Annotated in this window: 86 protein-coding genes, 1 tRNA gene and 3 pseudogenes (2 of these 90 cut by a window edge); 48 read left to right on the forward strand and 42 right to left on the reverse strand. The window is 64.1% G+C overall.

The genetic code is table 11. The features are described from left to right. From ACVIIW_RS27115 to ACVIIW_RS27125, 3 genes are all read left to right on the forward strand, one after another. On the forward strand, positions 1-849 hold the 3' portion of the coding sequence (locus tag ACVIIW_RS27115; RefSeq protein ID WP_456705281.1) for a TolC family outer membrane protein. It extends 558 nt beyond the left edge of the window; 849 of the gene's 1,407 nt are visible here — the last part of the coding sequence; its start codon lies beyond the left edge, outside the window; its stop codon occupies positions 847-849. Between the two features lie 302 nt (positions 850-1,151). After that, the gene (locus ACVIIW_RS27120; RefSeq protein ID WP_456703540.1) at positions 1,152-1,925 is read left to right on the forward strand and encodes a PopZ family protein; all 774 of its coding nucleotides are present in this window, start codon (positions 1,152-1,154) and stop codon (positions 1,923-1,925) included. 129 nt (positions 1,926-2,054) lie between these two features. Then, entirely contained in the window at positions 2,055-4,931 is a 2,877-nt protein-coding gene (locus ACVIIW_RS27125; RefSeq protein WP_456703541.1) for a valine--tRNA ligase, read from the forward strand. Positions 4,932-4,933: 2 nt separating this feature from the next. On the opposite strand, the pseudogene ACVIIW_RS27130 reads toward ACVIIW_RS27125, so the two are convergent. Continuing rightward, a pseudogene (locus ACVIIW_RS27130) lies at positions 4,934-5,444 on the reverse strand (DNA-3-methyladenine glycosylase). Here ACVIIW_RS27130 and ACVIIW_RS27135 point away from each other — a divergent pair. The 3 genes from ACVIIW_RS27135 (at position 5,376) to ACVIIW_RS27145 (ending at position 7,101) form a co-directional block, all read left to right on the forward strand. After that, the gene (locus tag ACVIIW_RS27135; protein WP_456705366.1) at positions 5,376-5,546 is read left to right on the forward strand and encodes a hypothetical protein; all 171 of its coding nucleotides are present in this window, start codon (positions 5,376-5,378) and stop codon (positions 5,544-5,546) included. The pseudogene ACVIIW_RS27130 and the gene ACVIIW_RS27135 sit on opposite strands and share 69 nt — an antisense overlap. 121 nt (positions 5,547-5,667) lie before the next feature. Then, positions 5,668-6,624, forward strand: a complete 957-nt coding sequence (gene lipA / locus ACVIIW_RS27140; protein WP_456703542.1) for a lipoyl synthase — start codon at positions 5,668-5,670, stop codon at positions 6,622-6,624. Positions 6,625-6,630: 6 nt separating this feature from the next. Continuing rightward, a complete protein-coding gene (locus tag ACVIIW_RS27145) occupies positions 6,631-7,101 on the forward strand; it encodes a type II toxin-antitoxin system RatA family toxin (protein ID WP_456703543.1) in 471 nt (156 codons plus the stop codon). A gap of 56 nt (positions 7,102-7,157) precedes the next feature. On the opposite strand, the gene ACVIIW_RS27150 is transcribed toward ACVIIW_RS27145, so the two are convergent. Further along, a complete protein-coding gene (locus ACVIIW_RS27150; protein ID WP_456703544.1) occupies positions 7,158-7,769 on the reverse strand; it encodes a CinA family protein in 612 nt (203 codons plus the stop codon). A 4-nt stretch (positions 7,770-7,773) separates the two neighbouring features. Continuing rightward, entirely contained in the window at positions 7,774-8,955 is a 1,182-nt protein-coding gene (locus ACVIIW_RS27155; RefSeq protein WP_456703545.1) for a bifunctional 2-C-methyl-D-erythritol 4-phosphate cytidylyltransferase/2-C-methyl-D-erythritol 2,4-cyclodiphosphate synthase, read from the reverse strand. A 261-nt stretch (positions 8,956-9,216) separates the two neighbouring features. On the opposite strand from ACVIIW_RS27155, the gene dusB reads away from it, so the two are divergent. The 3 genes from dusB to ntrC are packed head-to-tail and all read left to right on the forward strand — an operon-like array spanning position 9,217 to position 12,836. After that, positions 9,217-10,218: a tRNA dihydrouridine synthase DusB gene (dusB, locus tag ACVIIW_RS27160; RefSeq protein WP_456703546.1), complete on the forward strand. Its 1,002-nt coding sequence runs from the start codon at positions 9,217-9,219 to the stop codon at positions 10,216-10,218. Continuing rightward, complete coding sequence (locus tag ACVIIW_RS27165) at positions 10,215-11,384, forward strand: two-component system sensor histidine kinase NtrB (RefSeq protein WP_456703547.1); 1,170 nt, start codon at positions 10,215-10,217, stop codon at positions 11,382-11,384. Before dusB ends, ACVIIW_RS27165 begins: the two co-directional genes overlap by 4 nt. Positions 11,385-11,393: 9 nt before the next feature. Beyond that, a complete protein-coding gene (ntrC, locus tag ACVIIW_RS27170; protein ID WP_456703548.1) occupies positions 11,394-12,836 on the forward strand; it encodes a nitrogen regulation protein NR(I) in 1,443 nt (480 codons plus the stop codon). Between the two features lie 170 nt (positions 12,837-13,006). Here the strand turns inward: ntrC and ACVIIW_RS27175 are convergent, their stop codons facing one another. Beyond that, positions 13,007-13,153 (reverse strand): hypothetical protein, encoded by a 147-nt coding sequence (locus tag ACVIIW_RS27175; protein WP_456703549.1) that lies wholly within the window; start codon positions 13,151-13,153, stop codon positions 13,007-13,009. A 181-nt stretch (positions 13,154-13,334) separates the two neighbouring features. Between ACVIIW_RS27175 and ACVIIW_RS27180 the strand changes: the two genes are divergently transcribed. From ACVIIW_RS27180 to hflX, 4 genes are all read left to right on the forward strand, one after another. Beyond that, on the forward strand, positions 13,335-15,746 hold the full coding sequence (locus ACVIIW_RS27180) for an ATP-binding protein (RefSeq protein ID WP_456703550.1): 2,412 nt from the start codon (positions 13,335-13,337) through the stop codon (positions 15,744-15,746). Positions 15,747-15,763: 17 nt separating this feature from the next. Continuing rightward, on the forward strand, positions 15,764-17,134 hold the full coding sequence (gene ntrX, locus ACVIIW_RS27185) for a nitrogen assimilation response regulator NtrX (protein WP_456703551.1): 1,371 nt from the start codon (positions 15,764-15,766) through the stop codon (positions 17,132-17,134). Positions 17,135-17,380: 246 nt separating this feature from the next. Continuing rightward, the gene (gene hfq / locus ACVIIW_RS27190) at positions 17,381-17,629 is read left to right on the forward strand and encodes an RNA chaperone Hfq (protein WP_007591126.1); all 249 of its coding nucleotides are present in this window, start codon (positions 17,381-17,383) and stop codon (positions 17,627-17,629) included. A gap of 11 nt (positions 17,630-17,640) precedes the next feature. Continuing rightward, positions 17,641-19,023 (forward strand): GTPase HflX, encoded by a 1,383-nt coding sequence (gene hflX, locus ACVIIW_RS27195; protein ID WP_456703552.1) that lies wholly within the window; start codon positions 17,641-17,643, stop codon positions 19,021-19,023. 55 nt (positions 19,024-19,078) lie between these two features. On the opposite strand, the gene mazG is transcribed toward hflX, so the two are convergent. Further along, complete coding sequence (mazG, locus tag ACVIIW_RS27200) at positions 19,079-19,933, reverse strand: nucleoside triphosphate pyrophosphohydrolase (protein WP_456703553.1); 855 nt, start codon at positions 19,931-19,933, stop codon at positions 19,079-19,081. 126 nt (positions 19,934-20,059) lie between these two features. Here mazG and queC point away from each other — a divergent pair, with 126 nt between their 5' ends. After that, complete coding sequence (gene queC, locus ACVIIW_RS27205) at positions 20,060-20,773, forward strand: 7-cyano-7-deazaguanine synthase QueC (protein WP_456703554.1); 714 nt, start codon at positions 20,060-20,062, stop codon at positions 20,771-20,773. Between the two features lie 263 nt (positions 20,774-21,036). Here queC and ACVIIW_RS27210 read toward each other — a convergent pair whose 3' ends face one another. From ACVIIW_RS27210 to nthA, 3 genes are read right to left on the reverse strand one after another with little or no spacing between them, the layout of a single operon-like run. Then, positions 21,037-21,417, reverse strand: coding sequence for a nitrile hydratase accessory protein (locus tag ACVIIW_RS27210; RefSeq protein ID WP_456703555.1), 381 nt, complete (start codon positions 21,415-21,417; stop codon positions 21,037-21,039). After that, positions 21,414-22,073: a nitrile hydratase subunit beta gene (gene nthB / locus ACVIIW_RS27215; protein WP_456703556.1), complete on the reverse strand. Its 660-nt coding sequence runs from the start codon at positions 22,071-22,073 to the stop codon at positions 21,414-21,416. Before nthB ends, ACVIIW_RS27210 begins: the two co-directional genes overlap by 4 nt. After that, positions 22,070-22,702: a nitrile hydratase subunit alpha gene (gene nthA, locus ACVIIW_RS27220; RefSeq protein WP_456705282.1), complete on the reverse strand. Its 633-nt coding sequence runs from the start codon at positions 22,700-22,702 to the stop codon at positions 22,070-22,072. The genes nthB and nthA overlap by 4 nt, the downstream gene beginning before the upstream one ends. A gap of 122 nt (positions 22,703-22,824) precedes the next feature. Here nthA and ACVIIW_RS27225 point away from each other — a divergent pair, with 122 nt between their 5' ends. From ACVIIW_RS27225 to ACVIIW_RS27235, 3 genes are all read left to right on the forward strand, one after another. Continuing rightward, positions 22,825-23,631 carry an enoyl-CoA hydratase/isomerase family protein gene (locus ACVIIW_RS27225; protein ID WP_456703557.1) on the forward strand — a complete coding sequence of 269 codons (807 nt, stop codon included), beginning with the start codon at positions 22,825-22,827 and terminating at the stop codon, positions 23,629-23,631. A 315-nt stretch (positions 23,632-23,946) separates the two neighbouring features. Further along, positions 23,947-25,068 (forward strand): methionine ABC transporter ATP-binding protein, encoded by a 1,122-nt coding sequence (locus ACVIIW_RS27230; RefSeq protein WP_456703558.1) that lies wholly within the window; start codon positions 23,947-23,949, stop codon positions 25,066-25,068. Further along, the gene (locus tag ACVIIW_RS27235) at positions 25,058-25,723 is read left to right on the forward strand and encodes a methionine ABC transporter permease (protein ID WP_456703559.1); all 666 of its coding nucleotides are present in this window, start codon (positions 25,058-25,060) and stop codon (positions 25,721-25,723) included. Before ACVIIW_RS27230 ends, ACVIIW_RS27235 begins: the two co-directional genes overlap by 11 nt. A gap of 438 nt (positions 25,724-26,161) precedes the next feature. On the opposite strand, the gene ACVIIW_RS27240 is transcribed toward ACVIIW_RS27235, so the two are convergent. Further along, a complete protein-coding gene (locus ACVIIW_RS27240; RefSeq protein WP_456703560.1) occupies positions 26,162-27,445 on the reverse strand; it encodes an ISNCY family transposase in 1,284 nt (427 codons plus the stop codon). A gap of 419 nt (positions 27,446-27,864) precedes the next feature. Here ACVIIW_RS27240 and ACVIIW_RS27245 point away from each other — a divergent pair, with 419 nt between their 5' ends. From ACVIIW_RS27245 to ACVIIW_RS27255, 3 genes are read left to right on the forward strand one after another with little or no spacing between them, the layout of a single operon-like run. Further along, positions 27,865-28,884 carry a TRAP transporter substrate-binding protein gene (locus ACVIIW_RS27245; protein WP_456703561.1) on the forward strand — a complete coding sequence of 340 codons (1,020 nt, stop codon included), beginning with the start codon at positions 27,865-27,867 and terminating at the stop codon, positions 28,882-28,884. A 15-nt stretch (positions 28,885-28,899) separates the two neighbouring features. Continuing rightward, positions 28,900-30,789 (forward strand): TRAP transporter large permease, encoded by a 1,890-nt coding sequence (locus ACVIIW_RS27250; RefSeq protein WP_456703562.1) that lies wholly within the window; start codon positions 28,900-28,902, stop codon positions 30,787-30,789. A 25-nt stretch (positions 30,790-30,814) separates the two neighbouring features. After that, the gene (locus ACVIIW_RS27255; RefSeq protein ID WP_456703563.1) at positions 30,815-32,464 is read left to right on the forward strand and encodes an acyl-CoA synthetase; all 1,650 of its coding nucleotides are present in this window, start codon (positions 30,815-30,817) and stop codon (positions 32,462-32,464) included. A gap of 13 nt (positions 32,465-32,477) precedes the next feature. Here ACVIIW_RS27255 and ACVIIW_RS27260 read toward each other — a convergent pair whose 3' ends face one another. From ACVIIW_RS27260 to ACVIIW_RS27285, 6 genes are all read right to left on the reverse strand, one after another. Continuing rightward, positions 32,478-33,275, reverse strand: coding sequence for an MBL fold metallo-hydrolase (locus tag ACVIIW_RS27260; RefSeq protein ID WP_456703564.1), 798 nt, complete (start codon positions 33,273-33,275; stop codon positions 32,478-32,480). Between the two features lie 13 nt (positions 33,276-33,288). Further along, the gene (locus tag ACVIIW_RS27265; RefSeq protein WP_456703565.1) at positions 33,289-34,065 is read right to left on the reverse strand and encodes a TatD family hydrolase; all 777 of its coding nucleotides are present in this window, start codon (positions 34,063-34,065) and stop codon (positions 33,289-33,291) included. A 13-nt stretch (positions 34,066-34,078) separates the two neighbouring features. Continuing rightward, complete coding sequence (metG, locus tag ACVIIW_RS27270; protein WP_456703566.1) at positions 34,079-36,073, reverse strand: methionine--tRNA ligase; 1,995 nt, start codon at positions 36,071-36,073, stop codon at positions 34,079-34,081. Between the two features lie 100 nt (positions 36,074-36,173). Continuing rightward, positions 36,174-37,220: a DNA polymerase III subunit delta' gene (locus ACVIIW_RS27275; RefSeq protein ID WP_456703567.1), complete on the reverse strand. Its 1,047-nt coding sequence runs from the start codon at positions 37,218-37,220 to the stop codon at positions 36,174-36,176. Continuing rightward, complete coding sequence (gene tmk / locus ACVIIW_RS27280) at positions 37,217-37,903, reverse strand: dTMP kinase (RefSeq protein WP_456703568.1); 687 nt, start codon at positions 37,901-37,903, stop codon at positions 37,217-37,219. The genes ACVIIW_RS27275 and tmk overlap by 4 nt, the downstream gene beginning before the upstream one ends. Positions 37,904-37,905: 2 nt before the next feature. After that, the gene (locus ACVIIW_RS27285; RefSeq protein ID WP_456703569.1) at positions 37,906-39,168 is read right to left on the reverse strand and encodes a D-alanyl-D-alanine carboxypeptidase family protein; all 1,263 of its coding nucleotides are present in this window, start codon (positions 39,166-39,168) and stop codon (positions 37,906-37,908) included. Positions 39,169-39,320: 152 nt separating this feature from the next. On the opposite strand from ACVIIW_RS27285, the gene ACVIIW_RS27290 reads away from it, so the two are divergent. Beyond that, the gene (locus ACVIIW_RS27290; protein WP_456703570.1) at positions 39,321-40,280 is read left to right on the forward strand and encodes an alpha/beta fold hydrolase; all 960 of its coding nucleotides are present in this window, start codon (positions 39,321-39,323) and stop codon (positions 40,278-40,280) included. Positions 40,281-40,351: 71 nt separating this feature from the next. Here the strand turns inward: ACVIIW_RS27290 and ACVIIW_RS27295 are convergent, their stop codons facing one another. Both ACVIIW_RS27295 and ACVIIW_RS27300 read right to left on the reverse strand, forming a co-directional pair. Beyond that, a complete protein-coding gene (locus ACVIIW_RS27295; RefSeq protein ID WP_456703571.1) occupies positions 40,352-41,278 on the reverse strand; it encodes a septal ring lytic transglycosylase RlpA family protein in 927 nt (308 codons plus the stop codon). A 952-nt stretch (positions 41,279-42,230) separates the two neighbouring features. Continuing rightward, positions 42,231-42,509, reverse strand: coding sequence for a hypothetical protein (locus ACVIIW_RS27300; protein ID WP_456703572.1), 279 nt, complete (start codon positions 42,507-42,509; stop codon positions 42,231-42,233). A 164-nt stretch (positions 42,510-42,673) separates the two neighbouring features. Between ACVIIW_RS27300 and ACVIIW_RS27305 the strand changes: the two genes are divergently transcribed. Continuing rightward, a complete protein-coding gene (locus tag ACVIIW_RS27305) occupies positions 42,674-43,240 on the forward strand; it encodes a TIGR00645 family protein (RefSeq protein ID WP_456703573.1) in 567 nt (188 codons plus the stop codon). An 87-nt stretch (positions 43,241-43,327) separates the two neighbouring features. Here ACVIIW_RS27305 and ACVIIW_RS27310 read toward each other — a convergent pair whose 3' ends face one another. Continuing rightward, complete coding sequence (locus ACVIIW_RS27310) at positions 43,328-43,519, reverse strand: hypothetical protein (RefSeq protein ID WP_456703574.1); 192 nt, start codon at positions 43,517-43,519, stop codon at positions 43,328-43,330. Positions 43,520-44,048: 529 nt separating this feature from the next. Here ACVIIW_RS27310 and ACVIIW_RS27315 point away from each other — a divergent pair. After that, positions 44,049-44,666 (forward strand): PilZ domain-containing protein, encoded by a 618-nt coding sequence (locus ACVIIW_RS27315; RefSeq protein WP_456703575.1) that lies wholly within the window; start codon positions 44,049-44,051, stop codon positions 44,664-44,666. Between the two features lie 196 nt (positions 44,667-44,862). Here the strand turns inward: ACVIIW_RS27315 and ACVIIW_RS27320 are convergent, their stop codons facing one another. Then, a complete protein-coding gene (locus tag ACVIIW_RS27320; protein WP_456703576.1) occupies positions 44,863-45,606 on the reverse strand; it encodes a DUF7168 domain-containing protein in 744 nt (247 codons plus the stop codon). Positions 45,607-46,094: 488 nt separating this feature from the next. Between ACVIIW_RS27320 and ACVIIW_RS27325 the strand changes: the two genes are divergently transcribed. Further along, positions 46,095-46,319 (forward strand): hypothetical protein, encoded by a 225-nt coding sequence (locus ACVIIW_RS27325; protein WP_456703577.1) that lies wholly within the window; start codon positions 46,095-46,097, stop codon positions 46,317-46,319. 608 nt (positions 46,320-46,927) lie between these two features. Here the strand turns inward: ACVIIW_RS27325 and ACVIIW_RS27330 are convergent. Then, the gene (locus ACVIIW_RS27330) at positions 46,928-47,443 is read right to left on the reverse strand and encodes a GNAT family N-acetyltransferase (protein ID WP_456703578.1); all 516 of its coding nucleotides are present in this window, start codon (positions 47,441-47,443) and stop codon (positions 46,928-46,930) included. Between the two features lie 157 nt (positions 47,444-47,600). On the opposite strand from ACVIIW_RS27330, the gene tnpA reads away from it, so the two are divergent. The 5 genes and pseudogenes from tnpA to ACVIIW_RS27355 form a co-directional block, all read left to right on the forward strand. Next, the gene (gene tnpA / locus ACVIIW_RS27335; RefSeq protein ID WP_456701658.1) at positions 47,601-48,011 is read left to right on the forward strand and encodes an IS66-like element accessory protein TnpA; all 411 of its coding nucleotides are present in this window, start codon (positions 47,601-47,603) and stop codon (positions 48,009-48,011) included. Beyond that, entirely contained in the window at positions 48,008-48,355 is a 348-nt protein-coding gene (gene tnpB, locus ACVIIW_RS27340; protein WP_456701659.1) for an IS66 family insertion sequence element accessory protein TnpB, read from the forward strand. Before tnpA ends, tnpB begins: the two co-directional genes overlap by 4 nt. Before the next feature lie 73 nt (positions 48,356-48,428). Next, positions 48,429-50,006: an IS66 family transposase gene (gene tnpC, locus ACVIIW_RS27345; RefSeq protein ID WP_456703579.1), complete on the forward strand. Its 1,578-nt coding sequence runs from the start codon at positions 48,429-48,431 to the stop codon at positions 50,004-50,006. Between the two features lie 11 nt (positions 50,007-50,017). Further along, positions 50,018-50,389, forward strand: a complete 372-nt coding sequence (locus ACVIIW_RS27350) for a DUF3024 domain-containing protein (protein WP_456703580.1) — start codon at positions 50,018-50,020, stop codon at positions 50,387-50,389. A gap of 122 nt (positions 50,390-50,511) precedes the next feature. After that, positions 50,512-50,815, forward strand: a pseudogene (locus ACVIIW_RS27355) (IS5/IS1182 family transposase); the annotation flags it as partial. A gap of 499 nt (positions 50,816-51,314) precedes the next feature. On the opposite strand, the gene ACVIIW_RS27360 reads toward ACVIIW_RS27355, so the two are convergent. The 4 genes from ACVIIW_RS27360 to ACVIIW_RS27375 form a co-directional block, all read right to left on the reverse strand. After that, a complete protein-coding gene (locus ACVIIW_RS27360; protein WP_456703581.1) occupies positions 51,315-51,527 on the reverse strand; it encodes a hypothetical protein in 213 nt (70 codons plus the stop codon). 517 nt (positions 51,528-52,044) lie between these two features. Then, positions 52,045-53,415: an HlyD family type I secretion periplasmic adaptor subunit gene (locus tag ACVIIW_RS27365; RefSeq protein ID WP_456703582.1), complete on the reverse strand. Its 1,371-nt coding sequence runs from the start codon at positions 53,413-53,415 to the stop codon at positions 52,045-52,047. Between the two features lie 10 nt (positions 53,416-53,425). After that, positions 53,426-55,138 carry a type I secretion system permease/ATPase gene (locus tag ACVIIW_RS27370; RefSeq protein ID WP_456703583.1) on the reverse strand — a complete coding sequence of 571 codons (1,713 nt, stop codon included), beginning with the start codon at positions 55,136-55,138 and terminating at the stop codon, positions 53,426-53,428. A 46-nt stretch (positions 55,139-55,184) separates the two neighbouring features. Further along, on the reverse strand, positions 55,185-76,688 hold the full coding sequence (locus ACVIIW_RS27375) for a VCBS domain-containing protein (protein ID WP_456703584.1): 21,504 nt from the start codon (positions 76,686-76,688) through the stop codon (positions 55,185-55,187). Positions 76,689-77,811: 1,123 nt separating this feature from the next. Between ACVIIW_RS27375 and ACVIIW_RS27380 the strand changes: the two genes are divergently transcribed. Both ACVIIW_RS27380 and ACVIIW_RS27385 read left to right on the forward strand, forming a co-directional pair. Then, positions 77,812-78,567: a hypothetical protein gene (locus ACVIIW_RS27380; RefSeq protein WP_456703585.1), complete on the forward strand. Its 756-nt coding sequence runs from the start codon at positions 77,812-77,814 to the stop codon at positions 78,565-78,567. Positions 78,568-79,533: 966 nt separating this feature from the next. Next, entirely contained in the window at positions 79,534-80,739 is a 1,206-nt protein-coding gene (locus ACVIIW_RS27385; protein ID WP_456703586.1) for an integrase core domain-containing protein, read from the forward strand. A gap of 310 nt (positions 80,740-81,049) precedes the next feature. Here ACVIIW_RS27385 and ACVIIW_RS27390 read toward each other — a convergent pair. Beyond that, positions 81,050-81,139 (reverse strand) — tRNA-Ser (locus ACVIIW_RS27390). Between the two features lie 247 nt (positions 81,140-81,386). Here ACVIIW_RS27390 and ACVIIW_RS27395 point away from each other — a divergent pair. Then, positions 81,387-81,569 carry a hypothetical protein gene (locus tag ACVIIW_RS27395; RefSeq protein ID WP_456703587.1) on the forward strand — a complete coding sequence of 61 codons (183 nt, stop codon included), beginning with the start codon at positions 81,387-81,389 and terminating at the stop codon, positions 81,567-81,569. Between the two features lie 853 nt (positions 81,570-82,422). Next, the gene (locus ACVIIW_RS27400) at positions 82,423-82,626 is read left to right on the forward strand and encodes a hypothetical protein (RefSeq protein ID WP_456703588.1); all 204 of its coding nucleotides are present in this window, start codon (positions 82,423-82,425) and stop codon (positions 82,624-82,626) included. Between the two features lie 433 nt (positions 82,627-83,059). Here the strand turns inward: ACVIIW_RS27400 and ACVIIW_RS27405 are convergent, their stop codons facing one another. The 7 genes from ACVIIW_RS27405 to pncA form a co-directional block, all read right to left on the reverse strand. After that, positions 83,060-83,824 (reverse strand): phosphatase PAP2 family protein, encoded by a 765-nt coding sequence (locus tag ACVIIW_RS27405; protein ID WP_456703589.1) that lies wholly within the window; start codon positions 83,822-83,824, stop codon positions 83,060-83,062. Between the two features lie 19 nt (positions 83,825-83,843). Then, positions 83,844-84,062, reverse strand: coding sequence for a ribbon-helix-helix domain-containing protein (locus tag ACVIIW_RS27410; protein WP_456703590.1), 219 nt, complete (start codon positions 84,060-84,062; stop codon positions 83,844-83,846). Positions 84,063-85,667: 1,605 nt separating this feature from the next. Then, a complete protein-coding gene (locus tag ACVIIW_RS27415) occupies positions 85,668-85,994 on the reverse strand; it encodes a hypothetical protein (protein WP_456703591.1) in 327 nt (108 codons plus the stop codon). Positions 85,995-86,234: 240 nt separating this feature from the next. Continuing rightward, complete coding sequence (gene ilvD, locus ACVIIW_RS27420) at positions 86,235-88,085, reverse strand: dihydroxy-acid dehydratase (protein ID WP_456703592.1); 1,851 nt, start codon at positions 88,083-88,085, stop codon at positions 86,235-86,237. A 598-nt stretch (positions 88,086-88,683) separates the two neighbouring features. Further along, complete coding sequence (locus ACVIIW_RS27425; protein WP_456703593.1) at positions 88,684-90,717, reverse strand: NAD(+) synthase; 2,034 nt, start codon at positions 90,715-90,717, stop codon at positions 88,684-88,686. A 127-nt stretch (positions 90,718-90,844) separates the two neighbouring features. Beyond that, positions 90,845-91,963 (reverse strand): alpha/beta fold hydrolase, encoded by a 1,119-nt coding sequence (locus ACVIIW_RS27430; protein ID WP_456703594.1) that lies wholly within the window; start codon positions 91,961-91,963, stop codon positions 90,845-90,847. Positions 91,964-91,976: 13 nt separating this feature from the next. Further along, a complete protein-coding gene (pncA, locus tag ACVIIW_RS27435) occupies positions 91,977-92,615 on the reverse strand; it encodes a bifunctional nicotinamidase/pyrazinamidase (RefSeq protein WP_456703595.1) in 639 nt (212 codons plus the stop codon). Positions 92,616-92,873: 258 nt separating this feature from the next. Between pncA and glk the strand changes: the two genes are divergently transcribed. From glk to ACVIIW_RS27450, 3 genes are all read left to right on the forward strand, one after another. Further along, entirely contained in the window at positions 92,874-93,842 is a 969-nt protein-coding gene (glk, locus tag ACVIIW_RS27440) for a glucokinase (RefSeq protein WP_456705283.1), read from the forward strand. A 146-nt stretch (positions 93,843-93,988) separates the two neighbouring features. Further along, the gene (locus tag ACVIIW_RS27445; RefSeq protein WP_456703596.1) at positions 93,989-94,192 is read left to right on the forward strand and encodes a hypothetical protein; all 204 of its coding nucleotides are present in this window, start codon (positions 93,989-93,991) and stop codon (positions 94,190-94,192) included. A 151-nt stretch (positions 94,193-94,343) separates the two neighbouring features. Next, the gene (locus tag ACVIIW_RS27450) at positions 94,344-94,493 is read left to right on the forward strand and encodes a hypothetical protein (protein ID WP_456703597.1); all 150 of its coding nucleotides are present in this window, start codon (positions 94,344-94,346) and stop codon (positions 94,491-94,493) included. A gap of 100 nt (positions 94,494-94,593) precedes the next feature. On the opposite strand, the gene ACVIIW_RS27455 is transcribed toward ACVIIW_RS27450, so the two are convergent. Continuing rightward, complete coding sequence (locus ACVIIW_RS27455; RefSeq protein WP_456703598.1) at positions 94,594-94,971, reverse strand: response regulator; 378 nt, start codon at positions 94,969-94,971, stop codon at positions 94,594-94,596. Positions 94,972-95,082: 111 nt separating this feature from the next. Beyond that, positions 95,083-95,910: a Spy/CpxP family protein refolding chaperone gene (locus ACVIIW_RS27460; RefSeq protein ID WP_456703599.1), complete on the reverse strand. Its 828-nt coding sequence runs from the start codon at positions 95,908-95,910 to the stop codon at positions 95,083-95,085. A 474-nt stretch (positions 95,911-96,384) separates the two neighbouring features. Between ACVIIW_RS27460 and ACVIIW_RS27465 the strand changes: the two genes are divergently transcribed. From ACVIIW_RS27465 to ACVIIW_RS27490, 6 genes and pseudogenes are all read left to right on the forward strand, one after another. Then, the gene (locus tag ACVIIW_RS27465) at positions 96,385-97,725 is read left to right on the forward strand and encodes an ABC transporter substrate-binding protein (protein ID WP_092237175.1); all 1,341 of its coding nucleotides are present in this window, start codon (positions 96,385-96,387) and stop codon (positions 97,723-97,725) included. Between the two features lie 140 nt (positions 97,726-97,865). Next, positions 97,866-98,804: a carbohydrate ABC transporter permease gene (locus ACVIIW_RS27470; RefSeq protein ID WP_456703600.1), complete on the forward strand. Its 939-nt coding sequence runs from the start codon at positions 97,866-97,868 to the stop codon at positions 98,802-98,804. Further along, positions 98,804-99,710 (forward strand): annotated as a pseudogene (locus ACVIIW_RS27475) (carbohydrate ABC transporter permease). Before ACVIIW_RS27470 ends, ACVIIW_RS27475 begins: the two are co-directional and overlap by 1 nt. Before the next feature lie 20 nt (positions 99,711-99,730). Then, positions 99,731-100,831, forward strand: coding sequence for an ABC transporter ATP-binding protein (locus ACVIIW_RS27480; protein WP_456703601.1), 1,101 nt, complete (start codon positions 99,731-99,733; stop codon positions 100,829-100,831). A gap of 34 nt (positions 100,832-100,865) precedes the next feature. After that, entirely contained in the window at positions 100,866-101,855 is a 990-nt protein-coding gene (locus tag ACVIIW_RS27485) for a hydroxyacid dehydrogenase (RefSeq protein ID WP_456703602.1), read from the forward strand. A 168-nt stretch (positions 101,856-102,023) separates the two neighbouring features. Continuing rightward, positions 102,024-102,521, forward strand: a complete 498-nt coding sequence (locus ACVIIW_RS27490) for a hypothetical protein (protein ID WP_456703603.1) — start codon at positions 102,024-102,026, stop codon at positions 102,519-102,521. On the opposite strand, the gene ACVIIW_RS27495 is transcribed toward ACVIIW_RS27490, so the two are convergent. Next, a complete protein-coding gene (locus ACVIIW_RS27495; RefSeq protein ID WP_456705284.1) occupies positions 102,522-103,019 on the reverse strand; it encodes a DUF1993 domain-containing protein in 498 nt (165 codons plus the stop codon). It lies immediately after the preceding gene. Between the two features lie 114 nt (positions 103,020-103,133). Between ACVIIW_RS27495 and ACVIIW_RS27500 the strand changes: the two genes are divergently transcribed. The 3 genes from ACVIIW_RS27500 to ACVIIW_RS27510 all read left to right on the forward strand — a co-directional run bounded on the left by ACVIIW_RS27500 (position 103,134) and on the right by ACVIIW_RS27510 (position 105,540). Then, on the forward strand, positions 103,134-103,916 hold the full coding sequence (locus tag ACVIIW_RS27500) for a transporter substrate-binding domain-containing protein (RefSeq protein WP_456703604.1): 783 nt from the start codon (positions 103,134-103,136) through the stop codon (positions 103,914-103,916). A 156-nt stretch (positions 103,917-104,072) separates the two neighbouring features. Then, positions 104,073-105,005 (forward strand): DUF2147 domain-containing protein, encoded by a 933-nt coding sequence (locus ACVIIW_RS27505; RefSeq protein ID WP_456703605.1) that lies wholly within the window; start codon positions 104,073-104,075, stop codon positions 105,003-105,005. A 178-nt stretch (positions 105,006-105,183) separates the two neighbouring features. Next, positions 105,184-105,540: a hypothetical protein gene (locus tag ACVIIW_RS27510; protein WP_456703606.1), complete on the forward strand. Its 357-nt coding sequence runs from the start codon at positions 105,184-105,186 to the stop codon at positions 105,538-105,540. A 13-nt stretch (positions 105,541-105,553) separates the two neighbouring features. Here ACVIIW_RS27510 and ACVIIW_RS27515 read toward each other — a convergent pair whose 3' ends face one another. Together ACVIIW_RS27515 and ACVIIW_RS27520 are read right to left on the reverse strand one after the other, a co-directional pair. Continuing rightward, entirely contained in the window at positions 105,554-105,958 is a 405-nt protein-coding gene (locus tag ACVIIW_RS27515) for a (R)-mandelonitrile lyase (RefSeq protein ID WP_092237153.1), read from the reverse strand. Between the two features lie 18 nt (positions 105,959-105,976). Continuing rightward, entirely contained in the window at positions 105,977-106,675 is a 699-nt protein-coding gene (locus ACVIIW_RS27520; RefSeq protein ID WP_456703607.1) for a ribonuclease activity regulator RraA, read from the reverse strand. Positions 106,676-106,907: 232 nt separating this feature from the next. Between ACVIIW_RS27520 and pxpB the strand changes: the two genes are divergently transcribed. From pxpB to ACVIIW_RS27535, 3 genes are read left to right on the forward strand one after another with little or no spacing between them, the layout of a single operon-like run. Beyond that, a complete protein-coding gene (gene pxpB, locus ACVIIW_RS27525; RefSeq protein WP_456703608.1) occupies positions 106,908-107,639 on the forward strand; it encodes a 5-oxoprolinase subunit PxpB in 732 nt (243 codons plus the stop codon). Continuing rightward, positions 107,636-108,673 (forward strand): 5-oxoprolinase subunit C family protein, encoded by a 1,038-nt coding sequence (locus tag ACVIIW_RS27530; RefSeq protein ID WP_456703609.1) that lies wholly within the window; start codon positions 107,636-107,638, stop codon positions 108,671-108,673. Before pxpB ends, ACVIIW_RS27530 begins: the two co-directional genes overlap by 4 nt. Positions 108,674-108,701: 28 nt before the next feature. Continuing rightward, positions 108,702-109,472 (forward strand): LamB/YcsF family protein, encoded by a 771-nt coding sequence (locus ACVIIW_RS27535; protein ID WP_456703610.1) that lies wholly within the window; start codon positions 108,702-108,704, stop codon positions 109,470-109,472. Here ACVIIW_RS27535 and ACVIIW_RS27540 read toward each other — a convergent pair whose 3' ends face one another. The 5 genes from ACVIIW_RS27540 to ACVIIW_RS27560 form a co-directional block, all read right to left on the reverse strand. Next, positions 109,473-109,646, reverse strand: a complete 174-nt coding sequence (locus tag ACVIIW_RS27540; RefSeq protein ID WP_456703611.1) for a hypothetical protein — start codon at positions 109,644-109,646, stop codon at positions 109,473-109,475. Between the two features lie 187 nt (positions 109,647-109,833). Further along, complete coding sequence (locus ACVIIW_RS27545; RefSeq protein WP_456703612.1) at positions 109,834-111,444, reverse strand: sulfite reductase subunit alpha; 1,611 nt, start codon at positions 111,442-111,444, stop codon at positions 109,834-109,836. Then, positions 111,441-113,237, reverse strand: a complete 1,797-nt coding sequence (locus ACVIIW_RS27550) for a NirA family protein (protein ID WP_456703613.1) — start codon at positions 113,235-113,237, stop codon at positions 111,441-111,443. Before ACVIIW_RS27550 ends, ACVIIW_RS27545 begins: the two co-directional genes overlap by 4 nt. Positions 113,238-113,250: 13 nt before the next feature. Next, positions 113,251-114,081, reverse strand: coding sequence for a formate/nitrite transporter family protein (locus tag ACVIIW_RS27555; RefSeq protein WP_456703614.1), 831 nt, complete (start codon positions 114,079-114,081; stop codon positions 113,251-113,253). A 349-nt stretch (positions 114,082-114,430) separates the two neighbouring features. Next, positions 114,431-115,343 carry the 3' portion of a CmpA/NrtA family ABC transporter substrate-binding protein gene (locus tag ACVIIW_RS27560; protein WP_456703615.1) on the reverse strand. The gene runs 251 nt beyond the window's last position, so 913 of the gene's 1,164 nt are visible here — the last part of the coding sequence; its start codon lies off the right edge, out of view; the stop codon is at positions 114,431-114,433.

Raw genomic sequence — 115,343 nt, forward strand, 5'->3', positions numbered from 1 at the left:
GTGGGTGAGGTGACCCGCACCGACGTCGCGCAATCCGAGGCGCAGCTGGCGGCCGGCAATACCCAGGCGTTGACGGCCGAATCGAACCTGACCACGACCCGCTCCAACTTCCGGCGCATCATCGGCAACGAGCCGAGCAATCTCGCGCCGGGCTCGCCTGTCGATCGTTATCTGCCGGGCTCGCTCGCGGCCGCGGTCAGCCTGAGCCTGATCGAGAACCCGAACGTCACCGCGGGAATGTACGGCATCGACGTCAACTACCTTCAGGTGAAGATCAACGAGGGTGCGCTGCTGCCGACGATCAACTTCCAGGTCGCGGCGACGCAGTCCTACGAGCAGACCATGTCGATTTTCCGCTCGTTCGGCGCCTCGGCGGTCGCCTCGATCAATGCGCCGATCTATCAGGGCGGTGCCGAATATTCGTTGATCCGCCAGTCCAAGGAAAACCTGGCGCAGCAGCGCCTCAACCTCGAAACCACCCGCGACCAGACCCGTGCCAACGTGGTGACGGCGTGGGGTCAGCTGCAGGCGGGCAAGGCGCAGGTGCAGTCGGCGCAGGCCCAGGTCACGGCGTCCGAGATCGCGCTGAACGGCGTGCGCGAAGAAGCAAAGGCAGGCCAGCGCACCACGCTCGACGTGCTCAACGCCCAGCAGGCGCTGGTCAACGCGCGCGTCGCACTCGTCACTGCGCAACACGACCGCGTGGTCGCGTCGTACTCCGTGCTGAGCGCGGTCGGCCGGCTTGCACCGCAGGTGCTCGGTCTCAACACAACGGTCTACGATCCCAGCGTGCATTACCAGCAGGTCCGCGACAGCTGGGCTGGCGTGCGCACGCCTGACGGACGCTGATTGCCTGGTTCTCCGGTCGGCCTCGCAAACAGACGAGGCTGACCGGCGCCTTGCTTGCATTCATCAAAATCCCTGACATAGCCTTGCCTGGAAGCTGCGGGTCGATTCGCCCTGCATTTGGTGTTGCGTGCGTGATGCTTGGGTGGCGGGGCAGGGGCGCACCGCCTCACGTTGAGCCGTGATCTGGGGACAAGTCTGACTGTCGCGACGAAAATGTCGTGGCACACGTCCGGAACAGGCCAATCCTGTCGTGCTTGGTGTAAAACAACGCATGCGAGGGCGTTGATGATGTGGAGTCGGAGATGACGCAGCCTGCAAAGGTCACAGAACCCTCCATGGAGGAGATTCTGGCCTCGATCCGGCGCATCATTGCCGATGACGAGGCCAAGCCGCCGCCAGCGGAGACAGCAAAGCCTTCGCCGGCTGCTGCGCCCGCACCCAAGCCGCAGGCAATGGCTGACGTTCCGCCATCCAAGATCGCAGCCGCAAAACCTGCTGCTGAAAAGCCGGCGCCATCGCCGGTCGCAAAACCTGCGCCGCCGCCACCATCACCGCCTCCCGCAGCGGATGCCGGCCCCAACAGCCAGGACGACATCGACGCGCTGCTGGCGGGGCTCGATACGGCCACCGCGGCGCCCGAAATCCGCGCGCCGGAACCCGAGCCCGAAGCTGAAGGCGACGTGCTCGAATTGACTGACGATATGGCGATGGACCCGGAGCCGACACCAGCGCCGCCGCCGAGCTTCCACAAGGTCGAGCCGCGCGATGATCTCGAATTCGCGGAGGCGCCGCCGCCCCGTCCGACACCTGCGCCGTCCTATGCACCGGTGGATTTCGACGCGCCGCCGCTGCCGCCGCAGCAGCCGATTCTGGCTCAGTCGACCGTGTCGGCGGTCGAATCCGCCTTCAACTCGCTGGCCCACACGGTGCTCAGCAGCAATGCGCGGACGCTGGAGGATCTGGTCAAGGAGATGCTGCGTCCGATGCTGAAATCCTGGCTGGACGACAATCTGCCGGGCCTGGTCGAACGCATTGTGAAGGCCGAAATCGAGCGGGTCTCGCGCGGCGGCCGCTGAGGCAAGCCGCACGGCCGCGATAAAGCCCTGCTCCTGTGTCATATTTGACCTGCCGGTCGGGCCGGAAAGCCCTTTTGCCGCTGAGCTTTCCGTTGACTTGAACCCCGCGCGCGGCTTTCTAGCAGCCCCATGATCGAGAAAAACTACCAGCCCGCCGATATCGAAGCCCGCATGTCCGTGGTGTGGGAGGACAGCCTTGCCTTCAAGGCCGGCCGTCCCGACCGCCGCGACGCAGTGCCCTTCACCATCGTGATCCCGCCGCCGAACGTGACGGGCTCGCTGCATATGGGCCACGCCCTCAACAACACCCTCCAGGACATCCTGTGCCGTTTCGAGCGGATGCGGGGCCGCGACGTGTTGTGGCAGCCCGGTACCGACCATGCCGGCATCGCCACCCAGATGGTGGTCGAGCGCCAGCTGATGGAGCGCCAGCAGCCTGGCCGCCGCGAGATGGGCCGCGAGAAGTTTCTGGAGCGAGTCTGGGAGTGGAAGGCCGAGAGCGGCGATACCATCATCAACCAGCTCAAGCGCCTCGGCGCCTCCTGCGACTGGTCGCGCGAGCGCTTCACCATGGACGAGGGCCTGTCGAAGGCCGTGGTCAAGGTGTTCGTCGAGCTGCACCGCGATGGCTTGATCTACAAGGACAAGCGCCTGGTGAACTGGGACACCAAGCTCTTGACCGCGATCTCCGATCTCGAAGTGCAGCAGACCGAGGTCAAGGGTCACCTCTGGTATCTGCGCTATCCGATCGAAGGCAAGACCTTCAACCCCGAGGATCCCGCGACCTTTATCGTGGTTGCGACGACGCGTCCTGAGACCATGCTCGGGGATACCGGCGTGGCCGTGCATCCCGAGGACGAGCGCTATCAGAAGCTGATCGGCAAGAACGTTGTGCTGCCGCTGGTCGGCCGCAAGATCAAGATCGTCGCGGACGAATATTCCGATCCTGAGAAGGGCTCGGGCGCTGTGAAGGTGACGCCGGCACACGACTTCAACGATTTCGAGGTCGGCAATCGCCACGGCCTGCGCCGCATCAGCGTGCTGGACAAGGAAGGTCGCCTCGATCTCCTCGACAACGAGGACTATCTGCGCGGCCGGCCGGAAGGCGCATTGCAGTTCGCCGAGGAGTTCAACAAGGTCGACCGCTTCGCGGCGCGCAAGCGCATCGTCGAGCGGCTGGAATCGTTCGGTTTCGTCGAGCGAATCGAGCCGCACACCCACATGGTGCCGCATGGCGACCGTTCCAACAGCGTGATCGAGCCGTACCTGACCGACCAGTGGTATGTCGACGCCAAGACCCTGGCAAAACCCGCGATCGCGGCGGTGCGTTCGGGCGAGACGTCGTTCGTCCCGAAGAACTGGGAAAAGACCTATTTCGAGTGGATGGAGAACATCCAGCCCTGGTGCATCTCGCGCCAGCTGTGGTGGGGGCACCAGATCCCGGCCTGGTACGGTCCTGATGGCAAGGTGTTCGTCGCGGAGACCGAGGAAGAGGCCGTCAGCCACGCGCTGGGCTATTACGTCGAGCAGGAAGTCATCACGGTCGAGCAGGGCCGCGAGATGGCGCTCGATCGCAACAAGCGCGAGGGCTTTATCACCCGCGACGAGGACGTGCTCGACACCTGGTTCTCCTCGGCGCTGTGGCCGTTCTCGACCCTCGGCTGGCCCGAAGACGCGCCCGAAGTGCAGCGCTACTACCCGACCAACGCGCTGGTGACCGGATTCGACATCATTTTCTTCTGGGTCGCCCGGATGATGATGATGGGCCTGCACTTCATGAAGGAGGTGCCGTTCTCGACGATCTACATCCACGCCCTCGTTCGCGACGAGAAGGGCGCCAAGATGTCGAAGTCGAAGGGCAACGTCATCGACCCGCTCCACCTGATCGACGAATATGGCGCGGACGCGCTGCGCTTTACGCTGGCTGCAATGGCGGCGCAGGGGCGCGACATCAAGCTCGCCACCAGCCGCGTCGAGGGCTACCGCAATTTCGCGACCAAGCTGTGGAACGCCTCGCGCTTCGCGGAGATGAACCACTGCGCGGTGCCCGAGGGGTTCGAGCCGGCCAAGGCGAAGGAAACGCTGAATCGCTGGATCGCGCATGAGAGCGCCCACACCACGCGCGAGGTGACCGAGGCCATCGAGGCCTATCGCTTCAACGATGCGGCAGGCAGCATCTACCGCTTCGTCTGGAACGTCTATTGCGACTGGTATGTCGAGCTCGCCAAGCCCGTGCTGCTCGGCCCCGACAGTCCTGCCAAGGATGAGACCCGCGCCATGGTCGCCTGGGCACGCGACGAGATTTTGAAGCTGTTGCATCCCTTCATGCCCTTCATCACGGAAGAGCTGTGGGAGGTCACGGCCAAGCGCGACGGCCTGCTCGCACTGGCGCCCTGGCCGCTGAAGCCATCCGGGCCGACGCCGGAGCAGCTCGCGATGCTCGCGGCTGCGGCCGGACCGACTGATCCGCTGATCACGCCTGCGTTCGTGATGCCGATCTTCGATCATGCCGATTTCACCGATCCCAAGGCGGAAGCCGAGATCGGCTGGGTCATCGACCTCGTCACGCAGATCCGCTCGGTGCGCGCCGAGATGAACATCGCACCGGCGACGCTGACGGCACTGGTGCTCGCGGGCGCCTCGGCCGAGACCAGGGAACGTGCGCCGCGCTGGACCGACGTCATCAAGCGCATGGCGCGGCTGTCGGATATCTCCTTCGCAGATCGTGCGCCTGACGGAGCCGTTCAGTTGCTGGTCCGCGGCGAGGTGGCCGCGCTGCCGCTCAAGGGCGTCATCGACGTTGCCGCCGAGCGTACGCGGCTCGACAAGGAAATCGGCAAGGCCGAGGCCGACATCAAGCGTGCCGAGTCGAAGCTCGCCAACGAAAAGTTCGTCGCCAACGCGGCCGAGGAGGTCGTCGAGGAGGAGCGCGAAAAGCGCGAGGCGGCGCTAGCCCGCAAGGCCAAGCTGCTCGAGGCGCTGGAGCGGCTCAAGCAGGCGTCGTAGGCCTACTTCGGAAACGGCTTGCTCAAGAATTTGGAGCCCCTGACGCCATACCGCCAGGGCAGCTCGACTGCCTTGGTGATGCCGATGCGGATGCCGGTCGCGACCTCGACGTCCGCCGTTCGCGCATGCAGTGCGATCGGTGGGCGATCCAGGGGCAGGGTGTTGTGCGCGATCGTGATGCCGAGCGCCTCTGTCAGCTTGCCCGGGGCCCGAGCACAGTGCGTGCACGTCCTGGAGACGGCGACGGCGGCGCATCGCCGCGATCCCATGCGTCGGCTCCAGCGCGCGGATCAAGACGGCGGCGGCCGACCCGGCCCGCTCGCAGACGAAGTTCACGCACCAGTGGATGCCGTAGGAACGGTAGACGTAGGCAAAGCCGGGTGGACCGAACATGATCTGGTTCCGCGGGGTCGGGCCGTTGTAGGAGTGCGCAGCCGGCTCGGTATGATGATAGGCCTCGACCTCGACGATGATGCCGCCGACACCGTCGACCAGCATGGTCGCGCCGATCAGATCGGGCGCGACCTCGCGGACATCGCGGTCGAAAAAGGACCGCTTCAGGAGCTTGCCCAGCCGTGGTGTGGAAGTCTTCGAAACTGGAGCCATTCGGGGTGAGAATCGCCTGAGAACAGAGCAGGATATTGCCCATATCTGCCATGTTCCCTGAAGCGGCGCGAGCCGGGTTGCGGCAGGCAGCCAGACCGACTAGGTAGGACCTGAACAGACCGGACAGATCATGGTCGTTATTGTCGATACCATCACGAACCCGCTGCGCCCACGACACCCCGAAAAGGTGAACCGACCTGATTCCGCTTCGCCGGCGAAGCCGGACTGGATTCGCGTGCGCGCGCCTAACACCCGCGGCTATGCCGACACCCGCAACATCGTGCGCGCCAACGGCCTGCACACGGTGTGCGAGGAGGCGGGCTGTCCGAACATCGGCGAGTGCTGGGACAAGAAGCACGCGACCTTCATGATCATGGGTGACACCTGCACCCGTGCCTGCGCGTTCTGCAACGTCAAGACCGGACTGCCCAACGCGCTGGATGCGGCCGAGCCGCAGAATGTCGCCGAGGCCGTGGCCAAGCTCGGCCTTGCGCACGTCGTCATCACCTCGGTCGACCGTGACGACCTCGCCGATGGCGGCGCCGGGCATTTTGCCCAGACCATCCGCGCGATTCGGGCCGCGTGCCCCTCGACCACGATCGAGATCCTGACGCCGGACTTTTTGCGCAAGGAGGGCGCGCTCGAAGTCGTGGTCGCGGCGCGGCCCGACGTCTTCAACCACAATCTCGAGACGGTGCCTTCGCATTACCTGACGGTGCGGCCGGGCGCGCGCTACTTCCACTCGATCCGGCTGCTGCAGCGGGTCAAGGAGCTCGATCCCGGCATCTTCACCAAATCAGGCATCATGGTCGGCCTCGGCGAGGAGCGCCACGAGGTGCAACAGGTGATGGACGATCTGCGCTCGGCCGACGTCGATTTCCTGACCATCGGGCAATACCTCCAGCCGACCCGCAAGCACCACGCCGTGATGCGCTACGTGCCGCCGGACGAGTTCAGCTCTTACGAAAAGGTCGCCTACACCAAGGGCTTCCTGATGGTCTCGGCGAGCCCGCTGACCCGTTCGTCGCACCACGCCGGCGAGGACTTTGCGAAACTGAAGGCTGCGCGGGCAGCTAACGCCCGCTGAACTGCCATGCCAAGATTTTCGAGCAAGCGCCGTGTCACTCACAGCGCATCCAAGATGTTCGATCTGGTCGCCGACGTCGAGCGCTACCCGGAATTCGTACCGCTGTGCAGCGCGCTGAAGATCCGCCAGCGCATGGCCAAGCCTGATGGTACGGAGGTGCTGGTCGCCGACATGACGGTGTCGTTCAAGCTGGTCAAGGAATCGTTCACCAGCCGCGTGACGCTCGACCGCGCGAATCTGAAAATCCTGGTCGAATATCTCCAAGGTCCGTTCAGCAATCTCGAAAACCGCTGGACGTTCGAGCCCAGGGGCGACGACGTCTGCGACGTCGGTTTCTTCCTTGCCTACGAATTCAAGAGCCGGATGCTGGCGATGCTCATGGGCTCGATGTTCGACGCAGCCTTCGCGCGGTTTTCCACCGCATTCGAAAAGCGCGCCGACGCGATCTACGGCCGGCCGAAGCTGGCGTCGTCCTAGCCGTCCGCGTTGCGCGCAAGCGCCGTACCGACCCGCCTGCGAAGCTTGGAGGGCGCTCACCCCCGCGGGGAGCGCGGCGGTCTGCGCTTCACGGCATGTCGTCGCGGTGAGCGCGTCGCACGAGGACGCAGCCTCGTCGCTGCAGTGGCGCGGCGCGGCTTGGCCGCGGCTTGCGGGCCTCGGGCAAGCTCCATCAGCATGCGGAGCGCTTCGACCACCGAGCGCTGGCGCACGGCCGTGCGGCCGATCGCGCCAAAACGCTGCTCACGATGGATGATGCGGCCGTCGCGCGCGGCGGCGGCGAAATGGACGAGACCGACCGGCTTGCCGGGGGTAGCACCGCCGGGGCCCGCAATGCCGGTGATGGCAACCGCGAGATCGACATCCGCCCGCTCGAGCGCGCCGACTGCCATCGCGGTTGCGGTTTCCCTGCTGACGGCGCCGAAATTGGTGAGCGTTGAGGCCTCGACCCCGAGCATCGCGCGCTTGGCGTCGTTGGAGTAAGTGACGAAGCCGCGATCGATCACATCAGACGAGCCGGGGATGTCGGTCAGCGCGCCGGCGACGAGGCCGCCGGTGCAGGACTCGGCGGTCGCGATCGTCAGCTTGCGCATCCGGCACAGATCGAGCAGCGAGCGGGAGAGGGCGCGTGCGTCGCTGCCGCCCATGACCTTACGCGCTCCAGGGAAGGCGGATAGTGGCGCTCGCGGTGGCCGCGATGCCTTCCTCGCGGCCGGTGAAGCCGAGCCGCTCGCTGGTCGTCGCCTTCACGGCCACGCGGGAGATGTCGACGCCTGATATCTCGGCGATGCGCGCGCGCATGACGTCGCGCAGCGGGCCGATCTTCGGCCGTTCGCAGATCATCGTGACTTCGAGATTGGCGATGCGGCCGCCGCGCGCGGTCACGCGCTCGATGGCATATTCCAGGAACTGGTCGGAGGAGGCGCCCTTCCACTTGGCGTCGCTCGGCGGGAAGTGCGAGCCGATGTCGCCGTCGGCAAGCGCGCCCAGGATGGCATCGACCAGCGCATGCAGGCCGACATCGCCGTCGGAATGGGCAAGAAAACCCTTCGCATGCGGCACGCGCACGCCGCAGAGCATGAGGTGGTCGCCTTCGCCGAAGGCGTGCACGTCATAGCCGGTGCCGGTCCTGATATCGCCGAGCAGGCTGGCCAGGCGCGCTTCCTCGCGCACGAAATCTTCGGGAGTGGTGAGCTTCATGTTGGCAACATCGCCTTCAAAGGTCGCAACCGTCAATCCCGCCCATTCGGCGATCGCGGCGTCGTCGGTGAAATCTGAGCGTCCGTCCTTGGCCGCGCGACGATGCGCTTCGAGGATGACATCGAAACGAAAGGATTGCGGCGTCTGCGCGATCCGCAAGCTTGCCCTGTCAGGCGTGTCCTCGACTTCGCCGTTCGCACTCGTGACCTTGATGGTATCGGTGACGGGGACGACGGGGATGGCAGCGCCGGTGCGGCTTGCCGCCTCGATTGCGCGCGAGATCACGCCAGAAGAGACGAAGGGACGCGCGGCGTCGTGGATCAGGACGATGTCGGGCTTGTGTTTTGCGAGAGCTTCGAGGCCTGACAGCACCGAGGCCTGGCGCGTCGCGCCGCCGCTGGCCGGCGCCTCGTGCTTGAGGCCTGCGACCGCTGCCGTGAACATGGCGCCGTCGTCGGGGTTCACCACCGGCTGCACGGCGAAGACGTCAGGGTGGGTGCTGAAGGCTTCCATGGCGCGGTAGATCACGGGCACGCCGCCGATTTCGCGATATTGCTTGGGGCCACCGGCGCCTGCGCGCAGGCCACGTCCGGCCGCGACAAGAACGACTGCAGTGCGCTGTGATTTCGCCATGGGACTCGAATATTTTGTTGCCTGGGGTGATTGACGCATGCCTCTAGCACGGTAGGCCCGCAAAAAAAGGGGTTTCCCTGAATGTGGGACAGCGCATTTTGCTGCGCTGCACTTGAAAGATCTACAGAACTGTCTAAACTGTAGGCATGATGCTTGACTGCACAAGAATTGTGCGCAAGATAAGCCACGGCAGACGCGATGAGGCCCTGCCTACTCAACGGGACCACTGTGACCGGCTCGGCAGGATCAGGCTCTAAGCCGTTGAAAATAGGCGACATCGAGGTCGCAACCTCGGTTTTCCTGGCACCAATGTCGGGCGTAACCGATTCACCCGTTCGCAAGCTCGCCGCCGAGCTGGGAGCGGGTCTCGTCGTATCCGAAATGACTGCCAGCGATGAATTGGCCAAAGGCCACCGCATGTCGCGATTGCGCTGCGAAGCGACCGGCGTAGGGCCGCATGTGGTCCAGCTCGCTGGCTGCGAGGCGCGTTGGATGGCGGAGGGGGCCCGGATCGCCGAGGCCGAGGGCGCCGACATTATCGATATCAACATGGGCTGTCCCGCCCGCCACGTCACCGGCGGTCAGTCGGGCTCGGCCCTGATGCGCGATCTCGATCATGCCCTCAGCTTGATCGAGGCGACCATATCAGCCGTAAAGGTGCCGGTGACGCTGAAGATGCGGCTCGGCTGGGACGACCGCACCCGCAACGCGCCAGAGCTTGCGCGCCGCGCCGAGGCCGCCGGCATCAAGCTCGTCACCGTCCATGGCCGCACCCGCTGCCAGTTCTACAAGGGCGAGGCCGATTGGGAGGCAATCCGCGCGGTGCGCGAGGCCGTCTCCATTCCGCTCGTCGTCAACGGCGACATCACCACTTACGAGAAGGCGCGCGCGGCGCTCCAGGCCTCCGGCGCCGACGCCGTGATGATCGGCCGCGGCGCGCAGGGTCAACCGTGGCTGCCCGGCGAGATAGGCCGACGCCTGAACGGCGGGGCTGCCGAGGCCACACCGTCGCTCGCGACGCAGCTGCATTACGTCCGCACGCTCTACGACGGCATCTGCGCACTCTACGGCCTGCGCGTCGGCCTGAAGCATGCGCGAAAACATCTCGGCTGGGCGCTCGACGTCGCGGCGCAAGCGAGCGGCGCGCCGATCGAGACGTTGAAAGGCTGGCGTCAGAAGATCCTGACCTCCGAGGATTCTGACCTCATCCACCGGTCGCTGCAGGATGCGTTCGATGACTTCGCATGGAGCGCTGCTGCATGACCTCAGCCGCCGACCATCGCCAGCCAGCCGATAGTGACGCAATCCTCGATGCCTTGCCCAATCCCGTTCTGATGATCGGGCCGGACGGCAAGATCGTCGGCGCCAATATCGCGACCGAAGCCTTCTTCGAGATATCGACGCAGTTCCTGAAGCGGCAGTCACTCAAAGAGCTGGTGCCGTTCGGCAGCCCGCTGCTGGCGCTGATCGATCAGGTGCGCTCGTCGAACGCGCCGGTCAACGAATACAAGGTCGATCTGGGCACGCCGCGCATGGGCGGCGACCGCCAGGTCGATCTCCATGTGGCTCCGCTCACCGAGCGGCCCGGCCATATCGTGGTGATGCTGCAGGAGCGCTCCATCGCCGACAAGATGGACCGCCAGCTCACCCATCGCAGCGCCGCGCGCTCGGTGATCGCGCTCGCTGCGATGCTCGCGCACGAGATCAAGAACCCGCTTTCGGGCATCCGCGGCGCAGCGCAGCTGCTGGAGCAGCAGGCCTCTACCGAGGACCGCATGCTGACACGGCTGATCTGCGACGAGGCCGACCGCATCGTGACGCTGGTCGACCGCATGGAGGTGTTCGGCGACGAGCGGCCCGTGGTGCGCGGCCCCGTCAACATCCATTCCGTGCTCGATCACGTGAAGCGGCTGGCGCAGTCGGGCTTTGCCCGCAACATCCGCTTCGTCGAGGATTACGATCCGTCGCTGCCCCCGGTGCTGGCGAACCAGGACCAGCTGATCCAGGTGTTCCTCAATCTGGTGAAGAATGCCGCCGAAGCGCTGATCGACGTGCCCGATGCCGAGATCCAGCTCACCACCGCGTTCCGCCCCGGCGTGCGCCTGTCAGTCCCCGGTCAAAAAACCCGGGTATCCCTGCCGCTGGAATTCTGCGTGAGGGACAATGGACCAGGCGTGCCGGACGATCTTCTGCCCAATCTGTTCGACCCCTTCGTGACCACGAAGCAGACCGGCTCAGGCCTTGGTCTTGCGCTGGTCGCCAAGATCGTCGGCGATCACGGGGGCATCATCGAATGCGAGTCTCAGCCGCGCAAGACCACCTTTCGCGTGCTGATGCCGATGTATTCCACATCGGTCAAACACGCTGATCACAGCAGTCGCGACGGCTCTGCCGGGAAGTCGTCGTCTGCATCACAGGGCGCAAGATGAGGATTAACGATGCCCGCAGGTAGCATTCTCGTAGCTGATGACGACACCGCCATCCGCACGGTTCTCAACCAGGCACTTTCCCGGGCCGGGTACGAGGTCAGGCTGACCGGCAACGCCGCGACGCTGTGGCGCTGGGTCAGCCAGGGGGAGGGCGATCTCGTCATCACCGACGTGGTGATGCCGGACGAAAACGCCTTCGACCTGTTGCCGCGGATCAAGAAGATGCGGCCGAACTTGCCCGTCATCGTCATGAGTGCGCAAAACACCTTCATGACGGCGATCCGCGCCTCCGAGCGCGGCGCCTATGAATACCTGCCGAAGCCCTTCGACCTGAAGGAGCTGATCGCGATCGTCGGCCGCGCGCTGGCGGAGCCCAAGGAGCGGGTCGCAACGCCCGACGAGGACGGCGAGATGGAGGCGATCCCGCTGGTCGGCCGCTCGCCCGCGATGCAGGAAATCTACCGCGTGCTCGCACGGCTGATGCAGACCGACCTCACCGTGATGATCACGGGCGAGTCCGGCACCGGTAAGGAACTGGTGGCGCGCGCGCTGCATGATTACGGCAAGCGCCGCAACGGGCCGTTCGTCGCCGTCAACATGGCGGCGATCCCGCGCGACCTGATTGAATCCGAATTGTTCGGCCATGAGCGCGGCGCCTTCACCGGCGCCAACACGCGCGCGTCCGGCCGGTTCGAGCAGGCCGAGGGCGGGACGCTTTTCCTCGACGAAATCGGCGACATGCCGATGGAGGCGCAGACCCGTCTGCTGCGCGTGCTGCAGCAGGGCGAATACACCACGGTCGGCGGCCGCACCCCGATCAAGACCGACGTGCGCATCGTCGCGGCCTCCAACAAGGACCTGCGCGTGCTGATCCAGCAGGGGCTTTTCCGGGAAGACCTGTTCTTCCGCCTCAACGTCGTGCCGCTGCGACTGCCTCCCCTGCGCGAGCGCATCGAGGACTTGCCGGATCTCGTGCGGCACTTCTTCGCGCTCGCGGAGAAGGACGGCTTGCCGCCGAAGAAGCTCGACGCGCTGGCGCTCGAGCGGATGAAGCAGCACCGCTGGCCCGGCAACGTGCGCGAGCTGGAAAATCTCGCCCGTCGTCTCGCAGCCCTCTATCCGCAGGACGTGATCACCGGCTCCGTCATCGACGGCGAACTGGCGCCGCCCACGGTCAGCCCCGGGGCCGCGGTCCAGCAGGGCGTCGACAATCTCGGCGGCGCGGTGGAAGCCTATCTCTCGTCGCACTTCCAGGGATTCCCGAATGGCGTGCCGCCGCCGGGCCTCTATCACCGCATCCTCAAGGAGATCGAGGTGCCGCTGCTGACGGCCGCGCTGGCCGCCACCCGCGGCAACCAGATCCGCGCGGCCGATCTGCTCGGCCTCAACCGCAACACGCTGCGGAAGAAGATCCGCGATCTCGATATCCAGGTGTACAGGAGCGGGGGGTAAGGCTCTCAGAACGGACGAATGGCTCAGCTCCCCCTACCAGAGCGGAGCTGAGCCTGTCCGGATCGCGCTGGCCCTTGTGGCTGGCGCGGTGAGCAGAAGTCCTGACAGGGCTGAAATGTTCCGCGGGAATATCGCAATTTTGCCGTGGACCGCCGGGCCTGGCGCCGCACCTATCTGATCAGGCGGGCCATGACGGGCTGAATGTTGGCGAACTCCGCCGTCTGCTCCTGCCTGCTGGGGCCGTTGACCAACAGGTCGGAGGCCACAATCAGCAGCAGCACGGCCGATACCATAATGCCCAAAAAAATGCGATCCATGCCGGGTCAAGCCCGAGGGCGCTGATTCCGTTCCGAGGTAAACTCGCAAGAAGCCCATCCCTGTCGATGCGCCCGTCCATTGCGGGAAACACGCCGCGGATTTGTCGCAATTCGGCAACAATGTGGTAGGAATACATCAGTATCCGCCACGCGGACCCCGTTTTCAGCACCCATTGCCGGAATGACCAGCGCAGATACCTCAGCCGCATCCTTTGACTCGGCCCCAGCGGAAGAGCCCCGGCGCTGGTCGGTGCGGCGCTGGCTGGCGCCGTTTGCGGTCGCACTGGCGCTGTTGTCGGCGTTCCTGACGTTCATGGTCCTGACCGGCCTGACGAGCATCGAGCCGACGCCGGAAGTGGTTCGCTCATTCTATCTCATCAATGCGGGCACGATCCTGCTGCTGGTCGGGATCATCGTCCGCGAGCTCTGGCAGCTGATCCTGGCCCGCCGGCGCGGACGAGCGGCGGCACGCCTCCATGTCCAGATCGTCAGCCTGTTCTCGATCGTCGCCGTGCTGCCCGCGGTGCTGGTCGCCGTCGTGGCCAACGTCACGATCGAGCGCGGCCTCGACCGGCTGTTCTCGGGTCCCACCAAGGAAGTCATCCAGAACTCGCTGACGATCGCGCGGGCCTATATGCAGGACCACGCCCAGTTGATCCGCGGCGACATTATCGGCATGGCCAACGATATCGCCCATGCCAGGCCGCTCTACGACCAGGATCGCCGCTCGTTCCGTGAATTGCTGACGTCGAGCGCCGCTTCGCGCAATTTGCCGGGCGCGATGATCATCGACAAGGACACCAACATCCTCGAATCCGCCGACACCGGCATGCGGCTGGCCTATTCGCCGCCGGCGCCTGATTTCCTCAGTAACGTCAACGAGAATGAGCCGGAGATCGCGGTCCTCCCGGATGCGAGTTACGTCGCCGCGGTGATCCGCCTGCGCGCTTTCAGCGACACCTTCCTCTATGTCGCGCGTCCGCTCGATCCGAACGTCGTCGCCCAGCTGAAGCAGACCGAGCTCAGCGTCGCCGAATATGCCCAGATCGAATCGCGCCGGCTCGGGATCCAGGTCGCGTTCGCGCTGATGTTCGCGGTGATCGCGCTGACCATCCTGATGGCCTCCGTGTTGATCGGTCTGAACTTCGCCAACTCGCTGGTCTCGCCGATCCGGCGGCTGATGAACGCGGCCCACACCGTCTCGACCGGCGATCTCCACGTGAAGGTGCCGGTGCATCAGTCGGAAGGCGATCTCGCCCAGCTCGGCGAGACCTTCAACAAGATGACGCAGGAGTTGCGCAGCCAGCGCGACGAGCTCGTCAACGCCAGCGATCTCATCGACAGCCGCCGCCGCTTCATCGAGGCCGTGCTGTCCTCAGCAAGCGCCGGCATCATCGGCGTCGACACCTCGGGCAGCGTGGGCATCCTCAACCGCTCCGCCGAGAAGCTGATCGGGCACTCCGAGGCGGAGACACTCGGCCATCCGCTCTCCGACGTGCTGCCCGAACTCGAGGAGATGATGCAGACGGCGCGGGAAGGGACCCAGCGCCTGGTCCAGGGCCAGATCACGATCACGCGCGACGGACAGGAACGCAATCTGTCGGTCCGTGTCAGCGCCGAGAAGAACCAGCCGCACGACAGCTACATCATCACGCTCGACGACATCACCGAACTCGTCTCGGCGCAGCGTACCTCGGCCTGGGGCGACGTCGCGCGGCGCATCGCCCACGAGATCAAGAACCCGCTGACGCCGATCCAGCTCTCGGCCGAACGCATTCGCCGCAAGTTCGGCAAGGACATCACCGAGACCAAGGACAAGCAGATTTTCGAGCAATGCACCGACACCATCGTGCGCCAGGTCGACGATATCAGGCGGATGGTCGACGAATTCTCGCGCTTCGCGCGGATGCCGAAACCCGTGATGGAAGGCGAGGACGTCGCCGACACCGTGCGGCAGGCGGTGTTCCTGATGAAGGTCGCCCATCCCGAGCTCGATATCGACGCCGAGTTCAAGGATGATCCGCTGCGCGCCCAGTTCGACCGCCGGCTGATCTCGCAGGCGGTGACCAACATCGTCAAGAACGCCACCGAGGCGATCGAGCAGGTCCCGCCGGAGGAGCTCGGCAAGGACGGCGGAAAGGGCCGCATCGACGTCGTGGTGTCGCGGGAAGGCGAGGACGTGCTGATCGACGTCGTCGACAACGGCATCGGCCTGCCCAAGGTCGCGCGCTCGCGGCTGCTGGAGCCCTATGTGACGACACGCGCCAAGGGCACCGGCCTTGGCCTTGCGATCGTCGGTCGCGTGCTGGAAGACCATGGCGGCCGGATCGAGCTGAAGGATGCCTCCGACTTCCGCCAGGGCCAGCGTGGCGCGTGGATGCGAATGCGGTTTGCGATCTCCGGCGAGGCCAAGAAGGCCCAGGGAGCCGCCGAGCAGGCGCCGGCAGCCAAGGACGCGGCCGCGGATCCCCGGCAAACCGCTGCGGATTCCGCCCCGACGCAGGAAACAAAAGTGCCGGCGCCTGAAACCAGAGAGCCGGCTGAAAAGACCAATGATGATTCAACGAAAATCGAAGCCTCGACAGGCAGCTGAAAAGGCAGGCGCGACCCATGGCAAGTGAAATTCTGATTGTCGATGATGAGGCCGATATTCGGGATCTCGTCGCGGGTATTCTCGAAGACGAGGGTTTCGTCACAAGGACCGCGCGCGACAGCGACTCGGCACTCGCCGAGATCGCCAACCGCCGGCCGCATCTGGTGTTCCTCGACATCTGGCTGCAGGGCTCCAAGCTGGACGGCTTGCAGCTGCTGGAGCAGGTCAAGAAGGACAACGCCGACCTTCCGGTCGTCATGATCTCCGGCCACGGCAACATCGAAACCGCGGTCGCCGCGATCAAGCGCGGGGCCTATGATTTCATCGAGAAGCCGTTCAAGGCCGATCGCCTGATCCTGGTCGCCAACCGCGCGCTGGAGAACTCGCGGCTCAAGCGCGAGGTCAAGGAGCTGAAGCAGCTCGCGCCGAGCGCCAGCTCGCTCGTCGGCCGCTCGCCCAGCATGAACCAGCTGCGCCAGACCATCGAGCGCGCGGCGAAGGCCAACAGCCGCATCCTGATCGTCGGCCCCGCCGGCGCCGGCAAGGAATTGACCGCACGCACGCTGCATATGGCTTCGGGCCGCGCCGACGGTCCCTTCGTCGTCATCAACGCAGCAGCGATCACGCCGGAGCGGATGGAGCATGAACTGTTCGGCATCGAGCAGTCCAACGGCGAACATCCGCGCAAGCCCGGCGCGCTCGAAGAGGCCCATGGCGGCACGCTGTTCATCGACGAGATCGCGGACATGCCGCGCGAAACCCAGAACAAGATTCTGCGCGTGCTGGTCGAGCAGTCGTTCCAGCGCGTCGGCGGCACCGCCAAGGTGCAGGTCGACGTGCGCATCATCTCGTCCACCGCGCGCAATCTCGAAGAGGAGATCGCGGCCGGTCGTTTCCGCGAGGACCTCTATCACCGGCTCTCGGTGGTGCCGATTCGCGTGCCTGCACTCTCGGAGCGGCGCGAGGATATCCCCGAACTGATCGACTACTTCATGGAGCAGATCTCGGCCGGCAGCGGTTTGCCCAGGCGGCAGATCGGGCAGGACGCGATGGCGGTGCTGCAATCGCACGTCTGGCCCGGCAATGTGCGTCAGCTCCGCAACAATGTTGAGAGAGTCATGATTCTAGCCGCCGGCGGTCCGGAGGTGATCATCACCGCCGATATGCTGCCGCAGGATGTCGGCTCGATGGTCCCGGCGATGCCGACCAGCAACAATGGCGAGCACATCATGGGACTGCCGCTGCGCGAGGCGCGCGAAGTCTTCGAGCGCGACTATTTGATTGCACAGATCAGCCGTTTCTCAGGAAATATTTCTCGTACGGCCGAGTTTGTTGGCATGGAACGTTCGGCGCTGCACCGAAAATTGAAGGCGCTCGGCGTCGGCTAATGCCCGACGTCGCGCCCAGACCTTGGGGATACCAGAGGAAAAACAACTATTTCCGTAGTTTTTCGGAGAAGACGGACGTCGCCTGCCGCGTGAAGCGGCTTGCCTAATAAGCCGTCCTGTCCTCTAATCGATTGGCGGTTCCTCCGAGGGGGATCTCATGAGGAACGGCAACCGGACGAAGGCCCGATTTTGAAAACGGGGCCGCGACCGGCGCAATAAAAAGAAACTCAAAGCGAGAAAAAAACAATGGCGGCAGACCGCGCACAAAACCTTCAGGACACCTTCCTTAATCACGTTCGCAAAACCAAGACGCCACTGACGATCTTTCTGGTCAACGGAGTGAAGCTCCAGGGCATCGTGACCTGGTTCGACAATTTCTGTTTGCTGCTTCGGCGCGACGGTCATTCGCAGCTCGTCTACAAGCACGCGATCTCGACCATCATGCCGGGCGCTCCGATCCAGCTGTTCGAAGGCGGCGAGGATCAGCCGGCTTGAGAGTGATCTGATTGGACCCCCGGAGTTTCGACGGGGATGCCGACCGTTCGCGGCCGGCAGGGGCTAAGCAGACGGGGCGGGTGCTTGTCATCGGCCCCTACTTGCGCGCGCGCGCGGGAAGTGCCGACGCGCAATCGGAGAGTCATGTTCAGCGCGACGCCGAGGCCAGGCTCGATGAAGCCGCGGGTCTCGCGCGCGCGATCGACCTGGTCATTGCGGACGCCATCATCGCACCGATCAGCCAGATCCGGCCGGCGACCTATATCGGCAAGGGCAAGGTCGAGGAGATCGCCGCGCTCGCCAAGAGCCTCGACGTCGAGCTCGTCGTGATGGATTGCGCGCTTGCGCCGATCCAGCAACGCAATCTCGAGAAGGAATTGCATGCCAAGGTGCTCGACCGCACCGGCTTGATCCTGGAAATCTTCGGCCGCCGCGCCAAGACGAAGGAAGGCTCGCTCCAGGTCGAGCTCGCGCATCTGAATTACCAGCGCTCGCGCCTGGTGCGGTCGTGGACCCATCTCGAGCGCCAGCGCGGCGGTTTCGGTTTCATGGGCGGTCCCGGCGAGACGCAGATCGAAGCCGACCGCCGCCTGATCCAGGAGCGCATCACCAAGCTGGAGGGCGAGCTGAAGAAGGTGCAGGCGACGCGCCGGCTGCACCGCGCCGGCCGCCAGCGCGTGCCGTATCGCGTCGTCGCGCTGGTCGGCTACACCAATGCCGGCAAGTCGACGCTGTTCAACCGCCTGACCCGCGCCGACGTGCAGGCCGCCGATATGCTGTTCGCCACGCTCGATCCGACGCTGCGCGCGCTGACCCTGCCGCATGGCGGCAAGGCGATGCTGTCTGACACCGTCGGCTTCATCTCCAATTTGCCGACCCAGCTCGTCGCCGCCTTCCGCGCCACGCTGGAGGAAGTGCTTGAGGCCGACGTCATCCTGCACGTCCGCGACATCTCGCATGAAGACGCCGAGGCCCAGCAGAGCGACGTCGACGCGGTGCTGCGCCAGCTCGGTATCAATCCAGATGACAGCGGTCGCATCATCGAGGTCTGGAACAAGATCGACCGCTACGAGCCTGACAAGCGCGAAGAGCTTCTGAATATCGCCGCGCGCCGGCCCGAGGATCATCCGGCGATGCTGGTCTCCGCCGTGTCAGGCGAGGGGATCGATGCGCTGCTCGCCGCGATCGAGGAACGCCTCGCCGCCAAACGCACCACGCTCGATCTCTCGATCGACGCCGCCGACGGCGCCGGCATCTCCTGGCTGCACCGCAATTCCGAGGTACTGGTGAAGGAGCTGCACGACGGCCGTTTTGATATGACCGTGCGGGTGGACGAGACCAAGCGGGATATCGTGGTGAACAGGTTCGACGCGGTGCCGCATCTTGCGACCTAGACGGCGCGGTCCTGCCGCGTGAGTTGCGCAACTTCTTTCTCAACGGACAGCGCAGTTAGGGACGGCCTTGATTGCCTTCCTCTTGTAAAAGCTTGTCCTTCCCCTTCGCCGCATTCCACAGCGTGTCCATCTCCGCCAGCGTCGCCTGTTCCAACGTGCGCCCCTGCGCTTCCAGCGCGCGCTCGATATAGGCAAAGCGCCGTTCGAATTTCGCATTCGTCGCCCGCAACGCGGCCTCCGGATCGGCATCGACATGACGGGCGAGGTTGACGAGCGCGAACATCAGGTCGCCGGTCTCTTCCGCGATCTCCTCCTTGTCGTTGCGATCGAGTGCGGCCTCGATCTCGTCGGCTTCCTCGCGAATTTTCTGCAGCACCGCGCGCGGATCGTTCCAGTCGAAGCCGACGGTGGAAGCCTTGCGCTGCAGCTCCATGGCCCGCGTTAGCGCGGGCTGGCCGGCCTTGACGCCCGCGAGCAGCGACTTGCGGGGTGGCGCTGCCTCGGGCGGCCGGCGCGCGGCGCGCTCGGCTTTCTCTTCGGCCTTGATCCGGTCCCAGACCTCTTTGACGTGAGAGGACGCGAGATTGCCGTCCTTGTCGGCGAAGACATGGGGATGGCGCCGGATCATCTTTCGCGTGATCGCTTCGACGACATCGCCGAAGGAAAATGCGTTCTGCTCCTCGGCCATCTGGGCGTGGAACACCACCTGCAGCAGGAGGTCGCCGAGCTCCTCGCGGAGATCGTCGAGATCGCCGCGGTCGATGGCGTCGACCACCTCATAGGCTTCCTCGATCGTGTAGGGCGCGATCGTCGAAAAATCCTGCTCGAGGTCCCAGGGGCAGCCGGTCACCGGCGTGCGCAGCGCCGCCATGATCTCGATCAGGCGGGAAATATCGCGGGAAGGGGTCATTGCGGGGCAGTCTCCTGGATCCAAAACCTTATGCCAAAAGCGGGCCTCCGTTCCCAGCGGGACCCTCGGGAACGGGCCGATTTCCACCGATTGGCTGATACGTTCAGCAGTGCTAAAGCGCGGGCCATGAGCGACGCATTTGCTTCACAAACCGCGCTGGTGCTGTTCTCCGGCGGCCAGGATTCCACCACCTGCCTTGCCTGGGCGCTGAGCCGCTTCGCCCGGGTGGAGACGCTGGGGTTCGAGTATGGCCAGCGCCATGCCGTCGAGCTCGACTGCCGCGACCGGCTGTTCGAGGGCATCAAGGGCTTGCGCGCCGATTGGGCCGCAAAGCTCGGCGAGAGCCATACGCTGTCGATCCCGACGCTCTCGGCCGTGTCCGAGACGGCGCTGACGCGCGATGTCGCGATCGCGATGGGTGCTGACGGTCTGCCGAACACTTTTGTGCCCGGCCGCAACTTGGTGTTCCTGACCTTCGCTGCGGCGCTGGCGTATCGGCGCGGCATCACCCACATCGTCGGCGGCATGTGCGAAACCGACTATTCCGGCTATCCCGATTGCCGCGACGACACCATTCGCGCGATGCAGGCCGCGCTATCACTCGGCATGGCTCGCAAGTTCGAGCTGCATACGCCGCTGATGTGGATCGACAAGGCCGCGACCTGGAAGCTGGCGCATGACCTCGGCGGCGATGCGCTGGTCGATTTGATCCGCGAGCAGTCGCACACCTGCTATCTCGGCGAACGCGGCGCGCAGCATGACTGGGGCTATGGGTGCGGCGAGTGCCCGGCGTGCAGCCTGCGGGCGAAGGGCTGGCGGGAGTTTGTCGGGAGGCGGTGAGGCAAACTCGGTGTCGTCACCTGCGCAAGCGGGTGATCCAGTATTCCAGAGCCCGTCCTTGAGCCGAAAGGCCGCGGCGTACTGGGTCGCCCGGTCAAGCCGTGCGACGACAGAGGAAAAAATCCGGCCTCTCTCCGCCGTCGTTGCGAGCGAAGCGAAGCAATCCAGAGTCCTTGCGCAGGGGCAGTCTGGATTGCTTCGTCGCACCAGCGCAAAATTGCTTTGTCGCAGGCTCCTCGAAATGACGGAGGAAGCAGCACGCGCTACCCAAAATCCTCCGGCCGAAGCTCAATCGGCTTGCCATGCGGGGTGCGATCGGCGGCATGATCCCAGGCATCGCGATAGCGATGCAGCGTGTCCATCGACGCGACGCCCTTGCGAGCGACGAGGCCCTCCAGCGTGGCAAGCCAGTGCAGATAATAGGTTTCGCCCGTGTCAGGATCGCCGGCGGCTTTCGCGCGCTTGATCTCGTCGGCCAGCGCCGCGGCCCATTCCGGCCAGGTGAAGACGCCGCGGTCGTGCAGGCTCAAGGCCATTGCAAAGGCCTGCGCTTCCCAGGGGGCGCGGAACACCGGGCCGTCGTCGTCGCGCGGAATGCTCGGGATGGCCGCCGTTGCGGCAGCCGCAGCAATGCTGCTCGTCATGCCGGGTCCAGATAGGGCTCGAACGCGTCGATCGAGACCTTCAGGGTCGGATCAGCGCCGGCACCCCAGAGATCGCGGCCCTCGAATACGACCGTGTAGAGCCATTGCGGATCCTCGCCGCGCTCCATCGCGGCCGTATCGGGAAATACATGGCAGCCATGGTTCAGCTCGACCACGCCGACATGCCCGCGCACATAGCGCGGCAGCCGCGTATGCGTGGTCGGATGAATGTTTTTCGCGCGGACACGGTCGCCGATGTTGAACTTGGCAGGGGCAGGCGCACGGCGGGCGAATTTGCCGCGCACCATGACGCGCTCGACATTGGCGAGATCGAACTTGCCGTGCTTGAGCGCTTTGCCGGGCTGCATCGCGCGGCCGGCGGCGACTTCCTCGCGGGTGAGGTAGCCCTTCTCGATCAGCATCTCCTCGAGGCCGAGGAACCACTTCTTGTAGTAGGAGCTCGAGAGATAGACATGCGGCGGCAGCGTCTCGCGATAGAAACGCGAGGTGTCGATGTTGAACGCGCCGGCTGCGCCCATCGCGCGCACCATCGCCAGCACGCGGGCCTCCCACGCCTCGTGAAACATCGGCTCGTTCGGCTCGGGCTCGACCTTGCCGAACCCGTCCATGCCGCCCATGTCGTGCACGCCGTTCAAGACGGCGCTCCGGGCGTCCTGGGAAAGCCGGTTCCGATCATCGAATCGCGGGTGACGAGTTCGGCAAGCTGCTCCTCGCTCCAGCCTTCGGTGCCCGCGGGCCGCATCGGCAGCACCAGGAAGCGCGTCTCGGCGGTGGAATCCCATACCCGGATTTCCGTGTCCTTCGGCAGTGTGACGTCGAATTCGGCGAGCACGCCGCGTGGATCCTTCACCGCGCGCGAACGATAGGGCGACGCCTTGTACCAGACCGGCGGCAGGCCCAGCATTTCCCAGGGGTAACAGGAGCACAGCGTGCACACGACCATGTTGTGACGCTGCGGTGTGTTCTCGACCACGACGAGATGATCGCCGACGCGGCTGACATGGCCGAGCGTGCCGATCGCCTTGCTGCCGTCCTCCAGCAGCGCCTTCTTGAAATCGGCATCAATCCAGGCTTTTGCGACGACGCGGGCGCCGTTATGCGGGCCGATCTTGGTTTCATAGGCCTGGATGATGGCGTCGAGCGCGGCTGGCTCGACGTAGCCTTTTTCGGTCAAGATCGTTTCGAGCGCGCGCACGCGCAACTCGGTTTCCGACAGTTCCGAATGATCATGGTCGTGGTGATGGTGGTCGTGATCTTGGCTCATGGCGCGAAAGATTAAGCGCAAGGATCCTGTCCTGTCGAGCATTCGTTGCGGCGCGGCTGGTCCCATGTTCCTGACGCTTGATGTGCGCTACGATGGAGCCAAAATCGGCTTCGGAGGCGCCCGTGAAAGAGTTCGTCAAGATCGAGAAAGGCCTCGGTCCCGAGGGGCGGATTGCCGTAGTGCGGTTCGATCGTCACGACGGCATCAACGCATTGTCGCCGGAGGCGCTGCGCCAGCTCACCGCGGCGGCACGTAGCTTCGAGGATGATGCGGCGACGTCAGTCGTTGTGCTGACCGGGAATTCGGGCGCGTTCAGCGCCGGCTTCGATTTGAAGGACCCCGAAGGGCGCTCGCGCAAGGAGATGGATATTGGCACGCTGAGGCGGCATCTCAGGCTGGGCCCGCGCCTGACACACGCCTGGCACGAGATGGAGCAGATCACCATCGCCGCGATCGAAGGCTTTTGCATCGGCGGCGGCGTGGCGTTGGCGGTCGCGCTCGACTTCCGCGTCATGGGCCGCGATGCGCATCTGCGCGTGCCCGAGATCGGGCTCGGCATGAACATGAGTTGGCAGAGCATCCCGCGCATGCTGCATCTGATCGGGCCGGCCCGCACCAAGCAGGCCGTGGTCCTGGGCGATGAGCGCATCTCGGCGGACGACGCCTATCAATGGGGCCTGGTCGAGCAGGTGGTCGATCCCGGCCATGCCTTCGATGCCGCCATGGAACTGGCCCGCAAGGTCGCCGCCCAGCCGCCGCTCGCGGTCGCCATGACCAAGCTGACGGTCAACCGGCTCGCGCATGCGCTGGACGATCTCGCCAGTCACATGGACGTCGATCAGTTCGCGCTGGCGAGCCTCAGCGAAGACCACAGGGAGGGCGTCGAAGCGTTCCTGACTCGGCGCAAGGCTAAGTTCAGAGGAAGGTAGCCAACGGATTCCTTACCGCCTTGAGCAGGAGAGGCGTGGCTTCGTCCGGCCATTGAATCGCCGGCGCGCGGCAACGGCTCGGTCAATGGGTCAACCAGCCCGGAGACTGCCCCGTGGCAAAGGAATTTTCTTCCCGGGAGGCGGATTGGGAAAACTTCGCCCAACGCCTCGCAAATATCTGAAATTGCGCAGACGGCCGGAAAAGGTGATATGTTGCAGCGCAGCGTCGCCGGCGCCTGCCATTGTTCCACCTTCTGCCGTTTGGAACGACCTTGACCTCGTGCGCCTGTCGGGCGGGCGAGCTAAACATCGTGCATGAAAGCCGCTTCCATGAATGCGCAGCCATCGCTGGTGGTCGGAGACCCGATCGAAATCCTGGACGCCGCGGCCAAGCCGGATGCGATGGTCCGTTTCGAGAACATCTCGAAAACCTATCCGGCTTATCGCGGCAAGCCCGGTGTCGTTGCGCTGCGAGGCATCGATTTCGCCATCGCGCGAGGCTCCATCACCGGCGTGATCGGCCGCTCCGGCGCCGGCAAGTCGAGCCTGGTCCGCCTCATCAACGGGCTTGAGAAGCCGACCGCCGGCCGCGTCGTCGTCGACGCCAGAGACATCTCGGCGCTCACGGGGCGCGACTTGCGGCTGGCGCAGCGCTCGATCGGGATGATCTTCCAGCATTTCAACCTGCTGTCGTCGCGCACTGCCGCCGACAACATCGCGCTGCCGCTGGAGATCGCCGGCTGGTCCAAGGCCGACATCCGCGCCCGCGTGAGCGAGCTGCTTGCGCTGGTCGGCATCGCCGACAAGCACGATCGGTACCCGTCAGAACTCTCCGGCGGCCAGAAGCAGCGTGTAGGCATCGCCCGCGCGCTGGCGACGCGGCCGGATGTGCTGCTCTCGGACGAGGCGACCTCCGCGCTCGATCCGCAGACCACGCGTGCGATCCTTGACCTGCTTGCGAATATCAACCGCGAGCTCGGCGTGACCATCGTGCTGATCACCCACGAAATGTCCGTGGTGCGTCAGCTCGCCAAGGAAGTCGTCGTGCTCGATGCCGGTCACGTCGTCGAGCGCGGCCACGTCGCCGACATCTTCACCCATCCCAAGCATCCGATCACGCAGTCTTTCCTGGCCGAGGTCACAGGCGACAGCCTTCCGGTCTCGCTGGCCGGTCGCATCGTGCAGGAGCCCGGCGGCCACGCCGTGATCCGCGTCCAGGTGCGCGGAGCAGGGGCAGGCGCCACGCTGATCGCGCGGCTTGCCCGCGAGCTCGGCCTCGACGTCTCGCTGCTGTCGGCCCGCATCGACGAGATCGGCGGCCAGCATGTCGGCTCGCTGGTGCTCGGCATTCCCGGCGGCGAGGGCGCCGCGGCGCGCACGCTGGCATGGCTCTCACAATTTCAGATCTCGGCGGAGCGTCTCGGCTATGTCGCCTGAACTCATCAAACTGATCATCCTGGCCACCTTCGAAAGCCTGTACATGGTCGGCATCGCGGCGCTGATCGGCACCGCGTTCGGCCTGCCGCTCGGCGTGTTCCTCGCAACCAGCCGGAAGGGCGAGCTGTTCGCGGCGCCCACCGTCAATCGCGTGCTGGGCATCGTCGTCAATGCGACGCGTTCGACGCCCTTCATCATCCTGGTCGTCGCCATCATTCCGTTCACCCGAATGGTCGCCGGCACGTCGATCGGGTCGACGGCCGCCATCGTGCCATTGACCATCGCCTCCGCACCTTTCATCGCGCGTCTCGTCGAAGGTGCGATCCGCGAGGTCGACGGCGGCCTGATCGAGACCGCATCCTCGTTTGGGGCCTCGCCGGTCCAGATCGTGTTCAAGGTGCTGATCCCCGAGGCGCTGCCCGGCCTGCTGCTGGCGCTGACGCTCGCGGTCGTCAGCCTGCTCGGCTATTCCGCCATGGTCGGCGCCGTTGGAGGCGGGGGCTTAGGCGATCTCGGCATCCGTTACGGCTATCAGCGCTTCATGCCTGAGATGATGCTGGCGGTGGTCGTCGTGCTGATCGCACTGGTGCAACTCGTGCAGAGTGCCGGCGATTATCTGGCGCGCCGGGTCAACCGGCGGCTGCGTCACCGCTGATCCACCTCACGCCGCCGGCCGGCCGCGCCGCAGCGTCTCCTGAGGGAGCCCGGAAGGAGACCGGATGCGGCGTTCTCCGGTCGACCGCTTCTACCGAATGGCCGATCCAGAACCGGCCGTCGCCACATCACCGACATGCGTTGACGCGAGCGCCAACGAGACCCGCGGAGCGGGGTATTTGGAGCCACGGATCTGGTTGCTTCAAAATCCACATGGACCCATCCGTTGTCGGGGCAAGGCAGAAATGACACCCGGCGTGCAAAGTAGAAATGTCACCCGAACTGACAGCAACCGGGGCGCATGGACGTTATTTTTGGCCTGAAGACGCGCCTGCGCTCGTTAGAAATGTCACCAGGAAATCGGTGAGGAGGGCGCGCGGACGCGGAGCTGGCCGGGGTTGCGCAGCGGCCGCGCGACCGGATGGTACGCCCTGGAAGGTCAGGTTGGCTTGAACATGTGCCGCTCGGCCTGGCCTCGACGGCGTGGCGCCTTGGCTGAGCGCGACATGTCCAGCTGCTTCTGCTGCTCGGCAATGTAGGCCAAGACCTCGCCCAGCCGCTTGTTCTCGACGATCGCCGCCTGATTGACCTTCTGCAGCTTGTCGAACGTTCGGTAGGGCAAATCCCGCCCGTTGTGCCGGATCGCCAGATGGCCATCCGGATAGTCGATGATCGTGACGCGCTGGCGGGCAAGCCGCCGCGTGACCTCGTTGTTCTCGAGCATGAACAGGATCTTGTCGTACTGAATCGTCAGATTGTTCGTCAGCGTGCGCTCTTCCTTCCAGGCAAAGACGTCGCTCAGCGGCGCCAGGTCCTCACCGGGGCGATGGGCATCCTGGTCCGACTTCGCAGTCTTGCCAAAGCGAGCATTGTAGCTCGCCATAAACGCCGGCAGGAACGCGTTGCCGGCCGCGATCGTCGAGATCCCGGCAAGCCGCATCTCCTTCACCAGACGATCCTGCAGCGTTCCGAATGAGCGCTCCACCCGACCTTTGGCCTGAGGGGAGTTGGCACAGATGATATCGATGTTGAGTTCGCTCAGAGCGCGGCCGAATTGCGTCATCCCGTTGCCACCGGCCGCCTCGCGATGGTTGACCCGGAAGATCGAGTGCTTGTCCGAGTAAAACGCAACCGGGCGGCCATAACGCTCCACATAGACCCTGGTCTCGCGCAGATAATCCAGCGTCGATTCCGAAGGTACGAACGCCGCATGCAGAATCTGGCTGGTCGCATCGTCGATATAGGCCAGCAGCGAGCACTCCGGGCCACGTCCTTCGAACCAGTAATGCTTCGAACCGTCGATCTGGATCAGCTCACCAGTCCGTTCACGCCGGTTGCGCGGCTGATGCACCGAGGGCAGGCGGCGCTTCCGATCAATCCATAGCCCGTCCGCCAACATCCACTTGCGCAGCGTCTCCCGCGACACCAGGCAGGCGTGGTTCTCTTTGAGCTTCTCTGCCGCCAGCGTCGGGCCGAAATCCGCATAACGCGCCTTCACCAGCGACATCGTCAGCTCGCGCACCTGCGCCGGCATCCGGTTGTTGCTGGGCTTGCCACGACGCTTGGAGGCCAAGCTTGCCGCTCCATGCTCGCGGAGCGAACGGAGCAGCCGGAACACCTGTCGCCGTTGCAACTGAAGCACCGTGGCGGCTTCTGACACCCGCAATCGCCCGGCTTGTACCTCCATCAAAATATTGAGCCGCGAAAACTCCTTGTCGCTCATAGACACCACCACGATTGCCGTCCCCCGCAACTGCATTCCAACCGCGGAGTGCCATCTCAACTTTGCGGAGGGGTGTCATCTCTATATTGCGCTTACATCCGTAATTCGCATAAGGTATATTATGGAATATATTTATATTCAATTCGATCAATTATTTAGCTGGAATTGCTGCCATGGCGCTTTCGCTCAAGCGCCATATCCAGCTCCGGGCTCGCCGAACGCCCCCAGCCCTTGACGGCTACTGTGCATGGGGTTGTTTTTCAGATTTGGATCGGATCGAGGCCTCCGAAAGCCGATATTGCCGCGACCTTGTCCGGCTGCAATAAGCGAGCTTCGCGAGATCGCAGATGACCTTCGAGCCGTCGGTCCGTATAGGTTTGCATCTCACAACAAGAACAAACTTTCGAGGAAGCAGACCCATGAGTTTCTCCCGCCGCACGCTTCTCAAGGCCTCCGCCGCGACCGCCGTCTTTGGCGGCTTCAGCGCGCCCCATGTGGCCCGTGCCCAGGCTGCCGAGTTCTCGTACAAATACGCCAACAACCTGCCGGACAGCCATCCGCTCAACGTGCGCGCCAAGGAGATGGCCGCGGCCATCAAGAGCGAGACCAACGGCAAGTTCGACCTCCAGATCTTCCCGAACAACCAGCTTGGGTCCGACACCGACATGCTGAGCCAGATCCGCTCCGGCGGCGTCGAGTTCTTCACGCTGTCGGGCCTGATCCTGTCGACCCTGGTGCCGGCGGCCTCCATCAACGGCATCGGCTTCGCGTTTCCGGACTACGACACCGTCTGGAAGGCCATGGACGGCGATCTCGGCGCCCATGTCCGTGGCGAGATCAAGAAGGCCGGCCTCGAGGTGATGGACAGGATCTGGGACAACGGATTCCGGCAAACCACGTCGTCGACCAAGCCGATCACCGGTCCGGACGATTTCAAGGGCTTCAAGATCCGCGTGCCGGTGTCGCCGCTGTGGACCTCGATGTTCAAGGCGTTCGAGGCCGCGCCCGCCTCGATCAATTTCGCCGAAGTCTATTCCGCGCTCCAGACCAAGATCGTCGAGGGGCAGGAAAACCCGCTGGCCATCATCTCGACCGCGAAGCTCTACGAGGTGCAGAAGTTCTGCTCGCTGACCAACCACATGTGGGACGGCTTCTGGTTCCTGGCCAATCGCCGCGCCTGGGAAAAGCTGCCGGAGGACGTGCGCGCGATCGTCGCCAGGAACATCAATGCCGCCGCGGTCAAAGAGCGTGAGGATACCGCCAAGCTGAACGCCGGTCTCCAGCAGGAGCTCGCAACCAAGGGCCTGGCGTTCAACCAGCCCAGCATCGCGCCGTTCCGCGACAAGCTGCGGGCTGCAGGCTTCTATGCGGAGTGGAAGGGCAAATACGGCGAGCAGGCCTGGGACCTGCTGGAAAAGGCCGTCGGCAAGCTGTCGTAACGCATTGGGGCCGTCATGGCTCATATCGAAGTCGAGGCGAACGGAGTGGCGGGCGAGGCGACTGTTGAGTCCCCTCGCCGACCTTCGCTGCTTGCGTCGCTCGAGCGCGTCCTCGGCTTTGCCGTTGAAATCCCGGCGGCGATCCTGGTGGTCGCCGAAATCGGGATCCTGTTTGCGGGCGTCGTCGCGCGCTACGGCTTGCACCGGCCGCTGATCTGGTCGGACGAGCTCGCCTCGATCCTGTTCCTGTGGCTGGCCATGCTGGGCGCAGCGGTGGCGTTCCGCCGTTCAGAGCACATGCGCATGACCGCGCTCGTCGGAAGCGCAGGCCCGGCGGTGCGCGCCTATCTCGATCTGTTCGCGATCTGCGCGGCGCTGGCGTTCCTCGCGCTGATCGTGTGGCCGTCCTGGGACTATGCGTACGAGGAAAGCTACATCACCACGCCGGCACTTCAGATCTCGAACATCTGGCGCGCCGCCGCGCTGCCGGCCGGCATCTGCCTGATGGCGGTGTTCGCCCTGCTGCGGCTGCTGCGCGCGGCGGACTACCGGATGGTCGCGGCCGCCATGCTGTCCGTTGCCGTCGTGATCGGCCTGTTCTGGCTCGCAGAGCCCTCGTTGCGGCCGCTTGGCAATCTCAACCTCGTCATCTTCTTCGTCGGCGTCGCCGGCTTCTGCGTCTTTGCCGGCGTTCCCATTGCATTCGGCTTTGGCCTCGCAATCTTCGGCTATCTGGCGCTGACCACCCGCACGCCGGTCGTGGTGCTGGTCGGGCGGATGGACGAGGGCATGAGCCATCTCATCCTGCTCTCGGTGCCGCTATTCGTGTTCCTGGGATTGCTGATCGAGATGACCGGCATGGCGCGGGCCATGGTGTCGTTCCTGGCGAGCCTGCTTGGCCATGTCCGTGGCGGCCTGCATTACGTGCTGGTCGGCGCGATGTATCTGGTCTCCGGCATATCAGGCGCCAAGGCCGCCGACATGGCCGCGGTCGCGCCCGTGTTGTTCCCCGAGATGAAGCAGCGCGGCGCCCGGCCCGGAGATCTCGTCGCGCTGCTTGCGGCCACCGGTGCCCAGACCGAGACCATTCCGCCGAGCCTCGTGCTGATCACGATCGGATCGGTCACCGGCGTCTCGATCGCGGCGCTTTTCACTGGCGGACTCCTGCCCGGCGTCGTGCTCGCGATCACCCTCTGCACGCTGGTGTGGTGGCGCTATCGTGGCGAGGACATGAGCCATGTCCGCCGCGCGACCGCGGCCGAAATCGGCAAGACCTTCGTCATCGCCCTGCCCGCGCTCGCGCTGCCGTTCGTGATCCGCTACGCCGTGGTCGAGGGCATCGCGACCGCTACCGAAGTCTCGACGATCGGCATCGTCTATGGTGCGCTGGTCGGTCTTCTCGTCTACCGCCGCTTCAACTGGCGGCGGCTGTTTCCAATGCTGGTCGAGACCGCAGCGCTGTCGGGTGCGATCCTGCTGATCATCGGCACGGCCACCGGCATGGCCTGGGGCCTGACGCAGTCGGGCTTCTCGCGCTCGCTGGCATCCGCCATGACCGGATTGCCGGGCGGAGCCGCGACCTTCATCGCCGTGTCCATCCTGGCTTTCACGGTGCTCGGCAGCGTGCTGGAAGGCATCCCCGCGATCGTGCTGTTCGGGCCGCTGCTGTTTCCGATCGCGCGCCTCGTCGGCGTGCACGAGGTGCACTACGCCATGATCATCATTCTGGCGATGGGTATCGGCCTATTCGCCCCGCCATTCGGAGTCGGCTATTATGCCGCCTGCGCCATCGGAAGGGTCGATCCAGCCGAGGGCATCAGGCCGATCTGGGGTTATCTGCTGGCGCTGATGCTGGGATTGATCGTCGTCGCGGTCTTCCCCTGGATATCGATCGGATTCCTGTAACCCGCGCGACGTGAAGGAGGGGTCGATGAGCGACCGGCACAACCAGTACAATATCGGCCTCGACAAAACCCCCGCCAATTACGTGCCGCTGTCGCCGCTCAGCTTCCTCGCACGCAGCGCTGCCGTCTATCCCGATCACATCAGCACGGTCTATGAGGCGCGCAGCTTCACCTGGGCCCAGACGCATGAGCGCTGCAAGCGCTTTGCCTCCTGGCTCGCCGGCAAAGGCGTCGGCGTCGGCGATACTGTTGCTGTGATGCTGCCCAACATCCCAGCGATGAACGAGGCGCACTTTGCCGTTCCGATGACGGGCGCCGTGCTCAACGCGCTCAACATCCGCCTCGATGCGCCCTCGATCGCATTTCAGCTCGATCATGGCGGCGCGAAAATCATTCTGGTCGACCCCGAATTCTCGCGCGTGATCACCGATGCGCTCGCGCAAATGAGCGGCCCGAAGCCTTTCGTGATCGACGTCGACGATGCCGCCTTCACGGGCGGCAAGCGCATCGGCGAGATCGAATACGAAGCCGCCGTCGCGCAAGGCGATCCGAACTTCACGGCGATCCCGCCGCAAGACGAATGGGATGCGATCGCACTGAGCTACACTTCAGGCACAACAGGCAATCCCAAGGGCGTCGTCACCCATCATCGCGGCGCCTACCTCAACGCCGTCAGCAACATCCTCGCCGGCAATCTCGGTCAGCATCCGGTCTATCTCTGGACGTTGCCGATGTTCCATTGCAATGGCTGGTGCTTTCCCTGGACCCTTGCGGCCGCCGCCGGCATCAATGTCTGCCTGCGCAAGATCGAGCCGACCAAAATCTTCGAGCTGATCAGGCAGCACGGCGTCACCCACATGTGTGGCGCGCCGATCGTCTACAACACGCTGATCAATGCGCCCGATGCGCCGAACGGCGACGCTGCACCCCGCGTCGTCGGGCTGATCGCCGGCGCCGCACCGCCGGTCGCCGTGCTCGAAGGGGCGGAGAGCATCGGCATCAAGCTCACGCATGTGTATGGCCTCACCGAGGTCTACGGCCCCGCTTCCGTCTGTGCCGAGCAGCCCGGCTGGGACGATCTCCCCGCCGCGGAGCGCGCGCGCATGAAGCGGCGGCAGGGCGTGCCCTACCCGCTCGAGGAAGCTGTCACCGTCATCAATCCGCAAACCATGCACGAGGTGCCGCGCGACGGCGAAACCATCGGCGAGGTGATGTTCCGCGGCAACATCGTGATGAAGGGGTATCTGAAGAACGAGAAGGCCACGAAGGAAGCGTTCGAGGGCGGCTGGTTTCACACCGGCGACCTTGGCGTGCTTGACGAGCACGGCTACGTCACGATCAAGGATCGCTCCAAGGACATCATCATCTCCGGCGGCGAGAACATTTCCTCCGTCGAGGTCGAGGACATTCTCTACAAGCACCCGGCCGTGCTGTTCGCGGCCGTCGTCGCCAAGCCCGATCCGAAATGGGGCGAAGTGCCCTGTGCTTTCGTCGAGCTCAAGGACGGCGCCAGCGCGACCGAGGCCGACATCATCGCGTTCTGCCGCACGCAGATGAGCGGCTTCAAGACGCCGAAGGCCGTCGTGTTCGGACCGATTCCGAAGACGTCGACGGGAAAGATCCAGAAATTCCTGCTGCGCAATGAGGTCGGTTCGACCAAGGCGATTACTGCCTGAGTTGAACGCGCACCTAGTGCGTCTCCAGCCGCATCCCGTCGTAAGCCGGCACCACGCCCGCGGGCAGCGTCTGCCGGATCACCTCGTAATCGACGTCGGCCGTCATGTTGGTGATGACGGCGCGCTTCGGCTTGAAGCGTTCGATCCAGGACAGCGCGTCGTTGATGCTGAAATGGCTGACATGCTGGGTGTAGCGCAGGCCGTCTACGATCCAGAGATCGAGGTTTTCCAGGGCACCCCAGCTCTCGCGCGGGATGTCGTTGAGGTCGGGCGTGTAGGCGGCGTTGCCAATGCGATAGCCGAGCGCGGGGATCTGGCCGTGCTGGACCAGGAAGGCGGTCATGGTCACGTCCCCGCCCTTGCCGATAACGATTTGGCTCCCGCCGGCCTCGATCGAATGCCGCGTCAGGATCGGCGGATAGTCGCTGCCCTCCGGCGAGATGAAGCAGTAGGAGAACCGCGCCATGATGTCCTTCGCAGTCGACTGATTGAAATAGGTCGGAATGCGCTTGCGCATGTGGAGAACGACGGAGCGCAGATCGTCCATGCCATGGGTCTGGTCCGCATGCTCATGGGTCAGGAACACCGCGTCGATGTGGTCGACATTGGTATCGATGAGTTGCTCGCGCAGATCCGGCGAGGTATCGATCACAATGCGCGTGGTGCCGTGGCTTGACGTTTTCTCGACCAGCAGCGAGCAGCGGCGGCGGCGGTTCTTGGGATTGCTGGGATCGCAGGCGCCCCAGCCGAGCGCCGGGCGCGGCACGCCGGCGGAGGAGCCGCAGCCCAGGATCGTCAGCGTCAGTGTCATGCGGCTCCCAATCTCAAGCTTTCACCTTGGAGAACAGGCGGAAGAAGTTTTCGCTGGTCTGGCGTGAGATCTCGTCAAACGACACGCCGCGCGTCTCGGCCAGCACCTTGGCGACCTCGACCACATAGGCCGGCTCGTTGCGCTTGCCACGGAACTTGCCCGGCGCAAGATAGGGCGAGTCGGTTTCAACCAGAATACGGTCGGGCGGCAGCTCAGCCGCGAGCGCACGCAAGGTGTCCGACTTCTTGAAGGTCAGGATGCCCGTGAAGCCGATGTACAGCCCGAGCGATACCGCCTTCAGCGCCAGCTCGCGCCCGCCCGTGTAACAATGCAGCACGGCGCGAAACGATCCCTTGGCCGCCTCCTCTTCGAGGATGCGGGCGCAGTCCTCATCCGCTTCGCGGGTGTGGATCACCAGCGGCAGGCCCGTGGCGCGCGCGGCGGCAATATGAGCACGAAAGCCCCTCGCCTGCGCTTCCGGCGAGCCGTCGTCGTAGAAATAGTCGAGCCCGGCCTCGCCGAGCGCGACGACCTTGGGATGCTGCGTCAGGGCGATCAGCTCGTCCGCCGAAATGCCGTCTTCCTCATCCGCGTTGTGCGGATGGGTCCCGACCGAGCAATAGACGTCGTCATAACGCCCGGAGATGGCGAGAAGCTGATCGAGCTTTCGCACCCGCGTCGAGATCGTGACCATGCGGCCGATCCCGGCCGTGCGGGCGCGCGATACGATCCCGTCGAGGTCTTCCGCAAAGTCCGGAAAATCCAGATGACAGTGACTGTCGACCAGCATCGTTATGTCCGCCTCAGGCCGCGGGCTCGATGTAGCGCGGGAACGCCGGCGTCGGCGCCGGCAGCATCGAGCCGGGCGCGATCCGCTTGTCACCGCCGAGCATCGCGAAGTTGCGCTCTCCTTCGGGGATGGCGAGGCTGTCGAGCAGGAGGCTGGAAGCAGTCGGCATTGCCGGCTGAGCCAGAATCGCGATCTGCCGGACGACTTCGGCGGTGACGTAGAGCACCGTCTTCTGCCTGACAGGATCGGTCTTGGCGAGCGCCCACGGCGCCTCGCCCGCGAAATAGCGGTTGGCTTCCGCAACAACGGCCCATACGGCGTTGAGCCATTGATGGATCTGCTGCGTGGCCATCGCCTCGCGCGACGCTCCGACCATTCCGTCGGCCATCGCCAAAATCGCTTTGTCGTTGTCGCTGAACGCGCTGGGCTCGGGCAGCACGCCACCGAGCTGCTTTGCAATCATCGACAGCGAGCGCTGAGCGAGGTTGCCGAGATCGTTGGCGAGATCGGCGTTGATGCGCGCCACGATGGCTTCATGGTTGTAGTTGCCGTCCTGGCCGAACGGCACCTCGCGCAGGAAGAAATAGCGCATCTGATCGACGCCATACTGGTCGGCGAGATTGAAGGGATCGACGACGTTGCCGACCGATTTCGACATCTTCTCGCCCCTGTTGAACAGGAAGCCATGGGCATAGACGCGCTTCGGCAGCGGGAGCCCGGCCGATAGCAGGAAGGCCGGCCAGTACACCGCGTGGAAGCGGATGATGTCCTTGCCGATGATGTGCACATCCGCCGGCCAGTAGCGCCAGTTCTTGTCAGTCTCGTCGGGGAAGCCGACGCCGGTGATGTAGTTGGTGAGCGCGTCGACCCACACATACATCACGTGTTCTTCGTCGCCGGGCACTTTGACGCCCCAGTCGAACGTCGTGCGCGAGATCGAGAGATCGCGCAGGCCGCTCTTGACGAAGCTCATCACCTCGTTCTTGCGGGAGTCCGGCCCGATGAAATCGGGCTGATCCGCATAGAGCTTCAGCAGCTTGTCCTGGTAGGCCGAGAGGCGGAAGAAATAGCTCTTCTCCTCGACCCATTCGACCGGCGTGCCCTGCGGCCCGAGCCGTACGCCGTCCTCGTTCAGGCACGTCTCTTCCTCGGCGTAGTAGGCCTCGTCGCGCACCGAGTACCAGCCGGAATAGGTGTCGGCGTAGATGTCGCCGTTCGCTTCCATACGACGCCAGATCTCCTGGCTGGAGCGATGGTGTTGCTCCTCGGTGGTGCGGATGAAGCGGTCGAACGACACGTTGAGCCGCTCGTCCATCTCCTTGAAGCGTCCGGCGTTACGGGACGCCAGCGCGGAGGGAGTCAGGCCCTCGTTCTGCGCGGTCTGGACCATCTTCAGACCGTGCTCGTCGGTGCCGGTCAGGAAGAACACGTCCTTGCCGTCGAGGCGCGCAAAGCGCGCCAGCACGTCGGCGGAGATTGCCTCATAGGCGTGGCCGATATGCGGGACACCATTGGGATAGGCGATCGCGGTGGAGATGTAGAAGACGTTGTCGCGCGCAGGGGCGGCAACGGCCTTCGGCGCAGGCGGCGCTTTGGGTTTTGCTGCCTTGGTATTCGAGACTTTGGGCTTCGATACCTCGGGCTTGGAGACCACGGGGGGCACGGCCTTCGACGTCTTGGCAACAGCAGCTGGCGCGGCGGTTACGGCAGATGAGGTCACCTTCGCCCTCTTGGCTGCCTTCTTCGATGGAGCTTTGGCGGACTCTTTTGCGACCTTCGTCGTGGCGGCCTTCTTGGCGACGGCCTGCTTCTTCGCGGCTTTCTTGCCCGCCTTCTTTGCACTCTTCGCGGCGGTCTTCTTCACGCCTTTCTTGGCAGAGGCCCGTTTGGTCTTCTTGACCTTCTTGGCAGCCTTGCGCCCGAGTGCCTTTGTCGACTTTTTCGCGGCGTTGTTCGCAGCCTTCTTGCTACCCTTGGCCTTGGCCGTTTTCTTAGCTCGTGCTGCCACGACGAATTCCTCTACCGGATTCTCGAAATTTGGAAACGAAATTGCGTTGTCTGCGCATGATCTTTTCGGAAAACCGCTCCGCACTTTTCCGGATCATGCTCTAGCGCGTTGCGTCCGCCAGCCAGCCGAACACCGAAAAAACCAAGGGCTTTCGCTCCAGATTGTAGGTTTCAGTGTCGCGCGCGGCGCGGACGATCTTTTCCCATACCTGGGCTAGCCGCGCAAGGCGCGGCAGGTTCTGGTTGGCATTGGCTTCGTTCGCATGCAGGCTTTCCGCGATCCAGCGATCGATGCCATCGATGAACGCCGCAAGCGCGACCCGGTCGTTGGTGGGAAGCGAATCGCCAAGCGTATGCAGCTCCCGCGGATCGAGCTGCGGCAGGCGCGCCAGCAGCGCCGCCGTGCGCTGCTGGAGCTTGAGCGCGTCGCCGCCGAGCAGCGTCAGCGCGCGCGCGACGCTGCCTTCGGAGGCCTCTGCGGCCTCGCGTAGCGCCTGATCCGTCGGCGCAAGGTCGCCGGCCGCAGCCGCCGCTCCGATCACCTCGTCGATTGTGAGCGAACGCAGGCGCAGCTTGCGACAGCGCGACTGGATCGTGGCGAGCACACGTGCCGGTGCGTGGCTCACCAGGAGGAACAGCGATTGCTGCGGCGGCTCCTCCAGGATCTTCAGCAACGCGTTCGCCGCATTGGGATTGAGCTCGTCGACGGTGTCGACGATGCAGACGCGCCAGCCTTCAGCCGCCGCCGTCGAGCCGAAGAACGAAATGGTCTCGCGCGTCTCGTCGACGGTGATGACGGTACGCATCACGCCGTGGTCATTCGCGGTACGCTCCAACGTCAGCAACCCGCCATGCGAGCTCGCTGCAACCTGCCGCGCCACGGCATCGTCAGGATCGATCGCGAGGTCTTCGGCGCCCTGCACGACGGGAGCCTGCGGCTCTCCGTGGGCGAGCACGAACCGCGCCATCCGGTAGGCCAGCGTCGCCTTGCCGATTCCTTGCGGTCCGCCAATCAGCCAGGCGTGCGGAATGCGCCCGCTGCGATAAGCCGTCAGCAGCGCGGTCTCGGCCTCGCGGTGGCCAAACAGCAAGCTGGTCTCGCGCGGATGTGGAATCGCGCTCTCGCGCTCGACGTGACGCCGGCTCATGCCGAGACCACCGATGCTGAGGTCGCCAGGAGGCGGTCGCGCAGCGCAGTCCACACCCGCCCGGCGACCGTGTCCGGGTCGGAATTGGCGTCGATCAGAACGCAGCGCGAAGGATCATCCGCCGCAATCTTGCGATAGGCCTCGCGCAGACCCTGATGGAAGGCGAGCTGCTCGCCCTCAAATCTGTCAGGCGTGCCACTGCCCCGCCGCGCCGCCGCGCGTGCCAGGCCGATTTCAACAGGCAAATCGAGGATGATGGTGAGATCAGGCTTGAGATCACCGATCGTGACCCGCTGCATCGCATTGATCAGCGCGGTGGGTACGCTGCCGAGGCTGCCCTGATAGGCCCGGGTCGAGTCGGCGAAGCGGTCGCACAGGACCCAGATGCCCCGGTTGAGCGCAGGCTGGATCACGGTGCGGACATGGTCGTCGCGCGCGGCCGCAAACAGCAGCGTCTCGGCTTCGGGCCCGAGCAGCTTGCCCATGCCCGACAGCACCAGATGCCGCATGATCTCTGCGCCCGGCGAGCCGCCCGGCTCGCGCGTGACGAGGATGCGCATCCTTGCCGCCTTGATACGATCGGCGAGTTTCTTGATCTGGGTCGACTTGCCCGTCCCCTCGCCGCCTTCAAAGGTGACGAAGCGCCCGCGTCCGGACGGCCATGTTACCGCGCTTTCACTCATGATCAGAGCTTCTCGGCGCCTGCGCGGAACATGCCGATGACGAGCTCGCTGGCGCCATCGATCGCGCGCCGCATGGTCGAGCCGGTGCCAACAGCCTCGGCCGCGTAGACCGGCGTCTCGACGGCGATATTGCCGCTGCGCCAGACCTTGGCCACGCCGACCTGCTGGCCCGCCTGGACCGGCGCGCGCACCGGGCCGTTATAGACAACGCGCGCGATCAGCTTGTCGCCGCCGCTTTTGTGCACCATCACCTTCACCGGCTCTTTCGCAATCAGCTTCACCGAGCGGCTGTCGCCGCCAAAGACCTTGGCGTAACCGAGGGGCTGGTCAGCTGCGATCAGCGTGCGGGTCTCGAAATTGCGAAAGCCCCATTCCAGCATCTTCTTGGCTTCGGTGGCGCGGTCTTCGGAATCTTCCAGGCCGTTGACGACGACGATCAATCGGGTGCCGTTCTGCACGGCCGAGCCGACCATGCCGTAGCCGCCCTCCTTGGTGTAGCCGGTCTTTAGCCCGTCTGCTCCTTCCATCGAATTGAGCAGCGGATTGCGGTTGGGCTGGCGGATCTTGTTCCAGGTGAACTCCTTTTCGCCGAACAGTTTATAGAATTCGGGAAAGTCCAGGATGATGTGCCGGGCAAGCATGCCGAGCTCACGCACCGTCATCTTGTTGCCGGGGTCGGGCAAGCCGTTGGAATTGGCAAAGGTCGATTTGGTCATGCCGAGCTCCCGGGCGCGCTTGGTCATGAAATCGGCGGCAAAAATCTTCTCGCTGCCGGCAATGCCTTCTGCGAGCGCGATGCAGGCGTCGTTGCCGCTCTGGATGATGGCACCGTGCAGGAGGTCATCGACCGAGACCTTGCTGTTGATGGCAGCGAACATGGTCGAGGTGCCGGAAGGGGCGCCGCCCTTGCGCCAGGCATTCTCGCTGATCCGGTATTCGTCGGTCAGCTTGACGTCGCCCTTCTTGATCGCGTTGAACACGACCTCGGCGGTCACCAGCTTCATCATGCTGGAGGGTGCGCGCAGCTCGTCGGCGTTCTTCTCGAACAGCACGCTGCCGCTGGAAGCCTCGATCAGGATCGCGGTGGGGGCATCGCCGTCGAAGCCGGTATCCTCGGTCTTCTTGGCGCCCTGCACGCTCTGGTTCGCGGCATAGAGCACCCCGCCCCAGCCGAGGCTCACCGCAAGCGCCGCCGCAACCAGCCCGCGCGCCAGGGCTCCGGCTGTGAAGCCGGTATGACGAAGCGAGATGAGATGAAATGCCATGGCGAAGCCCTGAGAGCGCCGTTCTAACAAATGGAACAGGTGCGAACAACACGAGGGTCGTTGCTGCCCCCGAGATTGCACGATTCTCATTGCGCCCCTATCGTGGCACCTGATGTTTTTCAACCAAACCCCTGAAACAAGGCGGAAAAGCGATGTCCATGACCCGAGGGATCAAGGCCAACGGGATCGACCTCTTCGTCCGCGAGGCCGGTCAGGGACCACTGGTGGTGCTGTGCCATGGCTGGCCGGAACTGTCCTACTCGTGGCGACACCAGATGCCTGCCTTAGCAGCGGCCGGGTTTCATGTCGTGGCCCCCGACATGCGGGGCTACGGCCAGAGCGCGGCGCCGCCCGAGGTGGCAGCCTATTCGATCTTCGATCTGGTCGGCGACGTCGTCGGCCTGGTCCGGGCGCTCGGCGAGACCAAAGCCGTCGTCGTCGGCCATGACTGGGGCGCGCCGGTCGCCTGGCACGCGGCACTGTTCCGCCCGGATATATTCACGGCCGTCGCAGGGCTGAGCGTGCCCCCGCCGCTCCGCGGACGCGGTAAGCCGCTCGAGCTGCTGCGCCAGGGCGGCATCACGAATTTCTACTGGCAGTATTTCCAGACGCCGGGTGTCGCCGAGGCCGAGTTCGAGCGTGACGTCGCCCGCACCATGCGCATTGTGCTCGGCGGCCGCGGACTTGCCGATCCGAACGCCGCGATGTTCGTCCAGGAGGGCAAGGGCTTTCTCGGCCATGCCGCAGCCGACGAGCCGCTGCCGTCGTGGCTGAGCGAGGCCGATCTTGCTCATTTCACCGAGAGCTTCCGCTCTTCCGGGTTTCGTGGCGGGCTGAATTGGTATCGCAACATCGACCGCAATTGGGAGCTGACCGCGCCCTGGCAGGACGCGCAAATCCACCAGCCCTCCCTGTTCATCGCCGGCGCGCAGGACGCCGTCATCACCGGCCTGATCGGCGCCAAGCGGGTCAACGATCTGGAGCGCGTGCTGCCCAATCTCACGCGAAAGCTGATCATCGACGGCGCTGGTCATTGGGTGCAGCAGGAACGGCCCGACGAGGTCAATGCCGCGCTTTTGCGGTTCTTGCGCGAAGCGCATCAGGCTAGCTAGACGAGATCCTTCCTCATTGCCGTGTGGGCGGCGCCCACAGACCCGGTCTCGGCAAAGCTGTCGCGGCTTGCCTAATACAGGCCGCGGCCGGTCAGAATGCTGCGTGCCTCGGCTGCGCCGTCATCGGAGGTCGCCGGACCGCTATCTCCGGCGTAGCGGCCGCTCTCGTCATAAGACACTTGCCGGGCGTTCTGGAGCACCCGGCCCCGGCTGCGGCTCGAGGCCGACATCTCGGACGTCGCGTCGATCGAGGCGAGGTCGGCCGACGTGTTGCCAAGGCTGTAGGGCCGCCCTTCCGGGATCGGGACTTCGCCCCTGAAGGCGCCGCGGCTTGATGACACCTCCGGCACGAACGGCCTGGCCGAAGCGACCCGGACCATCGAGGGTGACGGCGCCGGAACGCCGGTGCGCAAGGTCGCCATCAGCTGGCGGTCGTCGGAGCCTTCCAACGGCGCCCGGCCGACATATTCGACGCGGACCCTGGCAACACCATTTCCTTTGAATTCAAGCAGTTCGGCGGCTTTGTTCGAGACGTCGATGAGGCGGTTGCCGTGATAGGGCCCGCGGTCGTTGACGCGGACGATCAGCGACTTGCCATTGGAGAGATTGGTCACCCGCGCATAGGACGGCATCGGCAGGGTGGGATGCGCCGCGGTGAGCGAGCTCATGTCGAACACTTCGCCGTTGGCGGTCAGGCGACCATGGAAGTCGTCGCCATACCAGGAGGCCGTGCCCTCGGCGCGGTAATTGACGTCCTCCTCCGGTACGTAGGTCCGGCCTGCAACGACATAAGGCTTTCCGACGCGATAGGTGCCGCCGCCCTTGGGGACGGGTTCGCCGAAGCCAACGACCCGTGGGCTCGACGACACGCCGTATTTGGGATCCACCCGGCTGGCGAACTTGTTGGACGAGGCGCAATTGGCAAGCGCAAGGCAACCGGCCACCACCGCAACGCCCCGCGCAGCCCGCACCACCGAATCTGATCGTCGGATCCCCATTCGCCCCAAATACCATTTCCCCGGAGACGGCCCCAACCCGCTTGCACACGGGAATCGCCTTCCGGTCCTCAAGCCCGAGGCGGCCCACCACCGTCTCGGAGACGGTAACGATAACGCAACCCGAACACGGCGGAAATGGGGAGCCCACAACGTTCGCGTCGGCATGGTAAACAGGACGTTCGGCATTCTCGTTGATAAATGGGGCGCAATGGCCTCTCAGCCGCCTCTGATGTGCCAGTCCCGCACAAGCTGTTGCGCCAAAACCTCACTCCCCCCCCGATATCGTCGGCTTCACGGGAATTCTTTTGACTGTGCAAGGCCGCGCGCGTTTTCTCGCGTGCAGGGGCGGGATTGGAATTTAACGATGATCGAGACGGTTTCGGCACTGATGGGTCTGGTAAGCGCGGGAATCTTCCTGGCCCATGCGTTTGAAGGCTACCGCACGAGGGCCTGACGGCGCTCGCGCGGTTGACATTGCGTCACCTCTTCAAGGCGGTACGTTCGGGCAATTTTAATCAATCCGATCGAGCATCGAAGGCGAGAGCAGCAGGTGTCCCATGCGCAAACATGACTTCGTATCCGATGGCTTTCTGGCACTGACCGCAGGCGGCCTCGTGCTGCTCTGCTCGAGCCTCGTCGCCCTGGCCTTCGGCTGATCTCACGCCACCCGTTTCGAATTTTCAGAGCGCCGCGCGTCTGCGGCGCAGCACGCCGAATCACCCCGCTCCCGTTGAGTTGATTGAATTTCCGCGTTCGGCGCCTCGACCTAATTTCAAGAGGCCACGCCAACGCAGGTGACGCACATGCTCGCCGAAAAATTTCTACTGGTCCTGGGGTCGCTGATCCGAAGCAGCCGGACCTACCCCGACGGAAGCCCCCGGGTGATCAGCAGCTCCGCCCACGTCCCCGTGACGCTGCCGAACCAGAAATAGCGGCGCTTGACCACGGGGGCTCAGCGCAAGCCCAACGGCGAGCTCCGGTACAGGCTGTCACGCGCTTCGGACAGGCAGACGAAGCTGCCATCAAATCCCTGGCCGTAGAGCTTCTGCCCTTTGCGGTAATAGACGCTCTTCCTGAAATCCAGCCACACCACCTTGTCGCCTGGGCAATGGCGCTGCGCTTGCGCCTCATTGCGGAAGGGCGTCAGCGGGGTCGCCAATACCGCAGTGGCGCCGCCCACCGCACTTGCAAGTACGATGTGCCCGAGCCATCGGCCAAAGCCACTGCGCATAACTATCGGCCTCCCGATCCCCGCCACCCCCGGAGGCGGCCGTCATGCACGTTAGCATGAGACGGCGCGATCCACACCCGATGAACCGGGCGGCGTGTCTTCCACCGGCCAGCTTGGCGGGGTACATGATGACGAGACGATCTCAACGCGCGGATGCAATGTGAATGTCGGCAGAGCTTGAACCCACCGGACGCCGCCCGCGGCTCGGGCTGTTACCGATGATCATCTTCGGTTCGCGCTGGCTGCAATTGCCGCTCTATCTCGGGCTGATCGTGGCGCAATGCGTCTACATCGCGCTGTTCCTGAAGGAGCTCTGGCACCTCTCCTCGCATGTGCTCGATCTGACCGAGCAGGAGATCATGATGAGCGTGCTGGCGCTGATCGATGTCGTGATGATCTCAAATCTCCTGGTGATGGTGATCGTCGGCGGCTACGAGACCTTCGTGTCCCGGCTCGATCTCCAGGGCCACCCCGACGAGCCGGAATGGCTCGGCCACGTCAACGCCAGCGTGCTCAAGATTAAGCTTGCGATGGCCATCATCGGCATCTCCTCGATCGCGCTGCTGCGCACCTTCATCGAGGCCGGCAATCTCGGCTCGAGCCGCGCCAGCTTCACCGAGAGCGGCGTGATGTGGCAGGTGCTGATCCACCTCACCTTTATCGTCTCGGCGATCGGAATAGCCTTTGTCGACAGGTTCAGCGACATGACGGCGCGCAGGCAGACAGAGTGATCAACCGCTCGCCTTTCGCCTCGTCACGCGCAAGGGGGCTGACGCGGGCGTCCACCGGCCGGCACTGAAGCGGCACGTATTGAGAAGTCAGTCTTTGCCTGCGGCCGCCTCACGGGCCAGCCGCTCGGCCTTGAGCCGTTCGCGATTGGCGTAAAACGCCTTCTGCGCTTCCTCATGGTCGCGCATGGCCTTTTCGGCCTCGAGGCGGCGCGCCGCATCGCGCGCCTGGCGCTGTTCGGGGGTCAGGGGTTTACGTCGGAAGGAAAGGTCTTCAGTCATGCCGAGGTAACGCGGCGGTGAGGAAAAGGTTCCGCCCGGTGGTCCGCATGGGGGACCGGTCAACACAAATCCCTGACCATTCAGGCGCTTGGGCGCTCGGCCGGTGCCATCGCAGACCGCCACGCGCCACATCGCGAAAACAACCCCATGCACAGTAGGCCACGTCGGATCGAGGACGAACCGGCTTGTCCCGCAAAGGCCTCTTGACCCGTCGGGCAAAACAGGCGCACAATACGATAATTCCGAAATCAATCATCATCGCCTTAGCGAACGCGCCGCCGCCCCGGGGACCGGCGAGCCTGGACGTTGCGACCGATGCCTACCTCGTACTCCAGTCCTGACGATGCACTGAATTGGCCACATCGGACCGGCCCCGGAAATGCCCGGGACCATTCGGCAATTCAGAATCTCAGAACTAAGACACCTCGATTCACATTTGTTGTGGCGGGAACCGGGATCACCGGGAAGATTCGGCAAACCGGGGCTGGCTCCATACTTCACTAGCTTCTTTCACCCGGTCGATTTGCAAGTGGCGCGGGCCGCAGCGGGTGAGTTCGCTGCGGCCTTCGTCGTTTTTAAAAAGCCCTGGCTAAGCCGATCCGGGACAAAAGAACGCTGCAGTTGGAGCTATTCAAGGCGCCCCACCCGCGGTTGCGTCTCGACGGACTCAAACAACGCGATTCCGACTTCGCTCGGCGATGAAACACTGCCGACCCCTTGCTTACCGGAAGGGAACACAGCAGGCGTATTCGCTCCACGCCATTCACCGAAGATCAAGGATTCTTCTCTAGTCAGAACGGCCTGCTCGGTGGCCAAGGTGGGACGGTCGATGAGTGAGGGAGAACAACCAAAGGACAAGCGCGTCGCGTTCGAACGACCGATCGAAGCGCGCTTGATGGCGATCGACGGTACCTGGCAGCGCGGCTGCAAGATCCACGACGTCTCTGAAACGGGCGCAAAGCTGGTGATCGACGGTGCGGTGACGGATATCGGCCAGAAGGAATTTTTTCTTGTGTTGTCACCGATGGGTCTGGCTTACCGACACTGCGAACTCGCCTGGGTCAATGGTGAGTTCGTCGGCGTCCAATTCATCAACCGGGGCCGCGCCTCGAAGAGAGCGCGACGGGGCGAAACGCTGGTGAGTTGAAGACCCGGGTTCTTTCGGCTTGCGGGTTTTTCCACAGTAGATTGCGGAATCATCGTATCCGTCGGGTGCAGGGCCGCACCCCTCCGGTGAGATGTGGATTATGCGATGCTGCGTGTCCTGATTGCGCAACAAAGATTTGGATGTCCCCGATTGCATCGGCTTGAGGTTCGAGCCGGCTGGACGAATGCTGACGCGTTTAAATCTCTTTTCGACTGTTCCGTGACTGCGACTTGCCAACGCCTGGGTTGATCGGCAGCGCCGTGCCGGCGGCGCCTCCGGCGTCATAGGCCGTCGTCGAGACCATCCGGCCAGAGCTCCGCTGGGTCCGGAGCTTGAGGCCGAGCTTGTCGAATTCCGCATCGACCACCGAGGTCTTGAGAACCACCAGCTCGCGGCCGGTGCCTTCGTTGACCTGATCGCGGCTTGCCTTGATCGCCAGCAGCCTGCCGGCGATGGACACCACCATCCCGAGCGCGAAGGAGGCATTGGCCAGATGCCGCTGCTGGTGCCGGAACCTGCTGTAGTCGATCGAGGTCTTGAAGCGGCCAAGTTCGGCGCGCACGGCGCCGTCAATCAATTCGGCCAGGTAATGGGCGACCTCGACATCCGCGCCGAGGCCAAAGAACACGTAGCTGCTCTCGCCGGCCGCGTTCTTCTCGCGCCAGACCCGACAATCGCAGAAATGGGCGATCGCGCCGATACAGTCGTCCAGAGGAATTCGCTTCTTGCGATGGGTCTCAAAGACCCGCCGCTCGCACGACGAGGCGCGCAGCTCGACGTCAGAAAGCGACAACTCGTGGCGATCCAATAGTTCGGCGACCTTGGCGGCGGCAGACAGCGCCTCGTCCTCGGTGCAGCCATTGGCGATCGTCTTGGCGCGCAACGCCTGAATGCGGAGCTTCAGCTTGTCGAGCCCGGCCGGATTAAACGCCTGATCCACCGATCACCTGCTCGATCGGCGGATCCGGGCCGGGCTCGTTGAGCGACCCGAAAGATAGGTGACAGAACGTACCGGACACATGGGTTCGACTTTCCGTTTTCGACTGGCGGAATGATCTTACTCGCACTTTCTCCGTTTTGGCGACAATTGCTACGGTGTTTGCAACGGTCACCTCATCGCCAACATCGCGAAGAGCCTTTCGATTGAAGCCGGGGACCTTGTCACCCCAGCGCGTCAAAAGCCTGCACGTCACGCTCCAATTTCTGTTTGAACGAAACTTCGCTCGGTAATCTTGATCGTCCGCGATCTGTTCATCTCGCCGACCTGTTTCGCCGATCCGACAGGGCAACTCGCTTTCGCAAAGCAATGTGTGGCGCGTCTCACAGAGTTTACTGGCTCTGGCGCGATATCAATTCATCGCTCCGCTTGCCCCAGGAGCCATGTTGAAGCAAGGGCTTCCACCAAACCTGACAGAGAGGAATCAATCCATGTTGCGCAAATTTTCGGTTATTGCAGTTGCCGCAGTTTCCTTGGGTGCCGCTGCTCTGGCCCCAACCTCCGCCTCCGCCTATGAGTTCGGCGGCTACCACGGCGGCGGCCATCGGAGTGGTGTAACCATCGTCCTCGGCGGACCCGGCTACTATGGCTACGATGACTGCGACCGCGACTACGATTACTACCACCACCATCCGCGTCGCTGGAGGCCGCTGTGAACTGCTTCTGACCTCAGTCGTCGTGAACGGTCCCAAAGGCGCGCGAATTGCGTAAATCCGCGCGCCTCTTCCAAGCCTTCTGCAGTCGCCACGAGCTACATCCTGATCCCGATGCGCGTGTCGGCGTAGTCGCTCTCGCGAAAGTGTCGATGCTCCTGAGACCGGCCTTGTTGCGCGGTTTGTTGCTGATACTGAGCCGCTCGGCATCGACGCGGTTTGGCCGGGGCAATCAAAGATATTTCGCGGGGGATCACACTGTGGGCCTTGCTGATCCGACCCTGTCAGTCGCTCGAACCAAACCATTCCACCTCGCCCGCAGTGGGGCGATCCCGGCCCGTTCGAGCTGGCGCAGGGGCATCCGGCAGCAACGGCGGCCAGCGTGATCGGCAATGTCACGGCGCCGCATTCATGGGCGAACGCCACGGCTTCAGTGCGACCTCGAGCGATCTCAGCTAAGCAAAGAGGTTTGCCCGCCAAAAGAGGTTTGCCCGCCATCAGCCTTGACCTGCGCATCGCTGTTGTTTTGCGGGGCTGGAGCGTTGGTGGTTTGGACCGCTAGAAATCCAGGGCGCGTACTCATAGACTCGTCGACAGCGGTCCGAGACGCCTCAGCCTCTATCTATCATCCAGCGATTCACTGCTTGATGAAAATTAAGAGGACCTGGAACGGTCATGTGCGTCTTAACGTACTTGAACCCTGCCTTTTGTAGAGCGCGGTTCGGTGCCACATTGAAGGCATTGGGCTCACAGAAGAGCTGCTTCAGCTTTAGACTCTGAAAATAGAGTTCGACGGTCTGCCTGACACAATCTACGCCGATCCCTTGATTGCGCAGTGAGGGATCCGTGATGTGAAGGTGCATATTTGCTTGCTGGCCAACGCGGATCTTGTCAGCAGTCGAGAACCCAAAAAACGTGTCATCGCTAAGCCAACTTACCAAGACGCTGCCTCTCTGCTCGACAGGATGGTCGAACATCTGCTCATAGAGTCGTTTCCATTGTGACGCGGGCGGCAGTCGCGTCGGATCGACCCCGAGCATTTCCAAGTGCTCTGGCGTTGCTGCGTGGAAGTACTCAATGATCAGTGTGGTTTCCTGCAAAGTCATTGGACGAACGGTGACTGCCATTGGTGCCTCTGCGAACGAACAGCGGTGCTCCACTAAATCGGAAATTGAAAATATTGCAGGCGCTCGACCATTGGCAAGTGGCAGGTGGCTGGATTCATCGTATCCGTCCGGTGAAGGCCGCCTTGCCGAATGAGGCGTGTTGTTGAGTACTGTCCTTATGGACAGTGATAGGCGCAGTGCCCAAGTCGAACGGCTTGAGGTGGTGGACACGGGCCGGCGACGGCGCTGGTCCGAGGATGAGAAGCTCAAGATCGTCCTTGAGAGCTTACAGTCGCCGCGTCAGGTCGCGGCAACAGCGCGGCGGTATGGCGTTTCGCGCTCATTGCTGCTGCGATGGCGACGCTCGTTTCGGCCTGAGCCGAAGGATGCCGCCGATCCACCTGGCTTCGTACCTGCGATGGTGGTCGCGGAAGCAGGACCGACGCCCTGTCCAGTCGCGCCGGCCAGCAGCGGCGGGTCGATCGAGATCGAGTTTGCGGCCGGGGCTCGGATGCGGATCACGGGCGCGGTCGACGCGGCGACGCTGAAGGCCGCCGTGGCGGCACTGGCAGATGGACGGCCGCGGTGATCCCGATTGCGTCGAGCGTGCGGGTGTGGATTGCGACCGGCCACACCGATATGCGCCGCGGCATGAACTCGCTGGGCTTGCTGGTGCAGGAAGCCTTCAAGCGAGACCCGCACGGCGGCGACCTCTATGTGTTCCGTGGCAGGAGCGGCAAGCTAATCAAGATCCTTTGGCACGATGGACTGGGCATGTCGCTCTACGCCAAGCGGCTGGAGCGCGGCCGCTTCCTGTGGCCGTCGTCGGCTGATGGCGTGGTGACAATCACCCCAGCCCAGCTTGGCTACCTGCTGGAGGGCATCGACTGGCGGATGCCGCAACAGACCTGGCGACCACAGGCGGCTGGTTGATCGCTGGGATTTGAATCGGTGACAGGATCAGCGGTTCGGACAGAGATCGCGTCTTGTGATTCTCTGGTCGTCGATGAGTGCCGATGATTCTCTTCCCCACGATGTGACCACGCTGCAGGCGATGCTGCGCGCCGAGCGAGCGGCCCGGTTGGCCGCGCAAGCCGAAGCCCAGGCGGGAACATTGCTGATCGAGAAGCTCAAGCTCACGATCAAGAAGCTGCGGCACGAGCAGTTCGGACAGTCCTCCGAGCGAGGCGCATTGCTGGACCAGCTCGAGCTACAACTCGCCGACCTGGAGGAGAACGCGGCTCAAGCTGAGACCGCGGCGCAGATGGCAGCCGAGAAGATTGCGGTGCCATCGTTCGAGCGCCGCAAGCCAGCCCGCCGGCCGCTGCCGGAGCATTTGCCGCGGGAGCGCATTGTCTATCCCGTGCCGACCACCTGCCCATGCTGCGGCGACAGCCGATTGCGCAAGATTGGCGAGGACGTGACCGAGACGCTGGAGCTCGTTCCGCGACAGTGGAAGGTGATCCAGCACGTGCGCGAGAAGCTCGTCTGCCGGGCCTGCGAAGCGATCACCCAGCCGCCGGCTCCTTCGCATCCGATTGCGCGCGGGCGTGCAGGGCCAAAGCTGCTGGCCCATGTCCTGTTCGCCAAGTACGGCCTGCACCTACCGCTTCATCGTCAGAGCGACGTCTACAAGCGTGAAGGCATCGACCTTGACTTATCGACGCTCGCGGACTGGGTAGGTGCCTCCGCGGCAACCCTGATGCCTCTGGTCGATGCGATCCGGAGCCATGTCTTCGCAGCCGAGCGCATCCACGCGGATGACACCACGGTGCCGGTCCTTGCCAAGGGCAAGACCCGGACCGGCCGGCTATGGACCTACGTTCGCGACGACCGTCCGTTTGCCGGCCCAGATCCGCCGGCGGCCGTGTTCTTCTACTCGCCCGATCGTGGCGGTGCGCATCCGGAGCAACATCTGGCGGGTTATGCCGGACTGATGCAGGCCGACGCCTACGCCGGCTTTGGCAGGCTCTACGAGACCAATCGCAAGGGCGGCCCGATCATCGAGGCCGCGTGCTGGGCGCACGGCAGGCGCAAGTTCTTTGACCTCGCGCGGCTCACCAAGGCGCCGATCGCGGCGGAGGCGGTCAAGCGCACCGATGTCCTGTTCGCTATCGAGCGCGAGATCAACGGTCTTGCTGCGCAGGAACGTTTGCGTGTGCGCCAGGAGCGTAGCCGCCCTCTGATCGTCGAGCTGGAGGCGTGGTTGCGCGAGCAGCGCGCCAAGCTCTCCAGGAACAACGACACGACCAAGGCGATCAATTACTGCCTCAGCCGCCGGGATGCATTTACCCGCTTCCTTGATGACGGACGGCTTTGCATGTCGAACAATGCTGCCGAGCGTGAGCTACGGGCGGTCGCCGTGGGACGAAAAAATTGGACCTTCGCCGGCTCCGATGAGGGCGGCCGGCGAGCGGCGGCCATCTACACCCTTGTTGCTACCTGCAAACTCAACGACATCGATCCACAGGCTTGGCTCGCCGACGTGCTCGCGCGCATCAATGATCATGCTATCCAGAGGCTGGATGAGCTTCTGCCGTGGAATTGGCGAAAGCCAATGCCGAGCCATATCGAAGCAGCGTGAGCCGAGGACACATGAGAGCAAGCGGTCTGTCCGCGGCAGATAAATCGGCGGTGACGGCCGCCTGCCAGCAGCTGATCGACGACTTTCTGAAGCCCCGCTTCCTGCCCACTATCCGACCGACGCAGTTCAACTACCCCATCGATATCCTGGGAAAGTGGCACGGCACCAAATATCGCTTCGTTCAACGCTACCGCTCCGGCTTCCCCGAGAGTCTCGGCGAAGAGTTTGACGCCCCCTTCGCTCGCCTCGACTGGATCAGCCGCAACCGCTTCGATATCCAGTGGCACCGGCACACTGGAGAGTGGTTCTGCCGGCATCGCGGCCTCACCCTCGACGAAGCGATTGACACCCTAAGATCTGACGGATTGCTCCATCCACCTTAAACACCGGAACTCCGCAAGCTCAGCTGCCCGGGGTCCTCGCCGGACGGAGCCGATTCATCCGGGCGGACGCGTTGCGTTTGACCAAACCCATGTGATTCAAACTCCCGAACAGGGCGCAAAATCATGCGGTGGTCGATGGCATTGGTCTGCCGGTACGGCTGGCGCTGAGCCCCGGTGAGGCCCACGACGTTCGACTTGCCGGAAAGCTGCTGTCCCGTCTCAAGTCTCGGTCAATGCTGCTTGCCGGCCGTCGCTATGATGCGGACTGGATCAGAGAGCGTGGGCCAACATCCCGCCGAAACACAGGATCAAGCAGTGTCGTCAGGTGGCGACGCGTTACGATAAGCTTGCCGCCAACTACCTCGCCTTCGTTTCAACTCGCGTCCATCAGGCTGTGGCGCGCGCACTTATGAGTCCACGCCCTAGACACCACGCCGATTTGGGACTGCAGGATTTCTAGTTTACCGCGTAGCGCTGCTCTCTCTTCCGCGAGAGCTTGCAGCGGGAGCCGCATGTCGGCCGGACGGGACGCGGATACCTGCATCGACGCAATGCATCAGGTCGTGCTGGAGATCAACGCGCGCCTCGACTGATGAAGAAGCGTCTAGGATGCGCCCCGTCCGGCTCTTGGTCCTGCGAGGCGCGCGTCACGCTCGCCTGCTGGGCGATCAAGGGCAGCCTCTGGCTCGCGAATCTCTACAGCGTCTTGATGCCGGAGGAGCATCGTTGAAAGCAGGGGCGCTGCCGGGCTCGAAATCCCTGTCCCCCCGGCAGCGTCCTGGTTTTCAAGACTGGGCACTGAAATCCCAGTCCCTTTCGAATATGCAATGGTCATGCCATAGATTTATGACAGGCCGCCAGTTCACGCAGAAGGGCCTGCCCCGGGAAATTACGGGTGCTCGGTAGGCTCCAACCACGCACCAAGCTAATTCGCCCAGCCTTCGATGATCCCACGCATGATCCGGGCGAACATCCTCGCCCGATCAAATGCTTCCTCGCGAGGCACCTGCCCTGGACGCAGCCGTCGCGACGGCAGGTCGTCAAAGTAGAGGTACATGCTCCGGCGCCCATCAGCGAAGCGCACCTCGAAGCTTCCAGTACCGGGCACCGTTTCGTGCTTGATCAGGCGGACAGTCATACCGGCATCGAAACCCGGCGCAGCCGAGAGTCAAATTGACGATTCCTAGCGGCTCGGAACGCTGCCGAGCCACCGCTAATCGATAGTGCCGGAGTCACCGAAACTATCGACCTCGGCGGCCGGCGCGACCAAGCCGACGAAAGCGAGCACGAGCAGAAGCGACAGGCCACCGACGATCCAGAGACCGACCACAGGCTGCCTCAAACCGCTGTACGTTCGTTTGTGCGCTGGATCCTCATATTCCAGCTAACCACCTGATTTTTCTGTTTTTCTGGCGGAAGGAGCGTCCTGTCAAATCTGCCGGAATCGCTCACCTTTTCCGCCTGCGCTGCAAACTCATCTACGGTCCTAGCTACGGGATGTGTCGTATTGTTGCGACCGTAGTTCTCAGCCATCGCCTGCCGCGCTCGAACCTCCCTGCCCTCGATCTCTTCCGGGACTTACATCCAGTGCAGTGCCAGGTCGGGGTCCTGGCAGTGGACGAAATGGAGGCCATGAATTCTGCTCCGGCAGCCTCTCATCTCTGCCGGAACGACTGGTTGAATGACATCACCAGCGGGCCGACGAGGTATTCAAATGCGGTGCGTTGCGCGGTCGGAATCATGACCGTTGCGGGCATGCCGGGATAGAGCCGGATATTGGGCATGGCCGCCAGCTCGTCCTGATCGATGCGGACAAAGGCCGTGTAGTACGGGCTGTTGGTCTTGGGATCAGTCAAACGATCCGCCGAGACCTGAATGACGTCGCCATGAATGATCGGCACGATACGCTGCTTGTAGGCCGTGAGATGGACCTCGGCGCGCGTGCGCGGATGCACGTCGCTGATGTCGTCCACCGCGACCTGGGCCTCGATGGTGAGTGAGTCCTCGTCGGGCACGATGTCCAGAATCTTGTCGCCGCGCTGGATCACGCCGCCCACCGAGAACACGTTCAGTCCCACGACCCGTCCGGTATAGGGCGCCCGGATCTCCATGCGGCCCAACACGGCCTTGGCGCTCAACGCCTTCGGGATTACCTCCAGCAGTCTGGCCTGGGTATCACGCAAATCCTTGGTAACTTCAGTCATGCGATCGTTGTCGAGCTGGGCGGTCTGTTGCTCCTGCTCGGAAATCGCCTGGCGAGCCTTGGCGATATTGGCGTCGGTATCAGCGATCTGGCCCTCCAGACCGTAGGCCGTGCGCTCGAGTTGCAGAATTCGCGGCCGTGCGATCAAGCCGCGCTCCACGAGTGGCGCAATGTCCTTGGCCTCACTGCGGACCGAGTTGATCTGATCCGTAAATGATTTGACTTGTGCCTTCGAGCCAATAATTTGCGAACCGAGCTGATTGATCTTTTCCCGGATCACGCTGCGCTGGCCTTCAAGCGCCGCGCGGCGGCTTTCGAACTGGCTGACCTGGCCATTCCAGACGCTCTTCAGGTACGGATCGTCGGACCGTGCCTTGAGATCGTTCGGCATGACGAGCTGGGATCCGTGACCGAGCTCGGTCAATAGCCGCACCTCGGTTGCGCGAAGCACGGCATATTCCTGGGTCAGCACATCATACTCGGCCCGCGCCTGCGTCTCGTCGAGCACGATCAGGAGATCACCTGCGAGCACACGCTCGCCCTCCTTGACGTGCAGTTCCTTGATGATGCCGCCGTCGAGGTGCTGGACGCTCTTGCGGTTGCCGTCGACCTTGACGACGGCGTTGGCGACCACGGCGCCGTCGAGCGGTGCGGTCAGCGCCCACGTACCAATGCCGCCGAAAAACAAAGCAATAATCAGCCATCCCGCGAACGCTACACGACCGATTGAATCGTTCAGTTCGCCGGCGCTCGCGTTGTCGCGGGCCCGGTTCGGGACCGCACCTGGACGCCCGGTTCGAGTTGCAACATCCAATATTGCCATCTCAAATGTCCTAGCTTGCCGCTCCCTGGACGGCATGGACCGGTACCGGCCGCGTCAGTCGAGGCAGGATTTCGCTCCGCGGTCCAAACATTTCGGCCACGCCTTCGCGCAGCACCAGTATTTTGTCGACTACGCTGATGGTCACAGGCCTATGAGAAATGATGATCACCGTCGTTCCGCGCTTCTTCAGCTCCATGATGCAGTCGGCCAGCGCGGCATCGCCCTCCGCATCAAGATTTGAGCTCGGCTCATCCAGCACAACCAGGCTGGGATTGCCATAGACGGCGCGGGCAAGACCGATGCGCTGGCGATAGCCGCCAGACAGGACCGCACCGCCTTCTCCGGCTTCCGTGTCATAACCCCGGGGGAGCCGTACGATCATCTCGTGCACCCCGGCCATGCGCGCCGCCTTGATGATCTCCTGGTCCTCGTCGGGGTTGAAGCGGCAGATATTGGCCGCGACGGTATCGGCGAACAGCTCGATGTCCTGCGGCAGGTAACCGAGATGCTGGCCGAGCGAGGATTCGATCCAGGTCGAAACGTCGGAGCCGTCAAGACGAACAGCACCAGCCGATGGTACTTGCACGCCCACGATATGACGCGCGAGGGTGGATTTGCCGGCCCCGGAGGGGCCGATGATGCCCAGCACCTCCCCCGGCTCGATCCGGAACGTGACGCCACGCAGAACGGGCTTGATAGCGCCTGGCGGAACAGAGGAGAGCGCTTCGACCGACAAGCGACCTTCGGGTCGCGGCAACATCAATCCACGTTCGCGCGGCGAATTTCCCGACAGCACCTCGCGCACGCGCCGGAATGCGCCGCGGGCGGCAACCAAGCTGCGCCATGATCCGACGATCTGCTCGATCGGTTGCAACGCGCGGCCAAGCAGAATGCTGGCGGCAAACATCGCTCCGGCGGTCGTCAGCCGTTCGATGACGAGATAGGCGCCAAGACCGAGGATCAGGGATTGCATCGCAAGCCGCAGGAGACGGATCAGGCTCTGCATCGCAGCCGCGCGGTCGCTTGCGGCAACCTGGCGCTCAAGCATGCGATCGCGGTCCCGGCTCCAGCGCCTCAACAGACCAGCGGTCATCCCCATCGCGCGCACCACCTCGGTGTTGCGCAAGCTCATCTCGGTGAAACTGTAATTGCGGCTGGCTGCGTCGTTGGCTTCCGCGAGCGGCGGCTTGACGATCCATTCATTGAGAAAAGCCATCATGACCAGAACGATCGCGCACGCCAGCGCAAACGCGCCGAGGAACGGATGCAGACAAAAAATCACCGCGATATAGATCGGCGACCATGGCAAATCGAAGATGGCATGAACTCCGGCGCCGGTGATGAACTGCCGGAAGCTGTCGAAATCGCGGAGCAACTGACTGCGCGCACCACCGAGCCTGGCCGAACGATCAATGATGGCGGTCATGACTCGCGGGGCGATGTCGCGATCGAGGCGGATGCTGGTGCGCGTCAATACGCGGGCGCGCACTGCGTCGAGGCCAGCGAGCGCGACAAATGCCAGCAACAGCGCGATCGTGAGCATCAACAGGGTGATCTCGCTGGCGCTCGATATGACGCGGTCATAGACCTGCAACATATAGAGTGGCCCGGCCAGATAGAGCAGGTTGATCGCAAGGCTAAAGATGGCCGCAGTGACGAAATACCCTCGGGACCTCCGAAAGAATTGCCCAAACCCGTCTGTTCTTTTGTCTACGCTACTCAAGCCACTGACCTCAATTGTGCAAAAGGAAATTCACAAGTCACGACCCTCAAACGATGTGGTGCGGGTCATAGCTGATCAGCGTTCCGTTCGTTGTGTCGGCCTTCTCGGTAAAGCCAGTCGGGTCATATTGCCCAAGCAGGACGATGTTCGCTGCGTGTGCGCCGTCCGAAACGGTCAAAGTGCCACCGGTCCCGGCTTGATTTTCAATGAAGCTCACCGTCGTGCCGGCGCCGAAGCCGATGCCCTTGATATCGATGTCGTCGTTACCGGTGAGGCCGCTCACCGTGCCGGAGAAGTGGAAGGCGTCGTCCAGGATCAGGTGTCCGGCAGCAGTCGTGTCGAAGGCGACGCCTGCCGTAGAACCTGCCCCGAACTCGATAGTACCGGCCCCGCTGATCAAGGCGTTGCCGTTGCCGGTCACCTCGCCCTCGGCTGTGACGTTGCCGCCATTGGCCCAGATCTGACCGTTGTTGGCGACCGCGCTCTCTAGGACCAGCCCACCCGAACCGGCCGCCTCGAGCGTGCCCGCATTCGCAATCGCGTTGATACCGGTATCGATCACCAGGGCATGGGTCCCGGTGGCGTCGATGGTGCCCTGGTTGCTCAGCATCAGGCTGCCCTGCCCGATCTGGCCCGCGCCCGAGATCACGTTGTCGACGTTGTTGAGCGTGACGTTGGGAGCCGTGCCGGCAATGACGTTGTGGTCATCGTCGGACAGGGCCACCTGGCCGCCGCCGTCGAGCGTGATCCCGGTCTGGATCAGCTGCAGCAGCGTGTCGTCACCGGAGGCGTGAAGCTCGATCGTCCCGGTGTTGTGGATGATGCCGGACAGCGGCAGCATCGCGCCATCGCCGATGGTCATTGCGCCTGGATTCTCGACCGTCGGCGTCACGTCGAACTCGAAATTCGCCGCGGTCAGGTCCGCCGCATGCACGCCATCGAGCGTGATCGTCTGGCCATCGGCCAGCGTGATCAGGGCATTGCCGTTGGCGTCGTCCGCGGTGTGAGCCTGAACGTCGGCAAAGCTCTGCCAACCGTAGCTGATCAGGTCGAGAGTGTCAGCTGAGACGTCAAAGCTATGGATAACGTCAGTGCCGATCGGTTGAGAGAAGACGAACAGGTCGTTGCCGCTTGAGCCGGTGAGATGGTCGTTTCCGGACCATGCAAATATCGGCGAGCCTGGTGCGTATGCTTCCACGTTGTCCGGCACCGAACTGTTGCCGATTGTGCCGTCCGGGTTCGTCCATGTGAGTGAGAGGTGAAGCACTGCCGCGCCTGTGAAGTTGGCTGCCGCATTCACTGTCAACGATCGCACGTCACTCGTCTGTAGCAACCAGGAGCCATCCGCATTCTGGGCAGCACCATTGAGTGTCCAGCCAGGGAGAAGATCCGAGGCAGAAACCGTCACGAGTGAGTCGCCAGGGGCCTGGCTGTCCAGACCGAGATTTATCGGAGCGCCAGAGATACCGGCAGGCTGGGTAGCGTAGGTGCTGGTGTAGACTACGAAGTCCGAAGCGCTCAACGATAGATTCTGAAATTGCGTGATAGTAGTAATGTTGCTCAAAGTGGCGATTTCCACACGATTGTTTTGTGTAAACCAGTCGCTAGAGAACCAAATCTCAGCCTTTGAGTCGGTCGAATTGAACACCACAATATAGTCATTGAGAGGGTGATGGCCGTTGTTGCCACCCTGCAACTGTTGAATGTTTGTCGTGCTTTCGGAATTTTGGATCAGGATGACCTTGTTGCTCTCTGAATTTCCGATCTGATTAATGGTTGCGAGTGTGTCAAAGTCTGAGGCGTTAAGCTGGGCGCCACCGGCTGTCGCGGTAGTGCTGGCAAACGAAACAGCACCGGAGCCGGTCCCACCGAGAAATCCTATCGTATCCTGGTTACCGGCCACTTTGCTGAAATCCGTAATGGTAACCACGCCACCTCCACTGGTCAGCCGGAACTGATCGTTTCCACTGCCGCCAGTCAGGATGTCGGCACCGCCAAGCCCATTCAGGACGTCGGCACCCGACCCACCTATCAGCGTATTGGCCCCGGATGTGCCGGTCAGGACCATGCCCGTGGTGCCGGAATAGTTCGACGCGTCTATCGTTTCGAATCCGGAAATACTTCCTGACAAGAGCGAGCCCGAGCTATCCAAGAAGTGACCTGTACTCAGGTTGATTCTCGCAATGCCGAGGGTTCCCGAGCCGGTCAGCACCAGTTTATCCGCGCCGCTGCCACCTGTTAGGCTGTCGCCGGCAAGCAGTGTGCTCGCTGTCGCATTGACGACATTCGTGCCGCTACCGCCACTCAGGCCAATGGTGTCGGTGCCGGTCCCCAGCGTAATGGTCGCGTTCGAGGCGCCGGTGCCGCCTGTCACGGTGTCGGTGCCGTTGCCGAGTGTCACCGCAATGGTGCCGCCGTTCCGCAATGTGAGAGACGTCGCCGCGTTGTCGACCGTCACCGTCTCAAACCCGTTGAACGCCGCCAGGTTGTTCAGGTTGAACGTCCCGCCGCCGCTCAGCGCCAGCGTATCCGTCGCTCCCGTGCCGCCGGTCAGGCTGTCCGTCGAAACCAAGGTCGTGCTGGTCGCATTGACGACGTTCGTGCCGCTGCCACCACCCAGGCTGATGGTGTCAGTGCCGGTCCCAAGCGTAATGGTCGCGTTCGAGGCGCCGGTGCCGCCCGTCACGGTGTCGGTGCCGTTGCCGAGTGTCACCGCAATGGTGCCGCCGTTCCGCAATGTGAGAGACGTCGCCGCGTTGTCGACCGTCACCGTCTCAAACCCGCTGAACGCCGCCAGGCTGTTCAGGTTGAACGTCCCGCCGCCGCTCAGCGCCAGCGTATCCGTCGCCCCCGTGCCGCCGGTCAGGCTGTCGCCGTTGTTCAGGGTCGAGGTGGTCGCGTTCACCGTGTTGGTGCCCGAGATGAACGACACTGTATCGTTGCCCGTGCCCAGCGTAATGGTGTTGCCGATGCCGGCGTTGACAGTCTGATTCTGACTGTTCTTCAGGGTCAGGCTGTCGCCGGTTCCGCTCAGCGTCACCGCCTCGAAGCCGCTGAAGCTAGCAAGGCTGTTCAGGTCGAACGTTCCGCTATTGCCGGAGATTACCAGCGTGTCGGTGCCGGAGCCGCCAGTCAGGCTGTCACCGCTGTTCAGGGTGGCGCCCGACCCGATCGTCGCGTTCACCGTGTTGGTGCCCGACGTGAACGACACCGTGTCGTTGGCGGTGCCCAGCGTAATGGTGTTGCCGCTGCCGGCGTTGACCGTCTGGTTCTGACCATTCTTCAGGGTCAGGTTGTCGCCAGTGCCGCTCAGCGTCACGTTTTCGAACCCGCTGAAGGTGGCGAGGCTGTTCAGATCGAAAGTGCCGCTGTTGCCGGATATGGCCAGGGTGTCTGTACCCGACCCGCCGGTGAGGTTATCGCCCGAATTGAGAGTAGCGCCGATACCGATCGTACCGTTCACGAGGTTCGTTCCCGACACGAAGAAGACAGTGTCGTTCGCAGTTGTGAGTGTCACGGGACTTGTACTGACAATGGAGATCGACGCGTTTTCAGATCCGGTCGAGAAAGCTGTCGAGCCTCCGTTCAGGCTCGCATTTCCAAGCCCTCCGTTCGAGCCCGTCGTTTGATCCCAAGCCTGGAATGTGATCGCGTTTGTGAGCGTGCCGCCGAAACCTGTGGCGGGCTGGAAGTAGATGCGCGTTGACCCGTCGGCTGCGAGGAGTTTCGCCGAGCTGGAGCTGACGCTTCCCAAGCTGATCCAAGTGGCACCATTGTCGGTCGAATACCACCAGGTTCCGTGCGAGATATCTGCCGCCGTGATGGCGATGCCTGTGGATGCATTGGCGTCCGCGTCGGAGACATTTGTTCCGAGGTTGACGAGGGAGGAAATGAGCGTCCCCACCGCTCCCGAGGGTGCGCCGGAACCAGGCGACTCTGTACTCAGGACTTGTGATGTTGTCGCGAGAGTCGGTGCATCGTTGGTCCCGGTGATGGTCACCACCACGTTCTGCGACGTGGTCCCGCCATGACCGTCATTGATGCTGACGGCATAGGTCACCGTCAGGGTCTGGCCGGCGGCCAGGAAGTCGAAGCTCTTGTCCTGGGCGCTGTAGCCCCAGGCCACGCTGCCCGAGCCGGAGCCGGTGCTGTCCGTCTTGGTCAGCGTCAGCGTGCTGGCCGCGGTCAGCGCGCTGATCTGGCCTGCGGTCAGGCTGCCGCCCGACCAGGCGAAGCTCGGTGTGCCCTGGGTCACCGTGTGCGTATCCGACAGATCGACGTCGGCAAACGCGATCGAGCCCGACGCACTGTCCGCCGTGGTCGAGCCGGTCTGCCCACTCAGCTCGGAGAAGGCACCGGTCGCCGTGGTGGAGCCGGCCACAATGCTCGGCGCGTCGTTGGTCCCGGTGATGGTCACCACCACGTTCTGGCTGGTGGTGCCGCCATGGGTGTCCGCCACCTGCACCGTGTAGGTCAGCGTCACGCTCTCGCCCTGGGCCAGATAGTCGAAGCTCTTGTCCTGGGCCGCGAAGCTCCAGCCATCCGAGCCGGTCACCCCGCCCGTGGCGTCGCTCAGTGCGCCGAGCGACAGCCAACTCAGAAGCGTGGCGTTCGTCGGCAGGCCGGAGGTCGTGCCGGAGGTGCTCACCCCGGTCACCGTCGCGGTGTGGGTATCGCTGAGATCGGCATCGGTGAAGGTCACCGCGCCGCTCGCGGTATCGTTGGTGGTCGAGCCGGTCTGCCCCGTCAGCTCGCTCAGCGCCGCGCCCTGCGCGCTCGAGGTGATCACCGGAGTGTCGTTGGTCCCGGTGATGGTCACCACGACGTTCTGGCTGGTGGTCCCGCCATGGGTATCGGCGACCTGCACCGTGTAGGTCAACGTGACCGTCTGACCGGCCGCTAGATAGTCGAAGCTCTTGTCCTGGGCCGCGAAGCTCCAGCCATCCGAGCCGGTCACACCGTTGGTCGAGTCGGTGAGCGTTCCCAACGTCAGCCAACTCAGAAGCGTGGCGTTCGTCGGCAGGCCGGAGGTCGTGCCGGAGGTGCTCACCCCGGTCACCGTCGCGGTGTGGGTATCGCTGAGATCGGCATCGGTGAAGGTCACCGCGCCGCTCGCGGTATCGTTGGTGGTCGAGCCGGTCTGGCCCGCCAGCTCGCTCAGCGCCGCGCCCTGCGCGCTCGAGGTGATCACCGGCTGATCGTTGGTCCCGGTGATGGTGATCACCACGTTCTGGCTGGTGGTGCCGCCGTGGGTGTCCGCCACCTGCACCGTGTAGGTCAGCGTCACGCTCTCGCCCTGGGCCAGATAGTCGAAGCTCTTGTCCTGCGCCGCGAAGCTCCAGCCATCCGAGCCGGTCACCCCGCCCGTGGCGTCGCTCAGCGCGCCCAGCGACAGCCAGCTTTTCACGGTGGCGTTGTCGGCAAGCCCGCTGGTTACCCCGCTCGACGTCACACCCGTGATGGTCACGCTGTGCGTGTCCGACAGATCCGCATCGGTGAACGTCACCGTGCCCGTCGCGCTGTCGGGGCTCGTCGAGCCGGTCTGCCCACTCAGCTCGCTCAGCGCCGCGCCCTGCGCGCTCGAGGTGATCACCGGCTGATCGTTGGTCCCGGTGATGGTGATCACCACGTTCTGCGACGTGGTCCCGCCATGGGCGTCCGCCACCTGCACCGTGTAGGTCAGCGTGACCGTCTGACCGGCCGCCAGATAGTCGAAGCTCTTGTCCTGCGCCGCGAAGCTCCAGCCATCCGAGCCGGTCACCCCGCCCGTGGCGTCGCTCAGTGCGCCGAGCGACAGCCAACTTTTCACGGTGGCGTTGTCGGCAAGCCCGCTGGTCACCCCGCTCGACGTCACACCCGTGATGGTCACGCTGTGCGTGTCCGACAGATCCGCGTCGCTGAACGTCACCGTGCCCGTCGCACTGTCGAGGCTCGTCGAGCCGGTCTGGCCCGCCACCTCCGTGATCGCGCCGGTCTGTGCGCCGCTGGTGATCACCGGAGTGTCGTTGGTCCCGGTGATGGTGATCACCACGTTCTGCGACGTGGTCCCGCCATGGGTGTCCGCCACCTCAACCGTGTAGGTCAGCGTCACGCTCTCGCCCTGGGCCAGATAGTCGAAGCTCTTGTCCTGGGCCGAGAAGCTCCAGCCATCCGAGCCGGTCACCCCGCCCGTGGCGTCGCTCAGCGCGCCGAGCGACAGCCAGCTTTTCACGGTGGCGTTGTCGGCAAGCCCGCTGGTTACCCCGCTCGACGTCACACCCGTGATGGTCACGCTGTGCGTGTCCGACAGATCCGCGTCGCTGAACGTCACCGCGCCGCTCGCGCTGTCGGGGCTCGTCGAGCCGGTCTGCCCCGTCAGCTCGCTCAGCGCCGCGCCTTGCGCGCTCGAGGTGATCACCGGCTGATCGTTGGTCCCGGTGATGGTGATCACCACGTTCTGCGACGTGGTCCCGCCATGGGCGTCCGCCACCTGCACCGTGTAGGTCAGCGTCACGCTCTCGCCCTGGGCCAGATAGTCGAAGCTCTTGTCCTGCGCCGCGAAGCTCCAGCCATCCGAGCCGGTCACACCGCCCGTGGCGTCGCTCAGTGCGCCGAGCGACAGCCAGCTTTTCACGGTGGCGTTGTCGGCAAGCCCGCTGGTTACCCCGCTCGACGTCACACCCGTGATGGTCACGCTGTGCGTGTCCGACAGATCCGCGTCGCTGAACGTCACCGTGCCCGTCGCGCTGTCGGGGCTCGTCGAGCCGGTCTGCCCCGTCAGCTCGCTCAGCGCCGCGCCCTGCGCGCTCGAGGTGATCACCGGCTGATCGTTGGTCCCGGTGATGGTGATCACCACGTTCTGCGACGTGGTCCCGCCATGGGCGTCCGCCACCTGCACCGTGTAGGTCAGCGTCACGCTCTCGCCCTGGGCCAGATAGTCGAAGCTCTTGTCCTGCGCCGCGAAGCTCCAGCCATCCGAGCCGGTCACACCGCCCGTGGCGTCGCTCAGTGCGCCGAGCGACAGCCAGCTTTTCACGGTGGCGTTGTCGGCAAGCCCGCTGGTCACCCCGCTCGACGTCACACCCGTGATGGTCACGCTGTGCGTGTCCGACAGATCCGCGTCGCTGAACGTCACCGCGCCGCTCGCGGTATCGTTGGTGGTCGAGCCGGTCTGGCCCGCCAACTCCGTGATCGCGCCCGTCTGTGCGCCGCTGGTGATCACCGGCGCGTCGTTGGTCCCGGTGATGGTGATCACCACGTTCTGCGACGTGGTGCCGCCATGGGTGTCCGCCACCTCAACCGTGTAGGTCAGCGTCACGCTCTCGCCCTGGGCCAGATAGTCGAAGCTCTTGTCCTGGGCCGCGAAGCTCCAGCCATCCGAGCCGGTCACACCGTTGGTCGAGTCGGTGAGCGTTCCCAACGTCAGCCAACTCAGAAGCGTGGCGTTCGTCGGCAGGCCGGAGGTCGTGCCGGAGGTGCTCACCCCGGTCACCGTCGCGGTGTGGGTATCGCTGAGATCGGCATCGGTGAAGGTCACCGCGCCGCTCGCGGTATCGTTGGTGGTCGAGCCGGTCTGGCCCGCCAGCTCGCTCAGCGCCGCGCCCTGCGCGCTCGAGGTGATCACCGGCTGATCGTTGGTCCCGGTGATGGTGATCACCACGTTCTGGCTGGTGGTGCCGCCGTGGGTGTCCGCCACCTGCACCGTGTAGGTCAGCGTCACGCTCTCGCCCTGGGCCAGATAGTCGAAGCTCTTGTCCTGCGCCGCGAAGCTCCAGCCATCCGAGCCGGTCACCCCGCCCGTGGCGTCGCTCAGCGCGCCCAGCGACAGCCAGCTTTTCACGGTGGCGTTGTCGGCAAGCCCGCTGGTTACCCCGCTCGACGTCACACCCGTGATGGTCACGCTGTGCGTGTCCGACAGATCCGCATCGGTGAACGTCACCGTGCCCGTCGCGCTGTCGGGGCTCGTCGAGCCGGTCTGCCCACTCAGCTCGCTCAGCGCCGCGCCCTGCGCGCTCGAGGTGATCACCGGCTGATCGTTGGTCCCGGTGATGGTGATCACCACGTTCTGCGACGTGGTCCCGCCATGGGCGTCCGCCACCTGCACCGTGTAGGTCAGCGTGACCGTCTGACCGGCCGCCAGATAGTCGAAGCTCTTGTCCTGCGCCGCGAAGCTCCAGCCATCCGAGCCGGTCACCCCGCCCGTGGCGTCGCTCAGCGCGCCCAGGCTCAGCCAGCTTTTCACGGTGGCATTGTCGGCAAGCCCGCTGGTCACCCCGCTCGACGTCACACCCGTGATGGTCACGCTGTGCGTGTCCGACAGATCCGCGTCGCTGAACGTCACCGTGCCCGTCGCGCTGTCGGGGCTCGTCGAGCCGGTCTGGCCCGCCACCTCCGTGATCGCGCCGGTCTGTGCGCCGCTGGTGATCACCGGCTGATCGTTGGTCCCGGTGATGGTCACCACCACGTTCTGGCTGGTGGTCCCGCCATGGGTGTCCGCCACCTCAACCGTGTAGGTCAACGTGACCGTCTGACCGGCCGCTAGATAGTCGAAGCTCTTGTCCTGCGCCGCGAAGCTCCAGCCATCCGAGCCGGTCACGCCGTTGGTCGAGTCGGTGAGCGTTCCCAACGTCAGCCAACTCAGAAGCGTGGCGTTCGTCGGCAGGCCGGAGGTCGTGCCGGAGGTGCTCACCCCGGTCACCGTCGCGGTGTGGGTATCGCTGAGATCGGCATCGGTGAAGGTCACCGCGCCGCTCGCGGTATCGTTGGTGGTCGAGCCGGTCTGGCCCGCCACCTCCGTGATTGCGCCGGTCTGTGCGCCGCTGGTGATCACCGGAGTGTCGTTGGTCCCGGCGATGGTCACCACCACGTTCTGGCTGGTGGTCCCACCGTGACCGTCATTGATGCTGACGGCATAGGTCGCTGTCAGGGTCTGGCCGGCGGCCAGGAAGTCGAAGCTCTTGTCCTGGGCGCTGTAGCCCCAGGCCACGCTGCCCGAGCCGGAGCCGGTGCTGTCGGTCTGGGTCAGCGTCAGCGTGCTGGCCGCGGTCAGCGCGCTGATCTGGCCTGCGGTCAGGCTGCCGCCCGACCAGGCGAAGCTGGGCGTGCCTTGGCTGACCGTGTGCGTATCCGACAGATCGACGTCGGCAAACGCGATCGAGCCCGACGCACTGTCCGCCGTGGTCGAGCCGGTCTGCCCACTCAGCTCGGAGAAGGCACCGGTCGCCGTGGTGGAGCCGGCCACAATGCTCGGCGCGTCATTGGTCCCGGTGATGGTCACCACCACGTTCTGCGACGTGGTCCCACCGTGACCGTCATTGATGCTGACGGCATAGGTCGCTGTCAGGGTCTGGCCGGCGGCCAGGAAGTCGAAGCTCTTGTCCTGGGCGCTGTAGCCCCAGGCCACGCTGCCCGAGCCGGAGCCGGTGCTGTCGGTCTTGGTCAGCGTCAGCGTGCTGGCCGCGGTCAGCGCGCTGATCTGGCCTGCGGTCAGGCTGCCGCCCGACCAGGCGAAGCTCGGTGTGCCCTGGGTCACCGTGTGCGTATCCGACAGATCGACATCGGCAAACGCGATCGAGCCCGACGCACTGTCCGCCGTGGTCGAGCCGGTCTGCCCACTCAGCTCGGAGAAGGCACCGGTCGCCGTGGTGGAGCCGGCCACAATGCTCGGCGCGTCGTTGGTGCCGGTGATGGTCACCACCACGTTCTGGCTGGTGGTGCCGCCATGGGTATCGGCGACCTGCACCGTGTAGGTCAGCGTGACCGTCTGACCGGCCGCCAGATAGTCGAAGCTCTTGTCCTGCGCCGCGAAGCTCCAGCCATCCGAGCCGGTCACCCCGTTGGTCGAGTCGGTGAGCGTTCCCAACGTCAGCCAACTCAGAAGCGTGGCGTTCGTCGGCAGGCCGGAGGTCGTGCCGGAGGTGCTCACCCCGGTCACCGTCGCGGTGTGGGTATCGCTGAGATCGGCATCGGTGAAGGTCACCGCGCCGCTCGCGGTATCGTTGGTGGTCGAGCCGGTCTGGCCCGCCACCTCCGTGATCGCGCCGGTCTGTGCGCCGCTGGTGATCACCGGAGTGTCGTTGGTCCCGGTGATGGTCACCACCACGTTCTGCGACGTGGTCCCGCCATGACCGTCATTGATGCTGACGGCATAGGTCACCGTCAGGGTCTGGCCGGCGGCCAGGAAGTCGAAGCTCTTGTCCTGGGCGCTGTAGCCCCAGGCCACGCTGCCCGAGCCGGAGCCGGTGCTGTCGGTCTGGGTCAGCGTCAGCGTGCTGGCCGCGGTCAGCGCGCTGATCTGGCCTGCGGTCAGGCTGCCGCCCGACCAGGCGAAGCTGGGCGTGCCCTGGCTGACCGTGTGGCTATCCGACAGATCGACGTCGGCAAACGCGATCGAACCCGACGCACTGTCCGCCGTGGTCGAGCCGGTCTGCCCACTCAGCTCGGAGAAGGCACCGGTCGCCGTGGTGGAGCCGGCCACAATGCTCGGCGCGTCGTTGGTCCCGGTGATGGTCACCACGACGTTCTGGCTGGTGGTGGCGCCGTGGGTGTCCGCCACCTGCACCGTGTAGGTCAGCGTCACGCTCTCGCCCTGGGCGAGATAGTCGAAGCTCTTGTCCTGCGCCGCGAAGCTCCAGCCATCCGAGCCGGTCACCCCGCCCGTGGCGTCGCTCAGCGCGCCGAGCGACAGCCAGCTTTTCACGGTGGCGTTGTCGGCAAGCCCGCTGGTCACCCCGCTCGACGTCACACCCGTGATGGTCACGCTGTGCGTGTCCGACAGATCCGCGTCGGTGAACGTCACCGTGCCCGTCGCGCTGTCGGGGCTCGTCGAGCCGGTCTGGCCCGCCACCTCCGTGATCGCGCCCGTCTGTGCGCCGCTGGTGATCACCGGCTGATCGTTGGTCCCGGTGATGGTGATCACCACGTTCTGGCTGGTGGTCCCGCCGTGGGTGTCCGCCACCTCAACCGTGTAGGTCAGCGTCACGCTCTCGCCCTGGGCGAGATAGTCGAAGCTCTTGTCCTGCGCCGCGAAGCTCCAGCCATCCGAGCCGGTCACCCCGTTGGTCGAGTCGGTGAGCGTTCCCAACGTCAGCCAACTCAGAAGCGTGGCGTTCGTCGGCAGGCCGGAGGTCGTGCCGGAGGTGCTCACCCCGGTTACCGTCGCGGTGTGGGTATCGCTGAGATCGGCATCGGTGAAGGTCACCGCGCCGCTCGCGGTATCGTTGGTGGTCGAGCCGGTCTGGCCCGCCACCTCCGTGATCGCGCCCGTCTGTGCGCCGCTGGTGATCACCGGCTGATCGTTGGTCCCGGTGATGGTGATCACCACGTTCTGGCTGGTGGTGCCGCCGTGGGTGTCCGCCACCTCAACCGTGTAGGTTAGCGTCACGCTCTCGCCCTGGGCGAGATAGTCGAAGCTCTTGTCCTGCGCCGCGAAGCTCCAGCCATCCGAGCCGGTCACACCGCCCGTGGCGTCGCTCAGTGCGCCGAGCGACAGCCAGCTTTTCATGGTGGCGTTGTCGGCAAGCCCGCTGGTCACCCCGCTCGACGTCACACCCGTGATGGTCACGCTGTGCGTGTCGGACAGATCCGCGTCGCTGAACGTCACCGTGCCCGTCGCGCTGTCGGGGCTCGTCGAGCCGGTCTGCCCACTCAGCTCGGAGAAGGCACCGGTCGCCGTGGTGGAGCCGGCCACAATGCTCGGCGCGTCGTTGGTCCCGGTGATGGTCACCACGACGTTCTGGCTGGTGGTCCCGCCGTGGGTGTCCGCCACCTCAACCGTGTAGGTCAGCGTCACGCTCTCGCCCTGGGCCAGATAGTCGAAGCTCTTGTCCTGGGCCGCGAAGCTCCAGCCATCCGAGCCGGTCACCCCGCCCGTGGCGTCGCTCAGTGCGCCGAGCGACAGCCAGCTTTTCACGGTGGCATTGTCGGCAAGCCCGCTGGTCACCCCGCTCGACGTCACACCCGTGATGGTCACGCTGTGCGTGTCCGACAGATCCGCGTCGCTGAACGTCACCGTGCCCGTCGCGCTGTCGGGGCTCGTCGAGCCGGTCTGGCCCGCCACCTCCGTGATCGCGCCGGTCTGTGCGCCGCTGGTGATCACCGGCTGATCGTTGGTCCCGGTGATGGTCACCACCACGTTCTGCGACGTGGTCCCGCCATGGGTGTCCGCCACCTCAACCGTGTAGGTCAACGTGACCGTCTGACCGGCCGCTAGATAGTCGAAGCTCTTGTCCTGCGCCGCGAAGCTCCAGCCATCCGAGCCGGTCACGCCGTTGGTCGAGTCGGTGAGCGTTCCCAACGTCAGCCAACTCAGAAGCGTGGCGTTCGTCGGCAGGCCGGAGGTCGTGCCGGAGGTGCTCACCCCGGTCACCGTCGCGGTGTGGGTATCGCTGAGATCGGCATCGGTGAAGGTCACCGCGCCGCTCGCGGTATCGTTGGTGGTCGAGCCGGTCTGGCCCGCCACCTCCGTGATTGCGCCGGTCTGTGCGCCGCTGGTGATCACCGGCTGATCGTTGGTCCCGGTGATGGTCACCACCACGTTCTGGCTGGTGGTGCCGCCGTGGGTATCGGCCACCTGCACCGTGTAGGTCAACGTGACCGTCTGACCGGCCGCCAGATAGTCGAAGCTCTTGTCCTGCGCCGCGAAGCTCCAGCCATCCGAGCCGGTCACACCGCCCGTGGCGTCGCTCAGCGCGCCGAGCGACAGCCAGCTTTTCACGGTGGCGTTGTCGGCAAGCCCGCTGGTCACCCCGCTCGACGTCACACCCGTGATGGTCACGCTGTGCGTGTCCGACAGATCCGCGTCGCTGAACGTCACCGTGCCCGTCGCGCTGTCGGGGCTCGTCGAGCCGGTCTGCCCACTCAGCTCGGAGAAGGCACCGGTCGCCGTGGTGGAGCCGGCCACAATGCTCGGCGCGTCGTTGGTCCCGGTGATGGTCACCACGACGTTCTGGCTGGTGGTCCCGCCGTGGGTGTCCGCCACCTCAACCGTGTAGGTCAGCGTCACGCTCTCGCCCTGGGCCAGATAGTCGAAGCTCTTGTCCTGGGCCGCGAAGCTCCAGCCATCCGAGCCGGTCACCCCGCCCGTGGCGTCGCTCAGTGCGCCGAGCGACAGCCAGCTTTTCACGGTGGCATTGTCGGCAAGCCCGCTGGTCACCCCGCTCGACGTCACACCCGTGATGGTCACGCTGTGCGTGTCCGACAGATCCGCGTCGCTGAACGTCACCGTGCCCGTCGCGCTGTCGGGGCTCGTCGAGCCGGTCTGGCCCGCCACCTCCGTGATCGCGCCGGTCTGTGCGCCGCTGGTGATCACCGGCTGATCGTTGGTCCCGGTGATGGTCACCACCACGTTCTGGCTGGTGGTCCCGCCATGGGTGTCCGCCACCTCAACCGTGTAGGTCAACGTGACCGTCTGACCGGCCGCTAGATAGTCGAAGCTCTTGTCCTGCGCCGCGAAGCTCCAGCCATCCGAGCCGGTCACGCCGTTGGTCGAGTCGGTGAGCGTTCCCAACGTCAGCCAACTCAGAAGCGTGGCGTTCGTCGGCAGGCCGGAGGTCGTGCCGGAGGTGCTCACCCCGGTCACCGTCGCGGTGTGGGTATCGCTGAGATCGGCATCGGTGAAGGTCACCGCGCCGCTCGCGGTATCGTTGGTGGTCGAGCCGGTCTGGCCCGCCACCTCGCTCAGCGCCGCGCCCTGCGCGCTCGAGGTGATCACCGGCTGATCGTTGGTCCCGGTGATGGTGATCACCACGTTCTGGCTGGTGGTGCCGCCGTGGGTGTCCGCCACCTGCACCGTGTAGGTCAGCGTCACGCTCTCGCCCTGGGCCAGATAGTCGAAGCTCTTGTCCTGCGCCGCGAAGCTCCAGCCATCCGAGCCGGTCACCCCGCCCGTGGCGTCGCTCAGTGCGCCGAGCGACAGCCAACTCAGAAGCGTGGCGTTCGTCGGCAGGCCGGAGGTCGTGCCGGAGGTGCTCACCCCGGTTACCGTCGCGGTGTGGGTATCGCTGAGATCGGCATCGGTGAAGGTCACCGCGCCGCTCGCGGTATCGTTGGTGGTCGAGCCGGTCTGGCCCGTCAGCTCGCTCAGCGCCGCGCCCTGCGCGCTCGAGGTGATCACCGGCTGATCGTTGGTGCCGGTGATGGTCACCACCACGTTCTGCGACGTGGTCCCGCCATGGGCGTCCGCCACCTGCACCGTGTAGGTCAGCGTCACGCTCTCGCCCTGGGCCAGATAGTCGAAGCTCTTGTCCTGCGCCGCGAAGCTCCAGCCATCCGAGCCGGTCACACCGCCCGTGGCGTCGCTCAGTGCGCCGAGCGACAGCCAGCTTTTCACGGTGGCGTTGTCGGCAAGCCCGCTGGTCACCCCGCTCGACGTCACACCCGTGATGGTCACGCTGTGCGTGTCGGACAGATCCGCGTCGCTGAACGTCACCGTGCCCGTCGCGCTGTCGGGGCTCGTCGAGCCGGTCTGCCCCGTCAGCTCGCTCAGCGCCGCGCCCTGCGCGCTCGAGGTGATCACCGGCTGATCGTTGGTCCCGGTGATGGTGATCACCACGTTCTGCGACGTGGTCCCGCCGTGACCGTCATTGATGCTGACGGCATAGGTCGCTGTCAGGGTCTGGCCGGCGGCCAGGAAGTCGAAGCTCTTGTCCTGGGCGCTGTAGCCCCAGGCCACGCTGCCCGAGCCGGAGCCGGTGCTGTCGGTCTTGGTCAGCGTCAGCGTGCTGGCCGCGGTCAGCGCGCTGATCTGGCCTGCGGTCAGGCTGCCGCCCGACCAGGCGAAGCTGGGCGTGCCCTGGCTGACCGTGTGCGTATCCGACAGATCGACATCGGCAAACGCGATCGAGCCCGACGCACTGTCCGCCGTGGTCGAGCCGGTCTGCCCACTCAGCTCGGAGAAGGCACCGGTCGCCGTGGTGGAGCCGGCCACAATGCTCGGCGCGTCATTGGTCCCGGTGATGGTCACCACCACGTTCTGACTGGTGGTGGCGCCGTGGGTATCGGCCACCTGCACCGTGTAGGTCAACGTGACCGTCTGACCGGCCGCCAGATAGTCGAAGCTCTTGTCCTGCGCCGCGAAGCTCCAGCCATCCGAGCCGGTCACCCCGCCCGTGGCGTCGCTCAGTGCGCCGAGCGACAGCCAGCTTTTCACGGTGGCGTTGTCGGCAAGCCCGCTGGTCACCCCGCTCGACGTCACACCCGTGATGGTCACGCTGTGCGTGTCCGACAGATCCGCGTCGCTGAACGTCACCGCGCCGCTCGCGGTATCGTTGGTGGTCGAGCCGGTCTGGCCCGCCAGCTCGCTCAGCGAGGCGCCCTGCGCGCTCGAGGTGATCACCGGAGTGTCGTTGGTCCCGGTGATGGTGATCACCACGTTCTGGCTGGTGGTGCCGCCGTGGGTGTCCGCCACCTCAACCGTGTAGGTCAGCGTCACCCTCTCGCCCTGGGCGAGATAGTCGAAGCTCTTGTCCTGGGCCGCGAAGCTCCAGCCATCCGAGCCGGTCACCCCGCCCGTGGCGTCGCTCAGCGCGCCCAGCGACAGCCAACTTTTCACGGTGGCGTTGTCGGCAAGCCCGCTGGTCACCCCGCTCGACGTCACACCCGTGATGGTCACGCTGTGCGTGTCCGACAGATCCGCGTCGCTGAACGTCACCGTGCCCGTCGCACTGTCGAGGCTCGTCGAGCCGGTCTGGCCCGCCACCTCCGTGATCGCGCCGGTCTGTGCGCCGCTGGTGATCACCGGAGTGTCGTTGGTCCCGGTGATGGTGATCACCACGTTCTGCGACGTGGTCCCGCCATGGGTGTCCGCCACCTCAACCGTGTAGGTCAGCGTCACGCTCTCGCCCTGGGCCAGATAGTCGAAGCTCTTGTCCTGGGCCGAGAAGCTCCAGCCATCCGAGCCGGTCACCCCGCCCGTGGCGTCGCTCAGCGCGCCGAGCGACAGCCAGCTTTTCACGGTGGCGTTGTCGGCAAGCCCGCTGGTTACCCCGCTCGACGTCACACCCGTGATGGTCACGCTGTGCGTGTCCGACAGATCCGCGTCGCTGAACGTCACCGCGCCGCTCGCGCTGTCGGGGCTCGTCGAGCCGGTCTGCCCCGTCAGCTCGCTCAGCGCCGCGCCTTGCGCGCTCGAGGTGATCACCGGCTGATCGTTGGTCCCGGTGATGGTGATCACCACGTTCTGCGACGTGGTCCCGCCATGGGCGTCCGCCACCTGCACCGTGTAGGTCAGCGTCACGCTCTCGCCCTGGGCCAGATAGTCGAAGCTCTTGTCCTGCGCCGCGAAGCTCCAGCCATCCGAGCCGGTCACACCGCCCGTGGCGTCGCTCAGTGCGCCGAGCGACAGCCAGCTTTTCACGGTGGCGTTGTCGGCAAGCCCGCTGGTTACCCCGCTCGACGTCACACCCGTGATGGTCACGCTGTGCGTGTCCGACAGATCCGCGTCGCTGAACGTCACCGTGCCCGTCGCGCTGTCGGGGCTCGTCGAGCCGGTCTGCCCCGTCAGCTCGCTCAGCGCCGCGCCCTGCGCGCTCGAGGTGATCACCGGCTGATCGTTGGTCCCGGTGATGGTGATCACCACGTTCTGCGACGTGGTCCCGCCGTGACCGTCATTGATGCTGACGGCATAGGTCGCTGTCAGGGTCTGGCCGGCGGCCAGGAAGTCGAAGCTCTTGTCCTGGGCGCTGTAGCCCCAGGCCACGCTGCCCGAGCCGGAGCCGGTGCTGTCGGTCTTGGTCAGCGTCAGCGTGCTGGCCGCGGTCAGCGCGCTGATCTGGCCTGCGGTCAGGCTGCCGCCCGACCAGGCGAAGCTGGGCGTGCCCTGGCTGACCGTGTGCGTATCCGACAGATCGACATCGGCAAACGCGATCGAGCCCGACGCACTGTCCGCCGTGGTCGAGCCGGTCTGCCCACTCAGCTCGGAGAAGGCACCGGTCGCCGTGGTGGAGCCGGCCACAATGCTCGGCGCGTCATTGGTCCCGGTGATGGTCACCACCACGTTCTGACTGGTGGTGGCGCCGTGGGTATCGGCCACCTGCACCGTGTAGGTCAACGTGACCGTCTGACCGGCCGCCAGATAGTCGAAGCTCTTGTCCTGCGCCGCGAAGCTCCAGCCATCCGAGCCGGTCACCCCGCCCGTGGCGTCGCTCAGTGCGCCGAGCGACAGCCAGCTTTTCACGGTGGCGTTGTCGGCAAGCCCGCTGGTCACCCCGCTCGACGTCACACCCGTGATGGTCACGCTGTGCGTGTCCGACAGATCCGCGTCGCTGAACGTCACCGCGCCGCTCGCGGTATCGTTGGTGGTCGAGCCGGTCTGGCCCGCCAGCTCGCTCAGCGAGGCGCCCTGCGCGCTCGAGGTGATCACCGGCTGATCGTTGGTCCCGGTGATGGTGATCACCACGTTCTGGCTGGTGGTGCCGCCATGCGTATCGGCGACCTGCACCGTGTAGGTCAGCGTGACCGTCTGACCGGCCGCCAGATAGTCGAAGCTCTTGTCCTGCGCCGCGAAGCTCCAGCCATCCGAGCCGGTCACCCCGCCCGTGGCGTCGCTCAGCGCGCCGAGCGACAGCCAGCTTTTCACGGTGGCATTGTCGGCAAGCCCGCTGGTCACCCCGCTCGACGTCACACCCGTGATGGTCACGCTGTGCGTGTCCGACAGATCCGCGTCGCTGAACGTCACCGTGCCCGTCGCGCTGTCGGGGCTCGTCGAGCCGGTCTGGCCCGCCAACTCCGTGATCGCGCCGGTCTGTGCGCCGCTGGTGATCACCGGCGCGTCATTGGTCCCGGTGATGGTCACCACCACGTTCTGGCTGGTGGTGCCGCCGTGGGTGTCCGCCACCTGCACCGTGTAGGTTAGCGTCACGCTCTCGCCCTGGGCCAGATAGTCGAAGCTCTTGTCCTGGGCCGCGAAGCTCCAGCCATCCGAGCCGGTCACACCGCCCGTGGCGTCGCACAGTGCGCCGAGCGACAGCCAGCTTTTCACGGTGGCGTTGTCGGCAAGCCCGCTGGTCACCCCGCTCGACGTCACACCCGTGATGGTCACGCTGTGCGTGTCCGACAGATCCGCGTCGCTGAACGTCACCGCGCCGCTCGCGGTATCGTTGGTGGTCGAGCCGGTCTGGCCCGCCACCTCCGTGATCGCGCCGGTCTGTGCGCCGCTGGTGATCACCGGCGCGTCATTGGTCCCGGTGATGGTCACCACCACGTTCTGGCTGGTGGTGCCGCCGTGGGTGTCCGCCACCTCAACCGTGTAGGTCAGCGTCACGCTCTCGCCCTGGGCCAGATAGTCGAAGCTCTTGTCCTGGGCCGCGAAGCTCCAGCCATCCGAGCCGGTCACACCGTTGGTCGAGTCGGTGAGCGTTCCCAACGTCAGCCAACTCAGAAGCGTGGCGTTGTCGGCAAGCCCGCTGGTTACCCCGCTCGACGTCACACCCGTGATGGTCACGCTGTGCCTGTCCGACAGATCCGCATCGGTGAACGTCACCGTGCCCGTCGCGCTGTCGGGGCTCGTCGAGCCGGTCTGCCCACTCAGCTCGGAGAAGGCACCGGTCGCCGTGGTGGAGCCGGCCACAATGCTCGGCGCGTCGTTGGTGCCGGTGATGGTCACCACCACGTTCTGCGACGTGGTGCCGCCGTGACCGTCATTGATGCTGACGGCATAGGTCGCTGTCAGGGTCTGGCCGGCGGCCAGGAAGTCGAAGCTCTTGTCCTGGGCGCTGTAGCCCCAGGCCACGCTGCCCGAGCCGGAGCCGGTGCTGTCGGTCTTGGTCAGCGTCAGCGTGCTGGCCGCGGTCAGCGCGCTGATCTGGCCTGCGGTCAGGCTGCCGCCCGACCAGGCGAAGCTCGGTGTGCCCTGGGTCACCGTGTGCGTATCCGACAGATCGACATCGGCAAACGCGATCGAGCCCGACGCACTGTCCGCCGTGGTCGAGCCGGTCTGCCCACTCAGCTCGGAGAAGGCACCGGTCGCCGTGGTGGAGCCGGCCACAATGCTCGGCGCGTCGTTGGTGCCGGTGATGGTCACCACCACGTTCTGGCTGGTGGTGCCGCCATGGGTATCGGCCACCTGCACCGTGTAGGTCAGCGTGACCGTCTGACCGGCCGCCAGATAGTCGAAGCTCTTGTCCTGCGCCGCGAAGCTCCAGCCATCCGAGCCGGTCACCCCGCCCGTGGCGTCGCTCAGCGCGCCCAGCGACAGCCAGCTTTTCACGGTGGCGTTGTCGGCAAGCCCGCTGGTCACCCCGCTCGACGTCACACCCGTGATGGTCACGCTGTGCGTGTCCGACAGATCCGCGTCGCTGAACGTCACCGCGCCCGTCGCGCTGTCGGGGCTCGTCGAGCCGGTCTGCCCCGCCACCTCCGTGATCGCGCCGGTCTGTGCGCCGCTGGTGATCACCGGAGTGTCGTTGGTCCCGGTGATGGTGATCACCACGTTCTGCGACGTGGTGCCGCCGTGACCGTCATTGATGCTGACGGCATAGGTCACCGTCAGGGTCTGGCCGGCGGCCAGGAAGTCGAAGCTCTTGTCCTGGGCGCTGTAGCCCCAGGCGACGCTGCCCGAGCCGGAGCCGGTGCTGTCGGTCTTGGTCAGCGTCAGCGTACTGGCCGCGGTCAGCGCGCTGATCTGGCCCGCGGTCAGGCTGCCGCCCGACCAGGCGAAGCCGGGCGTGCCCTGGCTGACCGTGTGGCTATCCGACAGATCGACATCGGCAAACGCGATCGAGCCCGACGCACTGTCCGCCGTGGTCGAGCCGGTCTGCCCACTCAGCTCGGAGAAGGCACCGGTCGCCGTGGTCGATCCGGCCACGATCGTGGGCCCGTGGTTCGGCATCCCAAATGTCAGGGTGGTCGAAGTGACAAATCCATTCTGATCGAGGGTTGAAAGCGTAAACACGTCAGTGGCTGTCGTGAAAGACGTCACCGTATAGCTATAGGTTCCGTCGGCGTAGACCGTGAGTTTTCCATCTGTCCCTGCCACCGTGTAGGAGGTCGGCAGGCTCGCTGTCCCTTGGAGATACTGCGCCACGTTGAGCGACGGATCCAACGAGGTCGCGGTCGGAGCACCGTTGCCGGCAGCAACGCCCACGATTTTGAATGTGTCGGTGAAGCTGGTCGAGCTGGTGCCGAGCGTGTTGGTGAAGAGATTGAGGCTATTGAGCGAGCCGCTGCTCGAAGTCGCGCCAACAGCCAGACCAATCGTACCGGGATTGACGATTTGAACCTGGAGCGCCTCCCAACCATTGAGGACGAGGCCGCCCCCGCTGGTCGAGGCACCGGTGCCGGAGGTTCCCGCGGCGAAATTGAAGGAATAGCTCGCGCTACTGCATTGGTTCGCGGCCAGCCAGTTCGCATACTGTGTCAGTTGCGATTTGATCAGCGCGTATTCATCCGCAGTAACGACGATACGAATCGTATCAGTGCCGCCCCCACCATTATACTTGTCCACGTCGCCCGCCAGCGACTGCAACTGCGATGAGCCGCCTACGTTGACCACCTTGTAGTGGTCGGAAAGGGCATAGATCGCGAGATCGCTGCCGTTGCCCGCACTGATGACATCACTGCCGGAGCCCGCAATGATGACATCGGTGCCATTCCCGACATTGATCGTGTCGTTTCCCGCGCCGGCATAAATGATGTTGGCGCCGTTACCGCTAACGATCGTATCTGTCCCGCTTCCAGCAACGATGACATTGGTCCCGTTGCCATCGCTGATGCTGTTCGTGCCGCTGGTCCCGGCCGCGTAGATCAGGTTGCCCCCATTGCCATCGCTGATGGTCGCGTTGTTGCCGCTGGCGATGATCGTGTTGGAGCCATTGCCATCGCTTATGACATTGTTGTTGCCTGTAACCGTTATCGTATTGGTGCCGTTGCCGTCGCTAACCGAATCATTGTTCCCGGTCACAGTGATGGCGTTGGTTCCGTTACCGTCAGAGACGGTGTTGCTGTTGCCCGTTACGGTGACGGTATTCGTTCCGTTGCCATCGCTGATCTTGTCATTGCTTCCAGTGACGGTCAGTGCGTTGGTGCTGTTGTTTCCAGAAATTGTGGTGTTGCTGGTGTCCAGCACGCCCGCATATGCCCGCTGCCCCTTGGTCGTGATCGGCGGCTGACACGGCGCCATAGTTGCGATCGAGGCGAGTTCCCAACGTCCACCACGCGCGGCGGCGCCGACGCGCCGCTCGGATGCCGCTACCTTGGCTCCGGTTACGTTCGCGAGCGCGCGGACGAACGCTGCGCCCTGCTCGCTTCGCGCCACCGCACAGCTCCACAAGCGGAGTTCTCCGCGCTGTCCGATAGCGTCGCCGAGAAGAACCAGCTCACCGGCTTCCCGGTCAATCGTATCAAGCGAAAGCAATCCCGCCGAGAAAGCCAGCTCACCCGGTCGTCCGTGAGCGATAATGTGGATCGCTTCCAGTCCTCTGCTGCCTCGGATCGCTCGCGCCATCTGGCGGGAAGCCGGTTCATCGCTGGAGAGCAAGATCGGTTCAACGTCTGACCGGATGCCGTGAAGCAACGTCTCTAGGTCCTCGACACCGGGGTCGATGAAGGCGATCTCGCGCTTGCTGGTAGGCGTCATCGACGAACTCTCCACTGAAACGAATGCCTGGAATGCCCCCGGCGCGCTCATACCCTCGACAAAAAGCTTGATTGTCTTGGTGGCATGGCAGTCGGAGCTGACCGCACCTGCGCGAACGGATCGTGCTCTGCGATCGCGATGTCCTCACCAACTCCGCGTGCAGGCGCGAACGGGCAATCGATCTGAGCGGGCGGACAAATTTTCAGGATTGATGGGGAGCCCAGAGAAATGTCGCGCGACCAGGGCCAGTTCGAAATTTGCGGGAGGCACGCTTGAAATTCGAATGGGTTGACCGGTGGTCCGGCCATCCCGGTACGACTAATGCGATTCACTGCACACTCCCCCAACTCTGCTAAGGGCAGGGCACCCCCAATGTGCCGAAACACGGTTGGAATACGCCGCGGAAATCACTCCATCCAGCACAACCCCGGGCTACCCATTCCGGATAACCGGACTCGCACGGGCCAACGAAAACGAGTTGATTTCTCTGTACACGGGTGCTTGAGCGGATCCTGGAGGGACCCGGCGTATGCGAGAGGATACTCCCTCCTCCGCATTGCCTTGAATGCTTCGTGTTTTTCGGCGCACGCCGCAATAGCTACGGCCGTAATCTACGATCTTGGTCTCGAAATGCGCGCTGCGAGGTCGTCCGAGCGATTCATGCTAGATTTCGTCTCCAGAGTGAAGGCGGAGATCGCCGGGCTTGGCCGCTTTCGCCTCCTTATGACCGAGCCATCGCCGCCACATCCCACGGCCGAGGGTATGTCGGCTTTCAGGGTTAGACCGGACCCAAATTAAACCGGACCAAACCGTCGCGATTGACCCATCTCAATTGCCAGCGTTTGGTAGTAATGATGAGGCGAGACAAAGGCCGCAGCCCGCGGCGCTAGGGCAGAAGCTCCCCGGAAAGGAAAGCGGAAGGCACGATCGTTTCCTTCTCTTCGGTCATGTGCTAGACGGAAAATGTTCGCCGACGCCGAGGATGTCTACGCCGAGCGGCGCGTGAGAAGCTCGGTTACCACGTGTGGGACGAAGACATGCGCTCCTGCAAAACGTGCGGCACGAAAGTCCAGGCTGACGACATTTTCTGCTTAGGTGTAGCGACGACTTACGGCTGCAAGGGGTGCAGTGGACGGCTTCAATCGAAGAGTCCGCCTGCTTTCAATGGCTGGCGCAGTGTCAGCCGCGGTTGGCGTTCCCGATCGATGCCCCGGAGGAAACTCCCTACCTCGCGTTTGAATATGGCTGGAAGGTCGTCAACAGGCTCTACAACGAACTCAAGGTGCCCAAGCAAACCGATCCTCAGAACGGAAAGAAGCGGAAGGCAAACGCCAAGGAATCACTGCTCTACCTGATGAAGCACTTCGGCGTAACGGATAGGATTGTCGATGAGAACCGCGGCCGCATCGACAATCTCTGCGATTGCGTTCTGGAGAAGCGCGACTCGGGACGAAGGTGGGAAAAGCGAGGCTATGTCACTTTCGACGATCCCGTGGAAGAAGGCCCGAAACACGCGCAGCAGGACGGTAAGCCCCCCGAAGCAAGCAAGGCGACCACAATCGCGCTCCGCGACGCGCTGAAGACTAATGATAGCGCGAACGTCGCAAGCGCGCTCGCCGACTGGCTTCTCAGCGTCCGGAACGCCCGCGTACACGCCATGGTTTGCAGCTGTTCTGACGGCAGGCGGACGCCAGCGCGCATTGGCGACTATCACAGCGACTATGAAATCAAAGAGACCGCCGCCCAGATACTGCTCGCGACCGGCAAAATCCTGCTCAGCGCGAAGACGCGCATGCGACGCGAGGAGGTCGAAGCACTCGTCCGGTCGAGAATGAAGCAGATCATGAAGGAAATCCGCGAACGGGTCACGAAATGGTAGCAGTCGAGGTGACGGGCAAAGGCGCATGGTCGTGCTCTGACCGAAGGTGTGGATCCATCCCCGCGCTCGCTGGGCATAAGTAGGACGAAAGGGCGTTGTCGCGCGAGTTGCCGATGCGGTTGCCCCCAGTCACTGCGCCTTAGCTGCCGTGGGGCCGCATCCAGGTGAACCAAGACCCGACGCGCCACCTTGGACTGGCATGGCAAGCGGCAATTCTCGAACTGCGGGCAGAACTGCCAGGAGTGTGTATCTGACGCGCGCACGCCCTTTGGGGTGTTTCGAGCCGCGCTCCTTGCCGCGGCGCATGAGCCGGAATTGACCCCGCTGACAGCTCGTCTTATCGAGGCACCTTGTAGTCCTTACGCTTGCCTTGGCTCAGCTCGAAGGCCCCTATCCTACCCTCCGATCGTCCAATGAGATTACCTTGGTGCCAGTCAGAAATGCGGCCCAATCTTTCATCAGTGCTCGTCGGTTCTCGAGTTTCTGGCCACGTTGATAGGCCGCAGTCGTCTCGCTCTTGTGAGGGATCGTCAGCTTGCCGATGATGATGGGATAGGCGTAACGCTTGAGGGAAGATGCCACTGATCGCGATGCTTCTCGCTCCAGCTCGACAGTTGGCCCGCCTCTTCGCGTGCGTTTCGTCGTTCTTGGACGATGTAGAGACCTTCGCCGTCGGCGTATTTGCCGGGCTTGTTTTGGCGCTCTACGTCAAACGGTTTCAGCCTTCCAGCCATTGTTCTCCGGCAAAACGTCCTCCGAACCCACGGTCTAAAGCTACGGGCAGCGGCCCGATTAGGGAGAACACCGGCGAAGTGCGAAGTACCTTCTTTCGGCCCAAGTCACTGATTTTGCTGTGGACTTCGAACGACTGCGAACAGTGGAGAACTGAGCGGCCCGAGACATAGGTGACAGAACGTACCGGACACATGGGTTACACTTTCCGCTTTTGTTCTGCGGGAGGTGTGGATGCCGTGGAAAGCGAGTTCGGTAATGGAGGAGCGCCTTCGCTTTGTCGCCCGCCTGTTGGACGGGGAAGCCATGACGGATGTCTGCCGGGAGTTCGGCATCTCCCGTAAGACCGGCTACAAGATTTTCGATCGCTACAAGGAACATGGGCTGGAGGCGCTGAGCGACCGCTCCAGGCGGCCGGTTCGCTACGCCAATCAACTGCCGGCTCAGATCGAGACGCTGATTGTCCAGCTCAAGGCCGAGAAGCCGCATTGGGGGGCCCGCAAGATCCGCGAACTCCTGGTGCGACGGCTCGATGGCGATGTCCGGGTGCCGGCCAAAAGCACCATTCATGCGGTGCTCGATCGCCACGGCCTGGTTAGGCGGGGCGGCGGGCCGCGCCATCGCGCGCGCGGTACGTCGCTATCGCAAGGGACTGCCCCGAACGATGTCTGGTGCGCCGACTTCAAAGGCGAGTTCAAGCTTGGCAACGGCCATTACTGCTTCCCGCTGACCGTCAGCGATCATGCCGCGCGCTTCCTGCTGCTGTGCGAGGCGCTCGACTCCACGCGCGAGGAGCCTGCCATGACCGCCTTCGAGCGCTTGTTCCGCGAGCGCGGCCTGCCGCTTGCCATTCGGTCCGACAATGGCGTGCCGTTTGCCAGTCCCAACGCCTTGTTCAATCTTTCCAAGCTCTCGGTGTGGTGGCTCCGCCTCGGTATCGCCATCGAGCGCATCAAGCCAGGTCATCCACAACAAAATGGTCGGCACGAGCGCATGCACCTCACCCTCAAGAAGGAGGCCACCAGGCCGCCTGGCTTCAACAGCCTGCAACAGCAGGAGCGCTTCGATGCCTTCGTGCACGAGTTCAATACCGAGCGCCCCCACGAGGCGCTCGGCATGAAGTGTCCTGCCGAGGTCTACACGGCTTCAGCGCGGGCCTATGCCGGCCTGCCGGAGTTGAGCTATCCCTTCCACGACCGCGACGTCGTCGTCACGGCCTGCGGCCGCCTCTGCCTGCATCGCAAGAGGATCAACATCTCAACCGTCCTGGCTGGCCAGAAGCTCGGCATCAAGGAGGTCGACGAGGGCATTTGGCTCGTCAGCTTCATGCATTACGATCTCGGCTATTTCGATCTCGAACAGAAGACCTTGCAACCTCTCGACAACCCGTTCGGTCCGAAGCCCATCACCGATGTCTCAGCCACGACCACGGCACCCTGACGCAGACGCGCTCTTGTGCATTCTTGGCATGGAAAGCCACTTGCTTGGCTCCGCTGTCGCGGTCAACCCCCAAAGCCCGAAGGGGCGCGGCACGCGCGGGGTTGACGGCGATAGCGCAAGCCAAGCAAAAATAGCCGTGCGATGAATGCGTCACCTGAAAGCAGCAGATTGCAGGCCATCGGCCTCAATTTGAAGCGAACTTGGAGCAGATGACTTTGAAACCCCGCGACAACCCGATCGGCACGAGGTTGTCACCCATCTCTTAGGTACGGTTCGTTACCCATCTCTCCGGGCCGGACAAACAATATACTGGCGGAAGGGGTGGGATTCGAACCCACGGTACCCTTGCGGGCACGCCGGTTTTCAAGACCGGTGCCTTAAACCACTCGGCCACCCTTCCAGCGCAGGAAGATCAGGCACTTAGCTAAAGGCGGCATCGAACGCAAGGCGAACTTGGACCCAAACTGGCCTGGGCCATTCTGGAGGTGCCTCAGCAGCCGCGCAACATCAACAGGCACCTGCTGTGGCTTGCGAGCGAGTGGGGTTTAGACGCGCCCCCGAAGGGGGCCGGACAGCATCGGAGGCGCTGAGCGGCTACTTGCCAGCGTCACCGCATCAGCTTCGACTGGATGCTCACTGGCTGTCCCGTGGATCTCAAGAAGATGGTCGACGAGCGCCGCGGGCGGCAGGCCGCACTACAAGGCACCGCGACCATTGTGGCGAAGCATGCCCAGTTCACGATCGGGCAGCAGGCGATCGTGACGCGGAGATCAGGCGCATACGGGTGGATCGCACATGAAGGGCCGCCGCCGAACCCACTGGAAGCGTGACCGGCACCGGCTTCATGACTCACCGGCTACGGCTGAAGCGATAACGGCCAAGGGCCCGCCGGTATCCAAGTCGGCGGGCTTCTCTCTTGCGGCCCTCTCGGGCGACCAGTTTAATGCTCTCGATCACTGGGAGGATTGCGATGCAGAAATTGATTACGGCGGCCGCATTGGCTGCCGCGCTTGTACTTGCAGCATGTGGGAGAGAGCCCGGGCCAAAGGGTGATCCAGGACCCCAGGGGCCGGCCGGCCCGCAAGGTGCCCAAGGGATTCAAGGTGTGCCAGGACCTCAGGGGCCAGCAGGAGCGCAAGGACCCCAAGGACCGCAGGGACCGAAAGGTGACAAGGGAGACAAGGGCGATGCCGCGCCGGTCAATATCCGAGCGGTGCAGGCCGACGGCGCGGTCAATTGCGACGGCAGCGAAACGCTTGTGTCGGTCTTCTGCCCCAGTGGCGGCAGCGCGGATGGCGCAAAGTGCAGCACTTCGCCGACAATTGGTCTTTGCCTGAAAAAGTGAAACTGGAGCAGCGCCCGCCGGTTCGCGCCGGCGGGCTACTTCTCATGCAAGGCAGGACACAATCGCTAAAACAACGTCGGCGCCCAGGTCTGCGGAATACGCCGAAAACACGACGCCGGCGATGAGCGCGACAGCAATCACTTTGAAAACAATCATTTGGAATTCCCCTCTTCAATTCAGGTGCGCAAGGTTAGGCCGGATCCGTTTCCGTCGTGCTTCACGGACACACCGAATGACTTCGTACACGTGGTCGTGATGAATCGGGAAAAACAGGCAATTTTTCAACGCGCGTGCTACTATGCAACCTATTTTAGAGGTTTGCATTAGGAGCTACCCCATTGCCAGCAAGTATCGAATCGATTGTTTCTGCCTATGTGCGTTTGAAGAACCGGCAAGCCCTGGAAGACATGCGAGAGCTTCGGCGCCAGTTGCTCGACGCGCTTCACTCAACATCCAGCATCAACACGGATCAGTCTCGAGATTCGATCCTCGAGGACCTCCGCGTGATCGAGGATGGGCTAGAGCAGCTCCAGCCGCGCTAGTCGAAAAACTCCGCAGCATGCGGCAGGATGCGATCAAGCGGGCAGACCCAAGCGGACAGACCAATGCCGCTTCAGCTCAGAGAAAAAGGCCCCGGCTTCACCAAAGGAAAAGTGAGCTGGGGCAAGGTCGCGCATGCCGCAGGCTGTGCAGACAAACCGGGGCTCGTATCCTGATCTCATCCGGCCATCGGTCGACGTAGTCAGCCGTAAGCTTGAGTTGTGGCTGCAGCGATAGTCCTGGCAGAACACGAGGAGATCGCGCACACCTGTTGACCGGAGCTCGCCCAGCGTGATCTTGAGCAGGCGGCCGTCACGTTCGGTGCGGTCCTCGAGCCAAGGGCGTGACATGCCGCCATGGAAGCGCGGCGCCGATCGCATCGAGCGCGAGCACCACCGGAACCGACTACGTGGCGTGCGAGAGGATTTGAGGGAATTATCGGTTGAAGCCGATAAACAGATGAAGAATGGCCATGCCGAAACGTCTGGTGATCTGGAAGGCGCCCGAAATTTCGGCCAGCCCGATAAAGAACAGCCCATAAAAATAAGGCGTATAGCGCGGCTCCAATGCAAGGATCGGCGCTGCGAACCGTCTCCTGACCGGTTCGCGGTTGATAACGATGCTGGTTGCGATGCCGATCAAGGCGCCGACAAGCACGTCGCTCGGATAGTGGATGCCGAGGTAGACCCGCGCCACCGCAACGAACGTGGCGAATAGTCCGAAGAACAGGCCCCACCATCGCGAAATCAGCCAGAAGCTGGCGGCGATGGCAAAGAGATAGGTTGCGTAGTCACTCGGGAAGCTGCTCCAGTTTTCGAGGTCTGGGTGCCAGGGCGATGCCATGCTCGGCGGGTTGGCCCCGATGCTGTACATCGGGCGCTCGCGAAAGGGCACCAGCGTGGATAGCGCGCGATTGATGATCAGCGATGCGGCGACCACCAGCAACATGGTCAGAACCGTTTCGCGCCGCCGCGGCATTTCCTTGTCAGGCCAGTACCACAACAGGCCCACGATGCCCATGAAGAGCGCACCCTTGAGTATGTCAATACTGTTAACGACGATCCGGTCCAGTGCCGGACTCCAGCCGCAGAAATCGTTCAAGGCTCGGAAGATCGAGACGTCGAGTCCGACTAGAAAATCTGTCACAGGTTGCCTTGCCTCCGCGTCGACCAAATGATCTAGATCAATCGAAGAAAGCACCCAGGGCGCCCCGCGCGGATTAGGCGTGGCTCTTGAACCAGTCGAGCACGAACAGCCGGATCGCGAACGACAGGTTGCCCTGCTGGCGGTTGCGGTCAATGTCACTAACCAGATCCGATAGTGTCATGTTGCGCTGGCTGGGAATCTCCTTCATGCCCGTCCAGAACGCCTCTTCCGGGCTGACACCGGACTTATGGCCGCCGACGACGATCGATCGTTTCACGATGGGCGATCTCATGCCTATTCCTCGCGCTCGACATGCGGGAATCTATTTCGGCGAGCAGTCGAAAAGCGGCCCGCCGGTTCACGCTGGCGGCCCCTCCGAACAGGCGTCAGTTCTGGCTCGGCGGTGCAGGGCCTCGATGGCTTTCCGATAATACTCTGCCACGCTGAGAAGAGCCTCTCGCTCGAGATCGAGGGAAGCGATGACCGCATGTTCTCTGCATGCCCTTTCGAGCCTGCGGAATTCCTTCAATTCCCGCTTCAACGCTAGCTCCAAGCCCGAGGCGACACGTCCAGAATTGAAACGTCAATCTAGCCAATTGCCGAAAATTCCCGCAACACAAATATCAACCATGGCGCGAAACGTCGCACCGCCAGGTCGGCTCGCGGAGCCAAATTGAATTCGGCCAGGCCGCCTAGCCTCGGCGATGGCCGCCGCGGCACGCTCCAAGAGAGCTTCCGTTTCGCCGAGCCATTCCCTGTTATTAACATGGGTTAAGACCGGTTCCCGAGCTCGATCACGCGGGGCCGCTTCGGTTGAACTTCTTTGGATTCCATCTTCCCCGAGGGGAAGACCGAATGAGGCGCCTGACCCGGCAGATTATTGTTACGACAGCCGATGGGGTCCGTACCATATCGACGGATGGGACGATGCCGTCAGGCGCTTGTGGTTCACGATCTTCCCTGGCCTCCTTGAAAGTTGATTGCGCCGCATATGCATGACGAGAGTGCTCGGATCCGGGGCTTACGGTGACAGTGCACCCAACTCACAGCATCCGACTGCGGCTTGGCGGTCTAGCGTTGAGAGTTGTGTGCTGAGCCAATGAGGATTTCGTAGGCTCGTTCGGCTTGTTCCTTCGTCAAGTTGGCTGCTATGTCCGTTCCGATCAGCGCCGGTCCCTTGCGCTCTCGATCGTAGACCATCCAACCGAGACCTCCCATCCGAACGAGAAATCTGCGCGCTGGCAGTGCATTTTCACTCACCATAACCCCTTGACCCACTTCCCTGACGGTCTGGCGAGTAGACGGCGCGCATTTTCAGATTGCATCAATGTATGTGAATCCAACTTGGGAAAATTAGGCAAGGGAACTGTGCGAAAGCGAACGGAGCCGGCCTTCGATCTGCGTCTAGGCTGGTCCCTGCTTGGTGTAAGCTAGCCAAGCACCTCCAGCGGCCCCGGCCTCTACCTCAAAGCCCCCCACCGTGGCCGGGGCCGTCCTGCCTGTCATTCTGGTAGGCGATGATTGCAAGCCGTGCGTCCCCCCGGCTCGACGTCGGGCCGAACTCGGCGGCTCAACTGTCGCAGCCTCGCAGACGAGGCGTCGGTGATGCAAGGCAACGCGACGTTATGGATGTCCGTATCGGGCTCCGCCCTCACCTCACCCTGTCAGGCAAGCGTCAGGCTGGTGCTCTAGTTTCAAACTGCACTTGGGGCCAGTCATCGCAGCTGCCCCGTCAGCCATGCCTGATATCGGCGACACCGCCCAGGGTGTCGCTGGTGGCGAGGCCCGGTTGGATTCGCCTCCATTTCCGGGCCTCGTTTGGCTTCTCCGCAAAAGAAAACGCGGCGCCCCGAGGGACACCGCATGAAGTCTGTTTGTTGCGATCTGTTGCGTTGGCTCAGTAGCCGCAATGGCCGCAAGCAGGCTGCACCGGTGCGTAATAGGAATAACCCGGCGAGACCATCTCGGTGCGCTGGCGCGTGGCGTATTGCGGGGGGATGTGCTCGTACTGGACACCAGGGGGCGCCACCATCACGGTCTGCGGAACCATCACGGTGCGGTATTGCGCCGGCGTGCGGTGCGCGACGGTCGCACCTGGCGACACCATCACGGTCTCGTCGACGGTGCGGTATTGCGGAGCGACGTATTGCTGCTGATAGCAGGTCTGGCACGGCGGCGGCGGTGCGTAGCAATTGTAGCAGCCGGCGGAGGCAGCGCTCGTCATCGCAATCGCGGCGACCGCGGCAGAGAAAACGACAGCAAGAGTACGAGACATTATGGTGGTGCCCCAATTGCCCGAAATGGATTTGCGAAGGTCGCCGCAGTATACGCCGCAAAATCCGGATCTGCCGAAGTTCGTCGGGGCATCCTTAATGCGAACGGCCGGCTTGCGCCGGCCGTTCAGGACTCGTTGACCATGCGACCCCGCGTGACCGCGAAACTCGCGATCGCGCGCGCCTCGGGTCTACTTGCTGCGACGCTTCACTTCGCGCACGGCACCGCGCGCAGCACTCGTGGTGAGCGCGGCGTAGGCCTGCAGCGCGGTGGAGACATTGCGCTTGCGCGCAGCCGGCTGCCAGGCGGCATCGCCCTTCGCCTCCTCCTCCGCGCGGCGATTGGCAAGCTCCTCATCGGAAACCTCGAGCGTGATGCTGCGGTTCGGGATGTCGATCGCGATGCGATCACCGGTGCGGACGAGGCCGATGTTGCCGCCTTCGGCGGCTTCCGGCGAGAGATGGCCGATCGACAGACCGGAGGAGCCGCCCGAGAAGCGTCCGTCGGTAACGAGCGCACAGGCTTTGCCGAGCCCCATCGATTTCAGATAGCTGGTCGGATACAGCATTTCCTGCATGCCGGGACCGCCGCGCGGGCCCTCGTAGATGATGACCACGACCTCGCCGGCGACGACCTTGCCGCCGAGGATGCCGTCCACCGCGGCGTCCTGGCTCTCGAACACGCGCGCGGGCCCGGAGAATTTCAGGATCGACGAGTCGACGCCCGCGGTCTTCACGATACAGCCGTCCTGCGCGAGGTTGCCGTAGAGCACGGCGAGGCCGCCGTCCTTGCTGAAGGCGTGCTCGAGATTGCGCACCACACCCTTCTCGCGATCGCTGTCGAGCTCGTCGTAACGGCGCTCCTGGCTGAACGCGACCTGCGTCGGGATGCCGCCCGGTGAGGCGCGATAGAAGGTTCTGATAGCCTCGCTCCTGGAGCGCTTGATGTCCCAGCGCTCCAACGCCTCGTTCATGGTCGGCGCGTGCACGGTCGAGACCGAAGTGTCGATCAGCCCGGCGCGATCGAGCTCGCCGAGAATGCCCATGATGCCACCGGCACGGTGCACGTCCTCGACATGGACATCGGCGACCGACGGCGCAACCTTGCAGAGCACGGGCACCCGACGCGATAGCCGGTCGATGTCCTGCATGGTGAACTTGACCTCGCCTTCATGCGCCGCCGCCAGAAGATGCAGCACGGTGTTGGTCGAGCCCCCCATCGCGATGTCGAGCGTCATCGCATTTTCGAACGCCTTGAAATTCGCGATGTTGCGCGGCAGCACGGATGCATCGTCCTGTTCGTAGTAGCGGCGCACGAGATCGACGATGGTGTGGCCGGCCTCGACGAACAGGCGCTTGCGGTCGGCGTGGGTGGCGACGACCGTGCCATTGCCTGGGAGCGCCAGGCCGAGTGCCTCGGTCAGGCAGTTCATCGAGTTGGCGGTGAACATGCCCGAGCACGAGCCGCAGGTCGGGCACGCCGAGCGCTCGATCACCTTGACGTCGTCGTCGCTGACCCTGGAGTCCGCCGCAGCGACCATGGCGTCGATCAGATCGACGGCCTTGGTCTTGCCAGCGAGCTTGACCTTGCCGGCTTCCATCGGGCCGCCCGAGACGAACACGGCGGGGATGTTGAGCCGCAGCGCCGCCATCAGCATGCCGGGCGTGATCTTGTCGCAATTGGAGATGCAGACGAGGCCGTCGGCGCAATGCGCGTTGGCCATGTACTCGACGCTGTCGGCAATCAGCTCGCGCGACGGCAGGCTGTAGAGCATGCCGTCATGGCCCATGGCGATGCCGTCATCGACAGCGATGGTGTTGAACTCTTTTGCCACGCCGCCGGCCTGCTCGATCTCGCGGGCGACGAGCTGGCCGAGGTCCTTGAGATGGACGTGGCCGGGCACGAACTGGGTGAAGGAGTTCACGACCGCAATGATCGGCTTGCCGAAATCGCCGTCCTTCATGCCCGTCGCGCGCCAGAGGCCGCGCGCGCCCGCCATGTTGCGGCCGTGGGTGGTGGTGCGGGAGCGATAGGCTGGCATGGCGGTTTCCGTCCTCGGGTTTGGCTGCCTGAGCGGGAAATATGGAGCCGCCTCAGGCCGTTCGGCCGGATAGCGCACAGGCCCGGCGCGCGCAACGGGAACTTGTCGTCAACCGGCCGGGATCGGCCGATCGCAGGCCTCCCCTGCTCCCGACGCGGTCCCGTTGCTAACCCGAATGAAGCGCAGCGCGATCCGGGGCGCGCCGCTTTCGCTATCGCAGGATCGCGATAGCGAAAGCGGAGCGCGTGAAGCTGCAAGGCGCGATTTCTCGCCGGGCCGAGCGCGCGCGCAGGCTCACGCATTCGCGCGCCGATCAAGCGCATTTTGGTCCGTAGTGCTCCGGAATGGAATCCTATCGAGACCTCGCGTACATCACGCTCATCGATCGGCGGCCACTTCCAAGGGCATCACCTCTGATCGCGCTACATGGGGTTGGGGGACCGCATGGGGCGGGGGTTGAAGGCTGGGGCAAGGTGACGAGGTCCGGACTCCTAGGCACTCCGGACCTCGGTACTTTCTACATCGCAACTTCGCGCCGCCGGCTTGATCAGCCGTGCGGCGCGAAGTCGTTTTGGGGCCGCCCCATCCGATATCGGGATTACTTCGGCACGTTCCGCTCGAGATCCTCGAGCCACGCCGCCGCGCTCGAATCCGAGGGCGCCCGCCAGTCCCCACGCGGCGACAACGAGCCGCCGGCCGAAACCTTTGGCCCGTTCGGCATCGCCGAGCGCTTGAACTGGCTGAAGGCGAAGAAGCGGCGCAAGAACACCTCAAGCCAGCGCCGGATTTCCGGGAGATCGTACGCCTTACGCTTGTCGGCCGGGAATGCCGGCGGCCATTCGCCCTTTGCGACGTCCTTCCAGGCCTGCAACGCCATGAAGGCGATCTTGGACGGCCGCAAGCCGAAGCGCAGCGTGTAGAACAGGTTGAAATCCTGCAGTTCGTAAGGCCCGACGGAGGCTTCCGTGCTCTGCGGCTTCTCGCCCGGCTTGACCGGAACCAGCTCCGGCGAGATTTCGGCCGACAGGATCGAGGCCAGCGTTCCGTTCACATCGCCGCTGAACTGTTTCGAGCCGATCACCCAGCGGATCAGATGCTGGATCAGCGTCTTCGGCACGCCGGCGTTGACGTTATAATGCGCCATCTGGTCGCCGACGCCGTAGGTGCACCAACCGAGCGCGAGCTCGGAGAGATCGCCGGTCCCGATGACGATGCCGCCGTGATGGTTGGCGAGCCGGAAGAGATAGTCCGTGCGCAGGCCCGCCTGAACGTTCTCGAAGGTGACATCGTAGACCTTGTCGCCCGAGCCGAAGGGATGGCCGATGTCCTTGAGCATCTGCGTGGCCGTGGTGCGGATGTCGAGTTCCTGCCAGGTCGTCTTGAGCGCCTGCATCAGCGCCAGCGCATTGGTCTTGCTCTCGCTGCCGGTGGCAAAGCCAGGCATGGTGTAGGCCAGAATGTTCTCGCGCGGCAGGCCGAGCAGGTCGACGGCCTTGGCGGCGACGATCAGCGCGTGCGTGGAGTCGAGACCGCCTGAGACCCCGATCACCACGCGCTTGGTGCCGGTGGCGCGCATGCGCTGCACGAGGCCCGCGACCTGGATATTATAGGCCTCGTAACAATCCTGCTCGAGCAGGCTCTCGTCGCTCGGCACGAACGGGAAGCGCTCGACCTTGCGCAGGAAGCCGATGTCGGCCGCCGGCGGATTCAGGGAGAACGTGATCTTGCGGTAGAAGCCCTCGCGCTGGCGGCGGTTGTCGTCGAACGTGCCCATCAGGGCGCGCTCCTGCCTGAGCAGGTCGAGATCGACGTCGGCCAACGTGATCTGGCCGTCCTGCCTGAAGCGCTCGCCCTCGGCCAGCAGCACGCCGTTCTCATAGATCGAGGTCTGGCCGTCCCAAGCGAGGTCGGTGGTGGATTCCCCTGCCCCCGCGGCGGAATAGACATAAGCCGCGAGGCAGCGCGCGGAGGTGGACTGACACAACAGCGCACGCGAGCGCGCCCGGCCGATCGTGATCGGGCTGCCCGAGAGGTTGATCAGCACGCTCGCGCCCGCCAGCGCAAGCTCGGAGGCCGGCGTCACCGGGATCCACATGTCCTCGCAGATCTCGACGCCGACGGTGAGGCCGGGAAAGTCCTCCGCCGCGAACAGCAAGTCGGTTCCGAAGGGTGCGTTCAGTCGGCCGAACGCGATCATCTCTCCCGCAATCCCGGCGCCGGAGGCGAAATGGCGTCCCTCGTAGAATTCGCGATAGGTCGGCAGATAGCTCTTGGGCACGACGCCCAGAATGCTGCCGCGATGGATGACCACGGCGCAGTTGTAGATGCGATGGCCGAAGCGCAGCGGCGCACCGACGATCAGCACGGTCATCAGTGGCGCGGAGGCCTCGACGATCGATGCCAATCCGCGCTCGACCGCATCGAGCAGCGGATCCTGCTTGACGAGGTCCTCGATGGCATAGCCTGAGAGGCACAGCTCGGGAAACACCGATACAGCGACCGATCGCGCGTCGCAGGTTTTTGCTGCCGCGATCACTGCCTTCGCATTGGCCGAGGGATCGGCCACATGGGAGGTGGTGACGCAGGCTGCCACCCGCGCAAATCCGTGGGCGTAGATCGAGTGGAAGCTCATCGCGCAAAGGACCCTTGACCTTGTCGGACCGGCCGCCGCCGGCTCCAGCCTCTATGTAGCCCATCGACGGGGTCCCGTGCAGGCCATCGGCCATCATGCATAACGGACTTGCAAGCCACGCCTGATGTCAGGCGCTGCGCGCCAGCGCGCTGGAGAGGTCGTTGTGCAGCCATTCGGCGATCCGGGGCCAGGCATAGGCGTGCGTCCGCGCGCCCATGAACAGGCCGAGATGGTTGCTGGGCTCCGAAGCCGCGGCAATGAAAGCTGGTGGCGTGCCCACGAGTTTGACCGTGGCGAGCGCCTGCGCGGGCGGCACGACATCGTCGTCCAGTCCGGCCAGTAGGAAAATGGGCGCCTTGATGTCGCTCAGGTCGATCGCATGGCCTAGCGCCGTGAAACGCCCCGATGCGATGCGGTTCTCGCGGAAGATCCAGTTGACGATCTGGAGGTAATAGGTCCCCGGCAGATTGAGCGTCTCGGCGTTCCAGCGATCGAAGCGCGCCAGCAGGGCCGCGCCCTCCTCGTCCGAGAGGTCTTGCTGCAAGGCCGCCGCGATGTCGTCGCGCTCAGGCGTCTTCGACCAGACGTGCAGCATCTCGTCGCCGCTGACATTGCCGCCGCCGCGCGCGACGAGCTGATCATAGACCATCTCCGGCGCGTTGCGGGCGAGTTGCGACAGCCTGGACTCGACGGAGAGATCGACCGGCGCGCCTGCCAGCACCAGCCGCCGCACCTTGGCGGGGAAGCGCGCCGCATAGAGCAGCGACAGCCAGCCGCCCTGGCACAGTCCGATCAGATCAACGGGCGCGCCGATCTCGTCGATGGCGATGTTGAGATCCGACAGATAGCTGTCGATCGAGAGATAGCGCATGTCAGGGCTGGCCGAGCGCCAGTCGGTGAGATAGACGCGATCGATGCCGCCCTGTTGCAGCGATTGCACCACGCTGTGGCCGGGCGCAAAATCGGCGATCAGGGCCCGATGCAGCGCGTAAGGCGCGCAAACCAGGACTGGCTGGCCGGATCGCGCCCGCGCGCAATCGCGCAGCCGCATGGTGGCAAGCTCCAGCGCCACCGTGCCCGGCGTGGTCCAGGGCAGCTCGCTCTCGCCTTGCTCCACTGAGCCGCGCTCCAGCCACCAGAAGCAGGCGTCCATGGCCAGCCGTGCCGCCGCAAACGGCCACAGCACGGGGTCGCCCTGGACTTGGTCCGATCCGCCGGGCTGCCGGCCGGTTTTCTCCACCGCCATCACGCCGTGATCCTCACAGGAATGCCTCCAGGCTGACGACGGAAATGCCGAGTTGCTTGAAACTGCGATGGGTCGCCGCAACCGAGCCATCGAGATCGATGCCGCGGCAGGCATCCTCGATGACGGCAACCTCGAACCCCGCCTTGCGCGCATCCTCGGCGGAAAAGCGCACGCAGAAATCCAGCGCAAGACCGGCGACGAAGACGGCCCCCAGCTCGCGCTCGCGCAGATAGCCGAGCAGGCCGGTCGGCGTCCTCTTGTCGTTCTCAAGCAGCGCGGAATAGGAATCGATCCCGCGGCGAAAGCCCTTGCGCACCACCAGGTTGGCGCTGGTGACATCGAGATCCCGATGGAATTGGGCGCCCGCCGTACCCTGCACGCAATGCGCCGGCCACAGCACCTGGGTGCCGTAGTCGAGCTCGATGGTCTGAAACGGCTGCTTGCCCTGATGGTTCGGCGCGAACGAGACATGGTCGGCGGGATGCCAGTCCTGCGTCAGCACGACGTTGGCGAATTTTTGGGCAATGCGGTTGATGGCGGGCACCACCTTCTCGCCGCCGGGGACCGCCAGCGCCCCGCCCGTGCAGAAATCGTTCTGCACGTCGATCACCAGCAGCACGTCGCGATCGGATATCTTCATCGCTGGCCTCATTTGGTCCGCCCGGCGCAATGGGCGCCGGCCGTTCTCGTCAATGTCGATCTTCCCGCGCTGCTTCGCAACCGCTGCCATCCCTGCAACGATGTCCGGGCGCGGCCGGGCACTCGGCCCCCGGGTGCAACGCTTTGGCGCGGTCCGTGTTACTAATTGTACCCCAGCGCGGATTCTCTGGTATCCGCGACATCAGGATTGGATCGAAGGACGGGAGGAGAAAGGTTCCGCGGCTTGCACGGCCACGGCAGCCTGATGGTCATGAGTTTCGGCAAGGCAGGAAACATTCTTCTCGCCGATATCGGCGGAACCAATGCGCGCTTCGCGCTGAGCAATGGCGAGCAGATCGGATCGATCGACTATGTGAAAGTCGCCGACCATCCGACGGTTCGCGAGGCCATCAGCGACGTGCTCCGGCGGGCCGACAGCGACAGGCCGGTCCGGGCGGTGCTTGCCGTGGCCGGTCCCGTGACCAATAACCGCTGCGTCATGACCAACAGCCCCTGGGTCATCGACGGCAACGAGCTCCAGCCGGCGCTCGGCTTCGACAGCGTCCATGTGCTCAACGATTTCGAGGTGGTGGCCTGGTCGCTGCCCGCTCTTCAGCCGGCCGACCTGATCCCGCTCGGCGGACAGGATGGCATGTCCGGGGAGCCGCTGCTGGTGGTCGGGCCCGGGACCGGTTTCGGCGTCTCCTGCCTGGTCGAGCGCCACGGCTCCCGGCTCGCCGTGGTCACGGAAGCCGGTCACGCGACCCTGCCGGCCGAGAATGAGCGCGAGGAGCGGGTCATCGCCGCCATGCGCCGGCGCTTCGGCCATGTCTCGATCGAGCGCGGCGCCCTCTCCGGCTCCGGGCTGCAATCCCTCTATGAGGCCATGGCCGAGATCGATGAAGCCCAGGTTCCGCAACGCGATGCGGCTGGCATCACCAGGGCGGCGCTGGACGGGAGTTGCGCGCTCAGCCGCGCGACGCTCGAGATGTTTTGCGCCATCCTCGGCTCCGTGGCCGGCAACCTCGCGGTGACCTTTGGCTCCAGGGGCGGCGTCTACATCGCCGGCGGGATAGCGCCGCGCTTTCCGGAGTTCCTCGCGGCCTCCGCCTTCCGCGCGCGGTTCGAGGCCAAGGGGCGGTTCCAGGACTATCTCCGCAACATCCCGACGCGCCTCGTCATGAAGACCGATGCCAGCTTTATCGGCCTGAAGATGTTCGCCGATCACAATCTGGATTGAGCTGAGCCCGCCTCAACTTCCTGCCGGTCTCGCAATTCACAGCTGGTTGCACTCAAACTGCGGTTCGGCGCGAGATTGCGCTTGCCCCTCAGTTTCCGATGGGAAACAATTCTCGCTGATGTGGCGCAGGTATGCGGGGGCGTGACATGCGTAAGCAGGATGCGGGCTTCGACTATCACCGATATCACCGGCTGCTGACCGAGGCTGACGATGACGACAAGCGGATGGCGCTGATCGAGCTGTTGATCGAGGAGAAGGCCCGGGACCGGTTGGCCGCGCAGCGCGCATCGGACCGCGCCGCCATGACGGCCCATACCATTGCAAGGGTGCTCAAGGCTGGCCGCAACTAACGCTTGCACGGTCCGGCCTCGGTGGCGAGACGTCGGCAATCGATGGCGATTCCGTTAAGGATCCCTGGCAATCCTGCGTCAAACTTTTTGCTCTAAGAATCCCTCACCTGATGCAGTTTCAGGATCAACAAAGGGGGGAATGAACATGAGCATGATTTCGCTCGCCGAAATGCCGGCTGCCGTCCAGACCCGGTCGACCGATCATTCTTTTAAATCCATTGCCATCTTCTGCTGCCTGGGCCTCATTGCCTCGTTCAGCCTGATCGCACACGGCGTCGATCTCAGCGCCGGCCTGATGTGAAGCACTGACGGATCCTCCGTCGCAAGATGGCCGTCCCTTCCGGGCGGCCTGTTCGTTCACGCCGCCTCCATCATCGAATAGGTCGGAGCGACGCCGTCGATCAGTGCGGAATTTTGGCCGCCGCATCGGGAAACAGCGAGTCGATCATGATCTTGAGCTGGTCCATCGCGATCGGCTTGCGCAGGATCGGCCTGCGCCGCAGCAGCGACGGCAGCAATTCCGGCCCATAGCCGGTGGCGAACAGGAACGGCTTGCCGCGCCGCTCGATCAGATCGGCAACGGGATCGACGTAAACCCCCATCAGATTGATATCGAGAATGGCGAAGTCGTACTGCGCGGTCATCGCGAAGGCGCTCGCATCTCGTACATTGTCCGCTTCCGCGACGACATGGTGGCCGAGTTCCACCACCATGTCGGCGATCATCATCCGGATCAACGCCTCGTCTTCGACCAGGAAAACGGAGAGTCCGTCCGCCATATCAACCTCGCAGCCACCTTGCGAAGGTAACCATATCCCAAATGCAGGAAGGGTTCACGAATTCGTGGCGCGCGCCGTTAATTTCGGCGCGCGCAATCCGATCCAACTTGATCAATCCAGCCCGCGCTCATGGCTGAGGCGAACCATCTCCTGGATGAATACCTCCTTTTGCTTGTCATCGAGGCTCGAATACAGTGGTTCGGCGGCGTCGGCGACGTTGCGCTGGTCGGCGGCACGGTCGATCAGGAATTGCGCCTCATTGCGCATCTGCTCGATGATGTCATCGGGCGGATCCCGCTTGGCCCGCTCAACGCGCAGGTTGAGCCGCTCTGCGCCGTTGTGCCCGAGATAATGCATGGCGCTGGAGAAGCCGAACCAGTGCTTCTCCTGATCCGGTGTGAGGTTCAGTTCAGACTTGATCCGCTCGATGTAGGAGTCGCTGTTGGCGACAATCTGCTCTGCGGTCAGTTGCGGCGCAGCGGTCTGGGTCAGGACCGTGACATCCTTGTCCTTGGCAGTATCAGCAGGCGCATTCTTGGCCTCCTTGCTGGCTTTGGCTCCCTTGGCGGCCTTTGCCGTCTTGGCATCCTTGTCCTTGTCCTTGTCCTTCGCCGGGCCGGCCTGCTTGGCGTCTTTCGCATCCTTGGACGCGTCCTTGTTGGCGTCCTTGTTCGAGTCCTTGGCAGCCGGCTGCTGGCCGTTGTTATTGCCGACGCCGAGCACACCGGTGAAGACACCGACGACGCCGCCAATCGCGCCGCCGAGCACGCCACCGACAGGGCCGGCAGCCTTGTTGCCCGCCGCAGCCCCGTCCTGGACGCCCTTGACCAAACCTTGTGCATCCGCAACCGCGACCGCGCCAATCAGCGCAGTCAGGACGGACCCGAGCGCGAGCCAGTGTCGCAGGCCAAGCCGCCTGGGCGGCGCCGGGGTGATCATATCGGTCTCCATGTCGATCTGTGTGCCTACTTGCGAAAGGCAGGCCTCCTGCCGGTTGCAACTCTACCGTTTTCGCCACGTCGAGGTCTAGGCGCGGACAACGCTGTCCCCGTTTGAAAGCTGTTCTCGGGCGAAGCGGTGATGCAGGCTCATTCGGAACTGCGGCGTAATTCCGCATGGATTGCTCGCGCGTCGAGGGCGCGATGTGTGCGTCGCAATAAGAGCAACCAAATCTCATCGCTGCGCGCGCTGCCGCCTCTGCATACACAACGTTAGTTCTAGATAGCGCGGCATCAGGCTTTCTCGACAGAGACAAGCAATCATGATCTGATCGCGCTACCAATTTGCTGCGTCTCCTGCGTTATTTGCCGCTGGGACGACGGCCAACAAGAAACGTCCGACAACAATCAAAAACAAACTCGGGAAATTCAGAGGGCGACAGAATAATAAAACAAACCAGGACGAGGAAACGAGATGTCACGAAAGACACTGACGCGACGCCAATTTGTAGCGGCCACTGCAATGTCCTCCACGGCGCTGATCGCGGCGCCCTATGTCCGAGGCGCTTACGCCGCCGGCAAGCTCTCGATCGGCTTCTGGGACCACTGGGTGCCCGGCGCCAATGACGCCTCCACCGCGCTGGTCAAGGAATGGGCCGACAAGGAGAAGGTCGAGGTCTCGATCGACTACATCACCAGCAACAACAAGAAGATCGAGCTGACCGCCGCCGCCGAAGCGCAGGCGAAATCCGGTCATGACATCCTGCAGATGCCGAGCTGGTGGCCGCACGCCTATTCCGAGAATCTCGAGCCGCTCAACGACGTGATGGAGCCGCTCATCAAGCAGAATGGCGAGGTCAACGGCACCGTCAAATATCTGGCGCAGTCGGGCGGCAAATGGCTCGCCGTGCCTGCGACGCCGGGAAGCCAGATCAAGGGCCCCTGCTCCCGCATCGATCTCATGAAGAAGCATGCGGGGATCGACGTGCAGGAGATGTATCCGGTCGGCAGCCCGCCAAAAGACGACAACTGGAACATGGAGACGTTCCTGAAAGCGGCGGAAGCCTGTCAGAAGGCCGGCTTCCCGTTCGGCATCGGACTGGGTGAGACCACCGACAGCGTCGACACGGCGGGTGCGATCTTCCAATCGTTCGGCGCCGAGCTCGTCAACGCCAAGGGCGACGTCACCGTCAAGACCGACGAGGTGCGTCAGGCCCTCGAATACTACAAGAAACTGATCGCCGTGCTGCCGGCGGACGCCCCGTCATGGGACGACGCCTCCAACAATAAATGGCTGATCTCGGGCCGCGGCGCGATGATCCTGAACCCGCCGAGCGCCTGGGCGGTGGCCAAGCGCGATGCCCCCCAGGTCGCCGAACAGTGCTGGACGCATGGCATGCCCGCTGGCCCGAAGGGCCGTTTCGCGCCGTTCCTGCCCTATTTCTGGGGAGTCTGGAGCTTCGGCAAGAACAAGGAGGCGGCCAAGAGCCTGCTCGTCCATCTGTCGTCGCCTGCGGCGATCGAAAAATTCGTGGTGGCCAGCGGCGGGTATGATCTCCCTGCTTACGCCAACATGACGAAGTTCAAGACCTGGGCCGAGGAAGGGCCGCCGAAAGGCACACTGTTCAGCTATCCGGATCCCTATCATCGTCAGACCCTGTCGATTGCCGCCTCGCCGGCGCCGCCGAAGATCGCCCAGCAGATCTACTTCCAGGCCACGCTGACCAAGATGGCGCTGCGCTTTGCGCAGGGCGAGAAGCTGGAAACGGCGCTCGCCTGGGCCGAGGACGAGTGCGAGGGCTTTATGCGAACCTGAGCCTGTCCTGTGCCATGGCGGTTCACGCTTTCGGGCGTGAGCCGCCGGGGACGGGCGCGCTCACTCCCGCATGCCAACGAAGCCGACCGGTTTGCCGGCTTCGCAGTTGAATCGTCCGTTTGCGCTAGAGAGTCTGATCCATGGCCGATGTCATCGTTGAGCAAGGTCGCCTCGCCGGTTCCGCTCGCTCCCGAAAAGGTACGAGCCTGCGCAATCTGCTTGGCCGGAAATCGACCATGGCGTTCCTGCTGACGCTGCCGCTGATCCTCCTGATCGCGCTGCTCGTGCTCTATCCCGCGTTCTATTCCCTCTATCTGGCGACGCTGAACAAGGCGATGACCAAATTCGTCGGCCTCGGCAATTTCACCTTCCTGTTCAAGCGCGAAACGTTCTGGATGGTGGTGAAACAATCCTGCATCTTCGCGATCACCGCCGTGGTCTTCAAGGCGCTGATCGGCTTCATCGTCGCGCATTTCGTCCACAACATTCCCGGCAAGAAGCAGCGCAAATGGCGCGGCATGCTGCTGGTGCCCTGGGTCATTCCGCCGGCGATGAGCACGCTGGCCTGGCTGTGGCTGTTCGACCCCTCCTACAGCGCCTTCAACTACACGCTCTCGTTCTTCGGTGTCGGCCCGATCCCCTGGCTCGGGGAGACCTTCTGGGCGCGCTTCTCCGTCATCCTCGTCAACGTCTGGTACGGCGCGCCGTTCTTCCTGATCATGTACCTGGCCGCGCTCAAATCGGTCCCCGACCAGCTTTACGAGGCCGCCGCGATCGACGGCGCCAACTGGTGGCAGAAGATCTGGTACGTCACGCTGCCGATGATGCGCAACATCATCGCCATCACGACGCTGTTCTCCCTGATCGTGACCTTCGCCAATTTCGACATCGTGCGCATCCTGACCTCGGGCGGCCCGCTGGATACGACGCATCTGTTCGCCACCTGGGCGTTCCAGGTCGGCATCCAGAGCAGCGACATTCCGCTCGGCGCCTGCGTCTCGCTGTTCATGGTGCCGATCCTCGCCGTCGCGGCGATCTTCATCCTGCGCGACGTCAGCAAACGTGGGAACGAAGCCTGATGAGCACGCTGGCGATCGACAAGGCTGGACCAACCCGCAAGCTCGGCAGCATGAGCCGGGACCGCGCCTGGGCGCTGCGCTGGTCCTATTTCTTCCTGGTGCTGTTTGCGATCTTCTTCCTGACGCCGCCGGTCTACATGGTGATCACCTCGCTGAAGAGCAGCGCGGAGATTTCGGCGGCGACCAATCCGTGGTGGGTGTTTCATCCCACCCTGTCGAACTATGTCGAGCTATTGACCTCAAACCAGTTTCTGCGCTTCTTCTGGAACTCGTCGATCATCTCGATCGTGGTCGTCTTCGTGACTATGCTGATCAGCATCCCCGCGGCGTTTGCATTGGCCCGGATGAAGTTCTGGGGCTCGGCGACGCTCGCGACAGGCGTCTTCCTCACCTATTTGATCCCGGACAGCCTGCTGTTCATTCCGCTGTTCAAGATGCTGGCGGTGATCCAGGACTTCACGGGCATTACGCTGCTGAACCGGTGGTACGTGCTGGTTTTCATCTATCCGACCCTGACCGTGCCGTTCTGCACCTGGATCATGATCGGCTATTTCGCCTCGATCCCGAAAGAGCTCGACGAGGCCGCGATCATCGACGGTGCTTCCTGGCTGCAGACCCTGTTGCGGATCTTCATTCCGGTGGCGCTGCCCGGCCTCATCGCGGCGACGATCTTCGCCTTCACCGTGTCCTGGGCCCAGTTCCTCTATCCGCTCGTGTTCACGACATCGGTCGACCAGCTGGTGCTGCCGGTCGGCATCACCACGACGCTGATCAAGGGCGACGTCTTCAACTGGGGGCAGATCATGACCGGCGCGCTGCTCGGCGCGGCGCGCGCCACTGATCATCTACGCCTTCCTGATGGACTACTACATAGCCGGCCTGACCGCCGGCGCGACGAAGGGCTGAAATCGAGGGGTTGAAGTGCAATGGCCGACGTTTCCCTGCGTAAGGTGATCAAGCGTTATGACGATGTCGAAGCGGTGCGCGGCATCGATCTCGATATCGCGGACCATGAGTTCATCGTGCTGGTCGGCCCCTCCGGCTGCGGCAAGTCCACCACGCTGCGCATGATCGCGGGCCTCGAGGACATCAGCGACGGCGACATCATGATCGGCGGCGACGTCGTCAACGACGTGCCGCCGAAGGATCGCGACATCGCCATGGTGTTCCAGAATTACGCGCTCTACCCCCACATGACGGTCGCCGAGAACATGTCGTTCGGGCTGCGGCTGAAGCACTATCCCAAGGCCGAGATCAAGGCGCGGGTGACGGAAGCTGCCCGCCTGCTCGACATCACCGACCTGATCGACCGCAAGCCGAAGCAGCTCTCCGGCGGCCAGCGACAGCGCGTCGCAATGGGGCGCGCCATCGTGCGTAATCCAAAGGTCTTCCTGTTCGACGAGCCGCTGTCCAATCTCGACGCCAAGCTGCGCGTGCAGATGCGGATCGAGATCAAGAAAGTGCACCAGAAGGTCCGCACCACGACTGTCTACGTCACGCACGATCAGGTCGAGGCGATGACCCTGGCCGACCGCGTGGTGGTGATGAACAAGGGGCGGATCGAGCAGATCGGCACGCCCAACGAACTCTACCACAAGCCGGCCACGCGCTTCGTCGCAGGCTTCATCGGCTCGCCCGCCATGAACTTCATCCCGTGCCGGCTGGAAGATGCCGCCGGCACGCTCCGGATCCGCCTGACCGACCGCATTGCCTTTGCGCTGCCGCCGGCCCGCGCCGCGCGTTACAACACGCTGCCACGCACCGACAAGCTGCTGCTCGGCATCCGCCCCGAGCATCTCACCGAGGCGCGCGCGCATCTGGATCCCGGCGTCGAGACCTTCGACACCGTGCTCGACGTCACCGAGCCGATGGGAATGGAGACGCTGGTGTATTTCGGGCTCGACGGCACGCCGGTCTGCGGCCGCGTCAATCCCGGTGCCGGCGCCAAGGACGGGGCACCCATGCGTTTGGCGATGGACCTCAACAACATGCACCTGCTAAACGAGGAGACCGGCGTCGTGCTGTGACGCCGGCTCGAGAAACGCGAGCAGGCGGGGAGCGATGGCGACCAACAAGAAGAAGATTTTCGTTACACAGACTTTGTCGCAAGGGGCACGCGCCCTCCTCACCCAGCGGGACGATATCGAGCTCGTCGAATTTCCGAACCTGATCTCCGCCGGGGATTTCGAGGCTCTGCTGAAGAGCCATGCGCCGGTTCATGGCGTCGCGCTCGGCGCCACCGCCTTCGGGGAGACCGAGCTCGAAGCGGCCAAGGACATGAAGGTGGTGACCCGCATCGGCGTCGGCTACGACGCGGTCGACGTATCAGCCCTGTCGCGTCGCAAGGTGCCGCTGATGGTGGCCGGCAGCGCGAACTCGCCGTCGGTCGCGGAAGCGGCGCTGTTCATGATGCTGACCTTGGCCAAGCGCGCCAACGAGTTGCACGCATGCGTCAAGGACGGCAAATGGGCTGGGCGCCTCGCCATGCTGCCGTTCGATCTCTACGGCAAGACGGTCCTCATCATCGGCTTCGGCCGCATCGGCACCCGCACCGCCAAACGCTGCCAGGCGATGGAAATGAACGTGCAGGTCTACGATCCCTACAAGGGAGCCGCCGACATCAAGGCTGCCGGTTGCGAGCCGGTCACCGATCTCGACGCGGCGCTCTCCAACGCCGACTTCGTCACAATCCACTGCCCGAAGACGCCTGAGACCGTCGGCCTGTTCGACGCTGACAGGATCGGCCGGATGAAGCCGAGATCCTATCTCATCAACACCGCGCGGGGCGGCATCGTGAAGGAAGCCGCGCTGTACGACGCACTCGTCTCCGGCAAGCTCGCCGGCGCCGGCATCGACGTGTTCGAGGTTGAACCGCCGCCCGTCAGCAATCCGCTGTTCGCCCTGCCCAACGTCATCATCGCCCCGCATGTTGCCGGGGTCACGGTCGAGGCCGTGAGCCGCATGAGCGAGCAGACCGCGCGCAACATCCTGAGTGTGCTGGACGGCGACCCCATCAGGCAGAACGTCATCAATCAGGACGTGCTCAGTTGAATTGAATCCGAAAGGCGGCCGATTTGCCCGCCTTCGGATGGCCAGAATGCGTCCCATTTTGGTGCAGATGAGGCCCCAACTCAGCCTTAATCGAACCCGCGTAATGTATCCGGCCGCGGCGGCAGTGGGACGGAGTTTGCCGGCCGCGTCGAGCTGGAGGATGGACCCTTGTCAGAGATCGACCCGACTGACCACGCGCTGGCGACCATCGCCAGCATTTTGGAGCACCCCGAGTCGACCCTGGTCGTCCGCGAAACCGAGACCATCCGCGAGACGGAGATCGTCGTCGTCGGTGAGCACGCGGCCGTTGAAGACCATCCTATGGTCGACGAGCATCCCATGGTCGACGAGCATCCGATGGTCGAGGAGCAGCCGCTGGTCCCCGACCACACCGACGCGGACGGCTACAGCAAGGTCGGCCCCGGCCCCATGGTGGCGATCCGGCTGAAATGGACGGTTCATCGCGGCGACGATGGCCAGTATTACGTTCACGAGACCATCGGCGAACAGTCCACTCCCGTGATCAGCGGCCCGATGTCGAGCGAAGCCGCTGTGCGTTTCGTGGACGAGCACGAGGACGAAGCGCATCGGCGGTTCGAAGCTCTGCGCAGCGAGATCGCCGGCCGCAGCTCCCTCGCCGATTACGAGCGCAAGGGCGAGGCGTAATTACTTCCGGCCCAGGAAATCCTTCTTCACGAGTTCGACGCCCGCGTGCCGCAGCAGGTCGTACGCGGTCGTGACGTGAAAGAAGAACTGCGGGACGCTGTTGGTCAGCAGCAGCGTCCGCCCGGTGAAGGGCAGCTCGGTTCCGTTCTTCAGCTTGAAGAAAACCTTCAACTCCGCGGCCGCATCGATCTCGGCGCGCGGCAGGCTTTCAATGAATTCGATTGAGGTTGCAATCCGCGCCTGAAGCCCGGCCATGTCGTGCTCGAGCGGCGGCAGCGCGACCGGTTCGCACTGCGCCAGCAAGGCCGGAGCCACCGTGGCATGACGGCAGGCTTCGCCGACCTGCTGCGCCAGATCGTACATGTTCGGCGCCAGCCGCATCCCGAGCAGGACCGCCGGATTGAACTTGCGGGTTTCGGCATAGGCAACGCCCTTGTCCAGCAGGACAGACAGGTTGCGCAGGTAAGGCACGAAGAGGCCGACCGAGGCCTCATACATCGAGATCGCCACGCCAAAATCCTTTCAGTTCCGCCTCGCCAGAAACTTGCATCTGGTCTAAATCCACGTCTGAAGAAGCTGTACAATGACAGCTCGGGCATGGGTGGAAAAGAGATGATCGTTCGAATCTTCGCAACGTTGGCCGTTGCGCTCCTGGCAAACGTCTCGGCTTACGCGCAGCAGCCGGCCTCCTCGCGGCTCGACGAGATCATCAAGCGCGGCACGTTGCGCGTCGGCATGACCGGCGACTACAAGCCCTTCACCTATCTGGACAAGGCCACCCAGCAGTTCTCCGGCTTCGACGTCGACATGGCAGAGGCGCTGGGCAAGGCGCTCGGCGTCAAGGTCGAATTCGTGCCCACGGCCTGGCCGAAGCTGATGAAGGATTTCGAGGCCGACCAGTTCGACATCGCGATGGGCGGCATCTCGGTGACGCTCGACCGCCAGAAGAAAGGCTACTTCACAGTGCCGATCATGCGCGAGGGAAAGACGCCGATCGCGCGCTGCGCCGACACCGCCAAGTACCAGACGCTCGCCGACATCGACAAGAAGGGCACCCGAATCATCGTCAATCCCGGCGGCACCAATGAGCGTTTCGCGCGCGCCAACGTCAAAGACGCCGACATTACCGTGTTCCCCGACAATACAGCGATCTTTGATGAGATCGCCAAGGGCAATGCCGACCTGATGATGACGGATGCCTCCGAGACCCGCTATCAGCAGAAGCAGCATCAAGGCGTGCTCTGCGCCGTGCATCCCGACAAGCCGTTCGACTTCTCCGAGAAAGCCTACTGGCTCCAGCGCGACGTGGCACTGAAGGCCTTCGTCGACGAGTGGCTGCACATCTCCATGGAGGACGGCAGCTACAAGAAGATCTATGCCGCCTGGTTCGACTAAGCCGCGTCATGGCGTGGCTTGCCCCGGCCACTCTCGGGATATTGAACCCCGAACCTGATGCGGACGACTCATACGGTAACAGTGATCTAGATCACTTTTCGCGGTCGGACCGGCGCGTATTGCCGGGTGCGCGGACCACCTGTTCGGGAGATGGAAATGAGGAAGCTGTTGGCGACGGCTGCATTCCTTTTGGCGAGCACCGCTGCGCAGGCGCAGTACACCTTCGAATATGGCGGGCGCACCATCCGCCTCGATCCCGAGCGCGGCACGGTGCAAATTCCCGGCGTGTACGACAACACCGGCCAAGGCAAGCCCAGGAAGGCCAAGAACGACGCCAGGAACGACGCCAAGAACGATACAAAGAACGATACAAAGAACGATACAAAGAACGATACAAAGAACGACACGAAGGGAAGCCCGAAAGCCGAACCGCAGGCTCCTCAGCAGGCCAAGGTCGATCCACAGACGTCAGCTGCACCGGCGCCGGCCCCCGCTCCTGCCGCCGCCCCGCCCACACCGGAGCAAACGTCCGCGCCACCTGCTCCCGCAGCCGCAGCGGCGCCTCCGGCTCCGCCGCCCCCAGCGCCTCCGCCTCCGGCAGCAAGCGCCAGCACCGCTCCGGCCGAAGATGCGATGGTGCCGCCGCCTCAACCGGCGCCGAGTGCGGCGCCGGCGGTGGCCGCTGTGCCGTCCGCGCCGCCTCCGCCGCCTCCGCCGCCTGCGCCGGCTCCCGTTCAGGCCGCGGCTGTCGCGCCGCCGGCGCCAGCCGCCGCGCCCGCGCGCGAGCTCAATTCACCGGTCGGCGTCTGGCTCACCGAGGAGAAGGAAGGCAAGGTCCGCATCGAGCAGTGCGGCACCAATCTCTGCGGCTATTCGGTCGACAGCAAGTCGAACCAGAATGGCGAACAGGTGCTGATCAACATGAAGCCCGGCAAGGACCAGAAATGGTCGGGCCGCATCCTCGATCCCAACAACGGTTCGACCTACGAGTCCACGATCTCGCTGAAGAGCGGCGACCGCCTGCACGTGCAGGGTTGCGCCTTCGGTGGCATGTTCTGCGGCGGCCAGACCTGGACGCGCGTGAACTAGGTTCAGGCGCGACGTTGCAAGGCAGACAAGGGGCCCGTGATCCGGGTCCCTTTTTGCTTTTCCGTGTCATGGTGTCGCGATGTGCGAGACCTCACGGAGCATCTCGCGTGACGACCCTCACATCGCCGGATCCCGCGCCCGTGACACGCTCCCGGCATGGTCAACACAGGGGCGTGCCATGAACGGACTTCGCAGGCGGTTCTTCGCTAGTGCTATCGCCATTCTTGTCCCGCTCACGCAGGCGGCTGCTGCGGGCTCGACCTTCGACGGCGCATGGAATGTGCGCATCTCGTCATCGAGCGGCACCTGCGGTAACGGCGCGACGGTCGCGATCGGAATCAGCAACGGCCAGATCGCCTCGAGCAGCGCCGCGGTGACGGCGTCAGGCCGCGTCGCGGACGCCGGGAGCATCAACGTCACCTTAAGCACCGGCATCAAGCACGCCGTGGGCTCAGGCCGGCTCAGCGGCACCACAGGCTCCGGCACATGGCATGGTGCCATGTGCTCGGGCACGTGGACCGCGGAGCGGATATAGGCCGGCTGCCGCGTTAACCGAGCGCTGCGCCGTACTCGGCGTCGGTGACCGGCTCGAGCCAGGTCGAATAGACGCCGTCGAGCGCTTCCTGCATGGCGATGTGGCACATGCTGTTGCCCGGCGAGGCGCCGTGCCAGTGCACTTCATTCGGCGGAATCCAGACGGTATCGCCCGGGCGGATCTCCTTGACCGGGCCGCCCTTGGTCTGGACGCGGCCAACGCCGGAAATCACGTAGAGCGTTTGCCCGAGCGGATGGTGATGCCAGTTGGTGCGGGCGCCAGGCTCGAACGAGACGCGCGAGACGTTCAGCCGCGCCGGCGCGGGCGCCATGTTGATGGGGTCTTGCAACACGGTGCCGGTGAAGTTTTCCTTGGGCGCGCGGCGGGTCGGCCGCGCACCTGCGAGGGTGATGTCCATGGGGCTCCTCGTTTCCTGTTACTTCTTGCTGGCGGCGTAGCGCGCCTTGGTCTCGGCATTCATGGGATAGAGGCCCGGCAGCACCGCGCCGTTGTTCACCTCGTTGACGATCCAGGCTTCCATCCGTTCCTGCTCGACGCCCTCGTTGAGCACGTGATCGAGCATCGCCGCCGGGATCAGGACGCAGCCGTCCTGGTCGGCGACGACGATGTCGTTCGGGAACACGGCGACCCCGCCGCAGCCGATCGGCTCACCCCAGCCGACGAAAGTGAGACCCGCAACCGACGGCGGCGCGGCATAGCCGTCGCACCAGACCGGCAAATTGGTGCCGAGCACGCCTTCGACGTCCCGCACCACGCCGTCGGTGACGAGCGCGGTAACGCCGCGCTTGACCATGCGTGCGCAGAGGATGTCGCCGAAGATGCCGGCGTCGGTGATGCCCATGGCGTCGACCACGGCGATGCAGCCTTCCGGCATCGCCTCGATCGCGGTGCGGGTCGAGATCGGCGACGACCAGGATTCCGGCGTCGCCAGATCCTCGCGCGCCGGCACGAAGCGCAGCGTGAAAGCCGGTCCGACCAGCCGCGGCAGGCCCGGGCGCAGCGGACGCGCACCGCGCATCCAGACATTCCGCAGGCCCTTCTTCAGCAGGACCGTAGTGATGGTGGCGGTGGTGATGCCGGCGAGGGTCTTGCGGGCTTCGGGGGACAGCGACATGGACGAGAACGAGCTCCGAGATGCGGGAAAGAACGCGCGCATCTTGCGAGCCGGGAGCTGGCCGTCAAGGGCCAAGAACGCGGCCCTGCTGGCCTTTATACGCCGCGATAACAAGGCTTTATCGACACCCCCGGAATTAATTTATTGGACTTGCGGACGCATTTACGCGAAGCAATGGCATTGCGGAACTCAAGGCTGAGCCCGCTTTTCTCAAGACCGATTTCGAGAGGTCATGGCCGCGACGCTCCCCCCGCCCCGCCTCCTTCCCAGTGGCGACAGTGCCGTCACGGTCGAGTTCAGCCGCACCATCGACGACGCCGCCAACGAGCGCGTGCTCGCGCTCGACAAGGCGCTCGCATCAAGCCCCATCGAGGGCATCTCCGAGACGATCCCGACCTATCGCTCGCTGCTGGTGCATTACGATCCCGGCAAGATCGGCTTTGACGCGCTCGGCGAAAAGATCCTGGCGATCGCCTGCCGACCGCTGCCGCCGGCAAGCAAGACGCGGCGCTGGCGCATTCCCGTCGCCTATGGTGGCGAGCACGGCATCGACCTCGAGGATGTCGCGAAAGCACTGAACACCACGCCGGACGACATCGTCGCCCGTCACGTCGGCGGCGACTATCGCGTCGCCATGATCGGCTTCACGCCAGGTTGGTCCTATCTCAGCGGCCTCGACAAATCCCTGCACATGTCGCGACGCCAAAGTCCCCGGCTGTTCACGCCGGCAGGCACGATCTCGATCGGAGGCATCCAGGCCGGCATCCAGTGTCTGGCGGCGCCCAGCGGCTGGCACCTGCTCGGCCGCACGCCGGTGCGAACCTATCAACTCCAGCGCAACCCGACCTTCCTCACCGAACCCGGCGATCGCGTGACTTTTTTTGCCATCGACCACAAGACGTTCGAGGAGCAGGATCGTGCCGCGGAAGCCGGCGCGATCATCGCCGAGCGGGTGGACGCATGAGCCGGCTCGTCGTCGCCAGCATCGGGCCTGCAAGCTCCGTCCAGGACGGCGGACGACGCGGCGCGCAGCGCTATGGCCTGACGGTCAGCGGTGCGATGGACCTGTTAGCGCTGGCCGCCGCGAACACGCTTGTCGGCAACGAGCCGTTTGCGGCCGCGGTCGAGATCGGCCCGTTCGGCGCGACGTTCACGGCCAGGGATGGCGCCGTGCGCGTCGGGATATCAGGTGCGCCACGCCCGGCGGACGTTGCCGGGCGGCCCGTGGCCATGGACAGCTCAGTCACGCTGAAGGACGGCGAGATGCTCGCGCTGGGCTTTGCCCGCGGCGGTGCCTTCACGTATCTCGCGATCGAAGGCGCCATCAAAGGCGAGCCGGTATTCGGCAGCCTCGCGGTGAATGCCCGCGCTGGCCTCGGCAGCCCCTATCCGCGCCCGCTCCAGGCCGGCGACGAGTTCTCGGTCGATGCCGCGAGCGGCGCGCCGGAGTTACGGATCGAATTGCCAAAGCCGGTCAGCGGCCCGATCCGCGTCGTGCTGGGTCCACAGGACGACGAATTCGATGATGCCAACAAGGCGTTGTTCCTCGACAGCGAGTGGAAGGTCTCGGCGACGTCGGATCGCATGGGCTACCGGCTCGAAGGCCCCGCCATCAAGCATCTGCACGGCCACAACATCGTCTCCGACGGCACCGTCAACGGCAGCATCCAGGTGCCCGGCAACGGCGCGCCGATCGCGCTGATGATGGATCGCGGCACATCAGGTGGTTATCCCAAGATCGCAACCGTGATCACGGCCGATGTCGGCCGCCTCGCTCAGACTTCGGCGGGCACGGCGTTCCATTTCAAGGCGGTCACCATCGCTGAGGCGCAGGACGAGGCGCGCAAGTTTCAACAGCTGATCCGCAACCTGCCCGATCGCTTGCGCCCTTCCGACGCGGTCGAGCTCAACATCGAGGCGCTGAGCGATGCCAACGTCGCGGGCTATGCGGTGAGTGCCATGGATGCCGGGACCTGGCAGGTCGCGGCGGAGCCTTAGACAACAAGACCAAAGGCGGAGAACAACCATGAAGACGATCGATCTCAATTGCGACCTCGGCGAAGGATTTGGCGCGTGGGAGATGGGCAACGACGCCGCCATGATCGAGGTCGCAAGCTCGGTCAACGTCGCCTGCGGCTTCCATGCCGGCGACCCCGACATCATGCGGCGGACGGTTGAGCTGGCGAAAGCGCGCGGCGTCTCGGTCGGCGCACATCCTGGCTATCGCGACCTGCACGGTTTTGGCCGGCATCCGATCGCGGGCCTCAGATCATCCGAGATCGAGAACCTCGTCGCCTACCAGATCGGCGCGCTGCAGGCGATCGCGACCGCGGCCGGTCACAAGGTGACGCATGTGAAGGCGCATGGCGCACTGTCGAATGTCGCCTGCGAGGACGACATGACGGCGAAGGCAATTGCCGCCGGCATCAGGGCGGTCGATCCCAGCCTCATTTTCGTCGTGCTCGCCAATTCAAAGCTGGTGAAGGCAGGCGAAGACGCCAACCTGCCGATGGTGCATGAGGTGTTTGCCGACCGTGCCTATGAGGACGACGGCAATCTCGTCTCGCGCAAGAAGCCAGGCGCGGTGCTGCACGATGCGAAGGCAATCGCCGAGCGCGTGGTGCGCATGGTGCAGGATGGCGCGGTGGTCTCCGTCACCGGCAAGGTCATCAAGATGCGCATGGACACGGTATGCATCCACGGCGATACGCACGGGGCCGTCGACATCGCACGCGGCCTGCGGCAGGCGTTGAAGGATGCGGGGATCGAGGTCGCGCCGTTCAAGCGCGGGGCGTGATCAGAACGGGTGCACCGACAGCGTGCCGAAGACCAACACCGCGATGATCGCGCAAGCGCCATAGATCCCGATGTGATGCACGCTTGCCGCGGGTCTGCGCGAGAGCGAACGCGCATAAAGGTGAAGCCTGGCTTCCGCCGACAATTCCCGGATGGTCGATTTCCAACGCACCATGCGGCGAGTATGAACGATCGAGCACGACGACTGTAAGATCATTGCGCAAATAGCGATGGAAGCGCCTTTTTGCGCTGTTTCGCGGTCGGAAATTCTCTGTATCCGCGAGTTCCAAGAATATGATTCGTTAAACTCCACGGGAGATGGAACCGGTTCCAGTTCCATCGTCCCGGGACGGCGCCGCAGCTCAATACACGTCAGCCTGGAAGCGCCCCTTCTTCTTGAGATCGGCGACGAAACTGACCGCCTCGTCGGTCGAACGTGCGCCGAACTGGGCGACGATGTCGACCAGCGCTCGCTCGACGTCCTTGGCCATGCGCTTGGCATCGCCGCAGATATAGAGATGCGCGCCTTCGGCGAGCCACGTCCAGACTTCACGGCCGAGCTCACGCATGCGGTCCTGCACGTAAAACTTCTTCTCGCCATCGCGCGACCAGGCCAGCGACAGGCGCGTCAGAAGCCCTGAGGTCTTCATCGCGTTCAGCTCGTCGCGGTAGAAGAAGTCGCAATCGCTGCGCTGATGGCCGAAGAACAGCCAGTTTTTGCCTTGCGCGCCGGTGGCCTTGCGGTCGAGCAGGAAGGCGCGGAACGGCGCGATGCCGGTGCCCGGGCCGATCATGATCACAGGAATCTTGGGATCCTGCGGCAGACCGAAACCATGCGCCTTCTGCACATAGACCTTCAGCTTGTCGCCCTCCTTGATGCGCTCGCCGAGGAAGGTCGAGGCGACCCCGAGCCGTTTGCGCTTGCCGATCACGTAACGCACGGAATCGACCGTCAGCGACAGCTTGCCGGGCGTGGCATTGTGCGAGGACGAGATCGAGTAGAGCCGCGGCTGCAGCGGCTCCAGCGCCTCCACGAAGGCCTCGGGATGCGGCCGCGTGCCGGAAAACTTCTGCAGCGCGGCCATCACGTCGAGCGTTGCGGCATCGCCATCGGGATCCTCGCCCTGCGCCAGCGCCCTCGCCTTCTCGCGCTGCGCGCCGCCGGTGATGAAGGAGAGCAATTCGAACAGCTTGTCGGGCGCAGGCGACAGCGAGACGTCTTCGACCAGCGCCTCGCGCAGCGTCTTGTTGTTGACCTTGGTGGTGTGGGACGCACCGAGCAGCGCGATGATCTGGTCGACGAGGCCGAGGTCGTTGCGGGCGAACACGCCAAAGCTGTCGCCGACGACATAGTCGAGCCTGCTCTCGGAGAGATCGAACTCGACGTGATAGGTCTCCTTCTCCGAGCCGCCCTTGTTGAGCAGGCGACGCGACAGGAATGTCGCCTCGACAGGATTCTCGCGGGTACGGCCGAGCTCCGCCTTTACCTCCGGCGCAACCGGTGCGCTCGTGGCCGGAGCCCCTGGCGCGGGCTTCGCAGCCGGCGCCTTGTCGATCTCCTCGAACAGCTGCTTCAACATCCGCGCCGTCTCCTTGCCGCCGGGGGCGCAGAGGTTGAGGCGGGCTTCGCTCTTGTTGGCGATCGAGTCCGAATAGTCGGCGCAATTGTAGCCACACTGGCCGCAATCCTGCTGCGCCATCGCCGCCATCATGCGGCGGCGGAGCGGACGTCCTTCCGCGAGCTTCATGCGATCGGCGATCGCCATCGCCGGATCATGCCAGGGCGCCTCGCCGTCGTCGCCATCGCCCTGCGGCGCCAGCACGGCGCCGTTCTCGGCCGGCGACAGCGCCGTCGAGCCGTCGAGACCGAACATGCCGACCAGAAAACCGTTCAGCCAGAGACGCTGGCCTTCGGTGAACGGTGCATTGGCCGGAATGATCTCGATCTTGGGAGGCACGGTCATCTGGGTCATGCTGCTGCTTCCGCTTCGGCGAGTTTGCGCAAGGCTTCGCCGTCATGGCGACGGGAAAAGGTCAGGAACGTCTCTTCGGGTGAGGTCCGCTTGGCGAGATAGGCCTTTAAAAGCCCCTCGATCCTCTTCGGCACATCCTCGGCCTTCACGTCATGAAACACCTCCTGCCCGATGTCCGCATCCGGACCGAAGCCTCCGCCCGTGAACAGGTGATAGCCCTCGACCTGGTCATCCTCGCTCGCACCCGGGACCTTGGCCGCGATCAGGCCGATGTCAGAGATGTAGTGCTGGGCACACGAGTGATGGCAGCCGGTCAGATGGATGTTGAGCGGCGTGTCGAGATTGACGCGTTCGTCGCACCAGTCGCCGATCGCGGCGGCATGGCGCTTGGTGTCGGAAGCCGCGAACTTGCAGCCGGCATTGCCGGTGCAGGCGATCAGGCCGGCGCGGACGTTCGAGACTTGCGTCGCGAGGCCAAGCTTCTCGACCGCGGCGGTGACGAGCGCAACGCTCTCGTCACGCACCCCTGAGATCAGCAGGTTTTGCCAGACCGTCAGGCGGATATCGCCGTCACCGAGATCCTGCGAAATCTTGGCGAGCCCGCGCATCTGCTCGCTGGTGAGCTTGCCGACCGGCAGCGCCACGCCGACCCAGTTGAGGCCGGCCTGCTTCTGCTTGTGCACGCCGATATGGGCCGTGCGGTCAGACAAGGGACGCGGCAGAATCGCTTCGGCCGGCACGCGTGCGAACGGCTTCTTGAGGCGCTCCTCGACCAGCTCGAGGAAGCCGTCGTGGCCCATGGTGTCGAGCACGTATTTCAGCCGCGCCTTGTTGCGGTTGGTGCGATCGCCATGCTCGATGAAGACGCGCACGATCGCATCGGCCACAGCGGTCGCGTCCTGGGGGCGAACGACGATGCCCGAATACTTCGCAAAATCCTTGTGGCCGGTGATGCCGCCGAGGCCGAGCTTGAACCAGACACCCGGCTCGACGCCGTGGCCGTCCTTCACCTCGACCGCCGTGAAAGCGATGTCGTTGGTTTCCTCCAGCGCGGCGATCTTGCCGGCACCGTCGAAGGCAACGTTGAACTTGCGCGGCAGGCCGAACAGCGAGCGGTCGTTGAGGATGTGGTAGTGCCATTCGCGCGCATAGGGGCGCGTGTCGAGCAGTTCCTGCGGATCGATGCCCGCCGTCGGCGTGCCCGTGACGTTGCGAATGTTGTCCGCGCCGGCACCACGCGAGCAGAGGCCGATGTCCTGCACGCCCTCGATCAGCTTGACCGCGTTCTTCGGCTCGATCTCGCGGATCTGGAAGTTGGCCCGGGTGGTGACGTGGGTGTAGCCGCCGCCACAGCTTTCGGCGATGTCGGCAAGGCCCGACATCTGCCAGTGCTTCAGAATGCCGTTGGGAATGCGCAGACGCGCCATGTACGAGGTCTGTGCCGGCGCGACCCAAAAGATGCCGTAATAGCGCCAGCGGAAATTGTCCGCCGGCGTCGGATTGGCATTGTTGCGGGCCTGGTCCTTCAGACGCTCATAGGCATCGAAGGGATGCATCTCGCGCTTGAACTTCTCCTGGTCGGCGAGCTTCTTGCCCGCGGCCGTGAGCTTGTCCTGCGCCTTGATCGCCGCAGCGTCCGGACCTGACGGTTCGGACGGTGCGGCTGCCGCGGGCGCGCCGCCGGCGGCAAAGGCGCGCCCGACACGTCCGACCTGCATGCCGGACATGAAGCCTTCGAGATAGCGCTTCTGCTCGTCGGAGAAATCGGCCGTGGGTGCGGTATCGAGTTTCATGAGCTGAATGGACCTACTCTGCTGCCTGGACCGCGACCTGCGCGACATCCGTTGCCGGCTTTGCAGGCTTGTACGTCGTGTAGAGCGCGAGACCGGTGAAGACGAAACCGCCGACGAGATTGCCCAGGGTCACGGGGATCTGATTCCACAGCCACCAGTCGGCAACGCTGATCTTGGCGCCGAGCATCATGCCGGTCGGGATCAGGAACATATTCACGACGGCATGCTCGTAGCCGAGCGCGAAGAACAGGAAGATCGGAAGCCATGTCGCTGCGATCTTTCCGACCGTGGAGGTCGAGGTCATCGCCATGACGACGCCGAGACAGACCAGCCAGTTGCAGAGCATCGCCTTGACGAAGACGGAGACCATGCCGGCGTTGCCGATCGCCGCGTTGCCGATGGTCTTGGCTTCGGCGACAGCAACGATCTTCGCGGCGACGCCGGCGACCTCGACCTTGCCCATGTTGGTGAGCGAGATCGCGATCAGTGCGCCGACGGCGATGCTGCCGAGCAGGTTGGCGACGAACACCCAGCACCAGTTCGCGATGACCGCATTCCAGCTCGCCTTGCCTTCGAGGCGAGCCAGCGGCACGATGGCGAAGCTCCCGGTGACGAGCTCGAGCCCGAGCAGCACGATCATCACGAGGCTGACGGGAAAGATCAGCGCGCCGACGATAGGCTGCCCCGTCGTGACCGCGCCCGTCAGGGCCAGCGTCGTGGCAGCGCCCAACAATGCGCCGGAGATCGCGCCGCGGATCATGATGTCACGCGGGGCAAGTGCCAGCTTCTTCAGGCTGGCATCAACCATCGAGACCACGACGTCAGAGGGTTTCGCGTAATCCATATCGAAGCTCCAGCTTGCCGCGCGCAGGCGGCGTCAACGGGTGAAACGGACGTTGATCGCAGGGAGCCGGTTGGAAGCGCACACGCGCCTCGCCAGAGCCCGGAGCGATCCGATCAGCCTCGTTGCTGCGGAAATCCACTATGGACCTGAGCCGCCGGCGCCCATGCCGGGAGGCTGCGCTTCCTCTATTCAAGGAGTGTGCCAATGCAGCACAAACGGCGAAGTCGAATGAAATCAGAACGTTACATTTGTGTGCAGCGCATGAAGTGGATCAAGGTTCATGCTGCTTCGGGCAGCAATGGCCCAAATATTAAGCTTCGAATCAATGTGATTAATTCTTGAGCAGGCGTTAGAAAGCCGACCGGCCGACCTCAAACGAGGCGAGATATCCGGCGAGATCGCCGGGATCGAACGCCGGTCCGGCAAAAGCGCTGAAGGGGGCGCTGGCGTGCCCCTCTCCCACGCGCCCGATCGCGGCGTCGTAGAGGTCCGGCCGGAACACGGCCATCGCGGTCTTGAGCGCTTCCGGGCTGAGGGCTGTCTGCCTCCAGCGGACCATCTGCGCGTAGAGCCAGGCGGCCTGAACCGGATCCGGACGCCCTGCCCCTTCACGTCCGACCAGAAGATAACGGCCGCTCTCGCGCACCGCGCCATCGGGCGAGGTCTTGAGCCGCCCAGTGAGGGAGCGCTGGATGACGTCGGCATCGACACCGATCCGCTCAGGTTGCGCCAGGATCTGCGCTACCTCGGCGAGGTTCGCGGGCTGCTCGATGAACTCGGCCCCTTTCACCGCCGCACGTACCAGGCTTGCAACCACATCAGGATGCTTGTCGGACCAGACCTGGCGAACCGCCAGCACCTTCTCGGCTGCGCGCTCCAGGATGTCGGACACGAAATGCAGGATATGGCCGATGCCGAGATCGACCGCGACCGAATTCCAGGGCGCGCCGACGCAAAAGGCGTCGACGTGACCGTTGGCGAGACTATCGACCATATAGGGTGGCGGCAACACGACAAGGCGCACATCCTCGTCGGGATCGACGCCGGCCGCCGCCATCCAGAAGCGCAGCTGGTAATTGTGGGTCGAGAACGGAAAGGTCATGCCGAATGTCAGCGGATCGGCGCCCGCCTTGCGCCTGATGGCCACAACTCTCGCCAGCGCCTTCGCGGTCGCGAGTGGATCGAAGCGGTCGCCATCGATCTCCTCGATCAGGGCGGCATGCAAGGAAGGCGACACAGTGATCGCGTTGCCGTTGATACCG

It is taken from the genome of Bradyrhizobium sp. USDA 4449 (assembly GCF_054056275.1).

What these genes read in the sequence shown, in the direction of transcription:
- ACVIIW_RS27120 (WP_456703540.1), top strand. Translation starts at nt 1,152, where the DNA reads ATGACGCAGCCTGCAAAGGTCACAGAACCCTCCATGGAGGAGATTCTG.
- ACVIIW_RS27125 (WP_456703541.1), top strand. Translation starts at nt 2,055, where the DNA reads ATGATCGAGAAAAACTACCAGCCCGCCGATATCGAAGCCCGCATGTCC.
- ACVIIW_RS27135 (WP_456705366.1), top strand. Translation starts at nt 5,376, where the DNA reads ATGATGATAGGCCTCGACCTCGACGATGATGCCGCCGACACCGTCGAC.
- lipA (WP_456703542.1), top strand. Translation starts at nt 5,668, where the DNA reads ATGGTCGTTATTGTCGATACCATCACGAACCCGCTGCGCCCACGACAC.
- ACVIIW_RS27145 (WP_456703543.1), top strand. Translation starts at nt 6,631, where the DNA reads ATGCCAAGATTTTCGAGCAAGCGCCGTGTCACTCACAGCGCATCCAAG.
- ACVIIW_RS27150 (WP_456703544.1), bottom strand. Translation starts at nt 7,769, where the DNA reads ATGGGCGGCAGCGACGCACGCGCCCTCTCCCGCTCGCTGCTCGATCTG.
- ACVIIW_RS27155 (WP_456703545.1), bottom strand. Translation starts at nt 8,955, where the DNA reads ATGGCGAAATCACAGCGCACTGCAGTCGTTCTTGTCGCGGCCGGACGT.
- ACVIIW_RS27165 (WP_456703547.1), top strand. Translation starts at nt 10,215, where the DNA reads ATGACCTCAGCCGCCGACCATCGCCAGCCAGCCGATAGTGACGCAATC.
- ntrC (WP_456703548.1), top strand. Translation starts at nt 11,394, where the DNA reads ATGCCCGCAGGTAGCATTCTCGTAGCTGATGACGACACCGCCATCCGC.
- ACVIIW_RS27175 (WP_456703549.1), bottom strand. Translation starts at nt 13,153, where the DNA reads ATGGATCGCATTTTTTTGGGCATTATGGTATCGGCCGTGCTGCTGCTG.
- ACVIIW_RS27180 (WP_456703550.1), top strand. Translation starts at nt 13,335, where the DNA reads ATGACCAGCGCAGATACCTCAGCCGCATCCTTTGACTCGGCCCCAGCG.
- ntrX (WP_456703551.1), top strand. Translation starts at nt 15,764, where the DNA reads ATGGCAAGTGAAATTCTGATTGTCGATGATGAGGCCGATATTCGGGAT.
- hfq (WP_007591126.1), top strand. Translation starts at nt 17,381, where the DNA reads ATGGCGGCAGACCGCGCACAAAACCTTCAGGACACCTTCCTTAATCAC.
- mazG (WP_456703553.1), bottom strand. Translation starts at nt 19,933, where the DNA reads ATGACCCCTTCCCGCGATATTTCCCGCCTGATCGAGATCATGGCGGCG.
- queC (WP_456703554.1), top strand. Translation starts at nt 20,060, where the DNA reads ATGAGCGACGCATTTGCTTCACAAACCGCGCTGGTGCTGTTCTCCGGC.
- ACVIIW_RS27210 (WP_456703555.1), bottom strand. Translation starts at nt 21,417, where the DNA reads ATGACGAGCAGCATTGCTGCGGCTGCCGCAACGGCGGCCATCCCGAGC.
- nthA (WP_456705282.1), bottom strand. Translation starts at nt 22,702, where the DNA reads ATGAGCCAAGATCACGACCACCATCACCACGACCATGATCATTCGGAA.
- ACVIIW_RS27230 (WP_456703558.1), top strand. Translation starts at nt 23,947, where the DNA reads ATGAAAGCCGCTTCCATGAATGCGCAGCCATCGCTGGTGGTCGGAGAC.
- ACVIIW_RS27235 (WP_456703559.1), top strand. Translation starts at nt 25,058, where the DNA reads ATGTCGCCTGAACTCATCAAACTGATCATCCTGGCCACCTTCGAAAGC.
- ACVIIW_RS27240 (WP_456703560.1), bottom strand. Translation starts at nt 27,445, where the DNA reads ATGAGCGACAAGGAGTTTTCGCGGCTCAATATTTTGATGGAGGTACAA.
- ACVIIW_RS27245 (WP_456703561.1), top strand. Translation starts at nt 27,865, where the DNA reads ATGAGTTTCTCCCGCCGCACGCTTCTCAAGGCCTCCGCCGCGACCGCC.
- ACVIIW_RS27250 (WP_456703562.1), top strand. Translation starts at nt 28,900, where the DNA reads ATGGCTCATATCGAAGTCGAGGCGAACGGAGTGGCGGGCGAGGCGACT.
- ACVIIW_RS27255 (WP_456703563.1), top strand. Translation starts at nt 30,815, where the DNA reads ATGAGCGACCGGCACAACCAGTACAATATCGGCCTCGACAAAACCCCC.
- ACVIIW_RS27260 (WP_456703564.1), bottom strand. Translation starts at nt 33,275, where the DNA reads ATGACACTGACGCTGACGATCCTGGGCTGCGGCTCCTCCGCCGGCGTG.
- ACVIIW_RS27265 (WP_456703565.1), bottom strand. Translation starts at nt 34,065, where the DNA reads ATGCTGGTCGACAGTCACTGTCATCTGGATTTTCCGGACTTTGCGGAA.
- ACVIIW_RS27275 (WP_456703567.1), bottom strand. Translation starts at nt 37,220, where the DNA reads ATGAGCCGGCGTCACGTCGAGCGCGAGAGCGCGATTCCACATCCGCGC.
- tmk (WP_456703568.1), bottom strand. Translation starts at nt 37,903, where the DNA reads ATGAGTGAAAGCGCGGTAACATGGCCGTCCGGACGCGGGCGCTTCGTC.
- ACVIIW_RS27285 (WP_456703569.1), bottom strand. Translation starts at nt 39,168, where the DNA reads ATGGCATTTCATCTCATCTCGCTTCGTCATACCGGCTTCACAGCCGGA.
- ACVIIW_RS27290 (WP_456703570.1), top strand. Translation starts at nt 39,321, where the DNA reads ATGTCCATGACCCGAGGGATCAAGGCCAACGGGATCGACCTCTTCGTC.
- ACVIIW_RS27295 (WP_456703571.1), bottom strand. Translation starts at nt 41,278, where the DNA reads ATGGGGATCCGACGATCAGATTCGGTGGTGCGGGCTGCGCGGGGCGTT.
- ACVIIW_RS27300 (WP_456703572.1), bottom strand. Translation starts at nt 42,509, where the DNA reads ATGCGCAGTGGCTTTGGCCGATGGCTCGGGCACATCGTACTTGCAAGT.
- ACVIIW_RS27305 (WP_456703573.1), top strand. Translation starts at nt 42,674, where the DNA reads ATGTCGGCAGAGCTTGAACCCACCGGACGCCGCCCGCGGCTCGGGCTG.
- ACVIIW_RS27310 (WP_456703574.1), bottom strand. Translation starts at nt 43,519, where the DNA reads ATGACTGAAGACCTTTCCTTCCGACGTAAACCCCTGACCCCCGAACAG.
- ACVIIW_RS27325 (WP_456703577.1), top strand. Translation starts at nt 46,095, where the DNA reads ATGTTGCGCAAATTTTCGGTTATTGCAGTTGCCGCAGTTTCCTTGGGT.
- ACVIIW_RS27330 (WP_456703578.1), bottom strand. Translation starts at nt 47,443, where the DNA reads ATGGCAGTCACCGTTCGTCCAATGACTTTGCAGGAAACCACACTGATC.
- tnpA (WP_456701658.1), top strand. Translation starts at nt 47,601, where the DNA reads ATGGACAGTGATAGGCGCAGTGCCCAAGTCGAACGGCTTGAGGTGGTG.
- tnpC (WP_456703579.1), top strand. Translation starts at nt 48,429, where the DNA reads ATGAGTGCCGATGATTCTCTTCCCCACGATGTGACCACGCTGCAGGCG.
- ACVIIW_RS27350 (WP_456703580.1), top strand. Translation starts at nt 50,018, where the DNA reads ATGAGAGCAAGCGGTCTGTCCGCGGCAGATAAATCGGCGGTGACGGCC.
- ACVIIW_RS27360 (WP_456703581.1), bottom strand. Translation starts at nt 51,527, where the DNA reads ATGACTGTCCGCCTGATCAAGCACGAAACGGTGCCCGGTACTGGAAGC.
- ACVIIW_RS27365 (WP_456703582.1), bottom strand. Translation starts at nt 53,415, where the DNA reads ATGGCAATATTGGATGTTGCAACTCGAACCGGGCGTCCAGGTGCGGTC.
- ACVIIW_RS27375 (WP_456703584.1), bottom strand. Translation starts at nt 76,688, where the DNA reads ATGACGCCTACCAGCAAGCGCGAGATCGCCTTCATCGACCCCGGTGTC.
- ACVIIW_RS27385 (WP_456703586.1), top strand. Translation starts at nt 79,534, where the DNA reads ATGCCGTGGAAAGCGAGTTCGGTAATGGAGGAGCGCCTTCGCTTTGTC.
- ACVIIW_RS27410 (WP_456703590.1), bottom strand. Translation starts at nt 84,062, where the DNA reads ATGAGATCGCCCATCGTGAAACGATCGATCGTCGTCGGCGGCCATAAG.
- ACVIIW_RS27415 (WP_456703591.1), bottom strand. Translation starts at nt 85,994, where the DNA reads ATGACGAGCGCTGCCTCCGCCGGCTGCTACAATTGCTACGCACCGCCG.
- ilvD (WP_456703592.1), bottom strand. Translation starts at nt 88,085, where the DNA reads ATGCCAGCCTATCGCTCCCGCACCACCACCCACGGCCGCAACATGGCG.
- ACVIIW_RS27425 (WP_456703593.1), bottom strand. Translation starts at nt 90,717, where the DNA reads ATGAGCTTCCACTCGATCTACGCCCACGGATTTGCGCGGGTGGCAGCC.
- ACVIIW_RS27430 (WP_456703594.1), bottom strand. Translation starts at nt 91,963, where the DNA reads ATGGCGGTGGAGAAAACCGGCCGGCAGCCCGGCGGATCGGACCAAGTC.
- pncA (WP_456703595.1), bottom strand. Translation starts at nt 92,615, where the DNA reads ATGAGGCCAGCGATGAAGATATCCGATCGCGACGTGCTGCTGGTGATC.
- glk (WP_456705283.1), top strand. Translation starts at nt 92,874, where the DNA reads ATGAGTTTCGGCAAGGCAGGAAACATTCTTCTCGCCGATATCGGCGGA.
- ACVIIW_RS27445 (WP_456703596.1), top strand. Translation starts at nt 93,989, where the DNA reads ATGCGTAAGCAGGATGCGGGCTTCGACTATCACCGATATCACCGGCTG.
- ACVIIW_RS27450 (WP_456703597.1), top strand. Translation starts at nt 94,344, where the DNA reads ATGATTTCGCTCGCCGAAATGCCGGCTGCCGTCCAGACCCGGTCGACC.
- ACVIIW_RS27455 (WP_456703598.1), bottom strand. Translation starts at nt 94,971, where the DNA reads ATGGCGGACGGACTCTCCGTTTTCCTGGTCGAAGACGAGGCGTTGATC.
- ACVIIW_RS27460 (WP_456703599.1), bottom strand. Translation starts at nt 95,910, where the DNA reads ATGATCACCCCGGCGCCGCCCAGGCGGCTTGGCCTGCGACACTGGCTC.
- ACVIIW_RS27465 (WP_092237175.1), top strand. Translation starts at nt 96,385, where the DNA reads ATGTCACGAAAGACACTGACGCGACGCCAATTTGTAGCGGCCACTGCA.
- ACVIIW_RS27470 (WP_456703600.1), top strand. Translation starts at nt 97,866, where the DNA reads ATGGCCGATGTCATCGTTGAGCAAGGTCGCCTCGCCGGTTCCGCTCGC.
- ACVIIW_RS27480 (WP_456703601.1), top strand. Translation starts at nt 99,731, where the DNA reads ATGGCCGACGTTTCCCTGCGTAAGGTGATCAAGCGTTATGACGATGTC.
- ACVIIW_RS27485 (WP_456703602.1), top strand. Translation starts at nt 100,866, where the DNA reads ATGGCGACCAACAAGAAGAAGATTTTCGTTACACAGACTTTGTCGCAA.
- ACVIIW_RS27495 (WP_456705284.1), bottom strand. Translation starts at nt 103,019, where the DNA reads ATGTATGAGGCCTCGGTCGGCCTCTTCGTGCCTTACCTGCGCAACCTG.
- ACVIIW_RS27500 (WP_456703604.1), top strand. Translation starts at nt 103,134, where the DNA reads ATGATCGTTCGAATCTTCGCAACGTTGGCCGTTGCGCTCCTGGCAAAC.
- ACVIIW_RS27505 (WP_456703605.1), top strand. Translation starts at nt 104,073, where the DNA reads ATGAGGAAGCTGTTGGCGACGGCTGCATTCCTTTTGGCGAGCACCGCT.
- ACVIIW_RS27510 (WP_456703606.1), top strand. Translation starts at nt 105,184, where the DNA reads ATGAACGGACTTCGCAGGCGGTTCTTCGCTAGTGCTATCGCCATTCTT.
- ACVIIW_RS27515 (WP_092237153.1), bottom strand. Translation starts at nt 105,958, where the DNA reads ATGGACATCACCCTCGCAGGTGCGCGGCCGACCCGCCGCGCGCCCAAG.
- ACVIIW_RS27520 (WP_456703607.1), bottom strand. Translation starts at nt 106,675, where the DNA reads ATGTCGCTGTCCCCCGAAGCCCGCAAGACCCTCGCCGGCATCACCACC.
- pxpB (WP_456703608.1), top strand. Translation starts at nt 106,908, where the DNA reads ATGGCCGCGACGCTCCCCCCGCCCCGCCTCCTTCCCAGTGGCGACAGT.
- ACVIIW_RS27530 (WP_456703609.1), top strand. Translation starts at nt 107,636, where the DNA reads ATGAGCCGGCTCGTCGTCGCCAGCATCGGGCCTGCAAGCTCCGTCCAG.
- ACVIIW_RS27535 (WP_456703610.1), top strand. Translation starts at nt 108,702, where the DNA reads ATGAAGACGATCGATCTCAATTGCGACCTCGGCGAAGGATTTGGCGCG.
- ACVIIW_RS27540 (WP_456703611.1), bottom strand. Translation starts at nt 109,646, where the DNA reads ATGGTGCGTTGGAAATCGACCATCCGGGAATTGTCGGCGGAAGCCAGG.
- ACVIIW_RS27545 (WP_456703612.1), bottom strand. Translation starts at nt 111,444, where the DNA reads ATGACCCAGATGACCGTGCCTCCCAAGATCGAGATCATTCCGGCCAAT.
- ACVIIW_RS27550 (WP_456703613.1), bottom strand. Translation starts at nt 113,237, where the DNA reads ATGAAACTCGATACCGCACCCACGGCCGATTTCTCCGACGAGCAGAAG.
- ACVIIW_RS27555 (WP_456703614.1), bottom strand. Translation starts at nt 114,081, where the DNA reads ATGGATTACGCGAAACCCTCTGACGTCGTGGTCTCGATGGTTGATGCC.